100 protein-coding genes and 2 pseudogenes (1 of these 102 running past the window's edge) are annotated in these 112,467 nt (G+C 72.1%); 60 read left to right on the forward strand and 42 right to left on the reverse strand.

Annotation, left to right across the window (positions count from 1 at the left end):
• The 10 genes from ACIBUY_RS06500 to ACIBUY_RS06545 form a co-directional block, all read left to right on the forward strand.
• Positions 1-1,108, forward strand: the 3' portion of a protein-coding gene (locus ACIBUY_RS06500; protein WP_399151964.1) for a nitrite/sulfite reductase. The gene continues 590 nt to the left of window position 1, outside the view; only the last 1,108 of its 1,698 coding nucleotides appear in the window; its start codon lies beyond the left edge, outside the window; the stop codon is at positions 1,106-1,108.
• Between the two features lie 151 nt (positions 1,109-1,259).
• Positions 1,260-1,439: a hypothetical protein gene (locus ACIBUY_RS06505; RefSeq protein WP_365566933.1), complete on the forward strand. Its 180-nt coding sequence runs from the start codon at positions 1,260-1,262 to the stop codon at positions 1,437-1,439.
• The gene (locus ACIBUY_RS06510) at positions 1,436-2,146 is read left to right on the forward strand and encodes a phosphoadenylyl-sulfate reductase (RefSeq protein ID WP_365566934.1); all 711 of its coding nucleotides are present in this window, start codon (positions 1,436-1,438) and stop codon (positions 2,144-2,146) included. Before ACIBUY_RS06505 ends, ACIBUY_RS06510 begins: the two co-directional genes overlap by 4 nt.
• 4 nt (positions 2,147-2,150) lie before the next feature.
• Complete coding sequence (cysC, locus tag ACIBUY_RS06515; RefSeq protein ID WP_365566935.1) at positions 2,151-2,717, forward strand: adenylyl-sulfate kinase; 567 nt, start codon at positions 2,151-2,153, stop codon at positions 2,715-2,717.
• Complete coding sequence (gene cysD / locus ACIBUY_RS06520) at positions 2,714-3,649, forward strand: sulfate adenylyltransferase subunit CysD (protein ID WP_365566936.1); 936 nt, start codon at positions 2,714-2,716, stop codon at positions 3,647-3,649. Before cysC ends, cysD begins: the two co-directional genes overlap by 4 nt.
• A 2-nt stretch (positions 3,650-3,651) precedes the next feature.
• Entirely contained in the window at positions 3,652-5,007 is a 1,356-nt protein-coding gene (locus tag ACIBUY_RS06525; RefSeq protein ID WP_365566937.1) for a GTP-binding protein, read from the forward strand.
• A gap of 229 nt (positions 5,008-5,236) precedes the next feature.
• Positions 5,237-6,349, forward strand: coding sequence for an aliphatic sulfonate ABC transporter substrate-binding protein (locus tag ACIBUY_RS06530; protein ID WP_365566938.1), 1,113 nt, complete (start codon positions 5,237-5,239; stop codon positions 6,347-6,349).
• Between the two features lie 36 nt (positions 6,350-6,385).
• Positions 6,386-7,177 (forward strand): ABC transporter ATP-binding protein, encoded by a 792-nt coding sequence (locus ACIBUY_RS06535; protein WP_365566939.1) that lies wholly within the window; start codon positions 6,386-6,388, stop codon positions 7,175-7,177.
• Positions 7,164-8,105, forward strand: a complete 942-nt coding sequence (locus tag ACIBUY_RS06540) for an ABC transporter permease (protein ID WP_365566940.1) — start codon at positions 7,164-7,166, stop codon at positions 8,103-8,105. Before ACIBUY_RS06535 ends, ACIBUY_RS06540 begins: the two co-directional genes overlap by 14 nt.
• Positions 8,106-8,116: 11 nt before the next feature.
• Entirely contained in the window at positions 8,117-8,857 is a 741-nt protein-coding gene (locus ACIBUY_RS06545) for a sirohydrochlorin chelatase (protein WP_399151965.1), read from the forward strand.
• Positions 8,858-8,914: 57 nt separating this feature from the next.
• Here ACIBUY_RS06545 and ACIBUY_RS06550 read toward each other — a convergent pair whose 3' ends face one another.
• A complete protein-coding gene (locus tag ACIBUY_RS06550; RefSeq protein WP_399151966.1) occupies positions 8,915-9,901 on the reverse strand; it encodes an ArsR family transcriptional regulator in 987 nt (328 codons plus the stop codon).
• A 100-nt stretch (positions 9,902-10,001) separates the two neighbouring features.
• On the opposite strand from ACIBUY_RS06550, the gene ACIBUY_RS06555 reads away from it, so the two are divergent.
• On the forward strand, positions 10,002-11,297 hold the full coding sequence (locus tag ACIBUY_RS06555; protein ID WP_399151967.1) for an MFS transporter: 1,296 nt from the start codon (positions 10,002-10,004) through the stop codon (positions 11,295-11,297).
• A gap of 42 nt (positions 11,298-11,339) precedes the next feature.
• On the opposite strand, the gene ACIBUY_RS06560 is transcribed toward ACIBUY_RS06555, so the two are convergent.
• Entirely contained in the window at positions 11,340-11,951 is a 612-nt protein-coding gene (locus ACIBUY_RS06560; RefSeq protein WP_399151968.1) for a TIGR03086 family metal-binding protein, read from the reverse strand.
• Positions 11,952-12,026: 75 nt separating this feature from the next.
• Complete coding sequence (locus ACIBUY_RS06565; RefSeq protein ID WP_399151969.1) at positions 12,027-13,034, reverse strand: ketopantoate reductase family protein; 1,008 nt, start codon at positions 13,032-13,034, stop codon at positions 12,027-12,029.
• A gap of 73 nt (positions 13,035-13,107) precedes the next feature.
• On the opposite strand from ACIBUY_RS06565, the gene ACIBUY_RS06570 reads away from it, so the two are divergent.
• Both ACIBUY_RS06570 and ACIBUY_RS06575 read left to right on the forward strand, forming a co-directional pair.
• Complete coding sequence (locus ACIBUY_RS06570; protein ID WP_399151970.1) at positions 13,108-13,599, forward strand: hypothetical protein; 492 nt, start codon at positions 13,108-13,110, stop codon at positions 13,597-13,599.
• Positions 13,596-14,462: an aldo/keto reductase gene (locus ACIBUY_RS06575; RefSeq protein WP_399151971.1), complete on the forward strand. Its 867-nt coding sequence runs from the start codon at positions 13,596-13,598 to the stop codon at positions 14,460-14,462. The genes ACIBUY_RS06570 and ACIBUY_RS06575 overlap by 4 nt, the downstream gene beginning before the upstream one ends.
• On the opposite strand, the gene ACIBUY_RS06580 is transcribed toward ACIBUY_RS06575, so the two are convergent.
• Complete coding sequence (locus tag ACIBUY_RS06580) at positions 14,446-15,009, reverse strand: DUF1697 domain-containing protein (protein WP_365566948.1); 564 nt, start codon at positions 15,007-15,009, stop codon at positions 14,446-14,448. The genes ACIBUY_RS06575 and ACIBUY_RS06580 overlap by 17 nt on opposite strands.
• Before the next feature lie 79 nt (positions 15,010-15,088).
• Entirely contained in the window at positions 15,089-16,297 is a 1,209-nt protein-coding gene (locus ACIBUY_RS06585; protein ID WP_365566949.1) for a S8 family serine peptidase, read from the reverse strand.
• A 248-nt stretch (positions 16,298-16,545) separates the two neighbouring features.
• On the opposite strand from ACIBUY_RS06585, the gene ACIBUY_RS06590 reads away from it, so the two are divergent.
• The 3 genes from ACIBUY_RS06590 to ACIBUY_RS06600 all read left to right on the forward strand — a co-directional run bounded on the left by ACIBUY_RS06590 (position 16,546) and on the right by ACIBUY_RS06600 (position 20,782).
• Positions 16,546-17,193, forward strand: coding sequence for a class I SAM-dependent methyltransferase (locus ACIBUY_RS06590; RefSeq protein ID WP_365566950.1), 648 nt, complete (start codon positions 16,546-16,548; stop codon positions 17,191-17,193).
• Positions 17,194-17,359: 166 nt separating this feature from the next.
• On the forward strand, positions 17,360-19,624 hold the full coding sequence (locus ACIBUY_RS06595) for an MMPL family transporter (protein WP_365566951.1): 2,265 nt from the start codon (positions 17,360-17,362) through the stop codon (positions 19,622-19,624).
• Between the two features lie 114 nt (positions 19,625-19,738).
• Complete coding sequence (locus ACIBUY_RS06600; protein WP_399151972.1) at positions 19,739-20,782, forward strand: DUF6528 family protein; 1,044 nt, start codon at positions 19,739-19,741, stop codon at positions 20,780-20,782.
• A gap of 9 nt (positions 20,783-20,791) precedes the next feature.
• On the opposite strand, the gene mgt is transcribed toward ACIBUY_RS06600, so the two are convergent.
• From mgt to ACIBUY_RS06620, 4 genes are all read right to left on the reverse strand, one after another.
• On the reverse strand, positions 20,792-22,024 hold the full coding sequence (gene mgt, locus ACIBUY_RS06605) for a macrolide-inactivating glycosyltransferase (RefSeq protein WP_365566953.1): 1,233 nt from the start codon (positions 22,022-22,024) through the stop codon (positions 20,792-20,794).
• A gap of 69 nt (positions 22,025-22,093) precedes the next feature.
• A complete protein-coding gene (locus tag ACIBUY_RS06610; protein ID WP_365566954.1) occupies positions 22,094-23,386 on the reverse strand; it encodes a sugar ABC transporter substrate-binding protein in 1,293 nt (430 codons plus the stop codon).
• Positions 23,386-24,216 carry a carbohydrate ABC transporter permease gene (locus ACIBUY_RS06615; RefSeq protein WP_365566955.1) on the reverse strand — a complete coding sequence of 277 codons (831 nt, stop codon included), beginning with the start codon at positions 24,214-24,216 and terminating at the stop codon, positions 23,386-23,388. Before ACIBUY_RS06615 ends, ACIBUY_RS06610 begins: the two co-directional genes overlap by 1 nt.
• Positions 24,216-25,139, reverse strand: coding sequence for a sugar ABC transporter permease (locus ACIBUY_RS06620; protein ID WP_365567008.1), 924 nt, complete (start codon positions 25,137-25,139; stop codon positions 24,216-24,218). The genes ACIBUY_RS06615 and ACIBUY_RS06620 overlap by 1 nt, the downstream gene beginning before the upstream one ends.
• A gap of 195 nt (positions 25,140-25,334) precedes the next feature.
• Here ACIBUY_RS06620 and ACIBUY_RS06625 point away from each other — a divergent pair, with 195 nt between their 5' ends.
• Positions 25,335-26,222: a phosphotransferase enzyme family protein gene (locus ACIBUY_RS06625; protein ID WP_399151973.1), complete on the forward strand. Its 888-nt coding sequence runs from the start codon at positions 25,335-25,337 to the stop codon at positions 26,220-26,222.
• Between the two features lie 67 nt (positions 26,223-26,289).
• Here the strand turns inward: ACIBUY_RS06625 and ACIBUY_RS06630 are convergent, their stop codons facing one another.
• The 4 genes from ACIBUY_RS06630 to ACIBUY_RS06645 all read right to left on the reverse strand — a co-directional run bounded on the left by ACIBUY_RS06630 (position 26,290) and on the right by ACIBUY_RS06645 (position 30,641).
• The gene (locus ACIBUY_RS06630; RefSeq protein ID WP_365566957.1) at positions 26,290-27,027 is read right to left on the reverse strand and encodes a 3'-5' exonuclease; all 738 of its coding nucleotides are present in this window, start codon (positions 27,025-27,027) and stop codon (positions 26,290-26,292) included.
• Between the two features lie 101 nt (positions 27,028-27,128).
• A complete protein-coding gene (locus ACIBUY_RS06635; RefSeq protein WP_365566958.1) occupies positions 27,129-28,397 on the reverse strand; it encodes an SAV2148 family HEPN domain-containing protein in 1,269 nt (422 codons plus the stop codon).
• 115 nt (positions 28,398-28,512) lie between these two features.
• Positions 28,513-29,832, reverse strand: coding sequence for a copper amine oxidase (locus tag ACIBUY_RS06640; RefSeq protein WP_365566959.1), 1,320 nt, complete (start codon positions 29,830-29,832; stop codon positions 28,513-28,515).
• Positions 29,833-29,903: 71 nt separating this feature from the next.
• Complete coding sequence (locus ACIBUY_RS06645; RefSeq protein ID WP_365566960.1) at positions 29,904-30,641, reverse strand: Tat pathway signal sequence domain protein; 738 nt, start codon at positions 30,639-30,641, stop codon at positions 29,904-29,906.
• 206 nt (positions 30,642-30,847) lie between these two features.
• Between ACIBUY_RS06645 and glgX the strand changes: the two genes are divergently transcribed.
• Positions 30,848-32,965, forward strand: coding sequence for a glycogen debranching protein GlgX (gene glgX / locus ACIBUY_RS06650; protein ID WP_365566961.1), 2,118 nt, complete (start codon positions 30,848-30,850; stop codon positions 32,963-32,965).
• Here glgX and ACIBUY_RS06655 read toward each other — a convergent pair.
• Entirely contained in the window at positions 32,940-34,205 is a 1,266-nt protein-coding gene (locus tag ACIBUY_RS06655; protein WP_365566962.1) for an MFS transporter, read from the reverse strand. The genes glgX and ACIBUY_RS06655 overlap by 26 nt on opposite strands.
• Before the next feature lie 81 nt (positions 34,206-34,286).
• Between ACIBUY_RS06655 and treY the strand changes: the two genes are divergently transcribed.
• Positions 34,287-36,698: a malto-oligosyltrehalose synthase gene (gene treY, locus ACIBUY_RS06660; RefSeq protein WP_399151974.1), complete on the forward strand. Its 2,412-nt coding sequence runs from the start codon at positions 34,287-34,289 to the stop codon at positions 36,696-36,698.
• On the opposite strand, the gene ACIBUY_RS06665 is transcribed toward treY, so the two are convergent.
• Both ACIBUY_RS06665 and ACIBUY_RS06670 read right to left on the reverse strand, forming a co-directional pair.
• Complete coding sequence (locus ACIBUY_RS06665) at positions 36,658-37,773, reverse strand: cytochrome P450 (RefSeq protein WP_399151975.1); 1,116 nt, start codon at positions 37,771-37,773, stop codon at positions 36,658-36,660. The two genes, treY and ACIBUY_RS06665, sit on opposite strands and share 41 nt — an antisense overlap.
• A gap of 106 nt (positions 37,774-37,879) precedes the next feature.
• A pseudogene (locus ACIBUY_RS06670) lies at positions 37,880-38,299 on the reverse strand (LysR family transcriptional regulator substrate-binding protein); the annotation flags it as partial.
• Positions 38,300-38,302: 3 nt separating this feature from the next.
• Here ACIBUY_RS06670 and ACIBUY_RS06675 point away from each other — a divergent pair.
• Both ACIBUY_RS06675 and ACIBUY_RS06680 read left to right on the forward strand, forming a co-directional pair.
• Positions 38,303-38,906: pseudogene (locus ACIBUY_RS06675) on the forward strand (dihydrolipoyl dehydrogenase); the annotation flags it as partial.
• 79 nt (positions 38,907-38,985) lie between these two features.
• The gene (locus ACIBUY_RS06680) at positions 38,986-40,230 is read left to right on the forward strand and encodes a M14 family zinc carboxypeptidase (protein WP_365566966.1); all 1,245 of its coding nucleotides are present in this window, start codon (positions 38,986-38,988) and stop codon (positions 40,228-40,230) included.
• A gap of 110 nt (positions 40,231-40,340) precedes the next feature.
• On the opposite strand, the gene ACIBUY_RS06685 is transcribed toward ACIBUY_RS06680, so the two are convergent.
• Both ACIBUY_RS06685 and ACIBUY_RS06690 read right to left on the reverse strand, forming a co-directional pair.
• Entirely contained in the window at positions 40,341-40,781 is a 441-nt protein-coding gene (locus ACIBUY_RS06685; protein ID WP_399151976.1) for an SSI family serine proteinase inhibitor, read from the reverse strand.
• Between the two features lie 130 nt (positions 40,782-40,911).
• The gene (locus tag ACIBUY_RS06690; RefSeq protein ID WP_365566968.1) at positions 40,912-41,463 is read right to left on the reverse strand and encodes a DUF1707 and FHA domain-containing protein; all 552 of its coding nucleotides are present in this window, start codon (positions 41,461-41,463) and stop codon (positions 40,912-40,914) included.
• A gap of 191 nt (positions 41,464-41,654) precedes the next feature.
• On the opposite strand from ACIBUY_RS06690, the gene ACIBUY_RS06695 reads away from it, so the two are divergent.
• Both ACIBUY_RS06695 and treZ read left to right on the forward strand, forming a co-directional pair.
• Complete coding sequence (locus ACIBUY_RS06695; RefSeq protein ID WP_365567009.1) at positions 41,655-42,521, forward strand: GNAT family N-acetyltransferase; 867 nt, start codon at positions 41,655-41,657, stop codon at positions 42,519-42,521.
• Positions 42,522-42,636: 115 nt separating this feature from the next.
• Positions 42,637-44,382, forward strand: a complete 1,746-nt coding sequence (treZ, locus tag ACIBUY_RS06700) for a malto-oligosyltrehalose trehalohydrolase (RefSeq protein ID WP_399151977.1) — start codon at positions 42,637-42,639, stop codon at positions 44,380-44,382.
• A 42-nt stretch (positions 44,383-44,424) separates the two neighbouring features.
• On the opposite strand, the gene ACIBUY_RS06705 is transcribed toward treZ, so the two are convergent.
• Positions 44,425-45,321: an aminoglycoside phosphotransferase family protein gene (locus ACIBUY_RS06705; RefSeq protein WP_365566970.1), complete on the reverse strand. Its 897-nt coding sequence runs from the start codon at positions 45,319-45,321 to the stop codon at positions 44,425-44,427.
• 6 nt (positions 45,322-45,327) lie between these two features.
• On the reverse strand, positions 45,328-46,455 hold the full coding sequence (locus tag ACIBUY_RS06710) for an aminopeptidase P family protein (protein ID WP_399151978.1): 1,128 nt from the start codon (positions 46,453-46,455) through the stop codon (positions 45,328-45,330).
• Between the two features lie 329 nt (positions 46,456-46,784).
• Here ACIBUY_RS06710 and ACIBUY_RS06715 point away from each other — a divergent pair, with 329 nt between their 5' ends.
• Positions 46,785-47,537 (forward strand): metallophosphoesterase, encoded by a 753-nt coding sequence (locus ACIBUY_RS06715; RefSeq protein WP_399151979.1) that lies wholly within the window; start codon positions 46,785-46,787, stop codon positions 47,535-47,537.
• Between the two features lie 43 nt (positions 47,538-47,580).
• Here ACIBUY_RS06715 and ACIBUY_RS06720 read toward each other — a convergent pair whose 3' ends face one another.
• Entirely contained in the window at positions 47,581-48,189 is a 609-nt protein-coding gene (locus tag ACIBUY_RS06720) for a PDZ domain-containing protein (RefSeq protein ID WP_399151980.1), read from the reverse strand.
• 129 nt (positions 48,190-48,318) lie between these two features.
• Positions 48,319-49,179 (reverse strand): LysR family transcriptional regulator, encoded by an 861-nt coding sequence (locus tag ACIBUY_RS06725; protein WP_365566974.1) that lies wholly within the window; start codon positions 49,177-49,179, stop codon positions 48,319-48,321.
• A 95-nt stretch (positions 49,180-49,274) separates the two neighbouring features.
• Here ACIBUY_RS06725 and ACIBUY_RS06730 point away from each other — a divergent pair, with 95 nt between their 5' ends.
• The gene (locus tag ACIBUY_RS06730; RefSeq protein WP_399151981.1) at positions 49,275-50,036 is read left to right on the forward strand and encodes a hypothetical protein; all 762 of its coding nucleotides are present in this window, start codon (positions 49,275-49,277) and stop codon (positions 50,034-50,036) included.
• Between the two features lie 9 nt (positions 50,037-50,045).
• Here the strand turns inward: ACIBUY_RS06730 and phsA are convergent, their stop codons facing one another.
• Positions 50,046-51,911, reverse strand: coding sequence for an O-aminophenol oxidase PhsA (phsA, locus tag ACIBUY_RS06735; RefSeq protein ID WP_399151982.1), 1,866 nt, complete (start codon positions 51,909-51,911; stop codon positions 50,046-50,048).
• Between the two features lie 66 nt (positions 51,912-51,977).
• On the reverse strand, positions 51,978-54,215 hold the full coding sequence (gene cyc2, locus ACIBUY_RS06740) for a germacradienol/geosmin synthase Cyc2 (protein ID WP_399151983.1): 2,238 nt from the start codon (positions 54,213-54,215) through the stop codon (positions 51,978-51,980).
• A 176-nt stretch (positions 54,216-54,391) separates the two neighbouring features.
• Between cyc2 and ACIBUY_RS06745 the strand changes: the two genes are divergently transcribed.
• A complete protein-coding gene (locus tag ACIBUY_RS06745) occupies positions 54,392-55,006 on the forward strand; it encodes a chorismate mutase (RefSeq protein WP_399151984.1) in 615 nt (204 codons plus the stop codon).
• Between the two features lie 7 nt (positions 55,007-55,013).
• On the opposite strand, the gene ACIBUY_RS06750 is transcribed toward ACIBUY_RS06745, so the two are convergent.
• The gene (locus ACIBUY_RS06750; protein WP_399151985.1) at positions 55,014-55,859 is read right to left on the reverse strand and encodes a pentapeptide repeat-containing protein; all 846 of its coding nucleotides are present in this window, start codon (positions 55,857-55,859) and stop codon (positions 55,014-55,016) included.
• Positions 55,860-56,111: 252 nt separating this feature from the next.
• On the opposite strand from ACIBUY_RS06750, the gene ACIBUY_RS06755 reads away from it, so the two are divergent.
• From ACIBUY_RS06755 to ACIBUY_RS06770, 4 genes are all read left to right on the forward strand, one after another.
• Positions 56,112-56,834, forward strand: coding sequence for an alpha/beta hydrolase (locus ACIBUY_RS06755; protein ID WP_365567010.1), 723 nt, complete (start codon positions 56,112-56,114; stop codon positions 56,832-56,834).
• Positions 56,831-58,072 carry a cytochrome P450 gene (locus ACIBUY_RS06760; RefSeq protein WP_399151986.1) on the forward strand — a complete coding sequence of 414 codons (1,242 nt, stop codon included), beginning with the start codon at positions 56,831-56,833 and terminating at the stop codon, positions 58,070-58,072. Before ACIBUY_RS06755 ends, ACIBUY_RS06760 begins: the two co-directional genes overlap by 4 nt.
• A 62-nt stretch (positions 58,073-58,134) precedes the next feature.
• Positions 58,135-59,163 carry an iron ABC transporter permease gene (locus tag ACIBUY_RS06765; protein WP_365566981.1) on the forward strand — a complete coding sequence of 343 codons (1,029 nt, stop codon included), beginning with the start codon at positions 58,135-58,137 and terminating at the stop codon, positions 59,161-59,163.
• Positions 59,160-60,215 carry a FecCD family ABC transporter permease gene (locus ACIBUY_RS06770; protein ID WP_399151987.1) on the forward strand — a complete coding sequence of 352 codons (1,056 nt, stop codon included), beginning with the start codon at positions 59,160-59,162 and terminating at the stop codon, positions 60,213-60,215. Before ACIBUY_RS06765 ends, ACIBUY_RS06770 begins: the two co-directional genes overlap by 4 nt.
• A gap of 41 nt (positions 60,216-60,256) precedes the next feature.
• Here the strand turns inward: ACIBUY_RS06770 and ACIBUY_RS06775 are convergent, their stop codons facing one another.
• Both ACIBUY_RS06775 and ACIBUY_RS06780 read right to left on the reverse strand, forming a co-directional pair.
• On the reverse strand, positions 60,257-61,279 hold the full coding sequence (locus ACIBUY_RS06775) for an iron-siderophore ABC transporter substrate-binding protein (RefSeq protein WP_399151988.1): 1,023 nt from the start codon (positions 61,277-61,279) through the stop codon (positions 60,257-60,259).
• Between the two features lie 309 nt (positions 61,280-61,588).
• On the reverse strand, positions 61,589-62,347 hold the full coding sequence (locus ACIBUY_RS06780; RefSeq protein WP_365566984.1) for a GntR family transcriptional regulator: 759 nt from the start codon (positions 62,345-62,347) through the stop codon (positions 61,589-61,591).
• Between the two features lie 261 nt (positions 62,348-62,608).
• Here ACIBUY_RS06780 and ACIBUY_RS06785 point away from each other — a divergent pair, with 261 nt between their 5' ends.
• Complete coding sequence (locus ACIBUY_RS06785; protein ID WP_399151989.1) at positions 62,609-63,901, forward strand: PTS transporter subunit EIIC; 1,293 nt, start codon at positions 62,609-62,611, stop codon at positions 63,899-63,901.
• 50 nt (positions 63,902-63,951) lie between these two features.
• Positions 63,952-65,007, forward strand: a complete 1,056-nt coding sequence (locus tag ACIBUY_RS06790) for an SIS domain-containing protein (RefSeq protein WP_399151990.1) — start codon at positions 63,952-63,954, stop codon at positions 65,005-65,007.
• Positions 65,008-65,122: 115 nt separating this feature from the next.
• On the opposite strand, the gene msrB is transcribed toward ACIBUY_RS06790, so the two are convergent.
• From msrB to ACIBUY_RS06810, 4 genes are all read right to left on the reverse strand, one after another.
• A complete protein-coding gene (msrB, locus tag ACIBUY_RS06795) occupies positions 65,123-65,530 on the reverse strand; it encodes a peptide-methionine (R)-S-oxide reductase MsrB (protein WP_399151991.1) in 408 nt (135 codons plus the stop codon).
• Positions 65,531-65,541: 11 nt separating this feature from the next.
• Positions 65,542-66,945 carry a UDP-N-acetylmuramate--L-alanine ligase gene (gene murC / locus ACIBUY_RS06800; RefSeq protein WP_365566989.1) on the reverse strand — a complete coding sequence of 468 codons (1,404 nt, stop codon included), beginning with the start codon at positions 66,943-66,945 and terminating at the stop codon, positions 65,542-65,544.
• Between the two features lie 108 nt (positions 66,946-67,053).
• A complete protein-coding gene (locus ACIBUY_RS06805; RefSeq protein ID WP_365566990.1) occupies positions 67,054-67,527 on the reverse strand; it encodes an indole-3-glycerol phosphate synthase in 474 nt (157 codons plus the stop codon).
• Positions 67,528-67,665: 138 nt separating this feature from the next.
• Positions 67,666-68,460, reverse strand: a complete 795-nt coding sequence (locus ACIBUY_RS06810) for a pyrimidine reductase family protein (RefSeq protein WP_365566991.1) — start codon at positions 68,458-68,460, stop codon at positions 67,666-67,668.
• Between ACIBUY_RS06810 and zapE the strand changes: the two genes are divergently transcribed.
• The 6 genes from zapE to ACIBUY_RS06840 all read left to right on the forward strand — a co-directional run bounded on the left by zapE (position 68,459) and on the right by ACIBUY_RS06840 (position 76,370).
• Positions 68,459-69,655 carry a cell division protein ZapE gene (gene zapE / locus ACIBUY_RS06815; RefSeq protein WP_365566992.1) on the forward strand — a complete coding sequence of 399 codons (1,197 nt, stop codon included), beginning with the start codon at positions 68,459-68,461 and terminating at the stop codon, positions 69,653-69,655. The two genes, ACIBUY_RS06810 and zapE, sit on opposite strands and share 2 nt — an antisense overlap.
• Positions 69,656-69,815: 160 nt before the next feature.
• The gene (locus tag ACIBUY_RS06820; RefSeq protein WP_399151992.1) at positions 69,816-71,192 is read left to right on the forward strand and encodes a PhoX family protein; all 1,377 of its coding nucleotides are present in this window, start codon (positions 69,816-69,818) and stop codon (positions 71,190-71,192) included.
• A gap of 54 nt (positions 71,193-71,246) precedes the next feature.
• Entirely contained in the window at positions 71,247-72,167 is a 921-nt protein-coding gene (locus tag ACIBUY_RS06825) for a polyphosphate kinase 2 family protein (RefSeq protein ID WP_399151993.1), read from the forward strand.
• A gap of 107 nt (positions 72,168-72,274) precedes the next feature.
• A complete protein-coding gene (locus ACIBUY_RS06830; RefSeq protein WP_365566994.1) occupies positions 72,275-72,772 on the forward strand; it encodes a MarR family transcriptional regulator in 498 nt (165 codons plus the stop codon).
• On the forward strand, positions 72,765-75,332 hold the full coding sequence (locus ACIBUY_RS06835; protein ID WP_399151994.1) for an MFS transporter: 2,568 nt from the start codon (positions 72,765-72,767) through the stop codon (positions 75,330-75,332). Before ACIBUY_RS06830 ends, ACIBUY_RS06835 begins: the two co-directional genes overlap by 8 nt.
• 141 nt (positions 75,333-75,473) lie before the next feature.
• Positions 75,474-76,370 carry an ABC transporter substrate-binding protein gene (locus ACIBUY_RS06840; RefSeq protein ID WP_399151995.1) on the forward strand — a complete coding sequence of 299 codons (897 nt, stop codon included), beginning with the start codon at positions 75,474-75,476 and terminating at the stop codon, positions 76,368-76,370.
• Positions 76,371-76,472: 102 nt separating this feature from the next.
• Here ACIBUY_RS06840 and ACIBUY_RS06845 read toward each other — a convergent pair whose 3' ends face one another.
• Both ACIBUY_RS06845 and ACIBUY_RS06850 read right to left on the reverse strand, forming a co-directional pair.
• Positions 76,473-77,192 carry a phosphatase PAP2 family protein gene (locus tag ACIBUY_RS06845; protein ID WP_365566997.1) on the reverse strand — a complete coding sequence of 240 codons (720 nt, stop codon included), beginning with the start codon at positions 77,190-77,192 and terminating at the stop codon, positions 76,473-76,475.
• A gap of 134 nt (positions 77,193-77,326) precedes the next feature.
• Positions 77,327-78,382, reverse strand: coding sequence for a LacI family DNA-binding transcriptional regulator (locus ACIBUY_RS06850; protein ID WP_399151996.1), 1,056 nt, complete (start codon positions 78,380-78,382; stop codon positions 77,327-77,329).
• A 197-nt stretch (positions 78,383-78,579) separates the two neighbouring features.
• On the opposite strand from ACIBUY_RS06850, the gene ACIBUY_RS06855 reads away from it, so the two are divergent.
• The 5 genes from ACIBUY_RS06855 (at position 78,580) to ACIBUY_RS06875 (ending at position 83,367) form a co-directional block, all read left to right on the forward strand.
• Positions 78,580-79,830, forward strand: a complete 1,251-nt coding sequence (locus ACIBUY_RS06855) for an MFS transporter (protein WP_365566999.1) — start codon at positions 78,580-78,582, stop codon at positions 79,828-79,830.
• A 120-nt stretch (positions 79,831-79,950) separates the two neighbouring features.
• Entirely contained in the window at positions 79,951-80,637 is a 687-nt protein-coding gene (locus tag ACIBUY_RS06860; protein WP_365567000.1) for an alpha/beta fold hydrolase, read from the forward strand.
• The gene (locus ACIBUY_RS06865) at positions 80,634-82,205 is read left to right on the forward strand and encodes a carboxylesterase/lipase family protein (RefSeq protein WP_399151997.1); all 1,572 of its coding nucleotides are present in this window, start codon (positions 80,634-80,636) and stop codon (positions 82,203-82,205) included. Before ACIBUY_RS06860 ends, ACIBUY_RS06865 begins: the two co-directional genes overlap by 4 nt.
• Positions 82,206-82,246: 41 nt before the next feature.
• On the forward strand, positions 82,247-83,113 hold the full coding sequence (locus ACIBUY_RS06870) for a polysaccharide deacetylase family protein (protein ID WP_399151998.1): 867 nt from the start codon (positions 82,247-82,249) through the stop codon (positions 83,111-83,113).
• A gap of 23 nt (positions 83,114-83,136) precedes the next feature.
• Positions 83,137-83,367 (forward strand): hypothetical protein, encoded by a 231-nt coding sequence (locus ACIBUY_RS06875; protein ID WP_399151999.1) that lies wholly within the window; start codon positions 83,137-83,139, stop codon positions 83,365-83,367.
• Positions 83,368-83,370: 3 nt separating this feature from the next.
• Here ACIBUY_RS06875 and ACIBUY_RS06880 read toward each other — a convergent pair whose 3' ends face one another.
• Together ACIBUY_RS06880 and ACIBUY_RS06885 are read right to left on the reverse strand one after the other, a co-directional pair.
• On the reverse strand, positions 83,371-84,039 hold the full coding sequence (locus tag ACIBUY_RS06880) for an ABC transporter (protein ID WP_365569431.1): 669 nt from the start codon (positions 84,037-84,039) through the stop codon (positions 83,371-83,373).
• Positions 84,036-85,025 (reverse strand): ATP-binding cassette domain-containing protein, encoded by a 990-nt coding sequence (locus ACIBUY_RS06885; RefSeq protein WP_399152000.1) that lies wholly within the window; start codon positions 85,023-85,025, stop codon positions 84,036-84,038. The genes ACIBUY_RS06880 and ACIBUY_RS06885 overlap by 4 nt, the downstream gene beginning before the upstream one ends.
• A gap of 71 nt (positions 85,026-85,096) precedes the next feature.
• On the opposite strand from ACIBUY_RS06885, the gene ACIBUY_RS06890 reads away from it, so the two are divergent.
• Positions 85,097-85,882 carry a peptidyl-tRNA hydrolase gene (locus ACIBUY_RS06890; protein ID WP_399152001.1) on the forward strand — a complete coding sequence of 262 codons (786 nt, stop codon included), beginning with the start codon at positions 85,097-85,099 and terminating at the stop codon, positions 85,880-85,882.
• Positions 85,883-85,918: 36 nt separating this feature from the next.
• Here the strand turns inward: ACIBUY_RS06890 and ACIBUY_RS06895 are convergent, their stop codons facing one another.
• Positions 85,919-86,590: an SDR family oxidoreductase gene (locus tag ACIBUY_RS06895; RefSeq protein ID WP_399152165.1), complete on the reverse strand. Its 672-nt coding sequence runs from the start codon at positions 86,588-86,590 to the stop codon at positions 85,919-85,921.
• 125 nt (positions 86,591-86,715) lie between these two features.
• On the opposite strand from ACIBUY_RS06895, the gene ACIBUY_RS06900 reads away from it, so the two are divergent.
• The 8 genes from ACIBUY_RS06900 (at position 86,716) to ACIBUY_RS06935 (ending at position 94,949) form a co-directional block, all read left to right on the forward strand.
• Positions 86,716-87,315 (forward strand): TetR/AcrR family transcriptional regulator, encoded by a 600-nt coding sequence (locus ACIBUY_RS06900; protein ID WP_399152002.1) that lies wholly within the window; start codon positions 86,716-86,718, stop codon positions 87,313-87,315.
• A 673-nt stretch (positions 87,316-87,988) separates the two neighbouring features.
• On the forward strand, positions 87,989-88,639 hold the full coding sequence (locus ACIBUY_RS06905) for a TetR/AcrR family transcriptional regulator (protein ID WP_365569419.1): 651 nt from the start codon (positions 87,989-87,991) through the stop codon (positions 88,637-88,639).
• 112 nt (positions 88,640-88,751) lie between these two features.
• Complete coding sequence (locus ACIBUY_RS06910) at positions 88,752-89,297, forward strand: hypothetical protein (RefSeq protein WP_399152003.1); 546 nt, start codon at positions 88,752-88,754, stop codon at positions 89,295-89,297.
• The gene (locus tag ACIBUY_RS06915) at positions 89,294-89,938 is read left to right on the forward strand and encodes a TIGR03086 family metal-binding protein (RefSeq protein ID WP_399152004.1); all 645 of its coding nucleotides are present in this window, start codon (positions 89,294-89,296) and stop codon (positions 89,936-89,938) included. Before ACIBUY_RS06910 ends, ACIBUY_RS06915 begins: the two co-directional genes overlap by 4 nt.
• 81 nt (positions 89,939-90,019) lie before the next feature.
• Positions 90,020-91,348 carry a DUF692 domain-containing protein gene (locus ACIBUY_RS06920; RefSeq protein WP_399152005.1) on the forward strand — a complete coding sequence of 443 codons (1,329 nt, stop codon included), beginning with the start codon at positions 90,020-90,022 and terminating at the stop codon, positions 91,346-91,348.
• Positions 91,349-91,629: 281 nt separating this feature from the next.
• A complete protein-coding gene (locus ACIBUY_RS06925; RefSeq protein ID WP_399152166.1) occupies positions 91,630-92,325 on the forward strand; it encodes a DUF4142 domain-containing protein in 696 nt (231 codons plus the stop codon).
• A 97-nt stretch (positions 92,326-92,422) separates the two neighbouring features.
• On the forward strand, positions 92,423-93,187 hold the full coding sequence (locus ACIBUY_RS06930; RefSeq protein WP_399152006.1) for a TIGR04222 domain-containing membrane protein: 765 nt from the start codon (positions 92,423-92,425) through the stop codon (positions 93,185-93,187).
• Positions 93,188-93,329: 142 nt separating this feature from the next.
• A complete protein-coding gene (locus ACIBUY_RS06935) occupies positions 93,330-94,949 on the forward strand; it encodes an alpha/beta hydrolase (RefSeq protein ID WP_399152007.1) in 1,620 nt (539 codons plus the stop codon).
• 72 nt (positions 94,950-95,021) lie between these two features.
• On the opposite strand, the gene hemQ is transcribed toward ACIBUY_RS06935, so the two are convergent.
• Together hemQ and hemG are read right to left on the reverse strand one after the other, a co-directional pair.
• Complete coding sequence (gene hemQ / locus ACIBUY_RS06940) at positions 95,022-95,768, reverse strand: hydrogen peroxide-dependent heme synthase (protein WP_399152008.1); 747 nt, start codon at positions 95,766-95,768, stop codon at positions 95,022-95,024.
• Entirely contained in the window at positions 95,765-97,315 is a 1,551-nt protein-coding gene (gene hemG / locus ACIBUY_RS06945; RefSeq protein ID WP_399152009.1) for a protoporphyrinogen oxidase, read from the reverse strand. The genes hemQ and hemG overlap by 4 nt, the downstream gene beginning before the upstream one ends.
• Positions 97,316-97,459: 144 nt before the next feature.
• Between hemG and ACIBUY_RS06950 the strand changes: the two genes are divergently transcribed.
• On the forward strand, positions 97,460-98,416 hold the full coding sequence (locus ACIBUY_RS06950; RefSeq protein WP_399152010.1) for a DUF4349 domain-containing protein: 957 nt from the start codon (positions 97,460-97,462) through the stop codon (positions 98,414-98,416).
• Positions 98,417-98,453: 37 nt separating this feature from the next.
• Positions 98,454-99,845 carry an FAD-dependent oxidoreductase gene (locus ACIBUY_RS06955; protein WP_399152011.1) on the forward strand — a complete coding sequence of 464 codons (1,392 nt, stop codon included), beginning with the start codon at positions 98,454-98,456 and terminating at the stop codon, positions 99,843-99,845.
• Positions 99,846-99,851: 6 nt separating this feature from the next.
• Here the strand turns inward: ACIBUY_RS06955 and hemE are convergent, their stop codons facing one another.
• Positions 99,852-100,931 carry a uroporphyrinogen decarboxylase gene (hemE, locus tag ACIBUY_RS06960; protein WP_365569389.1) on the reverse strand — a complete coding sequence of 360 codons (1,080 nt, stop codon included), beginning with the start codon at positions 100,929-100,931 and terminating at the stop codon, positions 99,852-99,854.
• A 99-nt stretch (positions 100,932-101,030) separates the two neighbouring features.
• On the opposite strand from hemE, the gene ACIBUY_RS06965 reads away from it, so the two are divergent.
• The 5 genes from ACIBUY_RS06965 (at position 101,031) to ACIBUY_RS06985 (ending at position 107,667) form a co-directional block, all read left to right on the forward strand.
• The gene (locus ACIBUY_RS06965; RefSeq protein ID WP_399152012.1) at positions 101,031-101,774 is read left to right on the forward strand and encodes a DUF3000 domain-containing protein; all 744 of its coding nucleotides are present in this window, start codon (positions 101,031-101,033) and stop codon (positions 101,772-101,774) included.
• A gap of 260 nt (positions 101,775-102,034) precedes the next feature.
• Positions 102,035-102,697 (forward strand): response regulator transcription factor, encoded by a 663-nt coding sequence (locus ACIBUY_RS06970; protein WP_164301513.1) that lies wholly within the window; start codon positions 102,035-102,037, stop codon positions 102,695-102,697.
• Between the two features lie 99 nt (positions 102,698-102,796).
• Positions 102,797-104,107 (forward strand): ribonuclease D, encoded by a 1,311-nt coding sequence (locus tag ACIBUY_RS06975; RefSeq protein ID WP_365569383.1) that lies wholly within the window; start codon positions 102,797-102,799, stop codon positions 104,105-104,107.
• Positions 104,108-104,323: 216 nt separating this feature from the next.
• Positions 104,324-105,541 (forward strand): acetyl-CoA C-acyltransferase, encoded by a 1,218-nt coding sequence (locus ACIBUY_RS06980; RefSeq protein WP_365569380.1) that lies wholly within the window; start codon positions 104,324-104,326, stop codon positions 105,539-105,541.
• Positions 105,538-107,667, forward strand: a complete 2,130-nt coding sequence (locus ACIBUY_RS06985) for a 3-hydroxyacyl-CoA dehydrogenase NAD-binding domain-containing protein (RefSeq protein WP_399152013.1) — start codon at positions 105,538-105,540, stop codon at positions 107,665-107,667. The genes ACIBUY_RS06980 and ACIBUY_RS06985 overlap by 4 nt, the downstream gene beginning before the upstream one ends.
• Before the next feature lie 101 nt (positions 107,668-107,768).
• Here ACIBUY_RS06985 and ACIBUY_RS06990 read toward each other — a convergent pair whose 3' ends face one another.
• Complete coding sequence (locus ACIBUY_RS06990) at positions 107,769-108,803, reverse strand: hypothetical protein (protein WP_365569375.1); 1,035 nt, start codon at positions 108,801-108,803, stop codon at positions 107,769-107,771.
• A 97-nt stretch (positions 108,804-108,900) separates the two neighbouring features.
• Here ACIBUY_RS06990 and ACIBUY_RS06995 point away from each other — a divergent pair, with 97 nt between their 5' ends.
• A complete protein-coding gene (locus tag ACIBUY_RS06995; protein WP_365569372.1) occupies positions 108,901-109,251 on the forward strand; it encodes an NTP pyrophosphohydrolase in 351 nt (116 codons plus the stop codon).
• Between the two features lie 18 nt (positions 109,252-109,269).
• Here ACIBUY_RS06995 and ACIBUY_RS07000 read toward each other — a convergent pair whose 3' ends face one another.
• The gene (locus ACIBUY_RS07000; RefSeq protein ID WP_399152014.1) at positions 109,270-110,739 is read right to left on the reverse strand and encodes an ArnT family glycosyltransferase; all 1,470 of its coding nucleotides are present in this window, start codon (positions 110,737-110,739) and stop codon (positions 109,270-109,272) included.
• A gap of 88 nt (positions 110,740-110,827) precedes the next feature.
• A complete protein-coding gene (locus ACIBUY_RS07005; RefSeq protein ID WP_399152015.1) occupies positions 110,828-112,336 on the reverse strand; it encodes an amino acid permease in 1,509 nt (502 codons plus the stop codon).
• Between the last annotated feature and the right edge of the window lie 131 nt (positions 112,337-112,467).

Raw genomic sequence — 112,467 nt, forward strand, 5'->3', positions numbered from 1 at the left:
CGCCATCGACGAGATCCAGCGGCGCTTCATCGGCAACCCGGACTTCTCGAACCTGCCGCGCAAGTTCAAGTCCGCGGTCTCCGGTTCGCCGCAGCTCGACGTGGCGCACGAGATCAACGACGTCGCGTTCGTCGGGGTGAACCACCCCGAACACGGCCCCGGCTTCGACCTCTGGGTCGGCGGCGGCCTGTCCACCAACCCCAAGCTGGGCCAGCGCCTCGGTGCCTGGGTGCCGCTGGACGAGGTGCCGGACGTGTACGGCGGTGTCATCGGCATCTTCCGTGACTACGGCTACCGGCGCCTGCGCACCCGCGCGCGCCTGAAGTTCCTGCTCGCCGACTGGGGCACCGAGAAGTTCCGGCAGGTCCTGGAGGACGAGTACCTCAAGCGCAAGCTCGTCGACGGGCCCGCGCCCGAGCAGCCCGCCGGCACCTGGCGCGACCACCTCGGTGTGCACCGGCAGAAGGACGGGCGCTTCTACGTCGGCTTCGCGCCGCGCGTCGGCCGCGTGGACGGCGCCACCCTGACCAAGATCTCCGAGGTCGCGGCCGCGCACGGCTCCGGCCGGCTGCGCACCACCGCCGAGCAGAAGATGATCGTCCTCGACGTCGAGGAGGCGCAGGTCGAGTCCCTGGTCGCCGGCCTGGAGGCGCTGGACCTGAAGGTCAACGCCTCGCCGTTCCGGCGCGGCACGATGGCCTGCACCGGCATCGAGTTCTGCAAGCTCGCCATCGTCGAGACGAAGGCGCGCGGCGCCTCGCTCATCGACGAACTGGAGCGCCGCATCCCGGACTTCGACGAGCCGATCACCATCAACCTCAACGGCTGCCCGAACGCCTGCGCCCGTATCCAGGTCGCGGACATCGGTCTCAAGGGCCAGCTCATGCTCGACAAGAACGGCGATCAGGTCGAGGGCTACCAGGTGCACCTCGGCGGCGCGCTCGGCCTGGAGGCCGGGTTCGGCCGCAAGGTCCGCGGCCTCAAGGTCACGTCGGCCGAACTGCCCGACTACGTCGAGCGGGTCCTCAAGCGCTTCCAGGCGGAGCGCGAGGACGGCGAACGCTTCGCCACGTGGGCGTCCCGCGCGTCCGAGGAGGCTCTGTCATGAAGCCGGCGAGTGAGCCGAAGGGGCGCGCCGGTGTCGAGACGACGAGCGCGCGGAGGCCCGACGAAGGAGGGTCGAGCACGGTCGTCGTCTCGACACCGGCAACAGGCGCCCCGGAGGCGAACCGAGCCTCAGATGAAGGGGAGGCGCTGTCATGAGTGAGCGTGCCGCCCCCTTCTACTGCCCCTACTGCGGCGACGAGGACCTTCGGCCGAACGAAGAAGGTCACGGCGCCTGGGAATGCGCGGCGTGCAGCCGAGCCTTCCAGTTGAAGTTCCTCGGGCTGCTGTCCCGAGGGTTTCAGCGCACCGACGGTGGAGGGGAACAGATATGACGACCACTCAAGTCACCTCAGAGGCCGAAGAGTTGAAGGCGCTCGCCGAGCAGGCCGGGCGCGACCTGGAGGACGCCTCCGCCCTGGAGATCCTGAAGTGGGCGACGGAGACCTTCGGGAAGAAGTTCTGCGTGACCTCGTCCATGGAGGACGCGGTCGTCGCCCACCTCGCCTCGCGCGCCCTGCCCGGCGTGGACGTCGTGTTCCTCGACACGGGCTACCACTTCGAGGAGACGATCGGTACGCGGGACGCCGTCGAGGCCGTGATGGACGTGAACGTCATCACGCTGACGCCGCGTCAGACGGTTGCCGAGCAGGACGCCGAGTTCGGGCCGAAGCTGCACGACCGCAACCCCGATCTGTGCTGCGCCATGCGGAAGGTCAAGCCCCTCGAGGAGGGGCTGACGAAGTACGCCGCCTGGGCCACGGGGCTGCGCCGCGACGAGTCCCCGACCCGGGCGAACACGCCGGTCGTCGGCTGGGACGAGAAGCGGCAGAAGGTCAAGGTCTCGCCGATCGCCCGCTGGACGCAGGACGACGTCGACGCGTACGTCACCGAGCACGGCGTGCTCACCAACCCGCTCCTGATGGACGGCTACGGCTCCGTCGGCTGCGCCCCGTGCACCCGCCGCCTCCTGGAGGGCGAGGACGCCCGCGCCGGACGCTGGGCGGGCCGCGCCAAGACCGAGTGCGGAATCCACGGCTGAACTCATGGACCGTATACAGACTTTGGAGAAGCAAGTGACCGGAGCCACGATCTGGCTCACGGGTCTGCCGAGCGCCGGCAAGACCACCATCGCGTACGAGCTGGCGAACACGCTGCGCGCCGAGGGCCGGCGCGTCGAGGTGCTGGACGGCGACGAGATCCGCGAGTACCTCTCGGCGGGCCTCGGCTTCAGCCGCGAGGACCGGCACACGAACGTGCAGCGCATCGGCTTCCTGGCCGAACTCCTCGCCCGTAACGGCGTGTTGGCGCTCGTGCCGGTCATCGCCCCGTACGCGGACAGCCGCGAGGCCGTGCGCAAGCGGCACCAGGTGGGCGGCACCGCGTACCTCGAAGTGCACGTCGCGACGCCGGTGGAGGTCTGCTCCGAGCGGGATGTGAAGGGGCTGTACGCCAAGCAGGCGGCGGGCGAGCTGACCGGTCTCACCGGGGTCGACGACCCCTACGAGGCGCCCGACTCCCCCGACCTGCGCATCGAGTCGCACACCCAGACCGTGCAGGAGTCCGCGGCAGCGCTCCACGCACTGCTGACCGAGAGGGGTCTGACCGCATGACGACCGTAGCCACTGTCTCCGAGGAGACCGACAGCCCTTACGCGCTGAGCCACTTGGACGCTCTGGAGTCCGAGGCGGTGCACATCTTCCGTGAGGTGGCGGGCGAGTTCGAGCGGCCGGTGATTCTCTTCTCCGGCGGCAAGGACTCCATCGTCATGCTGCACCTGGCGCTGAAGGCGTTCGCTCCGGCGGCCATCCCCTTCTCCCTGCTGCACGTGGACACCGGGCACAACTTCCCCGAGGTCATCGAGTACCGCGACCGCGTCGTGGCCGAGCACGGCCTTCGGCTGCACGTCGCGCACGTACAGGACTACATCGACCGCGGTGTGCTGAAGGAGCGTCCGGACGGGACGCGCAATCCTCTCCAGACCGTGCCGCTGACCGAGAAGATCCAGTCGGAGAAGTTCGACGCCGTCTTCGGCGGCGGGCGCCGCGACGAGGAGAAGGCGCGGGCGAAGGAGCGGGTGTTCTCGCTGCGCGACGAGTTCTCGCAGTGGGACCCGCGCCGCCAGCGCCCCGAGCTGTGGCAGCTCTACAACGGCCGCCACGCGCCCGGCGAGCACGTCCGCGTCTTCCCGCTCAGCAACTGGACCGAGCTGGACGTGTGGCAGTACATCGCCCGCGAGAACATCGACCTGCCGGAGATCTACTACGCCCATGAGCGCCCGGTGTTCAGCCGGAACGGCATGTGGCTGACCGCCGGTGAGTGGGGCGGCCCGAAGGACGGCGAGACCGTCGAGACGCGGCTGATCCGCTACCGCACCGTCGGCGACATGTCCTGCACCGGCGCCGTCGACTCGGACGCCACGACCATCGAGAAGGTCATCGCCGAGATCGCCGCGTCCCGGCTCACCGAGCGGGGTGCCACCCGCGCCGACGACAAGATGTCCGAGGCCGCGATGGAAGACCGTAAGCGCGAGGGGTACTTCTAACCATGAGCACGACCACTGCTGAGGAACTGGCCGGTCTGTCGGCCACCACGCTGCTGCGTTTCGCCACCGCGGGCTCCGTCGACGACGGCAAGTCCACGCTCGTGGGCCGCCTGCTGCACGACTCCAAGTCGGTCCTCGCCGACCAGCTCGAGGCCGTGGAGCACGCCTCCCGCAACCGCGGCCAGGAGGCCCCCGACCTGGCGCTGCTCACCGACGGCCTGCGGGCCGAGCGCGAGCAGGGCATCACGATCGACGTGGCGTACCGCTACTTCGCGACGCCGCGGCGCCGGTTCATCCTCGCGGACACCCCGGGCCACGTGCAGTACACGCGGAACATGGTGACCGGCGCCTCGACCGCCGACCTCGCCGTGGTCCTCGTCGACGCGCGCAACGGCGTCATCGAGCAGACCCGCAGGCACGCCGCGGTGGCCGCGCTCCTGCGCGTCCCGCACGTCGTGCTCGCCGTGAACAAGATGGACCTCGTCGGCTACGAGGAGCAGGTGTTCGCCCGCATCGCCGAGGAATTCACCGCGTACGCGGGCGACTTGGGCGTCCCGGAGATCACCGCGATCCCGATCTCGGCGCTCGCCGGCGACAACGTGGTGGAGCCGTCCGCGAACATGGACTGGTACGGCGGCCCGACGGTCCTCGAGCACCTGGAGACCGTGCCCGTCAGCCACGATCTGACCGGCTGCCACGCCCGCCTTCCCGTGCAGTACGTGATCCGGCCGCAGACCGCCGAGCACCCGGACTACCGCGGCTACGCGGGACAGATCGCCGCCGGTACGTTCCGCGTCGGCGAGTCCGTCACCGTACTGCCGTCGGGGCGCACCTCGAAGGTCGCGGGAATCGACCTGCTGGGCAAGGCGGTCGACGTCGCGTGGACGCCGCAGTCGATCACGCTGCGTCTGGCGGACGACATCGACGTCTCGCGCGGCGACCTGATCGTGCCGAGCGACGACGCGCCCGCCACCTCGCAGGACGTCGAGGCGACCGTCTGCCACGTCGCGGACTCGCCGCTCACCGTCGGCCAGCGGGTGTTGCTCAAGCACACCACCCGCACGGTCAAGGCGATCGTGAAGGAGATCCCGTCGCGGCTCACGCTCGACGACCTCTCCCAGCACCCCGAGCCGGGGCAGCTCGTCGCCAACGACATCGGGCGGGTCAAGGTGCGCCTCGCCGAGGCGCTCGCCATCGACTCGTACGCCCACTCGCGGCGCACCGGTTCGTTCCTGCTGATCGACCCGTCCGACGGCACGACGCTCGCGGCCGGCATGGCGGGCGAGGCGTTCGCCCAGCCCGAGGACACCACCGAATCCGCCAACTCCACGGCGGACGACGAGGGTTGGGACTTCTGAGATGACCTCCATCGACTACTACGAGACGTTCGCGAAAGAGGGTGGCCGCGTCGGCAGCGGCACCCTCGGCAGCGGGCAGGGCGGAGTCGCGCGATGTGTGTGAAGACGTACGCGCACTGCCTGCGCGCCCTCACCCCCCATGCCTCGTACCTCCACAGACGAAGACATCCACATCTCCCGGCCCCGCCCTGACCGCGGGACCGCCGGGCCAACGAGAGGAAAGCCTCCCGTGCCTGCCATCAGTTCGCTCCTGACGCGCCGCGGCCTCGTCGCCGTCGCCGCCCTGCCGCTCCTCGCGCTCACCGCGACGGCCTGCGGCTACGGTTCCGAGTCGGACGACTCCGCGAAGACGAACGTCGCCGCCAAGGGCAAGGCCCTGTCCGCCGACACCGTGAAGATCGGCTACTTCGGGAACCTGACCCACGGCACCGCCCTCGTCGGCAACCAGAAGGGCTTCTTCCAGAAGGAGCTCAAGGGCACGAAGGCGAAGTACCAGATCTTCAACGCCGGGCCCTCCGAGATCGAGGCGCTGAACGCCGGGTCCATCGACATCGGCTGGATCGGCCCCTCGCCCGCCATCAACGGATACACCAAGTCGCAGAGCAAGTCCCTGCGGATCATCGGTGGTTCGGCCTCCGGCGGCGTGAAGCTCGTCGTCAACCCGGAGAAGATCAAGTCCCTGGACGACGTCAAGGGCAAGAAGATCGCCACCCCGCAGCTCGGCAACACGCAGGACGTCGCGTTCCTGAACTGGATCGCCGAGAAGGGCTGGAAGGTCGACGCGAACTCCGGCAAGGGTGACGTCTCCGTGGTCCGCACGGACAACAAGATCACCCCGGATGCCTACAAGTCCGGCTCCATCGACGGCGCGTGGGTGCCGGAGCCGACCGCGTCCAAGCTGGTCGCCGAGGGCGGCAAGGTGCTGCTCGACGAGTCCGACCTGTGGCCCGACAAGAAGTTCGTGATCACGAACATCATCGTGAAGCAGTCGTTCCTGAAGGAGCACCCGGACGTCGTCGAGGCGGTGCTGCGCGGCTCGGTCAGGACGAACGCGTGGATCAAGGCCAACCCGGACGAGGCGAAGGCCGCCGCGAACAAGCAGCTGGAGGCCGACTCCGGCAAGGCGCTGCCCGCGAAGGTGCTCGACCCGGCGTGGAAGTCCATCGAGTTCACCGACGACCCGCTGGCCTCGACGCTGAACTCCGAGGCGGACCACGCGGTGAAGGCCGGTCTCCTGGAGAAGCCCGACCTGGCCGGGATCTATGACCTGGGGCCGCTCAACAAGGTCCTGAAGGCCGCGGGGCAGCCCGAGGTCGCCGACGCCGGTCTCGGCGTCAAGTAAGCACCCAGCCCACCGAGTTCCCAGGAGGTGACGACCATGGCGACGACCCTCGCCAAGGCTGCCGACTCCGCCGTGGCGGCAAACGGCCAGGCGGCCCGGATCGAGCACGTCTCGAAGTCCTTCGGCACACCGGCCGGACCCCAGCTCGTCCTGGACGACATCAGTCTCGATGTCGCGCCGGGCGAGTTCGTCACCCTCCTGGGTGCCTCGGGCTGCGGCAAGTCGACCCTGCTCAACCTGGTCGCGGGGCTCGACGCCCCGTCGGCCGGCTCCATCACGACGCACGGGCGTCCCGCTCTGATGTTCCAGGAGCACGCCCTGTTCCCGTGGCTGACCGCGGGCAAGAACATCGAACTCGCCCTGAAACTCCGGGGAGTCGCGAAGGCCGATCGGCGCACCCGCGCCGAGGAGCTCCTCGACCTGGTCCGCCTGCAGGGCGCGTACGGCAAGCGCGTGCACGAGCTGTCCGGCGGCATGCGCCAGCGCGTGGCACTGGCGAGGGCACTGGCTCAAGATGCCCAACTCCTGCTGATGGACGAGCCGTTCGCGGCGCTCGACGCGATCACCCGGGACGTGCTGCACGGCGAGCTGACCCGGATCTGGGCGGAGACGGGCGTCTCCGTCCTGTTCGTCACGCACAACGTGCGCGAGGCGGTGCGGCTCGCGCAGCGCGTGGTGCTGCTGTCGTCGCGGCCCGGCCGGATCGCGCACGAGTGGACGGTGGACATCGAGCAGCCGCGCCGCATCGAGGACACGGCTGTGGCCGAACTCTCCGTCGAGATCACCGAACAACTGCGTGGGGAGATCCGCCGCCATGGCAAGGACTGAACCGACGGCCACGGCCACGGTCGACGAGACGCCTCTCACCGAGGCCGCGGCCGCGAAGGAACCCCGCAAGGACGACCTCGCGGGCCTCGAAGCGGGCCTGGACGCCCTGGAGACGGTCCGGACGGACCGCGTCCCGTTCGCCAGGACCTTCCGCGAGAAGATCCTGCCGCCGCTGACCGCGGTGGTGGTCGTCCTCCTGGTCTGGCAGGCCCTGGTCTCCTTCAAGATCGTCGACGATCCGACGAAGCTCCCGGCGCCCTCGGCGGTCTGGGACGAGGTCCAGGACGCGTGGCTGAAGGGCGAGTTGCTCGGCTACATCTGGACGAGCGTCTCGCGCGGCCTGCTCGGCTTCGTCTTCGCGCTCGTCATCGGCACGCCGCTGGGCCTGCTGGTGGCGCGGGTGAAGTTCGTGCGGGCGGCGATCGGCCCGATCCTCTCCGGTCTCCAGTCCCTGCCCTCGGTCGCCTGGGTCCCTCCGGCGGTCCTGTGGCTCGGCCTGAACAACTCGATGATGTACGCGGTGATCCTGCTCGGCGCGGTCCCCTCGATCGCCAACGGCCTCGTCTCCGGCGTCGACCAGGTGCCGCCGCTGTTCCTGCGGGCGGGCCGCACGCTCGGCGCGACGGGCTGGCGCGGCCTGTGGCACGTAGTGCTCCCCGCCTCCCTCCCCGGCTACCTGGCGGGACTGAAGCAGGGCTGGGCGTTCTCCTGGCGCTCACTGATGGCGGCGGAGATCATCGCGTCCTCGCCCGACCTGGGCATCGGCCTCGGCCAGCTCCTGGAGAACGGCCGCAACGCCTCCTCCATGCCCATGGTCTTCCTCGCGATCCTCCTCATCCTCATCGTCGGTATCGTCATCGACCTGCTGATCTTCAGCCCGCTGGAGCGCCGCGTCCTGCGCAGCCGCGGCCTCCTCGTCAAGAACTGAGCCGCTCCGCCATGCACACTCCGCCCGTCCTCCTGGTCATCGCCCACGGCAGCCGCGACCCGCGGCACGCCGCGACCGTGCACGCGCTGGTGCGCGAGGTCCGGGCGCAGCGCCCGGGGGTACGGGTGGAGACGTCGTTCCTCGACTTCAACATCCCCTCCGTGTCAGGGGTGTTGGACTCCCTGGCGGCACAGGGCGTGCGCGACGTGGTCGCCCTCCCGCTCCTGCTGACCCGCGCGTTCCACGCGAAGTCCGACATCCCGGCGGTCCTGCGCACGGCCCCGCGCTCCCTCCGCATCCACCAGGCGGAGGTCCTCGGCCCGTCCCCGCTCCTGCTCTCGGCCCTGGAACGCCGCCTGTACGAGGCCGGGCTCACCCCGGACGACAAGCCCACGACCGGGGTCGTCCTGGCCTCGGCGGGCTCCACCGACCCGGAGGCGATCGCAGTGATCGCAGAAATCGCGCGGGAGTGGCGGCACACCGGTTGGTGCGCCGTGCGACCTGCGTTCGCCTCCGCATCTCTGCCGCGCACACAGGACGCCGTACGCGAACTGCGCGCCCTGGGCTGCACCCGGGTGGCGGTCGCCCCTTACGTCCTGGCACCGGGCCGCCTCCCCGACCGCATCGCGTCCGGGTCGACCGAGGCGGACGTCCTCGCGGAGGTACTGGGCCCGGCGCCGGAGGTGGCGCGGCTGCTGATCGAACGCTATGAGGGGGCGCGGACAAGGCAGTTGACGGCCATCGGGGCCTGACCTGCGCCCGCAGGTGCTCATCGGTTCACCCCCTCACCGGTTCACCCCCTCACCGGGTCACCCGCACAGCCGCTCCCCCAACTCGCTCAGCGCATACCGCACGCTCCGCCCGCTCCGTGTCCGCGTCAGCAACCCCGCGTCGTACAGCACCGACAGGTGCTGGCTGACCGCGCCCGGTGTGACGTTCAAGAGGTGGGCGAGTTCTGTCGTGGACGTGGGGTCGCGCAGGAGGTGGAGGATGCGGGCCCTGGGGGCGCCGAGGAGGCGGGTCAGGGCCTCGTCCGTGGCCGGGGGCGGGGTCTCGGAGATGGTGGCGCGGCCGCGCGCCGGGTAGCTGAGCAGCGGCGGCAGGGCGTAGTCGATGTTCGTGTGCGCGCCGAGGGCGAACATGGTCGGGATCAGGACGAGGCCCCGGCCGCCGATATCGATGTCGGCCGCGGGCCACGGGTTCCTGTCGAGCTTCTTCGTCATGGTGAGCACGTCGCCGTCCCAGGCCAGGCGGGGGTCGAGGCTCGCGAACAGGCCGCGCGCGCCTTCCTCGGCGAGCACCTTGCCGCGGTGCGCGAGGTCGGCCTCCAGGACGGTGTGGGCGCGCGGCCACCAGTCCGGGGCGAGGCAGTCGCGCCAATAGCCGTCCAGGGCACGGCAGATGCGGTCGAGGAGCCGGTCCGGGCCGGCCAGGCCGTCGCGCAGCACCTGGGGCAGGCCGTCGAACCCCGTGCCGTACGCGGCCGTGAACTCGGGCTCCAGAACGTGCGGCGGGGTCGCCCGCAGCGTCTCGAGCTGGCGGGCGAAGACGGGGCGCGGCCGCTCCGGGCGCGGGGTGAGGAAGTCGGGGATCCACAGGCGGGGTGCGATCAGGGCGGTGAGGAGTTCCGTGTCCTGCCTCTGGAAGACGGGGGCCAGCCGGCGCAGCCAGGGGCGCTGGTGCGGGTAGCGGGCCGGGTCGCACCAGCAGCGCAGCGAGTAGACGGCTTCCTGGAGCGGGGAGTAGGCGAAGGACATCCTGGCCAGGTCGCCCACGACGAAGCGGAATTCGATCATCCCGACCGGACCACCTCCTCCTCCCGCCCCCCTGGCTTCGACCCTTTAGCGTCACGCTAAAGAAGTGTCGGCCGTCCCGGAACCCCGGTTCGCTGTGGCCATGACCACTACGCCGACCGAGGCACCCGGCACCAGCGAGGCCGCGGCACCCGCCACCCGGTTCCTGGGGATGCTGCCGACCGACCCGCTGCTGGCGCGCCTCTCCCTGTTCACGCTCCTCAACGCCTTCGGGCGTGGCCTGTTCTTCCCGGTCAGCGTCCTGTACTTCACGCGCGTCATCGGCCTGAGCGCCACCTCGGTGGGTGTCGGGCTCACCGTGGCCGGTCTGTTCGGGATCGCCGCGGGTGTCCCGGCCGGGCGGGCCTCGGACCGGTGGGGGCGGCGGCCGGTGCTGACCGGGCTGTGGATCGGGTGCGGGGCGGCGCTCGTGGCGTACACCGTCATCGGCTCGTACGCCTCCTACCCGGCCTTCCTCTGCACCGCGATCGCGTACGCCGCTCTGTGCCAGGCGAGCATGGGCGTGCGCAACGCGCTCTACGCCGACGTGCTGCCCCCGGGGACCCGCGTCGAGGGGCGGGCCCATCTGCGGATGGTCACCAATGTGGGCATGGGCGTGGGCGGCGCGTTCGGGGCGCTGGCGCTGCAGATCGACAGCCGGCCCGGGTACACGGCGCTGATCCTGCTCGACGCGGTGGCGTTCGTCGGCTCCGCCCTGATGGTGTACCGGCTGCCGGGCGGCGCCGAGCGCAGGTCCGTCGCGGACGCCCCCGCGGAGAGCCGCTGGCGGGCCGTGCGGGATCTGCCGTACCTCGGCGTGACGTTCCTCAATGCCGTACTGGCCCTGCAGTACAGCCTGTTGGAGGTGGGCCTGCCGCTGTGGATCGTGGGGCACACCGACGCGCCGCGCTGGTCGGCGGCGCTGATCATGATCCTCAACTGTGCGCTGGTGGCGCTGCTCCAGGTGCGGGCCACCCGCGGGGTGGAGGACCTGCCGGGCGCGGTGCGGGCGATGCGCCGCTCCGGGCTGCTCCTGGCGCTGTCGTGCGCGGTGTTCGCGTGCACCGCGGGCCTGTCACCGCTGTGGGCGCTCGCCGTGCTGGTGGTGGGCGCGGTCGTCCAGGTGCTCGCCGAGGTGCTGTCGGCCGCGGGCGGCTGGACCGTCGGCTACGGCCTTGCGGACGCCCGTGCGCAGGGCGTCTACCAGGGCGTCTTCAACTCCGGTCAGGCCGCGGCGACCATGGCCGCACCCGCTCTGGTGACGGCCACCGCGATCGATCACGGGGCGGCGGGCTGGGCCGTGCTCGCGGCGCTGTTCGTGGTGGCGGGCCTCGGCGTGGGTCCCGCCGTGCGCAGGGCACGGCGGGACACCTGGCGCGGCGAGACGGCCGTCGACTGACCGGGCCGGACGGAGACCGCGACCGGGCCCGGACGGAGACAACTACCGTGTCCCGTCGGCGGGTTGGGCCGACCCGCGCGGATCCCGTCCGCTCGCCGCGAGCGCCCGCTCGTACACGGTCGCCGTCTCGCCCACCTCCACGGCGTCGGCGAACCCCTCGTACTGGCGGTACATCGCGGCGTTCTTGTCGACGACGTGCCGCAGCAGTGCGGCCGCCCCGTCCGAGACGTGGAACTCCTGTCCGGTGGCGTGGGCCACGTCCCAGCCGTGCAGGACGAGTTCGGCCCACAGGAGGGTGGCGACCTCGGGCGCGGGCTGCTGGGCGAAGCCGAGGTCGACCTCGCCCTCCCAGACCTCGGGCGCGGACCACGCGGCGACGGCCCGGTCGAGCTGGTCGGCGTAGCGCGCGGCCCACTTGTCGTCGGCGGTGAAGTCGCGCCCGGCCAGTTCCTCGGGCAGCGGCTCGCGCAGGGCGCGGTGTTCCATGCCGTGGGAGCTGTAGGCGACCCAGTGGTTGACGAGCGTGCGGACGTCCCAGTCGCCGCAGCGCGAGGGACGGTCCAGGAGGTCGGGTCCGACGCCGGACGCGACACGGGCCGCCTCGGCGGCGGCCTCGACGAGGTACGGGTACACGGTGTCCATGCGTTCTTCCATGTCACCGACCCTACGGAGCGGCGCGCCGCCGCTCTTGAACAAACGCGACAGCGGACGTGCCGCCGGGGCCGGTGCCTATGCGCAGCGCGCGTCGACCGCCGCCGTCAGCTCCGCCACGCTCGTCGCCCCCGGCGAACTCCCCAGCCGTGCCGCCTCGTTGGCGCGTTCCTGCAGGACGTCGTTGACCGGGGTCGGCACTCCGTGCAGGCGTCCGAGAAGGGCGATCTCGCCGTTGAGGTAGTCGGCCTCGACGGTGCCCGCGCCGCGCTGCAGCGACTGCCAGGTGGAGCCGCCGCCGCGCGGGGAGCCGTCGAAGGGCTCGAACCGGATCTTGTCGGCGCGGATCCGCTTCTCCTCGTCCTTCGGGGTGTACGCGATCCCGGCCGCCGCGAGCACGGCCTCGCCCTCGGCGCGCGCCCGCTGGAACAGGGCGATGCCCTCTTTGCTGGTGAGGACGCCGGAGACCGCCTCGATCGCGTTGGCCAGGTTCGCCAGGAGCTTGGCGTACTTCCAGTGCAGCACGTCGGCCACGACGGGCGCCTCGAACCAGGACCGCTCCAGGTCGGCGGCGATCGCCCGGGCCGTGTCGTCGACGCCCTCCGGGTAGCGGCCCAGGTGCAGGATGCCGGTGAGCGGGGTGCCGTCGGCGCGGGCCACGCCCGGCTCGACGAACGTGGCCGGCAGCCAGACGCACATCGCGTACACGCGCTGAAAGGTGCGCAGGGCGAGCCGCTCGCTCTCGACCCCGTTCTGGGCGCAGACCAGCGGGAGGCGCAGCGCGGCGGTGCCGCCGCCCGCGACGGGCCGCCCGCCCCAGGCGGCGAGCGCGGCGGCGCTGTCCTGCGTCTTCACGGAGAGGACCAGCACGTCGTCGGCGCGCAGGGTGCCGAGCGCCTCGGGCCCGTCCACGACGGGGAGCCGGTGGGTGTGTACGCCGTCGGGGGTCTGCAGCACCAGACCCCGCTCGCGCAGTGCCTCGTACTGCTTGCCGCGGGCCACGAGGACGACGTCGTGCCCGGCCTGTGCGAGCCGGCCGCCGAGGGCGCCGCCGACCGCTCCTGCTCCGATGATGACGTAGCGCATAGCGGGGACCCTTTCACGTGTGGGTGTCCCAGCCATCGACGCGGGCCGTTGCGATCCGGCAAACTCTCGCTCCGTGCGCATGCGTTGGGGGCATTGGGGGGTCTGGGCGGCGGGCGTCGGCTGCCTGCTGGCCCTGTGTTTCGGCGGCTTCTCGGCGGCCCGGCAGTGGCAGCTCGCCGAACGGATCGACGGGTCGCCGGTGCGCGTCCGGGCGGCGGTCACCTCGGTCGAGAAGGACCGCAAGCACTGGCGGCAGACACTCTCGTACGAGCTCGACGGCCGCCCGCACCAGGTGCGCCGGGAGCTGGGTGACGGGCCCGGCTCACCGCCCGTCGGCGCGCACCGCTGCCTGGAGGCCGACCGTACGCGCCCCACGCTGACGCGGCTGTGCGGCGAGCGCTACCCGGGCGGCGACGACCTGTTCGCCACGTATCTGCTGGTGGCGGTCGCGGGGCTGGTGGGCTGCGGTGTGGTGCTCGGCGTCGCCCGTTGGCATCGCCGCGAGGCCGCACGCGAGGCCGCCCGCGAGGCGTCGAACACGCCATCGGATACGGTCGCCCCATGACGCACCCGGCACCTCAGCAGGCCCTCCGCATCGGCTCCGATCTGCCCGTACGCCGCCTCGGTTACGGCACCGTGCATCTGACGGGCCCTGGTTGCTGGGGCCCGCGCGGCTCGGACGCCGACGCGGCCGCCGTGCTGCGCCGGGCCGTCGAGCTCGGCGTCACGCTCGTCGACACCGCCGACAACTACGGCCCCGACGTGGCGGAGGAGCGCGTCGCCGCCGCCCTGCACCCGTACGCGGACGGCCTGGTCGTCGCCACGAAGGGCGGGGTCGTGCGCGACTCCGCCGACGCCTGGCACATCGAGGGGCGCCCCGAGCGGCTGCGCGAGATGTGCGAGGCGAGTCTGCGCAGGCTGCGGCTCGAGCGGATCGACCTGTACCAGCTGCACCGGCTCGACCCCGAGGTGCCGATGGCCGAACAGCTGGGGGCGCTGCGGGAGTTGAGGGACGCCGGCAAGATCCGGCACGTGGGCCTGGACTCGGTCACGGCCGAGCAGTTGCAGGCGGCCCTCGATCTGGACATCGTGCCGATCGTGTCCGTGCAGAACCGCTACAACCTCCTGGACCGCACCTCGGAACCCCTGCTGAAGCTGTGCGAAGCGCAGGGCATCGCGTTCCTGCCCTGGTTCCCGCTGGGCAACGGGGGTCTCGCCGGCGATCCGGTCTGCGGCGACATCGCGGCGGCGCACGGCGCGACCCCCTCCCAGATCGCGCTCGCCTGGCTGCTGCACCACTCCCCCGTGCTGTGCCCGACGCCGGGGACGAGCTCGGTCGCGCACCTGGAGGAGAACGTGGCGGCGGCCCAAGTGCGGCTCACGGAGGCCGACTTGAGCCGCTTGGACGCGCTCACCGCGGCTGCGTGAGCTCCACGAGTTTGGTGACGGTGTTCCAGTTGCGGCTGGTCGCGATCAGGCCCTTGGTGAGCGCGGGCCGCGCCAGCCGCTCGGCCAGCTTGGACCTGCCGAGCCCGTCGGGAGCGTAGAGGTAGAGCGCGCGGTCGCCGACGCGGAAGTCCTCGGGGGCGTACGAGGCGACGTCGACGGCGGCGAAGCGGTCGGCGGTGACCGGCTCCGAGAAGTACGTGACGTGCAGCTGCTTCCCTTCCAACTCGGCGGCGGGGAACGGGCAGTTGTCCACGATGGCCCGCAGGTACGCGTGGTCGCGCACGACGACGTCGACGGCGAAGCCGAACTCCTTGGCGAGGGCCGCCTCGACGTCCCGGGCGAGGGAGTCTTCGTCACCGCTGTCGGCGGTGAAGGCGACGTTGCCGCTCTGCAGATAGGTCTGTACGCCGGTCAGGCCGAGGCCCTCGATCAGCGGGCGGAGGCGCGCCATCGGCACCTTCTTGGCCTTGACCTTGCCGCCCACGTTGATGCCGCGCAGCAGTGCCGCGTAAGTCTTCGTCGCCATCCGCACAGCCTAGGACGGCCGCCGTGCCCCGTGGGGGTGGGCACGGCGGCCGCCGGTCAGGTGGTCACGTGGCGATCGGCTACTCGACGATCTTCAGGAGCTTGTTCGCGGTGCCCTCGGACGCGTTCTTGATCGCGTCGGGGGTGGCCCCGCCGGTGAGCGCCTTGGCGACGTCGGCCGGGGCCGCGTCCGGGTGCCCGCCGAGGTAGACGGCGGCGGCGCCGACGACGTGCGGGGTCGCCATCGACGTGCCGGAGATGGTGTTGGTGGCGTCGTCGCCGGTGTTCCAGTCGGAGGTGATGTCCGAGCCGGGGGCGTAAATGTCCACGGCGGAGCCGTAGTTGGAGAAGTCGGACTGCTCGTCGTCCTTGGTGGAGGAGGCGACGGTGATGGCCTCGGGGACGCGGGCGGGGCTCGACTGGGAGGCGTCGGCCGACTCGTTCCCGGCCGCCACCGCGTAGGTGACGCCGGACGCGATCGACTTCTGGACGGCCGCGTCGAGGGCCTCGTCGACGCCGCCGCCGAGGGACATGTTGGCGACCGAGGGGCCCTTGTGGTTCTGGGTCACCCAGTCGATGCCCGCGACGACCTGCTCGGTGGTGCCCGAGCCCTCGTTGTCGAGGACGCGGACGGCGACGATCTTCGCCTTCTTCGCGACGCCGTGCGCGGTCCCGGCGATGGTGCCGGCGACGTGCGTGCCGTGCCCGTTGCCGTCGTCGGCGCTGTCGTCGTTGTCGACGGCGTCGAAGCCGTAGGAGGCGCGGCCGCCGAAGTCCTGGTGGCTGATGCGGACGCCGGTGTCGATGACGTACGCGGTGACGCCCTCGCCCGCGGTGTCCGGGTAGGTGTACTTGCCGTCGCCCGCGGTGTCCGCCTGGTCGATGCGGTCCAGGCCCCACGACGGCGGGTTGTCCTGGGTGGCGGTGGCGTGGAACTTCTTGTTCTGGACGACCTTCGCGACCGACTTGTCGGCGGCGAGCTGCTTGGCCTCGGTCTGTGAAAGTCCGTTCACGGAGAAGCCGTTGACGGCGGAGGCGTAGTTCCGCTTGAGGGTGCCGCCGTACTCCTTGGCCAGGTCCTTCTTGGCGGCGGTGTCCGCCTTCTGGTCGAGCAGCACGATGTAGCTGCCGGAGACGGCGCCCTTGGCGTCGAGCCCGTAGACCTTGCCCTGGGCGGGGGCGGCGGCGCCGGCGAAGCTGCCGGTGAAGACCGTGACGCCGACGGCGGTCGCCGTCGTGGCTATGGCCGCGGTGAGCTTCATCGTGCGGGCACGCTTGTGAGTTGCCATGAAGAGGGGTCTCCTCTTGGTGATGTGTGGGGGGAGTTTTTCCAGTTGTTCTACGCGCGTGGGGGCGCGTCATTTCATGCGACCCCGGTCAATCTCCGGAAGATCTCCCGGGGTTGAGCGAAACCCTGGCCGATTGACGCGACCATCTCAAGCCTCTCCATACACCTGTGACTTGTTCAACAAGGTTTCGTAATAACAAATGGGGCGGATCGGGCCATCGGCCCGTACGAGACGGCAGGATGTCGCACATGACGGATCTCCACAGCCAAGTCCCTTACTGGGACGGCGTCTCGGCCACGAAGACCTTCACCCACCCCCTCCACCTGCCCTGGCTCGACGGGATCGACCGGCAGGCCGCCATCCTCGACTACGGATGCGGGTACGGGCGCGTCATGGAGGAGCTAGAACGGCACGGCTTCACCGGGCTCACCGGGGTCGACACCTCGCCGGGCATGATCGAGCGGGCCCGCGGCCTGCACCCCGCGATGCGCTTCGCCGTCCTGGACGCGCCGCCCGTATCGCCGTTCCAGGACGGGGAGTTCGACGCGGTGCTGCTCTTCGCCGTGCTGACCTGCGTGCCGGACACCGACGCCCAGCACCGGCTGGTCGGCGAAGTGGCCCGGGTCCTCAGGCCCGGCGGCCTGCTGTACGTCAGCGACTACCCGCTGCAGGAGGACGCGCGCAACCGTGCCCGCTACGAGCGCGACGCCGCCCGCTTCGACGACCACGGGGTGTTCGAGACGAGCGAGGGCGCCGTCTTTCGCCACCACACCCGCGAGCGGCTCGACGCGCTGCTCGCCGGGTTCGACGTCGTCGGCACCCGGACCGCCGCCGTGTCCTCGATGAACGGGCACGACGCGACGGCCCTGCAGTTCCTCGCCCGCAAGCCCCGCTGAACCCCGAGGCCGCCGCCCCCAAGTCCCTATAGATGTAAGGGGCTTGGGTCATCCTCAGCGTCGACGTGGCCCACCCGAAGGGATGAGCGGGACGCCGCGCACGTCACCGGAGAGCACGACGACCTGTGCTTATCCCACCCCTACCTTCAATGGCGGAGGTGACCTCATGGGGAGGAACGGGGACCGGAGGGTACGCGGATTCGCGGCCCGGGCCGGTGGGTGGAGCGCCAGGCACCGTTGGGCGGCGGTGGGGATCTGGGTGCTGTTCGTGGTGCTCGCGATGGGCATCGGCTCGGCGGCCGGGCGGATCGACGTCAAGGACAGCGACTCGCTGAACGGCGAGACCAGCCAGGCGTCGAAGATCGTGGAGGCCGCCGACATCGACGAACCGGCGGGCGAGACCGTGCTCGTCCAGGGCAAGGACAAGCAACTGGCCGCCACTGCACCGGAGTTCAAGAAGGCCGTCCAGGAGGTCGTCAAGGCCGTCGAGGGCACGGGCGCCGTCACCCACGTACGGTCGCCGTACGCCGCCGGAGCCCAGACCGTGTCGAAGGACGGCCGCACCGCGCTCGTCCAGTTCGACATGCGGGGCGACCCCGACACGGCATCCGACCGCGTCCAGCCGGTCCTCGACGCCGTGCGGCAGGTCGCCGACGACCACGGCTCGCTGCGGATCGAGGAGATCGGCGGCGCGAGCATGGGCAAGACGTTCGAGGACGCGTTCGGCGACGACTTCCAGCGCGCCGAGTACTCGGCGGTGCCGGTGGCGCTCGGCATCCTCCTCATCGCGTTCGGCGCGCTCGTCGCCGCTCTGCTCCCGGTGGCCCTCGCCGTCACGGCGATCATGGCGACGATGGGCCTGATGGGCATCGTCAGCCACCTCCAGCCGATGAGCGAGACCGCGAACTCGGTGATGCTGCTCGTGGGGTTGGCGGTCGGCGTCGACTACTGCCTGTTCTATCTGCGGCGCGAGCGCGAGGAGCGGATGAAGGGCCACGACGCCCAGACCGCGCTGCGCGTCGCGGCGGCCACCAGTGGCCGGGCGATCATCGTCTCCGGCGTCACGGTGTGCGTGGCGATGGCGGGCATGATGTTCACCGGCCTCGCCGAGTTCCAGGCGATGGGCCTCGCGTCCCTGATGGTCGTGGCGGTCGCCATGGTCGGCTCGGTCACCGTGCTGCCCGCGCTGCTGTCGCTGCTCGGCGAGCGGGTGGAGAAGGGCCGCATCCCGTTCCTGCACCCGACCAAGCGGCGCGGCGGCAACAACGGCCAGAACGGCAGCCGGTTCTGGAAGCGCGTCCTGGCCGTCGTCCTCGCCCGGCCCGCCGTCTCCGTGGCGGTCGCGGTCGGTGCGCTGCTCGCGATCGCCGCGCCCGCGCTCGGCATGAAGACCCAGAACCTCACCCTGGACCAGGAGTTCGGCGACTCCCTGCCGATCGTGTCCACGTACGACCGGCTCAACGAGGCGTTCCCCGGCGGCTCGGAACCGGCCGAGGTGGTGGTGAGCGCCGCCGACATCGACGCGCCGCAGGTGCGCGCCGCGATCGCCGACTTCCGTGCGCAGGCGGTGAGTTCGGGTGCCTCGCGCGGCCCGGTCGAGGTCACCGTGCACGCGAAGGAGAACGTCGCGTTCATCGACGTACCCCTCGTCGGCGGCTCCGACCAGGGCAGGGCCGAGAAGAGCCTCGCCCTGCTCCGTGACCACGTACGGCCCGACACGCTCGGCAAGGTCGACGGCGTCGAGGCGCCCGTCACCGGGCAGGTCGCCGGGTCGAAGGACTTCAACGACCAGATCGTCGGCTCGGTCGTCCCGGTCTTCGCGTTCGTGGTCGTCTTCGCGTTCCTGCTGATGCTGCTGTCGTTCCGCTCCCTGACGGTCGCGATCACGTCGATCGCGCTCAACCTGCTGAGCGTGGGCGCCGCTTACGGGATTCTGGTCGCCGTCTTCCAGAACGGCTGGGGCGCCGGGCTCGTCGGCGCGGAGGGCGTCGGCGCGATCATCTCGTGGCTGCCGCTGTTCCTCTTCGTGATCCTTTTCGGCCTGTCGATGGACTACCACGTGTTCGTGGTGTCGCGGATCAAGGAGGCGCGCCTTCAGGGACGTACGAACAAGGAGGCCATCCAGCACGGTGTCGTCACGACGGCGGGCGTGGTCACCAGCGCGGCCGTCATCATGGTCGCCGTCTTCGCCATCTTCGGGACGCTGTCCATGCAGTCCTTCAAGCAGATGGGCGTGGGTCTGGCCGCGGCCGTGCTGATCGACGCGACCGTCATCCGGGGCGTCCTGCTGCCGGCCGTGATGGCGCTGCTCGGCGAGCGCAACTGGTATCTCCCCAAGTGGCTGCACCGGATGCCGGACCTGACCCACGACGACGTGGCGATCCCGGAGCCCCGGAAGGTGCAGGACGGTCCGGTACGGGTTTCTCCATAAACCGTGGCCGGTAACGGGCGGTGCGGCAGGGCCTGTTGGTTTCCGGGGGAACCAGCAGGCCCTGCTCGTCATCTAGACGACCAACTGTGTTCACGCAACGGGGGAAGGACGAACATGGACAGGCGCAGTCTGTTGAAGGGTGTGGCGGCGGGTGCGGTGGCCGCGCCGGCGGCGGGGCTGTGGACCGCCCAGTCGGCCGGAGCGGCGGCGGTGAACTATCCGGTGGCGATCTGCGACCAGTACACCAACCGCTATCTGGTCCACGACCGTACGGCGAACTGGGACACGGCCTCGCCCAAGTGGGTCTTCGACCCGGGCAACGGCCGCACTCCGTGGGACAACCCGTTCGAGATCCGGTTCCGCGCGACCCAGCGCTACGGGACGCTCGCGCTGATGACCGCGGGCAACCCGGGCTCGGGCGCGGCCGGCATCGTGCGCGTCACCGGGAACGGCAGTCGGCTCGGCCACGGCGATCTGCTGTGGAAGGACGAGTCGATCGGTACGTTCCCGCACAGCATCGAGCGGATCCCGGGCAACGGATCGGTGGTGGTCGCCTGCACCCACGGCGCCGGTGCCGACACGGGCGAGATCCGGGTGTACGCGCCGAGCAGCAGCGACGTGCGGACCCTGAAGCTGGTCCAGCGCATCTACAAGACCGCCGACCTGGGGAAGCTGGTCCAGCCGCACGGGGTGCTGTGGGACGACCAGTTGAACCTGCTGTGGGTGATCGGCGGGACGGCGCTTCGCACGTACCAGGTCACGGGCAGTGGCCGGGGAACGCGCCTGAAGAAGGTCGGCAAGGAGGTCGACCTCAAGCGCGGCCCCGACGGCCGGGTGTGGGCCGGCAAGCATTTCGGGCACGACGTCCAGCCCGACTACAGCCGCCCCGGCTCCCTGGTGATCACCGACTCGAACGGGGTCTACCGCGTCGACCGGAACACCCGCCAGAAGGACAACGTCCACACGGCGAGCAACCGCTACGCACTCGTCAAGTCCTTCGTGGTCCACCCCTCCGGGCAGGAGATGTGGACCCGCGACACGAACGGCGACGCCTTGCCGTGGGGTGCCCCCACCGTCTTCTTCTCGTCCGGCGGGGACCGGACGAAGAAGAGGACGCAGATCTACAAGGCCCGGATCGTCACGACCCGGTTCCACTGACCGTCCCGCTCACCGGGCGGGCAGCTCCGCCTCGATGAGGTCCGCGGCCCGCTGCGTGCCGCCCTCGCCCGCCATGTCCTGCTGGATCACGGCGAGGCGGCGCGCCACCTCCGGGTCGTCGACCAGGGCGAGCACGGCCTCGCGCAGCGTCTCGGCGGTCGCTTCCTCCATCGGGACGTGCCGGGCGACGCCGAGGCCCTGCAGCATGTCCGCGTTGCCGAACTGGTCGACGGCCTGCGGGACGGCGACCATCGGCGTGGCGGTGGCCAGGCCCTCCTGGCTGCCGCCCGCACCGGCGTGCGTGATGAAGGCGTCGGCCTGCTTCAGGACCGCCAACTGCGGTACCCACTGGCGCACTTCGACGTTCGCGGGCACGTCGCCCAGGTCGTCGGCGGTGACGTGCTTGCCGACCTGGAGCACGACGTGCCAGCCCGGCAGATCGCCGAAGGCCCGCACGCACTCCCGGTAGAAGTCCGGCTGCTTGGTGAAGGACGAGCCGAGCGAGACGAGCAGGACGCGCTCGGCATCGGCGGGCCGCTCCCAGGTGCCCTGCGCGGACCGGTCGCCCTGGCAGGCGCCGACGAAGGTGTTCTTCTCCTCGTCGACCCGGTCGGCGTGGGGCTGGAGCGCCTTGGGGATGAGGACGAGGGTGCGGTCGTAGCGGCCCCAGAATTCGTCGGCGCTCTTCGGGACGCCGTACTCCTTCAGCCACGCGTCGAACTTCTCGAAGTACGCCTGGCCGCGCGGCGTCTGCCGGGGCTCGGCCCACATCGGCTTCGCGACCTCCTCCTCGTACCCCTCCCAGGCGACGAGGTTCGGCGAGAGCGTGATCGCGGGGACGCCCCAGCGGTGGGCGAGGACACCCGCCGGGTACGAGGTGATGTCGTGGATGACGAGGTCGGGCACGCCCGCCCCGCCCTCCCCCTCGTACGCCTCGATGAGCTGGGGCAGGGCCTGGATCGCGTCGTCCAGGAAGGGCTCCACGTTGTCGAGCAGCGTGGTGCCCCACGCGGCCGGGTCGTCGTCGGGGCCGGGCAGCGTGGTCCCGTAGAGCACCGGCTCGGCGCCGGTCTCGGCGATCTTCTCCTCGAAGAGGTGCGGGATCGCGTACGTCACGCGGTGCCCACGGGCGACGAGTTCCCGGATCACTTCGAGGCTCGGATTCACGTGCCCGTGGGCGGCGACGGAGAACATGGCGATGTGGGCAGGGCGTACGGGCACGGGGTGTTCCGGGTTCGTCATGCCCTCACCGTAAGCGAGACGAAACGTCTCGTGCAACTCATTACTCGTTCTTCGTGCGGCTCCTCCCGATCACCTCTGATAGCGCGCCAGCACCAGATTCCCGTCCTTCACCAGCCGTTTGCGCAGCTCGTCGAGGTCGATCGCCCCGCTGTAGTACTCCTGGAACGCGGGGGTGGCCACCTTGTCCTTCCACTCCGGGTAGCCGCGTACGGACTGGGCGGGTGCCGAGCGGAGGTGGGAGGCGAGGGCCGTGCCCGTCGCCCAGTCGTCCTTCGCCGTGCGCAGGGCCGGGTCCTTCAGGGCCTCGGTTCCGGTCGGCAGCATCCAGTCGCCGAGCGCGAGGCGCACCATGTTGCGCGGCTGGAGGAGGAAGTCGATGAACTCGGCCGCCTCCTTCTTGTGCGGGCTGTCCTCGGAGACCGAGAGGGTCTGGGGGCTGACGCCCTGGGTGAGTCCGTCGGCGCCGGCCGGTGCGGGCAGCACCTGCCAGTCGAAGCCCTTGGGCGCCTGCTGCACGATCTGCTGCCGGTAGGAGAAGCCGAGCGGCACCATCGCGTACTTGCCCGCGAAGAATCCGGGGAGGGTGTCGGAACCGCCCATGCCGAGGGTCGTGCTCGACGCGCTGTGGTCGACGTTCACCTGGTCGTGGACGGTGCGCGGCATCACTTCGTCCGCCGCCTCGAAGCGGACCTTCACCTTGCCGTCCTCGCCGCGGTGGAACATCTCGCCGCCCGTGGACAGGGACAGGTTCAACGTCGCCGACACGGGTTCCTTCAACGGCCAGGCGACGCCGTACTTGCCCTTGCCGCTGAGCTGCTTGGTGATCTGCCGGAACTCGTCCCAGGTCCACGGCTGCTGAGGGGTCGGGATGCGGACGCCGGACTCCTTGAGCCACGTCGCGTTCGCGATGAGGACGCGCGGCTCCTGCAGGAACGGCACGCCGTAGATCCCGTCGCCGAACGTCGCCGTCTCCCAACTCTGCTGCGGGATGTCGGACTTGAGGCGCTGCGGCAGATGGTCGCGCAGGTCGGCGAGGTAGCCGCCGTACGCGAAGTCCGCGAGGTCGTCCGACGCGTCGTGGATGATGTCGGGCGCCTCACCGCCCTCGAAGGACGTGAGCAGCTGGTCGTGGACGCTGTCCCAGCTGCCCTGGACGTACCTGACCTGGACGTCGGGGTGGGCCGCGTTCCACTCCTTCACCAGCTGTTTGTTGGCGTCGACGGACTCCTGCTGCCAGGCCAGGGACTGGAATTCGAGGGTGATGCGACCGTCCGGGCCGCCCGAGGAGCCGCCCGAGCATCCGGCGAGCAGCAGCGCCGACACCGCCGCGAGGGCCGTCGTCATCTTCCTTGCGTTCTTCATCACTTGACCGCTCCTGCCAGCATGCCGCCCGCGATCCGCTTCTGGATGACCGCGAAGATCAGCAGCGACGGGAGCGTGGCGAGGAACGCCGCCGCCGCGAGCGGGCCGAGGTCGGCGACGCCCTCGGCGCCGAGGAAGTGGGTGAGGATCACGGGCAGCGTCTGCCGCTCCGGCGATTTCATCAGGACCAGGGCGAAGAAGAACTCGTTCCACGCCGTGATGAACGCGAACAGGGCCGTCGCCACAATGCCGGGCGCGAGCAGCGGCGCCGTCACGGACACCAGGATGCGCAGCCGGCTCGCGCCGTCGACGGCCGCCGCCTCCTCCAACTCCCTCGGTACTGCCCGGACATAGCCGACGAGCATCCACAGCGCGAAGGGCAGTGCCCAGACGACGTAGACCATGATCAGGCCGGGCAGCGCGTTGATCAGGTGGAGGTTCTTGAGGATCAGGAACAGCGGGATGATCACGAGGACGAACGGGAACGCCTGACTGACCACCACCCAGCCCGTCGCCGCCCGCGACACGAACGAGCGGTGGCGCGCCATGACGTACGCCATCGGTGTCGCGATGACGATCGCGATCAGGGCGGCGCTGACGGCCACGAGGAGGGAGTTCCCGGCGGCCCGCAGCAGGGGCTGTTCGTCGAAGGCCTGGCGGAAGTTGGCGAGGGTGGGGTCCTTGGGGATCCAGGTGGGGTGCAGGCTCGCCAGTTCGCGGGGCGGCTTGAACGCCGTCGAGATCAGCCACAGGAACGGGAAGACGAGGAAGACGAGATAGGCGAGGAGCGCCAGGTACTGGCCGGCGCGGGCCGGCTTGCCGGTACGCATCACTGGTCGTCGCCTCCCTTCAGGCGGCCCACGAGGTAGAGGGCGAGGAGGATCGAGATGACGGCGACCATGACGCAGCCCATCGCCGCCGCGTAGCCGAACTGGCCGTAGCGGAAGGCCTCTTCGTACGCGAACAGCATCGGAAGGCGGGTGCGGCCGCCGGGGCCGCCGTTGGTCAGGACGTACACCAGGGCGAAGGAGTTGAAGTTCCAGATGAAGTTGAGCGCGGTGATGGCGAGGGCGATCGGGCGGATCGCTGGCCAGGTCACCGTGCGGAACCGGCGCCAGGCCCCCGCCCCGTCCATCGCCGCCGCCTCGTGCAGCTCGCGCGGGGTGTTCTGCAGCCCCGCCAGCAGCGCGACCGTGGTCTGCGGCATGCCCGCCCACACGCCGACGACGATGACGGCGGGCAGTGCGGTGCCGAGCCCGGTCAGCCAGTCCCGGCCGTCACCGAGGCCCAGGTCGCGGATCGTCTCGTTGAGGATGCCCGCGTCCGGGTTGTAGACGAGGCGCCACATGATGCCGACGACGACCTCCGGCATCGCCCACGGCACGATCGCGAGGGCCCGCGCCAGCCAGCGGAAGCGGAGGTTCTGGCTGAGCAGCAGGGCGAGGCCGAGCGCGAGCAGGAACTGCGGGACCGTCACCCCGACCGCCCACAACAGGCCGATCCTGAACGACTCCCAGAACAGGGTGTCGTGGAACAGGTCCTGGAAGTTGAGGGTGCCGACCCACTGCGTCGGCGCGGTGCGGCCCGCCTGCGAGTCGGTGAACGCGAGGCCGATCCCGTACAGGAGCGGTCCGACGCTCAGGACCAGGATCGGGATGAGCGCGGGGAGCACCAGGAACCAGGCGCCCTGTTCCCTGCGCGGTCCGGACCCGGGGTCGCGCCCCCGGTCCGTGGTCCGTTTCGGTGCGGTCAGAGAGGTCACGAAGGCGGCTCCTTCGGGCGGCGGTTCGGATGGTGGCTGTTCCGGCCGCCCGGGCGGCCCCCGACATGGTCCTGACAGCGTCCTACCACGTCAAGACGTGCGGGCGGGTGCAAGACTGGGCCGGTAGCAGCCGGAATACACGCCGGATTGCACGCCGGAACACAGGAACGTCGTCGGAGGCAAGTGATGGACGAGGCACGGGCACGGGACGTGCTGGACCGGGCGGGCGTCGGGGAAGGAGCCGCCGTGGACGCCCGGCTCCTGGCGCTCGGTGAGAACGCGGTCTTCGCCGTCGGCGATCTCGTCGTCAAGGTGGGCCGCTCCCTCGAGCAGGCCCCCGAACTCCTCGACCGGGCCCGCCGCGAACTCGCCATCGCCGCCTACCTCGCCGAGCACGGCGTCCCCGCGGTGCGCGCGGCGAAGGCCGAGCCACTGGTGGTGGGCGACGGGGCCGGGCATCCGGTGACCGTGTGGCAGCACATCCCGGAGGCGGTGCGGCCGGCCGAGCCGCGCGATCTGGCGGAGCTGTTGAAGCTGGTCCACGCGCTGCCCGCGCCGAGCGGGTTCACGCTGCCCCGGCGGGAGTTGCTCGGTGGCGTCGAGCGGTGGCTGCGACTCGCGGGCGACGCGATCGACCCGGCCGACGCGGCGTATCTGCGCGAGCGGCGGGACGGGTTCGCCGCCGCTGCCGCCGCGTTGACGCCGCGGCTTGCCCCCGGGCCCATTCACGGGGACGCCCTGCCCCGCAATGTGCACATCGGGCCCGACGGGCCCGTGCTCGTCGACCTGGAGACGTTCTCCGCGGATCTGCGCGAGCACGATCTGGTGGTGATGGCGCTGTCGCGGGACCGGTACGGGTTGCCTGCGGCGGCGTACGACGGGTTCGTGGCGGCGTACGGGTGGGACGTGCGGGAGTGGGAGGGGTGCGGGGTGCTCCGCGGGGCCCGGGAGACGGCTTCCTGTGCCTGGGTCGCGCAGCACGCCCCCAGCAATCCGAAGGCGCTTGTCGAGTTCGAGCGGCGGGTGGGGTCTTTGCGGGACGGGGACGAGTCGGTTCGGTGGTATCCGTTCTGACGTCGGCTTCCCCGCCGTTCGCACGGGGGCTTTGCCCCCCGGACCCCCAGTCCTCAGACTCCCCCGGCTAACGCCGGGCGGTGCTCCCGGACGGGCTGTCCATACGACGTATCGGCCACTCCGGGTCGATCACTGCGCCCTCGTCGCCCTTCTTCCGCAGGAAAGCCTGGAAGTCGGCTGCCCATTCCGCGTACCACTCCACCTGCCTGCGGTGGAGTTCGGCCGGGCCGAGGGATGCGACCTTGGGGTGGCGCTCGCCTATCGCGTGGGCCAGCAGCGCCGCGGCCAGGGCGTCCGCCGAGGCGTCGTGGGCCGCGTCGAGCGTGACCCCGTACTCGGTGCAGACGGCTTCGAGGTTGCGCTTGCCGCGGCGGTAGCGGTCGACGGTGCGGTCGATCGTGTACGGGTCGACGACCGGCGCCGGGTCGATGCCGCCGAGGCGGTCCCGCAGGGACGGCAGGCCGTGGCGGGCCAGCTCGGCCGACAGAAGGGTCAGGTCGAACGCCGCGTTGTACGCGACCACCGGGACGCCCGTGCGCCAGTACCCGACGAGGGTCTCGGCGATGGCGTCGGCCACCCGGTCGGCCGGGGCGCCCTCGGCCGCCGCCCGCTCGCTGCTGATCCCGTGCACGGCGACCGCCTCGTCCGGGATCGGCACGCCGGGGTCGGCGAGCCACTGCCGGTGGCCGAGGACCGAGCCGTCCCTGACCTCGATGACGGCGCCCGTGACGATGCGCGCCTCGCCCGGATCCGTCCCCGTCGTCTCCAGGTCGAAGCCGATCAGCAGCTCCCGGTGCCAGCCCATGGCAGCCCCCTTCTTCGTGGTGCGTTCCCCCAGTGACCACCACCTTCGCACGCGCCACTGACAATCCCCCCGGCGCCCGCTCCCGGCGGCCGCCGGGGCCGTCAGGACACCGGTCGGGCGTCCGCCCAGGCCTGCTCGAACTCGTCCCTGTACGTCACGAACAGTCCGTTCTCCCCCGCGTCCGCAAAGGCGCCCGCCTTCACGACCCGGCCGCCGCCGCGCAGGACGAGCACCGGTGCTTCCATGCCGCGCGTGCGGCGCAGGTACGACTGGATGACGGCGATGCCGTCCGAGCCGTCGCCGTCGACGAGGTACGCGGTGAAGCGCGGCGTCTCGTCGAAGACCTGGATCTCGAAGGCGTCCGGGTCGCGCAGACGGGCCCGTACGCGCCGCATGTGCAGGATGTTCATCTCGACGGCACGGCTCAACTCGCCCCGCTTGAGGCCGAGTTCCCGCTCGCGCCGCTTGACCGAGCTCGAGGCCGGGTTCAGGAAGAGGAGCCGCACGCGGCAGCCCGACTCGGCGAGGCGGATCAGGCGGCGGCCCGAGAAGTTCTGGACCAGGAGGTTCAGGCCGATCCCGATCGCGTCGAGGCGTCGCGCGCCGCCGAAGATGTCCTCGGCCGGGAACTGGCGCAGCAGGCGCACCCGGTCCGGGTGGACGCCGACCACGTCCGCGTACCGGTCGCCGACGAGGTCCTCGACCGCGTCGATGGGCAGGCGGCGGGCGGAGGGGACGTCGGAGCCGGCGCCGAGCATCTCCAGGAGGCGGGCGGAGGCGCGCTCGGCCTGGGCGAGGACCGTCTCGGACAGGGCGCGGTTGCGGGAGACGACGTTGCGGGTGACCTCGAGCTCGTCCAGGGCGAGTTCGACGTCGCGCCGGTCGTCGAAGTACGGCTCGAAGCACGGCCAGTGCTGCACCATCAGCTCGCGCAGCTGCGGGAGGGTCAGGAAGGACAGCACGTTGTCGTCGGCCGGGTCCAGCAAGTAGCCCTTGCGGCGGCTGACTTCGCGTACCGCGACGGCGCGCTGCACCCACTCCTGGCCGGCGGGCCCGGCAGCGGCGACGACCCAGTCGTCGCCGTGCACCGGCTCGTAGATGGGGCGCAGCACGGCCGCGACGACGGCCCGCAGCCGCTGCTCCACCAGGTTCAGCCAGATGTAGGCCCTGCCTGCTCGTTGGGCGCGCGTACGGACCTCGCGCCAGGCGTCGGCGCCCCAGTCCAGTTCGGGTCCGATCTGCGATCCCACATCCATGGGCCGAGCCAGTGACACCGCTCCCGGCGGAAGATCCGTGGAGGCCGCCCCCGTACCCTCCTGACCCTCGTGACCGTCGTCACCAGGGGGCAGCTCAAGACCTCCCGAGCTCACCCGCTCCGCACCGCCTTCCGCTCCCCCGAGCTATGTCGAGCACTCCCCCAGCAACGATCAAGGAAGGGTACTCCGGGAGCGGTCGGCGGTGCAGCCCGATGGAGGTGAAGGTTTCTCAACTCCCGTTCGGGGGAACCCCGTTCTGCCCGGCGAGGTCGGCGGGAGTGAGCGGATTCATAGCGGTCACGTCCCTGGGGGCCAGCGAGAAGCCCTGCCAGTGGACCGGCATCGGCTGCTGGTCCTCGTCCCGGGCGATGTGGTGGAACCCGATGTTGACCCAGGTGACCGGATGCGTCAGCGTCTGCCCGTTGACCCACTTGTCCACACTTGTCCCGCCGCAGTTCGCCGCGGGGTTGTCGCTGGCGTACTGCTCGCACTTCTTGTACTCCGTGAAGTACACGTCGTGCTTGGTGAACGAGCGCCCGGGGTACTTGCTGGAACGGCCGGGCACGAACTCGTAGGACCTCGGGTGTCCGTCCTTGTTCTTGCCCGCGGTGGAGACCACCCGCCACCACCGCATGTCCTTCACGTCACCGGCGAGTTCCTTGGTGACGGGGGTGCGCGTGGTCTTCGTGGTGGGCGAGCCGCTGCCGTTCGGCGGGGTCACCTTGGAGTCGTACTGCTCGACCTTGGCCTTGCCGGAGCCGTCCAGGCCGAAGTCGAGCCGCCAGAACACGTTGTGGTTGTGGCTCTCGGCGTAGGCGGTCGCACCCTTGCCGATGGGCCAGCCCTTGCCGTCGGTGCCGTCGTAGTCGTACGGGGAGAGGCTGCCGGTGGCGCCCTCGTTCGCGGTGATCGTGCCGTCGGAGGAGAAGCGCCACTCGGTGATGTACTCGTACCAGGACGCCTTGTTGACCGTGTAGACGAGCAGGTCCTTGCCCTGGGCGGAGTAGACCTTGCCGCTGCCGCCGGTCGAGTCGTCGTCGTTGAGGCGGTACGCGTGTCCGCGCGCACGCGTGGTGGCGCACAGCCCCTTCACGTTGCCCACGTCGGGGACCTTGACGGTCTTGATGGTGCCGCCGGGGCACTCGGCCGGCGCGAGGTTCTGCAGGGCCTGGCCGAAGTCGGTGCCGGTGACGTCGTCGTACTCGGCCTCCCCGTCGTCGTACGGGACGTGGACCTGGGCGAGGCGGGCGCTGGACAGGACGCGGATCGGCTGGGGCTCGCCCTTGGGCTGGTAGCTGACGTCGTCCAGGACGAGGCCGGAGAGGGTGTTGTAGTGCCAGCACATGCGCCAGGTGGTGCCGCCGTCGAGGGTCTGCTCGATCTGGTACGCCGCCGAGCAGGACGGTGCGGCTGCCGCGGGGGCCTTCTGGGGCTCGGCCGTGGCGGACGGGGCGGTGGCGAAGGCGGTGCCGAGCAGCGCGGTGACCGCAAGCCCGGAGAGGACGGCAGCGGGCCGTTTGCGGGCGCGCTGGGCTCTGTTGACGTGCATACGGAAGAACTCCCTTGTGCGGGACGTGAGTCGGGAGGGACGCAAGGACTGAGGGCGGCGGTGTGCGGCGCTCAGGAGAGACGGCCGACGGTGCGGTCGCTGAGGTCGACGATCAGGGCGCGGGTGTCGATCCACGGCCCGTTCTTCACCTTGGCGATGACGCGCAGGCAGCGGTGCTTTCCGCACGCGGTCAGGTCGGAGGGGACCTTCGCGACGGTCTCCTTGCGGAACACCATGCCGCTCAGTTGCAGCTGGTCCGCCTTGGTGAGGGGATTGCCGGTGGCGTCCTGATAGTCGGCCCTCAGGTCGGTGCCCGCCTTGCCGTCGATCAACAGCTGGGCCGCCGCGGCCAGTTCGTCCTTACTGGGTGGCGGCTGCACGCCCTGGTCGTTGCGCGTGTCCTCGACCTTGCCCGTGTCCAGGTTCACGGTCTTGGTGACGACGGTGTCGCTCTTGTAGTCGTAGTAGACGACGTCCGCGCGGCGCTGCTCCGCGGCCGCGCCCGCCAGTGTCGGGTCGGTCTCCGTCAGGTTCGTCGACAGGTGCTGGGGGCCGCGGTCGCCCTCGACGTCCCTGGCGTCCATCCGCAGGTTGTTGCTCGTCACCGCCAGTTTCTCGGCCCTGTCGATCTCGGCGTCGGTCAGCGGGTCCCGGCCCACGCCCTTGTCGCCCTCGGCGGGTGCGGCCTCGACCTTGCCCTCCGGAGGCACCGCGTCCTGCTGGGCCGCCCCCGCCCTGGCCGTGCCGGAACCGTCGGCCGGCAGGCTCACGCCGACCGCGACAGCGGCACCGGTGGCCGCGAGGGCCACGGTCGCCACAATCTTCCCGAGATGGCGTCTTGCTAGCTCGCGCACATCTTCCCCCTGCTTCCCCGGCAGTCCCACGCACGGGCATACCGGACTTACGTGGTCTTCCTGTAAGAGGGGCCCAACTCGTAGGTGGTTCCGCCACTTTCGGGGGAGAGACTGACTGATGTCGCCCGGACCGCCGGGCCCACAGTGGAAGAGTCGTTGCCATGCAGGTCTGGCCTGGACAGGCGTATCCACTCGGTGCCACGTACGACGGCGCCGGTACGAACTTTGCGGTCTTCTCGGAGGCCGCGGACCGCGTCGAGTTGTGCCTGTTGCACGACGACGGCTCGGAAACCGCGGTGGAACTCCGGGAGTCCGACGCGTTCGTCCGGCACGCCTACCTCCCCGGGATCATGCCGGGGCAGCGTTACGGGTACCGCGCACACGGCCCGTACGAGCCCGCGCACGGGCTGCGCTGCAACTCGGCGAAGCTGCTGCTCGACCCGTACGCGCGCGCCATCAGCGGGCGGATCGACTGGGACGAGGCGGTGTACGGCTACCCGTTCGACGCCCCGGAGGAGCGCAACGACCTCGACTCGGCGCCGCACATGATGGCGTCGGTCGTGGTCAATCCGTACTTCGACTGGGGCGACGACCGGCCGCCGCGCACCGAGTACCACGAGACGGTGCTCTACGAGGCGCACGTGAAGGGCCTGACGATGCGCCACCCCGGGCTGCCGGAGGAGCTGCGCGGCACGTATGCGGCGCTCGCGCATCCGGCGGTCATCGACCACCTCGTCGAACTGGGCGTGACGGCGCTGGAGTTGATGCCGGTCCACCAGTTCGTGAACGATCACCGGCTGGTCGAGATGGGCCTGAACAACTACTGGGGCTACAACACGATCGGCTTCTTCGCCCCGCACAACACGTACGCGTCGTGGGGCGACCGGGGCGAGCAGGTCCTGGAGTTCAAGTCGGCGGTGCGGGCGCTGCACCAGGCCGGCATCGAGGTCATCCTGGACGTCGTCTACAACCACACGGCCGAGGGGAACCATCTGGGCCCGACGCTGTCCTTCAAGGGGCTCGACAACCAGTCGTACTACCGGCTGGCCGAGGACCCGCAGTACTACATGGACACCACGGGGACGGGGAACTCGCTGCTGATGCGGTCCCCGCACGTCCTCCAGATGATCATGGATTCGCTGCGCTACTGGGTGGAGGAGATGCACGTCGACGGGTTCCGCTTCGATCTGGCGGCGACCTTGGCACGGCAGTTCCACGAGGTGGACCGGCTGTCGTCGTTCTTCGACCTGGTGCAGCAGGACCCGGTCATCTCTCAGGTGAAGCTGATCGCGGAGCCGTGGGACGTCGGCGAGGGCGGCTATCAGGTGGGCAACTTCCCGCCGCTGTGGACCGAGTGGAACGGCAAGTACCGCGACACGGTGCGGGACCTGTGGCGGGGCGAGCCGCGCACCCTGGCCGAGTTCGCGGGCCGGATCACCGGCTCGTCGGACCTCTACCAGGACGACGGCCGCCGCCCGCTGGCCTCCATCAACTTCGTGACGTGCCACGACGGTTTCACCCTGCACGACCTGGTGGCGTACAACAGCAAGCACAACGACGCCAACGGGGAGGGCAATCGCGACGGCGAGAGCCACAACAGGTCCTGGAACTGCGGCACGGAGGGCGAGACCGACGCCCCCGAGGTCCTCGACCTACGGGCACGCCAAATGCGAAATTTCGTCGCCACGTTGATGCTGTCGCAGGGCGTCCCGATGCTCAGCCACGGCGACGAGTTCGCGCGTACGCAGGGCGGCAACAACAACGCCTACTGCCAGGACAACGAGGTGTCCTGGGTGCGCTGGGCGGATCCTGACGCCCCGCCCGAGCCGTTCCTGGAGTTCACGCGCGCGATGGTGCGGCTGCGGCGCGAGCATCCCGTGTTCCGCAGGCGCCGCTTCTTCCACGGCCGCCCCGTGGAGGGCACGCACGACGAGCTGTCGGACATCGCCTGGTTCACGCCCGAGGGCGAGGAGATGACGCAGCGGGACTGGGGCGCGGCGCAGGCCCGCGCGCTGTCGGTGTTCCTGAACGGCAACGCGATCTCGGAGCCGGGGCCGCGCGGTGAGCGCATCCTGGACGACTCGTTCCTGTTGCTGTTCAACGCCTCCCCCAAGGACCTGGAGTTCGTGGTGCCGGTCAATCACGGCCGGCAGTGGGAGACGGTCGTGGACACGGCGCTGCCCGACGGGCTGCCCTCGGACGACGGCGAGAAGGTGCAGGCGGGCGACCGGCTGACGCTGGCGGGACGCAGCCTCACCGTGCTGCGACGGCCGGCGTAGCCGCTTCGACGGGCGCCTGGAGGGGCCGTACGCGCAGTGCCACGAGGAAGGCGAGGACCGCTGCCGCGCTGCCCACGGCGAACGCGGCAGCGGGCCCGTGGGCCTGCGCGAGGCGGCCCGCCACGGCGAGCGTGACCGCCTGTCCGCCGACGAAGGCGCTCGCGGCGACCGTCATGCCCTCGGCGATCCGCTCGCGCGGCACGGCCCGCTCGGTGAGCCCGAACCCGGTGATCAGGTTCGGTGCGAACAGGGCGCCGAAGACGGTCACGACGACGTACAGGAGCGGCATGGTCTGCGTGACGATGAGCGGGAGCGACAGCAGGGCGGCGGACGCGGTCGCCACGCGCCAGCGGCGGTGCAGCGCGAACCGCTCGGGCACGGCCGCCATCGACAGGCCGACGACGGCGCTCATGACGCCCATCGCGGCGTAGACGAGGCCGGCCTGGTCCTCGTGGCCGAGCTCCTGGGTCAGGGCGGTGATCCCGGCGCCGCAGCCGCCCAGCAGGATGCCGAGGAGGACGAGCCCGACGCGGACGACGTGCACCTCGCGCGGCATGCCCTTCTTCCGGTCGCCCCGCGCGCGTGGGAGCGCGTCCGCGGCGGCCCGCGGCACGGCCGTCGCCGACGGGTGCAGTGCGAACGCGGCGCCGCAGAGTGCGACGAGCAGGGCCGCGGCCCCGAACGCGTAGGCGGGATGGGCGACCACGGAGGCGACGCCGATGAGGGCGGGGCCGAGGACGAAGGAGAGCTCGTCCATGGTCGACTCGAGGGACAGGACGGCGTTCACGACGCGTTCGTCGGCTCCCTCGCGGCGCACGAGGGCGACCCCGCGGGCGCGGGCGAGCGGGCCGACGCCGGGCACGGTGGCGCCCGCGACGACACCGAGCGCGACCAGCAGGGGCGTCGGCAGGTCGTACAGCGCGCCCAGGGTGTAGGCGGCGATGGCCAGGGAGTTGAGCAGCGCGAAGGCGAGCACGACCGGGCGCTGGCCGCGCCGGTCGGAGAGGCGGCCCACGAAGGGCCCCATGGCGACCTGGCCGAGCGCGAGGGCGCAGGCGACGGTGCCGCCGGTGGCGAGCGAGCCGCTGGTCCGCGTCACCAGCAGGACGCTGCCGAACTGGATCACCGCGACCGGCAGCCGCCCGAGGAACGAGACCAGCGGCAGCAGCCTCCCGGTCACCGCGATCACCTGGCGGTACGTGTCGAGCGTGCTGGGGGCTTTCGTGGCGGTGCCGGTCATCGTCCGAAGCTAGCGAGACGCGGGGCGGCACCTGCATGTGACGATGACACGAAACGCGGCCATGGGGGTACGTAGGTTCGCATGACGCCTCAGCACCCGAGCGCGACCTACCGGCTTCAACTGCAACCGGAATTCGGCTTCGCGGCGGCCGCGTCCGCCGTCCCGTACCTGGCCTCCCTGGGGATCTCGCAGCTGCACCTGTCCCCCGTCCTGGAGGCCGTGCCCGGCTCGACGCACGGCTACGACGTGGTGGACCACGCGCGCGTACGCGGCGAACTGGGCGGCGAGGACGGTCTGCGCGCGCTGGCCCGCACCGCGCACGAGCACGGCCTCGGCCTGGTCGTGGACATCGTGCCCAACCACATGGCCGCGGCCGTGCCGCACAACCGCGCGCTCTACGAAGTGCTGCGGGACGGGCCCACGTCTCCGTATGCGCGCTGGTTCGACATCGGCTGGCAGACGCAGGAGGGCCGGGTCCTGCTGCCGGTCCTCGGACATCATCTGGGCGACGAACTGCCGTACCTGAAGGTGGACGGCGACGTACTGCGCTACTACGAGCACGCCTTCCCGCTGCGCGAAGGCACCCGTACGCTGCCGCTGCCACGCCTGCTGGACGCGCAGTGGTACCGCCTGGCGTGGTGGCGCCTCGCACGCACCGAGCTCAACTACCGGCGCTTCTTCACCATTTCGGATCTGATCGCGGTGCGCGTGGAGGATCCGGAGGTCTTCGACGCGACGCACGCGACCGTCCTGCGGCTGATGCGGGAGGGCGTCGTCGACGGGCTGCGCGTCGACCATCCCGACGGACTCGCCGATCCCGGCGCCTACTTGCAGCGGCTGAGCGAGGCGACAGGCGGCCGCTGGACGGTCGTCGAGAAGATCCTGGAGGACGGCGAACAGCTGCCCGCCGCCTGGCCGGTCGCGGGCACCACCGGGTACGACGCGCTGCGCCACATCGACGGCCTGTTCACGGACCCGGCGGGCGCCGGTCAACTCCTCGGCCTGTTCCGCCGGTTCACGGGCGCCCCGGACGACCGGGGCGGCGACTGGGCGGCCACGGTGCGCCGTGCCGCCCACCGCGTCGTCACGTACGACCTCGCCACGGAGGTGGCACGCCTGACCCGGGAGGCCGCCGCACTGTGCGCGCTGGAGCCGGAGCTGCGCGACCACGCCCCGTGGGCGCTGCGCACGGCCCTGCGGGAACTGCTCGTACGGGTCCCCGTGTACCGGCCGTACGTGAGCGGAGGCGTCGACCCGGAGACGGTGTTGACGGCGACAGACGCGGCTGACGCGAAAGCCGCGTTCACAGTCGCCGAGGAGGCTCGCGCGGTGGACGCCGTACGGGAGTTGGCGCTTGGCCGGCGCGGGACGGGGCCGCGGCACACGGCCTTCCGGGCGCGGTTCGCGCAGACCGCGTCGGCGCTGCGGGCCAAGTCGGTCGAGGACATGGCGTTCTACCGGCACACGCCGCTCCTGTCGGCCCTGGAGGTCGGCGGCTGCCCGCACGACCCGGCGGTCTCGGCCGAGGTCTTCCACGCGTACTGTGCGCGGCTGCAGCGGGACTGGCCGTACACCTCGACGGCGCTGTCCACGCACGACACGAAGCGCAGCGCGGACGTGCGGGCGGGAATCTCCCTCCTCACCCAGTGCCCCGACCGGTGGGAGTCCCTGCTCGCCCGGGTCACCGAGGACACCGCGCACGGCGGCGGCACGAGCTCGCCCGACCCCCAACTGGCGTGGGCGGCCTGGCAGACGGTGGCGGGGCTCGGACCCGCGGAGCCGGAGCGGCTGCAGCGTGCGCTGCTCAAGCACGTGCGCGAGGCGGGCCTGTTCACGACGTGGACGGAGCAGAACGCCGCCTATGAGAGCGCGGTGCGCGACTTCGTGGCGTCCGGGCCGTGCGGGCCGCCCGGCGACACGGTGCTGCGGTTCATGGCGGAGCTCGCGCCCCATGTCCGGGCGAACGTCCTGGGAGCGGCCCTGGTGCATCTGACGATGCCGGGCGTGCCCGACCTCTACCAGGGCACCGAGCACGAGTACCGCGCCCTGGTGGACCCGGACAACCGGGCGCCCGTTTCCTTCGACGTGAAGGAGCGCGGTGCGCTCTCCGTGGAGAAGGCCGCGCTCACGAGGGCGGCGCTGCGGCTGCGGAGGGAGCACCCCGAGTGGTTCGGCGGAGCGGCGACCTATGAGCCGCTGCTCGCCGAAGGGCCGGGCGAGGCGCACTGCGTGGCGTTCGCGCGTTCCCGGCGGGTGGTCGTCGCGGTGACCCGGCTGTCGCTGCGGCTCGCCGACGCGGGCGGCTGGCGGGAGACGCGGCTGCGTCTTCCCGAGGGCGAGTGGTGCGAACTGCTCGCTCCGGAGCGGCGGTTCGACGGCCACGCGCGCGTGGCGGACCTCTTCGAGCGGCTTCCGGTGGCGCTCCTGGTGCGCTCCGACGCCGGTACGCAGGTCAGTGCAGCCGTACGAGAAGCGAGCGCGGAGAGCGTGTGAGGAGTCCCTCGGGGTCGGGCCGGAAGCCGGGTGCCCAGGTCATCCTCGGCAGTGCCTCCAGCAGGGCGTGCAGGCCCGACCCTGCGGTGAGGCGGGCGAGTTGGACGCCCAGGCAGCGGTGCCGGCCCACGCCGAACGCGAGCTGTCCCGGGGCCGCGCGGAAGAGGTCGTAGCGGTCGGGGTCGGCGAACCGGTCGGGGTCGCGCCCCGCCGAGCCGACCAGGCAGGCCACGGTGGCGCCCGCGGGTATCGTGCCGCCGCTCACCGCGACGGGCGCGAGGGCGCGGCGCAGGACGATGTGCACGGCCGGGTCGCGGCGCAGCGACTCGGCCCAGGCGGCGTCGGCGAGGGCGGGCCTGGCGCGCACCAGGGCCAGTTGGGCGGGGTGGTCGAGGAGGTTGGCGAGCAGCGCGGCGAGCGCCCGGTCGGTGGCCTCGCCGCCCGCGCCGAGGAGGTTCGCGACGAGCCCGGTCACCGCCTCGTCGGACAGCGGCCGCCCGTCGGCCCGCGCGGTGCACAGCACGGACAGGAGGTCGCCGCGGGGGTGCGCGCGACGCCGTGCGACGTGCGGGCGCAGAAAAGCGTCCAGGCCCGTCGGCGCTCCGCCCAGGTGGGTCAGGCCGGTGCGGCACCAGTCGGTGACGCGGGCGGTGTCCTCGTAGGGCAGTCCGAGCGCGGCCACCACGGCGGCGGCGGGCAGCCAGTCGCAGAACTCCGTGACCAGGTCGGCCTCTTGGCGTCGGGTGAGGCGGCGGGCGAGCACGTAGGCGGTGCGTTCCACGCCCGCCTTCAATGCGGCCAGCGCGCGCCCTTGCAGTGCGGGTGACACGAGAGCGCGGTGCTCCGCGTGGGTGGCCTCTTCGAGGTGGGCGAACGTGCGCCCCGGCGGCGGCGCGACCAGGCGGGGGTCGCTCAGCGCCGCGCGCACGTCCGCGTAGCGGCTCAGCAGCCAGGCGCCGAAGCGCTCGTCCTGGAGGAGGGGATGCGTGTCGCGCAGCGTGCGGTACAGCGGGTACGGGTCGCGGGCGACGGCCGGGTCCGCGAGGCTCGGCGGCGGCGCGGGCACGGTACGCACGGGCGGGCCGGGATCACCGGGGCGCGCAGCCCCTCCGGGAGGGCACAGCACCGCAAGGCCCTCCTCCGTGCCATGGGCGCGCACCGGGTGCGGCGCGCGGCTGCTCTCAGCGCACCACCGCGGGCTCCGGCGCGCAGCCCTCGTACGGCCGTACGGGTGACGACGGCGACGCTCCGTAAGGCCACGACCTGCGCAGAAGCTCGACGAAGGCGGCCGCTGCGCCGACCGGCTCGACGCGGGAGAGCACGGTCGGACTCCGGCGCCAGGGCGGCTCGACGGAGAGCACGACGCAGTCCTCGCCGACCGCCCCGGTCACGATGTGCGCGGGCGCCGCGCACACGCCTTCGCCCGCCGCCGCCATGCGCACCGCGGTGGAGGTGTGCTCGGTGAACACGGCGGTGCGGGGGCTGAACCCGGCCTCGCCGCAGGCCCAGTCCAAGAAGCGCTGCCCGTGCACGACCGGCTCCATCGCACAGCGGATCCAGGTGCGGTCGGCGAACTCGGCCAGGCGCACCGACGTACGGCCCTGCCCGTCACGGACGGCCTGGATCTCGCCGCTGCGGGCCTGGCGGCGGACGAGCGGGGATTCGTGCCGCCCGCGGACTGGAACCGCCTGGAAACGGCGGTGGCGGGCATCCAGGTCGTCGGGGACCTGCCGCCGCCGTCGCTCGGCCTCGCCCACGCCTCCTTCGCCGAGGGCCTGTTGGTGGCGGAGCCGCTCGCGGGAGTGGCGTCCGCCCCGGTGGACTACGCGGCCGTCCCCCGCGTCACGTACTCCTTGCCGCAGACCGCGGCCGTCAGCCTGTCCGCGGCCGAGGCACGCGCGCGTGGCCACGAGATCGTCGTGAACACGATGCCGCTGACGGCCGTAGCCAAGGGCATGGTGCACGGGGCAGGGCGGTGTCGTGAAGGCCGTCGCGGAACAGAGCGACGAGCCGGGCGGCGGCCGGGTCCTCGGTGTGCACCTCGTCGGTCCGAACGTCTCGGAGATGATCGCGGAGAGCCGGCTCGTCGTAACCTTGGCCACCGCACCTGCCGACGTGGCCAGGCACATTCATGCACACCCCACGCTCTCCGGGGCCGTCGGCGAGACGTTCCTCACCCTCGCGGGGCGCGGCCTGCATCAGCAATGAGCGGTGGTACAGGCCTTCTTGACAGGCGGAGTGGAGCGTGGCGTACTGCGGGTGCCGAAGACAGGGAGCACCAACGGGGGTGAGTCACCTGACGGAGCAGCGGTACCCCACGTCGGCCGAACTGGTCCAGTCAGCGCGGGAGCTGGCGACTCATCGGCCTGACCTGTGCCGTCTACGCCAGGTCGGTGTCTCCCGTGCCGGTCGGCCGCTGCACCTGCTGTCCGTCGGGCACGACCCGCGCACCGTCCTCGTCGTCGCGGGCGCCCACGCCAACGAGCCGACGGGCGGCTCCACGGTGCTGCATCTCGCCGAACGGGCGCTCCTGGAGCAGGCGTTGCGCTCCGACCGGTCCTGGCACTTCCTGCTGTGCGCCGACCCCGACGGCGCGGCCCTGCACACGACGCCCGCGCCGCGCACGCTGCGCGACTACCACCGGTTCTTCTTCCGCCCCGCGGGCCCCGAGCAGCCCGAGTGGTCCCCGTCGGTGCTGCCCCCGGACATGCTCCCCCCGGAGACGAGAACGCTCACCGGGGTCATCGACGAGCTGCGCCCCTACCTCCAGGTGTCGCTGCACGGCACCGAACTGGGGGGCAGCTGGGTGCAGTTGACCCGGGACATCCCGGGGCTCGCGGAGCCCTTCGCCAAGTCGGCGGCGGAGCTGCACATACCGGTGGAGACGGGCGCGTCGGACGCGGCGGGCTGGCCGACGTCGGGGCCGGGCGTCCATGTGATGCCGGATCCGGACGCGCAGGCCGCGTTCCCGAGCCTGCCCGACGACGCCCGGCACTCCACCTGGCACCACGCGCACCGCTACGGCGGCTCCACGGCGATCGTCGAGGTGCCGATGTGGGCCAGCGACCTGGTGGACGACCCTGCGCCGCACCCCGCGCCCGAGCGCGCCCTGCGGCGCATCGCGACCCGGCTGAGCCGGGACACCCGGCTCGTGGAGGACATCCTCGCGGAGACGCTGCCCCGGCTGCCCGACACCACGGGCCCGCTGCTGCGGGCGGCCCGCTGGGCGCTGAGCCTGGTGCCGGGCCTGGCGGACGACTGGGTGCAACCGCCGCCGCCGGACGCGACGATGGCGTACGTCGGCAGCATCGACGCGTTCGCCCGGCGGCTTCCGCTGCGCGCCGCCGCGATGCTGCTGCGCGTCCTGGAGGAGGCCGGCGATCCGGCCGCGCCCCGCCTCGACGCCCTGGTCACCCGCTGGTGCGAGGTGTACGCGGACCGGTTCGGGGCGCGCTGGGTGCCGGTGGCCCATCAGATCGAGCACCAGGCCCGGACGACGATCGCGGCCGTCCGCCACGCGCAGGGCGGTTGACCGCCCCGCGCGGGACCGCAGGACTCGGGCGACCTGCCAGGTGCTCTGTCAGGTGATCTCTGTCAGGTGATGTGTCAGACAGTGCGTCAGGCGATCTGTCAGGCGATCTGTCAGGCGATCTTGAAGACGGATCCCGTGGAGGCACCCATGACGCAGTCGTTGGAGAAGTTGCGGGCGTAGACCACGCGGCGTCCGTTCCACATCCCGTACGCGGCGGCCGTGACCGGCTTGTAGATCATGGGGCAGACGGTGTCCTTGACGTGGATCCGGTTGATGTCGCCGCCCGCGCGCGCGAGTTCGCGACAGGCCCGCGCAGCCTGCGGGTGGAGCTCGGCCTTGCGCGCCGGGCAGCGCAGCAGCGTGCCCTTCATGTCGCCGAAGCCGGCGTCGCCCTGCATGACGGCGACGTAGACCCAGTTGCCGGGCAGCTTCTGCTGCTGCGGGGCGGCCTGCGCGGTGCCGGTGGCCGTGGCGAGCAGGGTGCCCGCGGCGGCCAGGGCGAGCAGGGGCTTGCGGACCTTCAAGGAGACCGGGCCGGAGAGCAGGGCCATGGGGGGTCACCGTTCCTCGTGTTCAGGGGTGCGCGGGCGAGCGCCCGTGCCGCTGCTTCCATCGGCACGGCGAGGCCCCCGGTCCACCCGCAGAGGGGCGGCATCCACCCGAACGGGCGCGCGGGAACGGTCAGTCGGCGGACAGCCGGAACGACATGCGGCCGAAGCCGACCTGGTCGCCGTCCTGCACGACGGCGGCGCCGATCACTCTGCGGCCGTTCACGGACGTGCCGTTGGTCGAGCCGAGGTCGCGCAGCACCCACATGCCGCCCTGCCGGCTGAGCTCGGCGTGCACCCGGGAGACCGACTCGTGGCTGAGCCGCAGTCCGTTGGCCGGGTCGCGGCCGATGCGCAGCGGATAGGGGTTGGCGACCGGGGGCAGCAGCAGCTTCGGCAGCCGCTCGACGGTCCACGCCCTGCGCAGCCGTACGGTGAAGCCGGAGACGGCGCCCACGGCCCCGAACACGGCCCGCGTCCAGCGGTTCTCGGGCTGCAGATCGGCGGTGAGCACGGCGAGTTCGTCGGGCCTGCGGGCGGCGAGCGCCAGCTCCATGCGCCGGACGAACGTGTCGTGCGAGAGCCGCCCGAGCGCGACGCCGTCCCTGAGCACCTTCAGCGCACGGTCCCGCTCGGCGTCGGACAACCGGGCCGGGTACGTGTGGTGTTCAAAAGAGGACGTCACCCTGGTGATTGTCGGGCAGCGCGGGCGGGGTGTCCAGAAAAGGAAGAGCGTCTCGCCGCACCCGCTGTTACGTTCGACCCCGCCGCGGCCGGGAGCAGGCCGCTTCCTTAGGAGAGTTCTTGACTTCTGCACAGCAGAACAGCGTTACCGTGCGGTCCCTCACCGAGGCCGACGCCCCTCTCTTCCACACGATGGACGACCCCGGTCTGGTGGGGCGGATCACCACCGGGGTCGACTACCGCACGCACGCGCAGGGCGGTGACTACGACCCCGCCTGGACGTGGGTGGCGCTGCGCGGGGAGCGGGTCGTCGCCCGGGCCGCCTGGTGGGGCGCCCCCGGCGACGAGAAGCCCGTGAACCTCAACTGGTTCGACGTGCTCGAGGACGACCTGGAGGCGGGCGTCGAACTGCTCAGGCAGGCCCCCTTCGACGTCGAGTACGAGTTGCAGTTGCCGCCCGACTGGAGGGAGCGTCCCGAGGCGCGGGCGGCTGCCGAGCTGCGCATGGAGGCGGCCAGGAAGGCGGGCATGCGCCTTCTTGTGGAGCGGCTGCGCTACCGGTGGCGGCCCGCGGACGGGTTGCCGGAGCGGCCCGGGCGCCTCACGTTCCGGCCCGAGCCGGACGACGCGGTGGTCCTGGACGTGCTGCGCCGCGTGCACTCGGTGACGCTGGACGCGCACGCGCTGCTCGACATCGAGGAGGGCGGTCTCGACAAGGCGGCACAGGCCGAGCTGGACTTCTTCCACTGGTGCCCGTCGCCTCGCGAATGGCTGCAGTTGGCGTACACGGCCGACGGAGAGGTCGCCGGGATCCACGTGCCCGGCTACAACCGGACCGGGCCCATCGTCGGCTTCATCGGGGTGGTGCCGGAGCAGCGCGGCCACGGATACGCGTACGACCTGCTGGTCGAGACGACGCACTTCCTGGTGGAGCACGGGGTGGAGTTCATCGACGCGGCCACCGACGACGGGAACTTCCCGATGGCGGCGAACTTCGCGAAAGCCGGGTACCCGGTGGCGGAGAAGCGCGTCCACTACGTGTGGCCGCCCGCCGTGTGACCCACCACAGTGCACCCCCAGTAGTGGCGAATCCCCGGCGGGACGATCATCGCTGACGCACCATGGACGCGTCGTCACTGTCGGCAGACATCCGGCTACGAGGGGGAAACGGTCCGTGCGGTTCGAGGTGTGGGCACCACAGGCAGAGCGGGTCACGCTCCATTGCGACGGGCACGCGCGTGCGTTGGAGCGGGATCCGGGCCGCGCGGGCTGGTGGTCCGGGGAGGCCGATGCCGGGGACGGTTCGCGGTACGGGTTCGCGCTCGACGAGGGGCCCGTGCTGCCGGACCCGCGCTCGCGCCGCCAGCCGGACGGGCCCGACGGGCTCAGCGCGGTCGTCGACCACCAGCGGTACGCGTGGCGCGGCGACTGGGCGGGCCGGGGCCTGACGGGTGCGGTCCTGTACGAGCTGCACGTGGGCACGTACACGAAGGAAGGCACCCTCGACGCGGCGGCCGCGCACCTCGGGCACCTGGCCGAACTGGGCGTCACGCACGTCGAGTTGATGCCGCTGTGTCCGGTCCCCGGCCGGCACGGCTGGGGGTACGACGGGGTCAGCCTGTGGGCGGTGCACGAGCCGTACGGCGGCCCCGAGGCGCTGAAGCGCTTTGTCGACGCGGCGCACGCGCTGGGGCTCGGCGTCGTCCTCGACGTCGTGCACAACCACCTGGGCCCGTCGGGCAACCATCTGGCCGCGTTCGGGCCGTACTTCACGGACACCCATCACACGCCGTGGGGCAGTGCCGTGAACCTGGACGCGCCCGGCTCGGACGAGACGCGGGCGTTCCTGCTGGGCAGCGCGCTCGCCTGGCTGCGCGACTACCGCCTCGACGGCCTGCGCCTGGACGCGATCCACGAACTGCACGACCGGCGCGCCCTGCCCTTCCTCGAGGAGCTCTCCGGCGAGGTCGACGCGCTCGGCGAGCGGCTCGGGCGGCCGCTGTTCCTGATCGGCGAGTCCGACCTGGGTGACCCGCGGGTCGTGACCCCGCGCGCGGAGGGCGGCCTCGGCCTGCACGCGCAGTGGAACGACGACGTCCACCACGCCGTGCACGCGGCCGTCACCGGTGAACGGCAGGGCTATTACGCGGACTTCGCGCGCGAGCCGCTGGCCGCCGTCGCCAAGACGCTGACGCGCGGCTTCTTCCACGACGGTACGTTCTCCTCGTTCCGGGGGCGCCGTCACGGCCGCCCGCTGGACCGGGCCCGCACCCCCGCGCATCGCCTGCTGGCCTACACACAGACCCACGACCAGATCGGCAACCGGGCGCAGGGCGACCGGCTCGCGGCCACCGTCCCGCCGGGTCTCCTCGCGTGCGCGGCGACGCTGGTCCTGACGGGTCCTTTCACGCCGATGCTGTTCATGGGCGAGGAGTGGGCGGCGAGCACGCCCTGGCAGTACTTCACGGACCACACCGATCCGGGGCTCGCCGAGGCCGTGCGCAAGGGCAGGCGGCGGGAGTTCGCGGCGCACGGCTGGGCCGAGGAGGACATCCCCGATCCGCAGGACCCGGCGACGCGGGAACGTTCCTGCCTCGACTGGTCGGAGCTCGGCTCGGGGCGCCACGCGCGCGTACTCGCCTGGTACCGGGATCTGATCGCCCTGCGGCACGCCCGCACGGACCTCCAGAACCCGGACCTCGCGGCGGTCAAGGTGGCGTACGACGAGGAGGCGCGCTGGATCGCGTACCGGCGGGGCGATCTGCGGGTGGCGGTGAACCTGTCGGACGTGCCGGTGACGATCCCGCTGGGGCGGCGTGTCACCCGGGTGCTCGCGGCGTGGGAGCCGGTGCGGGTCGCCCACGAGGAGGGCCGGCTGACCGTACCCGCACAGTCGTGCGCGGTCCTGCAGGGCAGCTGAGGGGCCGACCCGGCGCGTGACGGCGGCGCGGCGTGGGCGGGCTCAGCCCTCGGAGACCAGCTCCAGCAGGATCGGCTCCCACGCCCGCTCCAGCTGGACCCGCAGCAGCCACTCGGGGCTGTCGTCGGTTCCGTACAGCCGGTCGGCGAGGCGCACCAGCGTGTCGCAGCGGGCCAGCCACAGGCCGCGCAGGCAGACCCGGGCGCCGTACCCGGCCAGCGTCGCGGAACGGACGGCGGCCCGGGCGCCCACCGCGACGGCGAGGCCCGCGATGTCCTCGGCCGGATCGCCGATCACGGCGTCGGCCCAGTCGAGGACGCCGCGCACGCGGCCGTCGGGCGACACGGTCAGATGCTCGCCCTTGAGGTCGTGGTGGACGAGCACGGCCTCGGCCTGCGGGCCGAGCTGTGCGACGGCCGCACCGGTCAGCTGGGCGAGCCGGGACGGGTCGAACTCACCGTCCTTGTCGAGCTGTTGGGCGGCCGCGGCCGCCTCGCGCCGGAGGTTCTCCAGGGAGCGCGGGGCGACCTTGGGCACGCCGAGCGGCACGGCCCGCGCGGGCGGCACCGCGCGCAGTCCGGTGAGCAGCCCCGCGAGGTCCTCCTCGCCGACGGCGGTGACGTCCCTGACCTCAGCGGACTCGCCGGCGAGCCGGGTGTCGAGCGTGCAGGCGAGGCCCGGCGCCCACTCCCCCGAGGCGACGGACACGGGCACGGCGACGGGCAGATGGGGGCGGACGAGGTCACGCAGCCGCAGCTCGCGGCGCAGGCCCTGGGAGACCTGCCCGTCGGGGGCGCAGCGCAGGACGTGCCGGGCGCCCACCCACCAGGCGGCGTGCGCGCCGCCCTCGGTGACCGGGCGCACCTCGACGGCGCCGCCGTCCGGGAGCAGGGTCTCCAGGAGGCGGCGCACCACGTCGGCGTCCGGGCGCTGCGACACGGCGGGTCAGCCCACGATCGCCAGGTCCCGCGCGGTCGCGTTGAGCCGCGCGCCGCCGTCCTCGGTGACCGTGACGATGTCCTCGATGCGGACGCCGAACCGGCCGGGGAGGTAGATGCCGGGTTCGACCGAGAAGCACATCCCGGGCACCAGCTCCTGCTCCTCGCCCTCGATCATGTACGGCGGTTCGTGCGTGGTGACGCCGATGCCGTGCCCGGTGCGGTGGATGAAGTACTCGCCGTACCCGGCGTCGGTGATGACCTTGCGGGCGACCCGGTCGACGTCCTGGCAGGCGATGCCGGGCCGCACCGCGTCGCAGGCCGCGGTCTGCGCCTCGCGCACGACGTCGTGGACGCGGCGCTCCTCGTCGGTGGGTGCGCCGACGTGCACGGTGCGGGAGGTGTCGGAGCCGTAGCCGTGCTTGAGGCCGCCGAAGTCGAGGACGATCATGTCGCCGTCCCGGACGACGCGGTCGCCGGGCGAGTGGTGCGGATTGGCGCCGTTGGGACCGGAGCAGACGAGCGTGAAGTCGACCTGCTCGTGCCCGAACTTCCTGAGGAGGTCGGCGAGTTCGCGGGAGATGTCGATCTCTTTGCGCCCGGCGAAGGCGACCTTCTTGATCTCCTCGTACGTGGCGTCGGCGGCGGCGCCCGCGGCCGCGAGCCGCTCCAGCTCGGCGGCGTCCTTGACGGCGCGCAGCATGGGCAGCGCCTCGGTGAGGGAGACGTACGAGGTGTCGGGCAGGGTCCGCTGCAGGCCCAGCAGGTGCATCGCCCAGGCGTTGTCGCTGACGCCGAAGCGGCCCGACACGTCGAGCAGGGGGGCCGTGACGTCGTACGGGTTCTTGCCGTCGGTCCAGTCGCGCAGGGTCATCGCGTCGGCGCCCGCGGCCTTGGCGGCGTCCGGCGCCTCCAGGGTGGGCACGACGAGCGTCGGTTCCTGCCCGGCGGCCAGCACGAGGAGGGTGAGCCGCTCGGTGTCGGCCGGTACCTGGTACCCGGTGAGCCACACCAGGTCGGGGCCCGGCGCGACGAGCACCCCCGCGAGCCCGGCGTCGGCCGCGGACTGCGCGGCACGGTCCATCCGGGCCTTGTAGTCGGCGGCGGTGAAGGGCGCGGGTGTACCGGACGTCATGGCCGGGCCTCCATACATGCGGCGAAGTGGTGTACGAGCAGCATCCTGCCCGGCGCCGAGAGGCGGCGCGAGTCCGCCTCCCGGCCAGGGGTTCACCCCGCCGAGGAAGGCGGCGAGGGTGCTCAGCATCCGCCCATCGTGCGGGCGTTCACGCACGGACACCAGGCGTTAATGGGAAGCCATTGCCCACCCATTAGAACTAATGGTTAGATCAGCCGAACCCGTTAGATCGAACCCGTTAGATCGAACCCGTTAGATCGAACCCGTTAACGCGAACCCGTTAACGCGAACCCGTTAGCGCCCGCCGATGCCTCGAAGGACGTACGCCCATGCTCGTGCTCGCCCAGATCAGCGATCCGCACCTCGACGGCTCCCCGCGCGCCACCGAGCGGCTGCGCCACGTCATGGACCATCTGCGGGCGCTGCCGGGCCCGGTGGACGCCCTCCTCGTGACCGGCGACATCGCGGATCACGGGGCGGAGGCGGAGTACGAGGAGGCGGCCGAGCTGCTCGGTCTGCACGATCCGGCGACGCCGTTCCCCGTGCTGCCCTGCCCGGGCAACCACGACCGGCGCGCCCCGTACCGCAAGGGCCTGCTGCGCGAGGCGCCGGCCGACGGGCCGGTCAACCGCGCCCATCGGATCGGCGGCACCGCGCTGCTCCTGTGCGACTCCAGCATTCCCGGCGCCGACGAGGGGGCGCTCGACGAGGAGACGTACGCCTGGATCGAGGAGGAACTCGACGCGCTCGACGGCGAGACGCCGGTGCTGCTCGTCTTCCACCACCCGCCCGTGGCCTTGCACCACCCGCTGCCCGACCGCTACCCGCTGGTTCAACCCCGGCTCCTCGCGGGGCTGTTGGAGCGGCGCCCGGAGATCGCCGCGGTGATCACCGGGCATGCGCACTCCCCGGCGGCGACCCAGTTCGCCGGGCGTCCGCTGGTCGTCGGGCCGGGGGTGACGTGGACGCTGCGGCTGCCGTGGGAGGGCGAGCAGGTGGCGGACCGGGAGGCGCCGGTCGGGCTCGCGTTCCATGTCCTGGACGACGAGCGGCGGTTGACGACGCACTTCCGTACGGTCTGACGCGCGCGATCCGCTCCTCAGGTCACCTCCTCAGGTCACCTCCTCAGGTCACCACTCCCGGTGTGACCGCCAACTCCTGCTCTCGGCCGCTGTCATGACGGACCGTCATCGTCAGCTGGTGTCCGGGCCGCGCGTCCCCGACGACCGCCACGAGGTCGGCCGCCGAGCCGATGGTCTCCTTGCCGAGCTTCAGCAGGACGTCGCCGCGCACCAGTCCGGCCGTGTAGCCGGGCCCGGGGACGTGCACGGCGACGACGAGTGCGCCGGGCCCCTTGGGCGCGTCGACCACCTCGACGCCGAGGCTCGCCGGGACCGCGGCGGGCGTCGATCCACTCGGGGCCTTGCTCGAACTCCCGCCCGGCGCCGCGCTCTTGGGCGGGGCCGCCGCGGGCGGCTGATGGGCCGCGGCCTGCTTCTGCATCTCGGCGAGTTTGCTCATGCCGATGACGGTGGCGCCGACGGTGCCGAGGCCGATGCCCGCCAGGACGAGCACCAGCGCGCACAGCAGCCCGAACAGCCAGCCGACCAGGCGCTTCCCGCGGCGCCGCGCCGCGTGCGGGCGGCGCGCGGACCGGGGCGCGGGCCCCGACGGGCCGGGGTCGCGCCCCGGCGTGCCCGGCATGGACTTGGGCCGCAACGCAGTCTGTTCCATGGGTCGTCCGCCTCCGGTCCCTGGGGTTGCTCGCTCCGGCCACAGCTCTACCCTCCGCGCTCCCCCGCGACGATCCACGAACGAGTGAGAGTGCCGGGCCACGCTCGATTCCCCGGGACTCCGTGCAGGTCAGCCGGTCAGTGCGGCGGCGAAGTCGGCGGCGGGCCCGCGCAGTGTGCCCGTGTGGACGAGTTCGGTGCGGTGGACGACCCTGGGTTCGGTCAGGGGCACGGCGACCGTCCCCTGCGCCTGGGCGGCGAGCGAGGCGGGCAGCAGCGTCAGGCCATGCCCGGCCGCGGCGAGGGCCAGCAGCGTCCGCAGGTCGACGCCCTCGTAGCGCAGCGCGGCGCGGAAGCCACCGCCTCCGTGGGCGGCCCGCAACTGGTCGAGGGGCAGGCCCGCACCGGGCGCGTCGAGCCACCGTGCGTCGACCAGATCGGCGAGGCGCAGACCGGCGCGCCGGGCCAGCGGATGGCTCGCCGGGAGCACCACGCGCACGGCCTCCTCGGTGACGCCGCGGGTGGTGAGCGGGGCGACGTCGGGCAGCCGCAGCGGGTCGCTGGGCGCGGCGATGCCGTCCACGACTCCCAGGTCGGCGGCGCCCGTTGCGACCTCGGCGGGTACCTCCTCGCGCGGCAGCACCCGTACGGTCACGCCACTGTGCGGCAGCAGCGCGGCCGTGCGGTCCCGCAGCGCGGTCGGCGTCACGGCCACGGCAAGGCCACGTCCCGGCGCGGCCGCGGTGCGCAGTACGTCGGCGCGGGCCGCGTCCAGGCGCAGCAGCAGCGGGCCCGCGTGTTCGAGGAGGCGCTCCCCCGCGGCGGTCGGGGCGACGGGCCGCCGGGTCAGCAGGGGTGCGCCGAGGTCCTGCTCCAGGGCCGCGATGTGCTGGGAGACGGCGGACTGGGTGTAGCCGAGCTCGTGCGCCGCCGCGGAGAAGGAGGCGAGGCGCGCGACGGTGACGTACGTACGGAGCAGGTGCGGGTCCATGCCGCCCAGGATCCACGACCCGCATCAGGAACGCTTATGGCGGGTGCAGTTTTCATCGTTGGACGTGAACGGGCGGCCCCGCGCACCATGGCCGCATGACCACCACACCGCACGTCACACCGCACGTCACGCCCCACGCCCCCGCCCGGCTCGCCCTGGTGGGCGACCGTTCTCCGAACGTCGTCTCGCACACCCGCGTCCCGCTCCTCCTGGAGGCCCTCGCCACCCGCGAGGGCCTCGCCCTCGACGCGTACTGGATACCGACCGAGGACGCCGAACTGCCCGATGCCGTACGGGACTTCGACGCGGTGTGGGTGCTGCCGGGCAGCCCGTACCGCAGCGAGGCCGGGGCGCTCGCCGCGATCCGCACGGCCCGCGAGGAAGGCATCCCGTTCCTCGGCACGTGCGGCGGTTTCCAGCACACGCTCCTCGAGTACGCGCGTACGGTGTGCGGCCTGGGCGGCGTCGCGCACGCGGAGAACGAGCCCGACGCCGACGACCTCCTCATCGCCCCGCTGGCCTGCTCCCTGGTCGGGCACGAGGGCACGGTGACGCTGACCGGCGGCTCGCTCGCCGAGTCGGTGCTCGGCGCGGACCGCACGGTCGAGCGCTACCACTGCGCCTACGGGCCGGTCGCCGCCCACCTGGACACGCTGCGCGCGCACGGCCTGCGCTTCACGGGCACCGACGAGGACGGGCAGGTCCGGGTCGCCGAACTGCCCGTCCAACAGCACCCGTTCTTCCTCGCCACCCTGTTCCAGCCGGAGCTGCACGGCGACGGCAGCCGCCCGCACCCGATCGTGCAGGCGCTGGCCCGCGCGGCGGTCGCGCACGCGGCGGCTGCCGTACGCGTGTGAGCCTCGGGGTCAGCCGGTGTGACCTCCGTGCCCGCCGCCGTGCCCGGCCCCGTGGTCGAACTTCATGGCCTCCTTCGGCATCACGACGAACGGCCGCATCATGCCCATGTCCTCGTGCTCCAGCAGGTGGCAGTGGTACATGAACCGGCCGTACGCCCCGTCGAACCTGCCCATGACGCGCAGCATCTGTCCGGGCAGGGCGCGGAACACGTCCTTGTGGCCGTGCTCGTTCGGCGGCAGCGGGACCGGCGTCGGGTCGAAGGCGACCGGCTTGACCGTCCCGCCGACGGTGACGTCGAAGCCCGAGGCGTCATAGGTGTCGCGGCCGAGGATCTGGAAGTCGGCCAGGTGGATGTGCATGGGGTGCACGACGGGCGGGTTCACCGCGAGGTTCAGGAAGCTCCACTGCTCGAAGCTGCCTTCGGCGACCGTGAAGCCGAGCCCGTCGTTGAAGGTCCGCGAGGTCCTGCGGTACGTCTTCAACTCGCCCTTGTCATTGACGAGTTGAAGGACTCCGTCGGAGGGGATCGGAACGTCCGCGGCCTCCTGTGCGGGGACCTCGGCCATCTCCCAGATCTCGGGGTGTCCGCCGCCGCCCTTGGTCGCGGGCGGCGTCAGCACGATCAGCCGGTGCCCGTGCTCGATGTCGTGCGTCAGCTTCCGGAAGGAGCCGGAGAGCAGGTCGGGCAGCGTGAACGTGTCGGGCTCGCACCCGTCGCCCACCCGGAACTCGAGGACGTGCGGATACGGCACGTTGCCCGCCACGTCCGGCAGGCCGGGCGCCTGGTTCGGCCCCTTGTTGACGAGGCGCACCCGCTTGCCCGCGAGCGCCCGGAAGTCGACGAGCAGGTCCATCCGCTCGGCCGGCGCGACGGTCAGGGTGGGCAGCGCCCCCTCGAAGTCGACCGGCACGGGCCGCGGCAGCAGGCCGCCGTCGCTGCCGATCTGGTACAGGGCGCCCTGGACCGGTGCGTCGTCCTCGTCGACCAGGACGAGGTCGAAGATGCGGGCGTTCGACGCGTTCACGAGGCGGAAGCGGTACCACCCCGCGTCGACCTCCGCGTACGGCCAGATGCGTCCGTTGACCGTCGTGTACGGGCCGGAGAACGGGAGCGAGACGGGCTTGCCCGTCTCCGCGTTCTTCGGGTCGATCACGACGGTCTTGTGCAGCAGCCGCCCGGTCAGTGCCCCGTCGTCGTCCGTGTCCAGGTTCCGGTCGGCCAGCAGCAGGGGGATCTCCCGCTCGCCGCTGGGCAGTTGGAGCGCGTCCTCCTCGTCGTCGCGGATCAGGTACGTGCCGTACAGGCCCGTGTGCACGTTCCATCGTGTGATGTTCATGGCGTGGTCGTGGTACCACCACTGCACCGCCTGGTGCTCGTTCGGGTACTCGGCGAGCTGGGCGTCGCCGAAGCCCACCGCGTTGTCCGCCCAGCCGTCGTTGCCGCCGCCCGTCTGCGCGCCGTGCAGGTGCGTCACGGACCAGGCGGGCAGGGCGGCGACGTCCGCGCTGGGGGCGACGGTGTCGCGGCCCGGGCGGGTGCTCGGGTTCGGCGTCCCGTTCGGCACCTCCACCGCCGTCACCGGGTACTCGCTGCCCTTCGGGATGCGGTTCGTCCAGGCGATGCGCACGCGCTGCCCGCGCCGCACCTCGATGGTGGGTCCCGGCACGGAGCCCTCGTACCCCCACATGAGGGTCGGCGGGAGCTGCGGGTGCAGCCGCTGCCAGACGGGCCGCAGCGCGATCTCGGTCTCCGTGAGGGCGTCACCGGAGTCGGGCCGCAGCACCGGCGGCACGGTCAACGGCGCGACATAAGGCGTGAGTTCGTAGTCGTTCGTGCGTGCGTGATCGTTCGTGCGTGCGTGGCCTTCGGTCAAGGTAAGAACACCCCCGTGTGTTCTCGATGTCCCCCGTCGGTACGGCCGGTCAGTGGCCGTCTCACCTCAGAAGACCGCCGGAGCCCCGACCAGGTTCCATGAACCCGGCATTCCGGACGCAAAGGTTCGGAAACCGGGCGGCGACGGGATCATGCCCGGGACGAAGCCGTGGGTGCGGGCGGCCAGGTGGTCGGCGCGGTAACGGCGCACGTGCTGGTGCCAGTTGAGGATCCCGGACATCCAGTACCGCAGCGACCGCACGTGCGCGTCCATCAGCGCCCGCGCTTCGCGCGTGAGCCCGAAGTCCTCGTACAGGACGGGGAGTTCGTGCTCCACGATGTGCTCGAACTGCCGCACGCGCTGCGTCATGAGGTCGTGGACGATGCCCAGGGCCGTCGGGTAGTCGCAGCCGAAGAAGGACTGGACGACCACGATGCCGTTGTGGAACTCGCCCTCGTACTCGACCTCCTTCTGGTACGAGAAGCAGTCGTTGACCAGCATCGCGAAGTCGACGGCCGCGTTCTCCATCGCGCGCACGGGGCCGCTGCGCGAGACCTCGGGCGGCACGTTCGCGCCCTGCTCGATGCGGGCGAGGCCCAGGTGGAAGTCGGCGCCGAAGGTGGAGCGCCGCATCTCCACGTAGTCGACGGGGTCGGGGATCCGGCCCTGCAGTTGGTTGCCCAGTTCCCACAGCCAGCTCTCCAGCATGGCGTCGACGCCCGCACGCAGGTCGCGCCGCGCCTGCGGGGTCATGTCCCGGGAGGTGCGCCGCCACAGGTCGCTCAGTGCCCGCTCCATCGCGTTCGCGGGCGCCACCGGCTCCTCGGCGTCGACGGGCATGCAGCCGGAGAGCCGCCGGGTGCACTGCACGGCGCCCGCGAAGTCGCGCCGGTTGCCGAAGACCAGCGGGTAGTAGTCGTCGGCGTAGGCGCCCCAGGACAGCCATTGCGCGCCGAGGTCGAGGTTCTCGGCGCTGCCGTCGGGGCTGATCCCGGCGGCGCACAGGGCGAAGTCCCCTGCCAGCAGCCGGTCTTCGTCCCACACCCCCTCGGAGAGGATGCCCATGCGGTGCGCCCAGGCGACGAGCCTGCTCCGGGCGGAGTCCAGCTCCGCGTTGATCCGCACCTCGAACGGCATGGAGAAGTCCGGGAGTTGGGAAGGCCCGACCTTCCGGAACGGCTGGTAGGTGTAGGCCCGCAGCCGCTCGGCCCCCACCGCGGCGAACAGCGCCCGCACGTCGGCGGATCCGGTGCCGAGCCCCGTCGGACCGTGCAGCGGCGACTGCTCCTCGACAGCCCCCTCGTTCATGTACCGGCTCGACCGCAGATGCCACTCGTGCCCGCCGGACTGCCAGTCCACCAGCCCCTGGGTGTACGCGGCGACGGCCGCCACCTCCTGCGGCGCGAGCCCCTTGTCCAGGGCGAGCGCGGGCACCTCGGTCAGTGCGGTGTGCTCGAACTGGTGCAGCCGCGAGGTGAGCACGTCGTTGACGGCCTCGGCCGCCTCCTGCGTCGTACAGCCGAAGAAGGTCTCCAACACCAGGACCCCGTTGGAGAGTTCACCCTCGTCGTGCACCTCGCGCTCGTACGAGAAGAGGTCGTTGCGCAGGTGCACGGCGTCGGAGAACGTCTCCATGAGGACCCGCAGCGGCCTCGACCCGGCGACCGCGGACGGGACTTCGGCGGTCGCGTACTCCACGAGCCCCGCGGACCAGGGGGCGCCGCCGACCTTGCGGCGCATCTCGATGTACTCGACGGGGTTGGCGATCCGCCCCTCGTTGATGTTGGAGAGCTCCCACATCGACTCGTTGAGCAACTGCTCGGTCGACTCGGCGAAGCGCCGGCGCCAGTCGAGGGACATGGCGGGCACGGTGCGCCGCCACAGGTCGATGAGGCCCGCCTCGACGGGGTTCTCGGGTGCGGGGACCACTGCGTCCGGACTGTCCAGGTCCATCGGCATGAACAGGGGCAGCCGGTCGAGATGGGCCCGGCCGCCCGCGCGGTCGTTCGTGCGCTTGTACATGTCGAGGAAGTGGTCGTCGAAGAAGAAGACCCAGACGTACCAGTCGGTGATCAGGGAGAGCGCGGGCCCGTCGCAGTCGGGATGCGTGTACGCGCACAGCAGGCCGTAGTCGTGCGCGTCGAGGTCGCTCCGCCGCCAGACACCGCTGCCCTCCAGCATCCCCATCTCCCGGGCCCAGGCGGCGGATTGGGCCCGCGCCTGTTCGAGGTGCGGGTTGAGCCGCGCGACGTACGGCATGTAGAAGCGCGGCAGTTGGAACGGGTGAGTGGACTGCTGTGTCATGGGCGCGGCTCTACCCGTGTCGGCCGGCGTGCATCCACGGCGCGCGGCATGATCGTCCTATCGCGTGAACGGGGCGGGGCGAGGAGTGCGCCGCCCGGTTCCGGGGAAGCACGCCCGACGCACCAACACCCCAACCCCCATACGCCCCAACACCCTTACGTCCCGGAGGACTTGTCTTGCACACCGGCACCCGCACCGGCACCCGCACCCGCCCGACCACGGCCACCCGTCTCCTCATCGCCCTGGGCGCCGCCGTCGCCCTCACCGGCGGCGCGGCCGCGGTGCCCGCATCGGCGGCGCCCGCACCCCGCGCCCTGGCCGGTGTCTCCTCCCTCGCGGCCGAGCGCCTCGCCCTCGCGGACAAGGTGGCGGCCGCGAAGTACGGCACGGCGACGCCCATCGACGACCCGGTGCGCGAGCGGCAGATCCTGGACGACGTCGCGGCGCGCTCCGCCGCGCTCGGTGTCGACCCGGCGTTCGCCCAGTCCGTGTTCCGGGACCAGATCGAGGCCAACAAGGTGGTGCAGCGCGGCCTTTACGCCCGCTGGGACGCCCACCCGGCCGAGCGCCCGACGGAGCGCCCGGACCTCGCCAAGGAGGTACGGCCCGCGCTCGACCGGATCACGACGGAGCTCCTGGACGCGCTGCGGGCGGTGGCCCCGGTACGCACGTCCCCGGCGTGCACCCCGGTGCTCACGGCGACGGCCCTGCACGACGCCCGCACGCACCGCTTCGACGTCCTGCACCTCAAGGGCCTGGCCCGCGCGCTGCCTTCGGTCTGCGAGGACTGACGCCCTGCTACGCCGTCCAGTGCGCGGGCCGCGTCAGCCCCTGCGGGATCCTCGTGGCGGCGTCGCCCCGCGCGGCGTTCAGCTGGGCCTGGGTGAGGAAGATGCTGCCGGTCAGGTCCGCGCCGTCGAGCCGGGCGTCGCGCAGGTCCGCGCCGATCAGATCCGCGTGCCGCAGGTCGGCCCCGGTGAGGTCGGCGGCGACGAGGAGGGCGCCGCGCAGGGTGGCGCCGCGCAGGTCGGCCTTCTTGAGCCGGGCGCCGATCAGGTCCGCGCCGCGGTGGTTCTTCTTGCGCCCCGGCACCTCGGCACGGACCAGGTCACTGGCTTCGAGCAGGATCCGGTTGACGTCGCCGCGGATCGTGGGGACGTCGGCGGCGAGGAGTTCGTCGACGCCCGCGCGCGTGAGCCGCTCGACGTCGGCGAGGGCGCGCCGGGCGTCGCGGTGCGCGGCCGCGGCCCGCTCCAGTTCGAGCACCTCGCTCAAGTACCAGAGCAGTTCGTGCAGTTGGCGCATGACGGGGAACACCTCGTACATCGCCCGGGCGCTCGCCGGCCGCTCACGCCAGCTGACGCCCTCGAAGGTGACCTGCGAGACCTTCTGCCCGGCGCCGAAGCAGTCGAAGACGGTGCACCCCCGGTAGCCCTCGTCGCGCAGCCGCGTGTGGATGCCGCAGCGGAAGTCCTCCTGGAGGTTCTGGCAGGGCGTGCCCGCGCTCTTGTTCCGCGCGAAGTCCTGGGACTTGGCGAACGGCAGCGCGACGCAGCACAGGCCGAAGCAGTCGCCACAGTCGGCGGCGAGGTCAGGGCGGCGGGGCGCGGAACCGGGCGTGGGGGCGGATTCGGGGGAGGTCACACGCCCATTGTCCCCGATCACCGGCCCGCCGGTGCCGCCCTGTTGCGCCCCGCCCTCTTGTGACCGGCCGCGCGCCGCGCCACCGTGGACGCGACCCGCACTGTCCCCCACCCGCCGGGAGCCGACGTGTCCGCCGAGTCCTCCACCCCCTCCGTGCCCTCTGCGCCCTCCACCCCCTCCACCCCCTCCGCGTCGTCCGCGTCGTCCGCCTTCCTCCTCCCGTACGAACTGCACGGCGACGGCCCGCACAAGGTGATCGCGGTGCACGGCTGGTTCGCCGACCGCTCCGCGTTCGCGCCGGTCGTCCCCGACCTGGACCGCGTCTCCTTCCAGTACGCGCTCGTCGATCTGCGCGGCTACGGCGAGGCCAAGGACGTCCCCGGCGCGTACACGACGGCCGAGGGCGCCGCCGACGTCCTGGCGCTCGCGGACCGGCTCGGCTGGGAGCGGTTCTCGCTGATCGGGCACTCGATGGGCGGCAGTGTGGCGCAGCGCGTGGTGGCGTCGGCGCGGCACCGGGTGCGGCGCATCGCGGGGATCTCGCCGGTCCCGGCGTCGGGCCTGCCGCTGCCGCCGCAGCAGTGGGAGCTGTTCTCGACGGCGGACACCGAACCGGGGCACCGGCGGGCGATCATCGACTTCACCACGGGTGGTGTCCGCCCGGCCGCCTGGCTGGACCGGATGGTGGCGCGCTCCCTCGAGCGCAGCGACGTCAAGGCGTTCCGCGCCTGGCTCGACTCGTGGACCGGCGACGACTTCCACCGCGACCTGGAGGGCTGTACGACGCCGGCGCTGGCCGTCACCGGCCAGCTCGACCCGGCGCTCTCGGCGACCCTGATGCGCGAGACGTGGCTGCACTGGTTCCGCCGCGGCGAGCTGGTGGACCTGCCCGTGTGCGGCCACTACGCGATGGACGAGGCGCCGCTGGCGGTGATCCGGGTGGTGGAGGACTTCCTGCGGGCCGACGCCGCATGACGCACGACACCGCTCCGCAGGTCTTCGACCCGCGCCTGTACGCCGACGGGGTCCCGCACGAGCGCCTGCGCATCCTGCGCAACCGCTTCCCGGTGTCCTGGCAGGCCGAGCCCGCGGTCCTCGACTGGCCCGAGGGCCCGGGGTTCTGGGCGGTGGCCCGGCACGCGGACGTCGTCGAGGTGCTGCGGGACGCGTCGGCGTACTCCTCGCACCTCGGCGCCACCCAGATCCGCGACCCGGACCCGGCGGACCTGCCGTTCATCCGGTCCATGATGCTGAACCAGGACCCGCCGGCCCACGGCCGCCTGCGCCGCCTGGTGAGCCGGGCGTTCACCCCGCGCCGCGTCGCGGCGTTCGAGCACGCGGCCCGCACCCGGGCAACGTCCCTGCTGAGCACGGCACTTGAGCAGCAGGGCCCGATCGACCTCGTGGGCTCCGTCACCGACGAGTACGCCCTGCTGAACCTCGCCGACCTTCTTGGCGTGCCGCCCGCCGACCGCTCGCTCCTGCTGGGCTGGACCCAGCGGGTCATCGGCTACCAGGACCCGGACGAGTCCCCGGAGCCGGTGCGCGACGCGGCGGGCCGTCCGGTGAACCCGCGCTCCCCATCCGCCCTGGCCGACATGTTCGCGTACGCCGACGAACTGGCCGCCCACAAGCGCGCACACCCCGCCGACGACGTCATGACGACCCTCGCCACGGACCCCGAACTCACCCCGCCCGAACGGCAGATGTTCTTCTTCCTCCTCACGATCGCGGGCAACGACACGGTCCGCGGCGCGGCTGCCGGCGCCCTGTCCCTGCTGGCCGAGCACCCCTCCGCGTACAAGCAACTGCGCGAAGGACAGCGGGACTTCGCGACGGCGACCGACGAACTGCTGCGGCGCCACCCGCCGGTGCTCACCTTCCGCCGCACCGCGACCCGTGACACGACGCTCGCGGGCACGCGCATCCGGCGCGGCGACAAGGTCGTCGTCCTGCACGCGTCCGCCAACCACGACGAGCGCGTCTTCCCCGACCCGTTCCGCCTGGACCTCACCCGCACCCCCAACCCGCACGTCTCCTTCGGGGACGGCCCGCACGTCTGCCTCGGCGCGCATTTCGCCCGGCTCCAGCTCCGGGTGCTGTACGAGGAGGTGGCCCGGGCCGTGCCGACGCTGACGCCCGCGGGGCCGCCGGGGCGGCTCGTCTCGAACTTCATCAACGGGATCAAGACCTTGCCGGTACATGTAAGGTAAGGCTCCCCTAACCAGGCGACCGGCTGTCCGGCCGCCGGTCCGCACCTGCGCGAGAAGGTCCCATGGCACCACCCTCGGCCCGGACGGGCGGTGCCCCGCCCCTCGGCCGCGTCCCCGTCCTCCTGACCGCTCTCGGCGTCCTCGTCCTGGCCGCTCTCGCCAGCCTCGCCCTCGGCAGCAAAGGCATCGGACTCCCCGCCGTCCTGCAGGGACTGCTGCACGGCAGCGGCGACCCGGACGCGGTGATCGTGCGCCAACTGCGGGTCCCGCGCACCTTCATCGGCATCGCGACGGGCGCGGCGCTCGGCCTCGCCGGCGCCGTCATGCAGTCGGTGACCCGCAATCCGATCGCGGACCCCGGGATCCTCGGAGTGAGCCAGGGCGCCGCGAGCGGCGTCGTCATCGCCGTCTCCGTCTTCTCCGTGACCTCCTACACGGCGTACGTGTGGTGGGGCTTCCTCGGCGCCCTGTGCGCGGCCGCCGTGGTGTACGGGCTCGCGGGGCGCGGCCGGGACAGTGCGACCCCGGTGAAGCTGGCGCTCGCGGGCAGCGCCATCGGTGCGTTCATCGGCGCCCTCAACAACGCGGTGCTGACCACGAACGCGGCGACGTACGACCAGTTCCGGTTCTGGCAGATCGGCTCGCTGGGCACCGCGACCGAGCGGACGGCGTGGCAGTTGCTGCCGTTCGTCGCGGTGGGCTGCGCGCTGGTGCTGCCGCTCGCGCGCAGCCTCGACGTCCTCGCGCTCGGCGACGAGGCCGCGGCGGCGCTCGGCACGCGGGTGCGGCTGGTGCGGGCGGTGGCCGTGCTCGGCGCGACCGTGCTGACCGGCGCCTCGGTCGCCGCGACCGGGCCCGTCGCCTTCGTCGGCCTGCTCGCCCCGCACGCGGCCCGGGCCCTGGTCGGCGTACGGCATCTGTGGCTGCTGCCGCTGTCGGCGCTGTGCGGAGCGGCGCTGCTGCTGTCGACGGACACCGTGGGCCGGATCCTGTTCCCGCCCTCCGAGGTGCCGGCCGGGGTGATGACCGCGGTGGCCGGGGTGCCGCTGCTGATCTGGCTCGTCCGCGCGCGCAAGGGGGTGCCGGTGTGAGCGTGACGCTTCGACCCCCCGCCGGGACAAGGGCGTTGCGGACGGGTCCGTACGCGGTACTGGTGCGCCCGCGGTCCGCGCTGATCGTCCTCGCCCTGCTGGCGGCGCTCGCCGGGGCGGCGGTGCTCGCGCTCTGCGCCGGCGACGCGTACGTGCCGCCGGGCCGTGTCCTCGACGCGCTCCTCACCGGGGGCGGACCCGACCGGGTCGTCGTCGGGGAACTGCGGCTGCCGCGCGTCGTCCTGGGCGCGCTGGTGGGGGCGGCGCTCGGCTGTGCGGGCGCACTGATCCAGGCCGTCGCCCGCAATCCCCTCGCCGGCCCCGACGTCCTCGGGGTCACGCACGGCTCGTCGGTGCTCGTCGTCGGCCTGATGACGTACGGGATCACGGCGTCGCCCGGCCAACTGCCGTGGGCCGCGGTCGCGGGCGGGCTCGCGGCGGGCGCGCTGGTCTACGTCCTGGCCTGGCGCGGCGGCCTCGCCGCACACCGCTTCGTCCTGGTCGGCATCGCGCTGAGCAGCGGCCTGTCGGCGGTGACGTCGCTGTTCCTCTCGCACGGCGAGGGCACGACGGCGCAGACGGCGAAGGTGTGGATGACGGGGAGCCTCAACGGCGCGGACCTCGCGCAGGCCCGCTGGCTCGGCGCGGTGCTCGTGGTCGCACTGCCCTTCCTGGTGGGGGCGGCCCGCGCCATGCGCCGACTCGCGCTCGGTGACGAACAGGCACAGGCGCTCGGCGCCCGCCCGGGCCGGGACCGGCTGCTGCTCGCGCTCCTCGGCGTGGTCCTCGCGGCGTGCGCGGCGGGCGCCGCGGGCCCGGTCGACTTCGTGGCCCTGGTCGCCCCGCAGATCGCGGTCCGCCTCACCCGCTCCCCCGAACTCCCGCTCGCCTGCTCGGCGTTGACGGGCGCGGTGATCACCGTCGTGGCCGACACGGCGGCGCGTACGGCCCTGGCCCCCACCGAACTCCCGGTCGGCGTGGTCACGGCGCTGGTGGGAGCGCCGTATCTGCTGTGGCTGCTGGTACGGGCGCGGCGGACCCGGAGCCATTGAGAGCCGGCTGAGAGCCGGCCCCGAGTCCCCCGCGCCCGGCGTCACTTGGTGAGGTGCTTCGCCAGATCCGCGACGACCCGGTCCGCCGCGGTCTGCCCCGCGCTCAGGAACCACGGCGTGTACGCGACCTTCACCGCGCGCCCGGCCCTGACCGCGGACAGGGACTTCCACAGGTCGCCGTTGACGACGTCCTCGACGTCGGCGCCCTCCTGGACCCCGTAGAAGATCCAGTCCGCGTCCACCTCGGCGAGCTGCTCGGCGCTCAGGTCCTTGGAGGTGTCGGCGAACCGCTGCGCGTCCGGGCGCCCGTACCCCAGGTCGGTGAGGACCGAGCCGGAGAAGGACCGGGTGCCCCACATCCGCGTACGGCCGGTGGAGAAGGCGACGAGGGAGACGGTGACGGCGGCCCTGCCCACGCCGTCGGCGGACTTCGCGTACGCGGCGAGGGCCTTCTCCGCGTCGCCCTGCGCGCCGAGGGCGGACGCCATCAGCAGGAAGTCGGCCTTCCAGTTGATGCCCTGACCCTTGGTGAGCACGGTGGGCGCGATCGCGGAGAGCTTCTTGTAGAGGTCCTGCTGACTGGAGTTGCCGAGGATGAGGTCGGGCTTCGCGGCCTCGATCGCCTCCAGGTTCGGCGCCGTGCGCTCACCGAGCCGCGCGGTCTTCTTGAGGGCGGCGGCCTGCTGCGGGAAGGCCTCGACGAGGTAGCCGGGAATCAGGTCCTCGCCGATGCCGTACGTCGCACCGGCCGGGGCGTGCCCGAGCACGAGCGCGTCGTCGAGCTGGCCGGTGCCGAGGACGACGACGCGGACGGGCCTGGCGGCCACCTTCGTCGTACCGCCGTAGTGCTTGACGGTGCGCGGGAAGACTCCGTCGCCCTGGGCGCTGCCCATGCCGTCGGCGGGGGCGGAGGGTGCCGGCGCGGCAGCCGTGGTGGAGTCCGAGCCGGAGGAGCCGCTCGAACCGACGGATCCGGATCCGGAGGAACAGGCGGCGAGGCCCGCGACCGCACCGGAGGCGCCGAGGGCGCCCAGCAGGAAGGTGCGGCGGCTGACGTGAGACATATGAGGTCCTGACGAACGAACGGGAACGAGACGAGCCACGTGGCACGCCGACCGTTGACTGACAACTCAGGTAGACAACCCGGAAAGACGACTTAGGTGAGGCTTACCTAAGGGGTTCAGTTCTACCTCATGCGGCTGCGGGTCCATCGGCCGGGACCCCGGGACTTACGCCGCACACAACCGGCCCTCCACCGGAGCACCATGGCTCCATGCAGCCCCATTCCCTGACGAAGTTCGCGAAACGCATGGTGCACGCCCCGAGGGAGGAGGCGACGTGGCCCCGCGGGTCCGAGCAGACCGTCGGCCGGTTCAGCCCGGCTGGAAGGTCGTCCGCAGCCGGTAGCGCTCCCCGCTGTACTCGACGGTCGACAGCAGCACGGGCCGCTGCTCGCGCGCATAGATCGTCTGGTCGAGGCGGAGCACGGGCGCGCCCGTGGGGAGTTGCAACTGACCGGCGAGCTCCGCGTCGGCCGCGTGCGCCTCGATGGTGACCTCGGAGCGGTCCAACTCGACGCCGCGGGCGCGCAGTTCCTCGAAGAGCGAGTTCGCGGTGAAGTCGACGTCCTCGATGCCGGGCGCGAGCCGGGCGACGACGAGGGCACGGTCGACGGCGACCCGCACCTCGTCGAGGAGCCGGACCCGGTCGAGCCGGAACAGCGGGGTACCGGCCGGCACGTCGAGCCGGTCGGCGTCGTCGAGCGTGGCGAGGACCGGCTCCTGGCGCAGCACGAGCGAGCCCGGCGTCATGCGCTTGCGGCGGGCCGTCGTGGTGAACGACTCCAGGTCGTTGGGCCACTCCCGGGCGGGCGCCGGCTCCGCCACGAACCAGCCGCGGCCGTGCGACGCCGTGATCAGCCCCTGGTCGACGAGGTGCAGCAGGGCCTTGCGCAGGGTGACGCGGGAGATGTCGAGGCGGGCGCACAGATCCCGCTCGGAGGGCAGCTTGGCCCCGGCCTCGAGACCGCGCCGGGCGATCTCCTCGCGGATCAGGTCCGCCGCCTGCGACCACAGGGGCGCGGCACCGCTGGCGCGCTGGGGCGCGCGGGCGGAGCGGGCGTGGTCCGGCATGGCTGACCTCCTCGTCGGCGACTGAAACCGTACCACCGCTTACCACCCGGCCAGGGACCGTACGCCCCAGGCCCAGCAGGCCCTAGGACCCGAAGCCGCCCGCATTGGACCTCGAACGCCTCCCAACCGAATACCACTATTGACCAGTTGCAGACCACTGCTTACCTTGTGAGGACAGCGGCCGGGTCGAACCCCCGCTGACCTCGGTGTCCGACGCACTTCCGGCGGCACCGCTCCCCTTGCCCCGATGGAGGAAGACGGATGAGTACGGCCCTCGCAAAGAAGCGATCCGGCGCCGGCGCCATGGCGGTCATGCAACGCATCGGCCGCAGTCTGATGCTGCCCGTGGCCGTCCTGCCCGCGGCCGCCATCCTGCTGCGCCTGGGCAAGGACGACCTGCTGGGCCGGGAGGCGTTCCCGCTGGTCGTCCGGAAGTTCGGGATGATCCTCACCGCGGGCGGCCAGGCGGTCTTCGACAACCTGCCGCTGCTCTTCGCCATCGGTGTCGCCATCGGCTTCGCGAAGAAGGCCGACGGCTCCACCGCCCTGTCCGCCGCGGTCGGCTACCTGGTCTTCAAGAGCGTGCTGGCGTCCAGCGCCTTCCCGCACGGCGCCGACGGCAAGCCGCTGGACGCCAAGGTGCTCGGCGGCATCGTGATGGGCCTGGTCGTCGCCCTGCTCTACCAGCGCTTCAGCCGCACCAGGCTGCCCGAGTGGCTGGGCTTCTTCGGCGGGCGCCGCCTGGTGCCGATCCTCAGCGCCTTCGCGGGCGTCGTCATCGGCTCGGCCTTCGGCTTCATCTGGCCGACCGTCGGCGGCTGGTTCTTCCACTTCGGCGAGTGGCTGGTGGGCACCGGCGCCTGGGGCGCGGGCCTGTTCGGCCTGGTCGTACGCGCCCTCATCCCCGTCGGGATGCACCACTTCTTCTCGTTCTTCCCGTGGTTCGAGGCCGGCAGCTTCACCGACCCGCACACCGGCGCCCAGGCGCACGGCGACATCGCCCGCTTCCTGGCCGGTGACCCGAGCGCGGGCCAGTTCATGACCGGCGGCTTCCCGATCTACATGTTCGCGCTGCCCGCCGCCGCCCTCGCCATCGCGCACACCGCACGCCCCGAGAACCGCAAGGTCGTCAAGGGCATGATGATCTCGGTCGCGCTGACCTCGTTCGTCACGGGCGTGACCGAACCGATCGAGTTCAGCTTCATGTTCGTGGCGCCCGTCCTCTACGCGATCCACGCGGTGCTCTTCGGTGTCTCGATGGCCGTCTGCTACGCCCTCGGCATCCGGGACGGCTTCGGCTTCTCGTCCGGCGCGATCGACTACGTCCTCAACTTCGGCATCGCCACGAAACCCTGGCTGCTGATCCCGATCGGCCTCGCCTTCGCCGCCCTCTACTACGTGATCTTCCGGTTCGCCATCGTCCGGTTCAACCTGCCCACACCGGGCCGCGAACCGATGGACAACCCGGCCGACGACACCCCGAGCGCGTCGGCGACGGTCCCGCCCCAGGCGGAGCGCCCCGCGACGGACACCGAGCCACAACCCAGGCCCTGACCAACCACGCCCACGAACCACAAAGCAAGAAGCAAGGAACAAGGAACCCCATGTCCGGATCCCGCATCACCTTCGAGGTCGGCCAGGACGCGCAGCCCGAGGCCCTGGACCGCATCGCCGACCGGCTGCGCACCCGGCTCGCCGCCGCGTCCCTCGCGGGCCTGCGCTCCGTACGCCGCCCGCTGTTCACCGGCATCGGCGCCTCGTACGCGGCGCTCGCCGTCCCCGTCGAGGTGCTGCGGGTCCACGGAGTCGCGGCCCAGCGCGTCCTCGCCGACGAGGTCGAGACCGGACTGACCGGCTTCGACACGGACCTGCTGATCGGCGTCTCGCAGGGCGGCCGCAGTTCGGAGACGCTCGCGGCGTTCAAGGCGGCCGGCGACGCCTCCACCCTCGCCGTCCTGAACGTCACCCCGTCCCCGCTCGGCGACCTCGCCGAACTCACCGTCGACCTGGGCAACGAGCCCGACTCGTACGCCTCCACCATCGGGTTCACCGGCACGGTCGTCGCCCTCGACCTGCTCGCGGGCGCCGTCGCGGGCCGCACCGACGACCCCTGGCACGGCATCGCGGAACGGCTGCGCACGGTCCGGCACCAGGCCGAGGTGGCGATCGCCCCGCTCGCCGCCCGGGCGGGCCGCTGCGTGGCCGCGGACTGCGTCGCCTCCGGCGCCTCCCGGGCCTCGGCGGAGGAGGCGGCGCTGCTGCTGCGCGAGGTCCCGCGGATGCCCGCCGCGGCCTCGGCGACCCGCAACTACCTGCACGGCGAGATGGAGTCGGCGGGCAACACCCTGCACGTCGTGTTCGGCGACGCCCGCGAGATCGACCTGGCCCGCTCCCTCTCCTCGGCCGGCCACCTCACGCTCCTGATCACCACCAAGGACGTCCCCGGCACCGACACCCTCACCGTGGTCCGGCTCCCCGAGACGGCCCCGGCCCCCCGCGTCGTCCTCGAGACAGCGGTCGTCCAGGAACTGGTCCGCGCGCTCAGCGCCGCACGCGACGTCCCCATCGAGTCGTTCGTCTTCGCCAACGACGACACGAAGGAGGGCGGCGTCGACCCGGGCGACTTCGCGATCAACTCCCCGGAACTGGCCCACGCCTGAGCTGGGCAGTGCCAGGATCCCCGGCGGGCCGCCGCCCAAAACACAGCGATCCCGCCCGGCGCCATCCGAAGAATGGCCGGGCGGGATCGGGATGCGCTGGGGGAAGACCCCGGGGTCACTCCCCGGCCGGGGCCAGCCTGAGGGAGATCGAGTTGATGCAGTAGCGCTGGTCCGTGGGCGTCGGGTAGCCCTCGCCCTCGAAGACGTGCCCGAGGTGCGAGCCGCACCGGGCGCACCGCACCTCCGTGCGCACCATGCCGTGCGAGCGGTCCTCGATCAGTTCGACGGCCGTCGAGTCCTTCGGGTCGTAGAAGGACGGCCAGCCGCAGTGCGACTCGAACTTCTCGGTCGACGTGAACAGCTCCGCGTCGCAGGCGCGACAGGAGTAGACGCCCGTCGTCTTCGTGTCCGTGTACTCACCGGTGAAGGCGGGCTCCGTGCCGGCCTGGCGCAGTACGGCGTACTCCGCGGGGCTCAGTTCCGCGCGCCACTGCTCGTCCGGCTTCTCGATGTCGTACGACATGTCAGGTCTCCTCAGCCCTTCAAGCGGTCCAGGATGCGCGGGCCGAGGTCCGTGACGTCGCCCGCGCCCATGGTGAGAACGAGATCGCCGGGCTTGGCCATTCCCGCGATCGTCTCGACGGCCGCCGCCTTGTCGGCCGCGGCCTGGACGTCGGCGCCCGCCGCGCGCGCCGCGTCGACGATCAGGGCGCTGGTGATGCCGGGGATCGGGTCCTCGCGGGCCGGATAGATGTCGAGGACGACCGAGGCGTCGGCGAGGGCGAGGGCCGCGCCCATCTCCGTGCCCAGTTCCTGGGTGCGGGAGAAGAGGTGGGGCTGGAAGAGGACGAGGAGGCGGGAGTCGGTCGCCGCCGCGCGCATCGCCTCCAGGTCCGCCGTCATCTCGGTGGGGTGGTGGGCGTAGGAGTCGATGACCTGTACGCCGTTCTCCTCGCCCTTGAGCTGGAGGCGGCGCTTGACGCCCGTGTAGGACTTCAGCGCGCCCGCCAGGTTCCGGGAGGGGATGCCGAGCGCCACGCCCGCCGCGAGCGCCGCGACCGCGTTGTGCGCGTAGTGGCGGCCGGGGACGGAGACGGTGAAGGTGAGCAGCTTGCCGTCGAGGAGGACCGTGACCTCGCTGGTCAGGCCGCGCGGCGTGATCTTGTGGATCCGGATGTCGGCGGACTCGGACTCGCCGTACGTGACGACCTTGAGGGACGTCGTGTCGCGGATGCGGCGGGTCAGCTCGACCGCGCCCTCGTGGTCGGCGGCGATGACGAGCGTGCCGCCGGGGACGATCTTCGACGTGAAGATCTCGAAGGAGTCGTAGATCTCGTCCATCGACGCGTAGTTGGCGTGGTGGTCGAGTTCGACGTTGAGGATGATCGCGACTTCGGGCCGGTACTTGTGGAAGCTGCGGTCCGACTCGTCGGCCTCGGCGACGAAGATGTCGCCGTCGCCGTGCAGCGCGTTCGACCCGGGGGCATCGAGGTCGCCGCCGATCGCGTACGACGGGTTCAGGCCGAGGGAGCTCAGGGAGACCGCCAGCATCGACGTCGTGGTCGTCTTGCCGTGGGTGCCGGCCACCGCGATCGGGCGCAGGCCGTCCATCAGGGAGGCGAGCGCGTCGGAGCGGTGCACGACCGGGATGCCGAGTTCGGCGGCGCGCGCCAGCTCCGGGTTGTCCTCGCGGATGGCGGAGGAGACGACCACGCAGGTCGCATCCGGTGCGAGGTGGGCCGCGTCGTGGCCGATGTGCACCGTGACGCCGAGGGCGCGCAGCGCCTCGGCCGTGGCCGACTCGCGTGCGTCGCTGCCCGCCACCTTCGCGCCGCGCTGGGCCAGGATCTTCGCGATGCCCGACATGCCGGCGCCGCCGATGCCGATGAAGTGCGGTCGGTCCATGCCGGCGATGGACTGGGGCAGGCCGGGTGCCATACGTGTCTCTCCCCTGAGGTTCTTGGGTGTCACCGGTCCAGGGGACACTGTGTCCCCGGACCGGTGACAACCCTATTGCCTCGACCCCGCCCGGTCGGCACCTCGCCGCTACGCCTTGCTGTACGAGAACAGCTTCAGCACCGGCACCCCGACCTTGTGCCGGGCCCGCGAGGCCCAGTCCCGGTGGAAGAACTCCTCGACGTAGTGCGGGTCGGTCAGCACGATCACCTCGTCCGCCTTGACCTCGTCGACGCGTGCCTTGAGGGCGTCGAGCGGGTGGTCCTCGATCAGCCGGCCCTCGGCGGCGCAGCCCGCCTGGTGCAGGGCGGTGAGCGAGACCTGGAGGGCCTGCTCCGCGGGCCCCGCGGCGTCCTCGCCCTCGGGGACCTCGCCCTCGTGGGCGGCCTCGTCGAGCTCGCCCATCGCGACGTCGTCGATGGCCCGCAGCAGGCGGTCCGCCTGGTCGCCGCGGGGCTGGAGCAGCACGTGGAAGGAGACTTCCTCGTCGCCGTGCAAGGTGGTGACGAACTCCACGTCGGCGGACGTCAGGGCCTTCTCGATCATCAATACGCTCGTGAACACGACGGGCGCCCTTCTTCTCCTGCCGTGGGCCCGCCGCCTCGCGGTGGGCCCTTGGGGGACCTGCGGAAACCATCCTGCCCCGTGGCCGCACGGGGTCTGCGAGATTTAGTGTGCCCAGCGGAAGCTAAACGGAACTGGTCATTCCGCCGAGTGTCGGGTCCGACGGTATCGGGTGAAGAGGAAACCGTCCTCCTCCAGAAGAGATGCCAGCTCGAAACGTTCCGGCACGGCAAGCGTCGAGCCTCCCGCGATGCGCTGCGCGTCGCCCGCCGTGAGCATCGGCGAGAGCGTCAGACACAACTCGTCGAGCACCTGTGCGGCCACGAACTGACCCAGCATCCGTGGTCCTCCCTCCGTCAGCTGCCGGGTCAGCCCGCGCTCGGCCAGCGCGCGTACCGCCCGGTTGGGATCGACGGTTGCCCCGTCCCCCGCGAACAACACCTCGGAGCCCGAGGCACGGGCCGCCTCGACCCGGTCCGCCGGGGCGCCCGCACCCGTGATCACGTACGTCGGCGCCAGCGGCCCGGTGAACAGCGGCAGGGCGAAGTCGAGGTCGAGGCTCGCGCTGATCACCGCGATGGAGGGGGCGGGCCCCTGCCCCGCGGCCTTGCGGCGCTCGGTGAAGGCGTCCCGGGCGCGGGCCGGCCGGTACTGCTCCTGGCGGACCGTCTGGGCGCCCACGACCACGACGTCCGCGAGCCCGCGCAGGGTCCCGAAGATCCGCATGTCGGTGGCGCTGGAGATGGGCTGGGAGCGGCCGTCGTGCTGGGCGGCGCCGTCGAGCGTGGCGACCATGTTGCCGCGCAGCCAGGCCTCCCCCCGCGCACCGGCCGGATACGCATAGGCGTCGGCGATCTCGTCGAGGCTCCACTCACCGCCCTCCCGGCCCTGGTGATCTGCTGTTTCGTACGTCACAGGGAACAGGCGTCGCATGACGTGCAGTGTGGCACGGCCATTAAGGTGGGGTGCTGTGTCGTCCTCCATCGAAACCACCGGCTCCGGCCGCACGGGCATCAGTCGCATAGCCGACCCGGCGCCCCAGTCCCTGTGCGCCCGCGAACCGCACGTACCCGCGGAGCGCCTGGTCGCCGAGATGGTGCCGCCGCCGCGTTTCGACTCGGTCCGCTTCGACACGTACATCCCCGATCCGAACCAGCCGAGCCAGATCGAGGCCGTGCAGGTCCTGAGCTCGTTCGCCGCCGGGCTCGGCGGGGCGCACGCGGCGACCGGCGGAAAGAAAAAGGCGCGAAGCGCTTCCTTGGAAGGGCGGTGGTGGGAGACGGGCGGGCGCAAGTGGTTCGCCAAGAAGCCCGCCGCGCCGACCGGGCCCCGCGGCGTCTACCTCGACGGCGGGTACGGCGTCGGCAAGACCCACCTCCTCGCCTCCCTGTGGCACGCGACCCCCGCGGCACCCGAGCACAAGGCGTTCGGCACCTTCGTCGAGCTGACGAACCTGGTGGGCGCGCTCGGCTTCCAGCAGACCGTGAAGACGCTGAGCGGCCACCGCCTGCTGTGCATCGACGAGTTCGAGCTGGACGACCCGGGCGACACCGTCCTCGTGTCGTCCCTGCTCGGCAAGCTCGTCGAGGCGGGCGTCGCCCTCGCGGCCACGTCCAACACGCTGCCCGGCAAGCTCGGCGAGGGCCGGTTCGCCGCCGCCGACTTCCTGCGCGAGATCCAGGGCCTGTCCGCACACTTCAGGCCGCTGCGCATCGACGGCGAGGACTTCCGGCACCGGGGTCTGCCCGAGGCGCCCGCGCCGTTCACCGACGAGCAGGTCACCAAGGCCGCGTACGCCACCGAGGGCGCCTCGCTCGACGACTTCCCGCACCTGCTGGAACACCTCGCGCGCGTGCACCCCAGCCGGTACGGCGCCCTGACGGACGACCTCAGGGCGGTCTGCCTGACCGACGTCACGGCCGTGCCCGACCAGTCGACGGCGCTGCGCCTCGTCGTCCTCGCCGACCGGCTGTACGACCGGGAGATCCCGGTGCTCGCGTCCGGCCTGCCGTTCGACCGGCTGTTCAGCGAGGAGATGCTGAACGGCGGCTACCGCAAGAAGTACTTCCGGGCGATCTCCCGGCTCACCGCACTGGCACGGGACGCGAAGGGTCTCGTACGCGACTGAGGTACGTGACCGGCAATCGCCCGGGCCGCGTGCCACCCCGCACAGGCGACACGAGTAACCACCTCTCAACTGGCCTTACTACGCGCGTGGTTCACGCGCGCCCGACCGCGTGATAGACACAGCCGGGTCACAGTCCTGTCCGCCAGCAGGAGGTTGCCCCATGTCTGAAACACGGCTGCACGCAACACGACGTCAAGTCCTGGCCCGTACCGGTGCGTTGGGCGCCGGTATCGCCTTCACCGGGACGCTCTCCGAGCTGTTCGCCGGGTCGGCCGCCGCCCAAGGGCGCGGTGGATACGGGCCGTTGGTGCCCGACCCGGCCGGTCTGCTCGACCTCCCGAAGGGGTTCCGCTACAAGGTCCTGTCCCGGGAAGGGGACCAACTCCGTTCGGGAGAAGGGCTGGTGCCCAGCAATCACGACGGCATGGCCGCCTTCGGCGGCAGACGCGGCCGCGTCCACCTCGTGCGCAACCACGAGAACCGCGTCACCGCCAAGGTCCCGGTGCCGACCGTCGAAGGACTCACGTACGACCCGATGGGCAAGGGCGGCTGTACGGCGCTCGCGCTCGACTCCCACAACAACGTGCTGTCCGAGCGCGTCGCCATCGCCGGTACGGCCGTCAACTGCGCCGGTGGGCACACCCCTTGGGGCACCTGGCTCACCTGCGAGGAGACCGAGGACCGGGCCGGCACGAACGGGTACACCAAGGACCACGGCTTCATCTTCGAGGTCGACCCGGTCGACCCGCACCGCTCGGGCGCCGTACCGCTGACCGCGATGGGCCGCTTCCAGCACGAGGCGATCGCCGTCGATCCGCGGCGCGGCGTCGTGTACGAGACGGAGGACGCCTTCGACAAACCCTTCGGCCTCTTCTACCGCTTCCTGCCCAACAGGCCGCAGGGCGGGCTCGGTTCACTGCGCGCGGGCGGCAGGCTCCAGGCGATGCGGGTGCCCGGCGTCCTCGACCTCTCCCTGATCCAGGACACCGGTGCGACGTTCGACGGCATCGAGTGGATCGACGTACCGGACCCGCTGGCCGCCCAAACCCCCATCCGCTTCCAGGACTTCGGCCCGAAGGGCATCACCCACGCCCAGAAGCTGGAGGGCTGCTACTGGGGCGGATCGTGCGTGTACTTCGTGTCGTCGTTCGCGCACCGCAGCGCGGGCTCGGCCGCCGACCACTTCGGCCAGATCTGGCGCTACGACCCGTCCGCGCGCCGCCTCACCCTGGTGATCGTGTTCGGCCCGGACACGGACGTACAACTGCCCGGCGAGTCCCCGGACAACATCTGCCTCGCCCCCAGCGGCGGCCTGATGGTGTGCGAGGACGGCGAGGGCGCGCAGCACGTCTTCGGCGTCACACGCAAGGGCGAGGTGTACGCGATGGCCCGCGGCCGGCAGAACATCGGCACCGCGGACGATCCCTCGTGGGGCGAATTCGCCGGGGTCACGTTCTCCCCCGACGGATCCACCATGTACGTGAACTGCTACACGCCCGGTACGACGTTCGCGGTGACGGGCCCCTGGCACAAGTAGCGGCGGGACCCGCGCCGACGCAGGATCGGAGGACCTGACCGGAAGGGGTGCGCAGTGGCGAAGGACAAGAAGAAGGGCGGCGGCGGAAAGGCGAAGGGCGCCAAGGGCGGCTCGAAGCAGCGCCCCACCGCCCCCGCCCCGCTGCGCGAGCTGCTGCGCATCCCCGAGGGCGAGCGCGTCGACCTGTCCTCCTTCGACGCGGCCGCCACCCCCGGCGGCCCGAGCGACAAGGCCGAGGGCGTCGCGGCGACCGCCCGAATGGGTGAACGCCTCGCCGACCTCCAGGAACGCCTGTGGGCCGCGGGCACCGCCGGTGACCGGCGCCGGGTGCTGCTGATCCTGCAGGGCATGGACACCAGCGGCAAGGGCGGCACCGTCAAGCACGTCATCGGCCTGTTCAACCCGTCGGGCTGCCGCATCAAGGCGTTCAAGGCACCGACGGCCGAGGAGCTCAACCACCCCTTCCTGTGGCGCATCATCAAGGCCCTGCCGGAGCCGGGCGAGATCGGCATCTTCGACCGGTCCCAGTACGAGGACGTCCTGATCGCCCGCGTGCGGGAGCTGGTGCCGCGCAGCCAGCTCGGCCGGCGCTACGGGCAGATCAACCGGTTCGAGAAGTCCCTCGCCGACGACGGGGTGACCGTCGTGAAGTGCTTCCTGCACGTCTCGTACGAGCAGCAGAAGCGCCGCCTCCTGGAACGGCTGGACAATCCGGACAAGTACTGGAAGTTCAATCCGGGCGACATCGACGAGCGGGCCCTGTGGCCCGCCTACCAGGAGGCGTACGAGATCGCCCTGGAACGGTGCTCCACCGACGAGGCGCCCTGGTACGTCGTGCCCGCCGACCGCAAGTGGTACCGCAACTGGGCCATCAGCAAGCTGCTCCTCGAACACCTCGAGGCCCTCGACCCGCAGTACCCGAAGGCCGACTTCGACGTGGACGAGTGCAGGAAGCGGCTGCTCGCCGCGGACTGACCTGCACCGTTGCGGCCGCCACCGGGGCGCTGTTCCCGCGCCGTTCACAGGCGCCTACACTCACTTGCTGGATACAAGCAACGTAAGGGTGCGAAGGGGCGGGGCACATGGACGCCGAGGAGGCCGCGGCCGGCCTTGGGCAGGAGATCGTGCGGTTCTCGCGGCTGCTGTCCGCGAGCAGGCAGCGGGCCAAGTTCGAGCAGGGGGCCGGGGAGCGCGTGCTGCTCGCACGGCTGGTGCGGGACGGCGCGCAGCGCGCCACCGACCTCGCGTCGGCGACCCTGCTCGACCTGTCGACCGTCAGCCGCCAGGTGCGGTCGATGGTGGAACGCGGCCTGGTGGAGCGGCGCCCCGACCCGGTGGACCGGCGCGGCGTGCTGCTGCACGCCACCGAGGCGGGGACGGCGGCCTTCGAGGCCTACCGCCGCCAGCGGGACGCCGAGCTGGCCCAGCTCCTCGGGCCCTGGCCCGCACGCGACCGGGCCGAGCTCATCCGGCTGATGGCCCGCCTCAACGACGACCTGGCAGAGCATCAACACACTCGTCACGGCACCGCACAGCAGTCCGCCGCCGTGGCGCAGCAGGGAGCAAGTACGCATGACTGAGGCCGTGTCCGCATCGCGCGGAGACACCGACACCAAGGCGATAGCCACCTCCGGCGGCCTGAGCCACCGGCAGATCCTGACCATTCTGAGCGGCCTCATGCTGGGCATGTTCCTGGCCGCGCTCGACCAGACGATCGTCTCCACCTCGATCCGCACCATCGCGGACGACCTGCACGGCCTGAGCCAGCAGGCCTGGGCGACGACGGCGTACCTGATCACCTCGACGATCGCGACGCCGCTGTACGGCAAGCTGTCCGACCTGCACGGCCGCAAGCCCTACTTCCTGGGCGCGATCACGATCTTCATCGCGGGTTCGGCGCTGTGCACGTTCTCGACGTCGATGACCGAACTGGCCGCCTTCCGCGCCGTGCAGGGCATCGGCGCCGGCGGTCTGATGTCCCTCGCGCTCGCGATCATCGGCGACATCGTGCCGCCGCGCGAACGGGCCCGCTACCAGGGCTACATGCTCGCCACCTTCGCCACCTCCAGCGTCGCGGGACCGCTCATCGGCGGCTTCCTGGCCGGGCAGGACGACATCCTGGGCGTCGTCGGCTGGCGCTGGGTGTTCCTGGTGAACGTGCCGATCGGCATCGTCGCGCTGTTCGTCGTCGCCAAGGTCCTGAACATCCCGCACACCCGGCGCGACCGGCGCATCGACTGGTGGGGCGCCCTCACCATCGCCATCGGCGTGGTGCCGCTGCTGCTCGTCGCCGAGCAGGGCCGCGAGTGGGGCTGGGGCTCGACGCGCTCCCTGTCCTGCTACGGCATCGGGGTCGTCGGCATCATCGCGTGGATCCTCGTCGAGCGGCGGATGGGCGACGACGCGCTGATCCCGATGCGGCTGTTCCGCAACCCGATCTTCAGCAAGACGAGCCTGCTGTCCGTGCTGATCGGTGCGGGCATGTTCGGCGGGATGCTGATGATCCCGCAGTACCTGCAGATCGTGAAGGGCGCGAGCCCCACCCGCTCGGGCCTCGAGATGCTGCCGCTGATGCTCGGCATGATCATCGCCTCGATCGTCTCCGGCCAGATCACGGCGAAGACGGGCCGCTACAAGATCTTCCCGACCATCGGCACCGTGCTGATGGTCGTGGCACTGCTCCTGTTCCACTTCAAGGTGCAGTGGGACACGCCCCTTTGGGAGTCCATGGTCTTCATGCTGGTCTTCGGGCTCGGGCTCGGCGGCTGCATGCAGACGCTGGTCCTCGCGGTCCAGAACGCCGTCCCGCCGCAGGACATGGGTGTCGCGACCGCCTCGTCCACGTTCTTCCGGCAGATGGGCGCGACCGCGGGCACCGCGATCTTCCTCTCGGTCCTCTTCAGCAACGTCGGCGACAAGATCGCCTCGGCGTTCAAGTCGGCCGCGGGGACCCCGCAGTTCCAGGCGGCGCTGCACGACCCGTCGGTGGTGTCCGACCCCGCCAACAAGCCGGTGCTCGACATGCTGAAGAACCCCGGCTCGGGCGGCGGCTCGGACGTGCTGAGCGACTCCTCGTTCATCCAGCACCTGGACCCGCGCCTCGCGGAGCCGTTCAAGCAGGGCTTCGCCAGTTCCATGCACGTGGTGTTCCTGATCACCGCCGGAGTCGTCGCGCTCGCGTTCCTGATGGTCCTGTGGACCAAGGAGGTCCCGCTGCGCAAGATGTCGGGCCTGGAGGCACGGGCCGCGGCGGAGAACGGCGAGGAGCCGGTCGCGGCGGACACCCCGGCCGTGGAAGCGGAGGCCGTGTCCCCCGATGCGGTCTCGCCGGTCGCGGTGACCGCCGCGGAAATGGCCGCGGCGACGACCACGGCCACGGCCCTCTCGGGACCGGGCGTGCGCGGCCACATCCGTGACGGCGACGGGACGCCCGTGGCGCAGGCCGTGGTCACGCTGATCGACCTGCGCGGCACACAGCTCGGCAACACGACGACGGGACCCGACGGGCAGTACGCCGTCACGGTGCCCGCCGCCGGTACGTACGTGCTGATCGGCTCGGGCGGGGGACGCAGGCCGCAGGCCACGACGGTGACGGTCGGCGACGCCCCCGCCGACTTCGACCTGATCCTCAGCGGCGCCGCCGGACTCACCGGCACCGTCGTCGACGCGGGCGGCGAACGTCCGCTGCCGGGCGCGCTGGTCATCGCCACCGACGTGCGCGGCGAGGTCGTCGCCACCGGTACCTCCGACACCGGCGGCGGTTTCGGCCTCGGCGACCTGGTCCCCGGCAGCTACACCCTCGCGGTGAGCTCTCCGGGTCACCGCCCGGCGGCCCTCCCGGTGGAGGTCACCGGCGGCGGCGCCGACCACTACGAGGTACGGCTCGACCCGGGCGCCCGGGTCCACGGCACCGTCCGCACCACCGCGGGCGCACCGGTGGACGAGGCCCGTGTGACGCTGCTCGACGCGGCCGGGAACACGGTCGCCTCGACCGTCACCGGGGCGGACGGCGGGTACGCGTTCGGCGACCTCGACACCGGCGAGTACACGGTGATCGCGAGCGGTTACGCGCCCCACGCGGTGCCCCTGCGCCTGGAGCGCGAGGGCAAGCACGAGGTGGACGTGGACCTGACGCACTGACAGTACGCAGCCTTGGGCTGCCGCACGCACGCACGCACGCCGGGCCGTGGTCGCGCGTCCCCCGTCGAGGGGGTGCGGGCCACGGCCCGACGCATGTCCGAGGGGTGCGTGCCGCGGGCGCGGGGTGGGCAGGGTGCCCATATGCCTCAATTAAACGAACACGCGTGGGAGTTCACGGACGACCGCAGCCACCTGGCGGCCGCCGTCGGGACGCCGGAGCGGGTCGTGGCCTACATACAGACGGGCGCGAGCCTGTGGGATCTCGGTCTGCGCCCCGTCGGAATCTTCGGCTCCTACCACGACGGGGAGTCCGCCGACCGCGCGAAGGCGGGCGCTCTACCGGTCGACGAGATCGCGTATCTGGGGGCAGGGGCGGGCCTGGACCTCGACGACGTGCTCGCGGTGCGCCCCGATCTCGTGGTGGCGCTGACCTACGGCGGCGGCCAGGTGTACGGGATCGAGCCCGACGTGGCGAAACACCTCGAGGAACACGTCCCGCTCGTCGTGCTCGACGTGGGGCAGGGCCGCGGTCTCACGGCCGTACGGGAACGGGTGGCGGAGCTCGGCCGCTCGCTCGGCATCGCGGAGGCCCCGTCGGCGCTGGCCGAACTGACGCGCGCGGAACGGAAGTTGGCGACCCTGACCGAGGGCCCCGCCGGATCGACACGGGTCCTCGCCCTCTCCCCCGGCGGCCCGGACAGCGTGCACCTGGCCCGCCCGTCGAAGTGGCCCGACCTGAGCGCACTCACCGGCCTCGGCGTCCACACGGTGGAACCCCCCGAGGGCCCGGGCGCCAACTGGCACACCGGCACCTGGGCCGACGCGGCCGAACTGGCCCCGGAAGTAATCCTGTTGGACACGCGCGCGAACGCGGCGCCCCGAGACGAGTACGCAACGGACCCGGCGTGGGCCGCGGTGGCCCAACGCGCCACGATCCTGCCCTGGAACCCAGAACTCCCGTCAACGGCGACCGCGCATGCGGGGTTCTTCGAGGGGGTGGCGAAGTCCATCCGCTCGTCCAACTCCTCGGGCGCTTGAGGGAGTTGGATCCAGAGCGATAACCGGGGGCACTTCAAGCCCCTCCGGCGATTGAGGAGCGGAATCCGGGGCAACGCCCCACGAGCCGAGCACCCACCCCGGTCAACGACTCACTTCAAGCCCCTCCGGCGATTGAGGAGCGGGGTCCGGGGCAGCGCCCCGTGGCCTGGACCCGCCCCCGAGCAACGATGCGACAGGCCCCGCACCCGACCCCCGCCCCGCGAACCCCCACCACACCAGCAGCCCGACCCCGGCCCCGGCCAACGCCCCGGCCCCCGTATCGGACAACCAGTGCGCATGCAGCCACGTCCGACTCCACATCATCGCCAGCGTCAGCACCACACCCACCGGCCACCACACCTTCCGGCCCGCCGAAGGCAACAGCGCCGCGACCGCCACCACGCTCACCGCCATGGTCGCGGCATGCCCCGACGGGAACGACCCGTGGTCGACCGTCACCAGCGGATGGGCCGGGCGCGGCCGGTCGACCATGTGCTTCAGGGCCTGGACCGCGACCTGCGTCAGCACGGTGGCCGCGAGGACGAAGAGCGCCGCGCGGGGACGCCGGAAGGCGAACAGCAGGACCGTCGCCGCCAAGGGGACGAGCGCACCGGCGGGCCCCCCGAACCAGTTGAGCGCCGCCGCCGCACCGTGGGCAACTCCCTTGTGCGGACCGCCCATCCAGCGCAGCCAGGTGTCGTCCAGGGACTGGAACGGCGGGTCGGTGACGCCCGCACGGACGACCGCGCCGATCAGGACGGGCAGCAGGACGAGAAGCACGCCGGGCACGAGAAGGCCGCGGGAGTGCGGGACACGGGTCATCAGTGAGCGCCTTTCCGGATGAGGGGGCGTGATAGTTACACGTGTCACCCCCGACGCACCAGACCCCTCCGCAAACTTTCCGCGGCACTCTCATTCAATCCGCGGCACCCACGTTCAGCCCGCGGCACCCGCGTTCAGCCCGAGGACTCCCGGGCCTCGATCTGCGCCGTCGACCGGATGCGCACCCCGGGCCGGATCGACCGGTCCGTGATCAGCCGGTCCACCAGCGCGGCCACCTCGTGCGGCGCGGGCAACTCGGTACGCACACTCGTCAGCCGCGGCCGCATCAACCGGGCGATGAGGAGATCGTCCGCACCGACCAGGGCCGTGTCGCGCGGGACATCCACACCGGCGTCCTGCAACGCCCGCATCAGCAGCATCGCGTACTCGTCGTTGTACGCGAAGATCCCGTCCAACTCCCTTGCGTCCACCGCCACTTGGGCCGCCGACTCCTCGGTGTAGGCGAGCGGGAGAGGCGTCACCCGCGCGCCCGGGAACGCGGACGCGGCCGCCGTCACGCCTGCGAGCCGCGGGCCGCTGAACGAGTCGAGGCCACGCTCCCGGGGCATCACGACCCCGAGCCGGCGCCGCCCCGACGCCAGCAGATGCGCGCCCGCCACCGCCCCGATCTCCTCCTGGTCCATCGTGATGCCGTGGGCCCCGGGCGCGGGCTGCGGCCCGAAGGAGATCACCGCCCGGGTGCCCGAACCGTGCAGGATGCCGACCGACTCCTCGGTGAGCGGGGCGCCGAAGGTGGCGAGGACCGCGGCCGGGCGCAGTTCGGCCCAGGCGCGGGCCGTGTCCTGCGGCGAGCGGTCGGCGCGGGCGCCGTGCAGGACGCCGGTGTAGCCGTACTGCTCCAGGGCGGTCTGGAAGTGCGCGACGAACGTGGCGAAGAGCGGACCGAAGGCCGGCACCTTGTCCGCCGGGACCGCGATCAGGACCAGGGCGCTGCTGCCGGAGCGCAGGGAACGGGCGGCGGCGTGGGGAACGTAACCGAGTTCCTGCGCCGCCTTCTTGACCTTGGCCTGGGTGGCGGCGCTGACCTTGCCCGCCGCCTGGCCGTTGAGGACGTAGCTGACCGTCGCGCGGGAGACTCCGGCGTGCCGGGCGACCGAGGCGCTGGTGGGCACGGTCGCCCGCCGCGCGCCGCCGGGGCTGTTTTCCTGCTGCTCTGCGCTGTCGTTCATGGCTGTGTGGATCCTTTCACAGCCGTCTGTGCGGGATTTTCGGGCCTGGGGTCTGGTGCGGGTGCCGTGGCGGGTGCTAAGAATCCGTTACACGTGTCAACTTACACGTGTAACCACCGCTCGGCTCGTACGTACACCACCGCTCGGCTCGTATCGGCCGTCCCGTACGACCGTCCCGTCACGAGGAGGAGGGCAACGTGGCCCTTTCCGCCCAGCGCGCCCCCGAGGCCGGTACCGCCACCGGCGCCCCGGCCCCCGCTCGCACCCCGCGCGGCCTGTTGCCGCTGCTCATGCTCGGCAACACCGCCATGTACACCCTCTACATCGGGGTGGGCGGCGTACTCCTTCCGCTGCAGATCGAGCACATCGACAAGGCCCACAAGGTCGCGATGCTCGGGATCGTGAGCGGGGTGAGCGCCGTCTTCGCCACCCTGTTCAACCCGGTGGCGGGCGCCCTCTCCGACCGGTCCGGGCGGCGCAATCCCTGGATCCTCGGCGGCGGCCTCGCGGCCGTGGGTGCGATGGCCCTGCTCGGCGGCGTGCACACGGTGCTGCTCGTCACGATCGCCTGGTGCGTCGGGCAGGCCGTCATGAACGTCTTCCAGGCCGCGATCACCTCCGTCGTCCCCGACCGCGTGCCGATGTCCGCCCGCGGCAGGGCGTCCGCGGCCGTCGGACTCGGCATGCCCGTCGGGTCGACGCTCGGCGCGCTGCTCGGATCCGCGTTCACGGACCATCTGCGGACCGGCTATCTGGTGCTCGGCGCGTTCGTCGCCGTCGCGGCCGTCGTCTTCACCGCCGGTGCGCGGGAGGAGCGGCGTCCCGCCGTCGCGGGCATACCGCTGAAGCAGCAGTTCGCCGCCTTCATGAGCGCGCTGCGCAACCACGACTTCAAGTGGGCTTTCATCGGGCGGGCGTTGCTCGTGCTCGGCTACTTCTGCGTCTTCGGCTACCAGCTGTACATCCTGGACGACCACATCACGCTGCCGAAGGGCATGGAGCCCGCCGACGCCGTCGCGATCCTGACGCCGTTGTCGTCGGTGGCCATGGCGATCGCCACGGTCGTGGGCGGTGTGCTGTCCGACCGGATGAACCGGCGCAAGGCCTTCGTCGGCATCTCCGCGCTGGTGTCCGCCGTCTCCCTCCTCGTCCCCGCGGTCTCCCCCACCTGGCCGGCGATGCTCGTGTTCGCCGCCGTGAACGGGCTCGGCTTCGGCTGCTTCATGGCCGTGGACACCGCGCTCGTCACGATGATCCTGCCGAGCGAGGGCGACGCGGCCCGCGACCTCGGCGTGCTCAACATGGCCGCCGCGGGCCCGCAGATCCTCGCCCCGTTCGTCGCGTCCGTCATCGTGTCGGCCGCCAACTACACCACCCTGTTCGTCGTCGGCGCGGCCCTCGCCGTGCTCGGCGCGCTCGCCGTGCGCCCCATCCGTGGCGTGCGCTGAGCACCGTAGAACCACGCATCACCACGTACGGCCCTGCACGGCCGCGTACGCCGGTACGAAGATCACGTACTGCTCCGTACGAGACCGTGGGCAGCCGTACGAGAACGAAAGGCATCCCTGATGAAGTTGCACACCCGGGAATGGGGCGGCGGCGACCGTGTCGCCCTGCTGGTCCACGGGATCATGTCGGACCACCGCACCTGGCGGCGGGTGGGTCCCGCACTGGCCGAGCGGGGCTATCGGGTGATCGGTGTCGATCTGCGCGGGCACGGGGAGAGCGGGCGCGGTGCGTACAGCGTGGCCGCGTTCGCCGACGACCTCGTCGAGACGCTGCCCACCGGTGCGGACCTGGCGATCGGGCACTCGCTCGGCGGGCTCGCGCTGTCCCTCGCGGTGGAGCGGCTCGCGCCGCAGCGTGCCGTGTACTCCGATCCGGCGTGGGCGCTGACGCAGGCCGTCGACCCGGCCGTGTTCATGGAATTCCAGGGCGCCGGGCGGGAGTTGATCGCCGAGCTCAATCCTCGCTGGGAGGAGGCGGACATCGACGTCGAGCTGGCGACGCTGGCCGCGTGGGACGCGCAGAGCGCCCTGGCCGTCGCCGGGGAGCAGGCGGTCGACCGGACGCCCGCGCGGCCCGTCGTACCGTCGCTGGTGCAGGCCGCCGGGCCGAGTTTCCTGGTCTCGGAGGAGATGAAGGAGGAGCTGGTGCGGCGCGGGTTCGAGGTGCGTACGGTGCAGGGCGCCGGGCACACCATTCACCGGGACGACTTCGCGGGCTTCATGAAGTCCCTGGAGGGATGGCTGTGAGCGAGGTGACGGCACTGACCGGCGCGGGCGGGGTGCGCGGCGAGCGGCTGCGCAGCGGCGTCCAGCGCTATCTGGGGATTCCCTACGCGGCCGATCCCGTGGGCGAGTTGAGGTTCCGGCCGCCCGCGAGGCCGGAGCCGTGGAGCGGGGTGCGGGACTGCCTCGCCGCCTCCCCGGCGCCGCCGCAGGGGCCCGATCCGCTCCTGGAGAGCGTGGTCGGTGCGGAACGGGTGGCGACGTCGGAGGCGGGCTGTCTCACCGTCAACGTCTGGGCACCCGGCGGGAGTTCGGACCGGCCGGACCGGCCGGTCCTCGTGTGGGTGCACGGGGGCGCCTACGTCCAGGGGTACGGGCATCAGGTGTGGACCGACGGCGAGCGGCTCGCCGAGCGGTACGGCGTCGTGGTCGTCTCCCTCAACTACCGGCTGGGTGCGCTCGGTTGGCTGTACGTGCCCGAGCTGCTCGGCGAGGAGTACGCCGGGTCCGCGAACCTGGGCCTGCAGGACCAGATCGCCGCGCTCGCGTGGGTGCGGGACAACATCGCACGGTTCGGCGGGGACCCGCACCGGGTGACCGTGTTCGGCGAGTCGGCGGGCGGCGGCAGCGTCGCCGCGCTGCTCGGCGCCCCCGCGGCCCGGCCGCTGATCCACCGGGCTGCGTTGCAGAGCGCGCCGCCGCGCGCGGTGCGCTCCGCGGACGAGGCGGCCGCGGTGGCCCAGGCGTACGCGGCCGTGCTGAAGGAGCAGACGGGCGTCACGGACGTCAGGGAGGCGAGCGTCGATCAACTGCTCGCGGCCCAGGACGAGTTGATGACCCGCCACCCCGTGCACGAGATCCCGTTCACGCCGGTCGTGGACGGGTCCGTGCTGCCGCTGCACCCGCTGCAGGCCCTGCGCAACGGGTCCTGCGCCCACATACCCGTGCTCGCCGGGACGAACGAGCACGAGGGCCGCCTGTTCGTCGGGCTCGGCCCTGACGTCACCGGGGACGCGTTCGACGCGGCGCTCGCCGAGGCGTTCCCCGACGCCGAGCAGCGGGCGCGCGCCCGCGCCGTCTACCGTACGTACGAGGGCAGTTCGCAGGACCGACCGACCGAGAACCTCGCCGCGCTGCTCACCGACCGGCTGTTCCGGGAGGGCACGGACGCGTTCCTGGACGCGGCGGCCGAGGGCGGCGGGCGCGTGTGGTCGTACCTCTTCCAGGAGCCCACGCCGGTGCTCGGCGGGGGCCTCGGCTCGACGCACACGCTCGACATCCCGTACGTCTTCGACGTCCTGGACGGTCCCGGCCTCACCGCCTGGCTGGGCGATGAGCCGCCGCAGCGGCTCGCGGACGCGATGAGCGGGGCCTGGGTGCACTTCGCCACGGAGGGTGCGCCCGCGCACCGTCTGCTGCCGTCGTGGCCGCGGTTCGAGCCGGGCGAGCGGGCGACGATGCTGCTCGGCGGGGAGCTGCCGGGGTCCGGGGCGGGTGACCGGGTGGGCGCGGTGGCGTTCGACCCGTTCGGGGACCGCAGGGAGCTGTGGAGCGGGGCGGGAAGTCAGGCGTTCACCGATTTGCCCGACTAATTTGACCGGCTAATCGCATTTTGCGGCGCTATCGTCGCCGCGTGATCAGCACCCTCCGTCGCACCGCACTGACCTGCGCCCTCGGCGCCCTCGCTCTCGGTGCCGCCGCCTGTTCCGGCGGCGGCACCGAGCCGACACCCCCGGGGCGGGCCGGGCGGCCCGCCGCGAGCCCTTCGGCCGCAAAGTCGCCGACCGGGCCGCCCACGCTCGCCCCGGGCCCGGCCGGACTCACGCCCGTCTTCAAGAGCGCCCCGAAGCCCAAGGAGCGCACGGTGGCGCTCACCTTCGACGCCGACATGACCGCGGACCAGGGGCCGCGCGCCGCGTCGGGCGAGCACTTCGACAACCCTCAACTCATCGCCACGCTGCGGAAGTTGAAGGTGCCCGCCACGGTCTTCATGACCGGGCGCTGGGCCGACGAGTACCCGGCGCAGGCCAAGGACATCGGCGCCGACCCGCTGTTCGAAGTGGCGAACCACTCCTACAGCCACTACGCCTTCACCGGCGACTGCTACGGGCTGCCGTCTGTGCCGCCCGCGCGGATGCGCACCGACGTCGAGCGCGCCTTCACCGCGTTCCGCAAGGCCGGGGTCGCGCACGTGGTCCCGTACTTCCGCTTCCCCGGCGGCTGTTACGACAAGCAGGCGCTGCGGGCGCTCACTCCGGCCGGGGTCACCGCCGTGCAGTGGGACGTGGTGAGCGGCGACGCGTTCGCGACGGACGCGGGCGCGGTGACGCAGCAGGTGCTTGGCGGGGTGCGGCCCGGGTCCGTCGTGGTCATGCACTGCACGCGCAGCGCGGCCCCGACGACGGAGCGCGTGGTCCGGGCCGTGGTGCCCGCGCTGCGCGCGAAGGGCTACCGGTTCGTCCGGGTCTCGGAGCTGATCGGGACGGTCCGCAAGCCGTGACCGTGGACCGTACGCTGACACCCATGGAGCACAGGGAACACGTGGAGAGCACGGAACGCGCGGAGGGCACGGAGCACGTAGAGCACGTAGAGCATGTCGAGGGTGCGCAGAGCGCGGGCAGCGGGGCCGACGGGGCGGTCGCCGAATGCGTGCTGTGCCGGGAGCCCACGGAGTACCCGGAGTCCACGAAGGGCGTGACCCTGTGTCCGCGCTGCGAGTGGCAAGAGGCACAGCGCACGGCCTGCTCCGGGTAGCGCTCAGCGGCGCGACGAGAGCGCGCAGGCTGCCGCCGCGCAGGCCGTCGCCAGCACGCCTGCTCCGGCGAGGGCGAGCAGCGGGGCCGGGACACGGCCCTGCTGCGAGCCCGTGATCAGGGCCGTCACCGCCGAGCCCGCCGGGGAACCGGGCGCGACCAGGGCGAGCAGCGCGCACAGCAGCATGCCGGCCACGCCGAGGCCCGTACTGCGCAGCACCGGCCAGGTCGTGACGGCGCCGACCGCGGTGCCGACCAGCGCGCACACCAGCATGGCGAGGAGTCCGGACCCGGCCGCCGGCAGCAGCGGCACCTTCGCCTTGTGGTCGGTGCTCGCGCCGTCGCTGATGAGCGTCACGACGCCGGTCGCGAGCGCGCCGAGCGCCAGGGTCGCGAGGAGGGCGGCGGCCAGGCTCGCCAGGTGGGCGCGCCAGGGAGCGGTGGCCGCGGCGGTGCAACTGCGGGCGGCCGGGGGCTCGTTGGAGACGCAGATCCGCACCAGCCAGGCGCCGACGGGCAGCAGGGCGGCAGCCGCGTACCCGAGCGAGTCGAGCACGGGCTGCCCGGTCTGGACGCCGATCGCGAGGAACGCCGCGTACAGCACGACCGGCGCGAGCCAGCGCTGCGAGCGCAGCAGCAGGGCCGACTGGTAGGCGAGCAGGGCGGCGGTCATCGGCTCTCCGGCGGGGTCGGGGCGGGCTCGCTGCGGACGGAGACGACGTGCCAGGGCGGCCGTGCGTTCAGCAACGTACGCAGGACGGCGTCGGAGCGGTCGGCGGGCACGGTGACGCGTACGGTGCGGGGGTCGAGACGGGTGAGCGTGTGCGGTTCGGGAAGTCCGGGCAGCTCGGGAGTTCCGGAACCCGGCACGGAGTCGGCGACAGAGGCGACGGGGGCGGTAGCGGTGACGACCACCTGCCCAACACCCGCACCTCCACCTCCACTTCCACCTTCGCCTTCACCTTCGCCTTCACCTTCGCCTTCACTTTCACCTGCAGCAGCCGCACCACCTCCCACAACTCCCCCCGCATCCCGAAGAGTTGCCCCCTCGATCAGATAGGTGGCATCGGTGACGTCCGCGAGGCGGCGCGGATCGTGGTCGACGAAGAGCACGGCGGCACCGGCCGCGGTGCGCTCGGCGACGGCCCGGTCCAGCTCGTCGCGGGCGGCGGCGTCGAGCCCGGTCCACGCCTCGTCGAGGACGAGCAACTCCGGTGCGGCGAGCAGGGCTTGGGCGACCGCGACCTTCTGGCTGCTGCCCTTGGACAGCTCGGCGAGCGGCGTGCGCGCGTACCCCTCGGCGCCGAACCGCTCGAGCCAGTGGGCGGCCCGCCGCGTGGCCTCCTTGCGTACGAGACCGTGGACGCGGCCGAGATGGGTGAGATAGCCGAGTGCGGTGAAGGGCAGGGCGGCCGGGAAGCGTTCGGGGACGTACGCGGTGCGCGGCCGCCCGACGAGGCGTCCTTCGCTCGGGGCGTCGATCCCGGCGACGAGCCTGAGCAGCGTCGACTTGCCGGTGCCGTTCGCGCCCTGGACACGGACGAGGGCGCCCGCGGGCACGTCGAGGTCGACGCCGCGCAGCACCCAGCGGCCGCCTGGGCCGTAGCGGCGGCCGGCGTTGCGCAGGGCGACGAGTCCTGGGGACGGGGCGGAACGCATGCGGCCATGGTCCCGCACGGCTGTGACCCGGGGGACGGAGGGTGTCCGGGGCCACTGGCAGACTGAAGAACGTGACCAGCGACGACACCTCCACACCCCGCCCGGCCGACGGCACGCCCGGCGGCTCGGCCGACAGCACGCCCGAGAGCCCGTTCCGCACCGAGCCGACCCCTCGCGACGAGGCACCGCAGTTCGTGCTGCCGCTCGTGGTGCGCATCGAGCGCGCCGCGCCCCCGGCCCGTACGGACGCGCTGGAGACGGCGGCGCGCGCGGTCCTGGTGATGCTCGCCGACGAGCGTTCGCTCGACGACGGCGCGTGGGCGCAGGCGATGCGGGACTGGCAGGACGCGCGGATCCGCAAGGTGGTGCGGCGGGCACGCGGTGCGGAGTGGCGCCGCGCCGAGGCGCTCGAAGGCATCACGGTCACCGGCCCGGCGGAGACCCAGGTCCGGGTCTTCCCGCCGGTCCCCCTCGACGGCTGGCCCAAGGACCTGGCCCGCCTCCAGGTCTCCGGCACGGACCTCGACGACCCCGAGCCGCCGAAGGACCCCGACCCGTCGGCCCCGGTCCTGTGGCTCAACCCCGACCTGGACATGACGGCGGGCAAAGCCATGGCTCAGGCGGGCCACGGGGCTCAACTGGCCTGGTGGGAGCTGTCGGACGCGGACCGCAAGGAGTGGCGCGACGCGGGCTTCCCGCTCTCGGTCCGGGTCGCGGACCGGGCCCGCTGGGAGCCTTTGACGCGGGCCGGGTTGCCGGTGGTGCGGGACGCGGGGTTCACGGAGATCGCGCCGGGGTCTTGCACCGTGGTGGCCGAGGGCGGCCGCCGCTTCTGCCCGCTCCCCGGCGCCCACTAGGACCTGTGTCGAAAGTGGCGCTAGACCCGCCCCCGGTTACCCCGCAAGCCCCCGCTTGACCTCACGCGTCAGGTCGTCCGCCAGGATTTCCGGCAGGCCGTGCGCGATGCCCTCCAGCGCCTGCGCCGCGACGGCGGCCGGGTCGGCCTTCTGGTCGGCGGGGATGCCGGCGGCCATGTCGGTGTCCATGTAGCCGACGTGCAGGGCCGATACGGCGATGCCGCGCGGGGCCAGTTCCTCTCGGACCGCGTCGGTCTGTGCCCACGCGGCGGCCTTGGCCGCGGCGTAGGAGCCGAGGCCCGCGGGGTGCAGCCAGGACAGTACGGAGAGGACGTTGAGCACGGCGCCCCCGCCGTTGCTCTCGATCACCGGCGCGAACGCGCGCGTCACGAAGAGCGGCCCGAAGTAGTTCGTCTCCATCTCCGCGCGCACCGCGTCCGGGTCCCCGTCGAGCAGCGACGTGCCCGTGGAGATCCCGGCGTTGTTCACCAGCAGCGTCGCGTCGGGCGCGGCGCGGACCGCGGCCCGGATCGACTCCGCGTCGGTCACGTCGAGGCGCAGCGGCACGGCGCCCGGCAGGTCCACGGTCTCCGGGCGGCGTGCCGCCGCGTACACCTTCGCGCCGTGCCGCAGCAGCTGCTCGGCGAGGTGCCGGCCGAGGCCCCGGTTGGCGCCGGTGACCACGGCGACGGCGCCCTTGAGTTCCAGTCCCGCTTCCCTGTCCGATCCCATGTCTCTTGCTCCCTCGCGCTTGGATGACGTTTAGATGATGGATGACATCTAACATCGAGACTAGGATAGATGGCAACCGACATCCAAAGGGGAGGTGCCCGATGGGCCGCGTATCGCAGGCGCAGGCGCAGGAGAACCGCCGACGGGTGGTGGAGACCGCCTCCCGGCTCTTCCGGGAGCAGGGGACGCACGTCAGCGTCGCGGACCTGATGAAGGCGGCCGGCCTGACGCACGGCGGGTTCTACAAGCAGTTCGCCTCGAAGGAGGCGCTGGTCGACGAGGCCACGGCGTACGCGTTCGCCGAGACCGCGGACCGCCGCACGGAAGCCGTCCCAGGCGATCAGCGGGCCCTGATCGAGACCTACCTCTCCGTCGAGCACCGGGACGACATGGCGGACGGCTGTCCCGTCGCCGCACTCGTCACCGACATGGCACGCGGGGCGGACGACAGCGCGGCCCGCCGGGTCTACAGCGAGGGCGTCGCCGCCTTCGCCGCGGCCCTCGCCACCGGCGACCCGGAGAACACGGACGACACCGACGGCACGGACGGCACCGACGGCACGGACGGCACGGACGGCACCGACGGAATGACCCGCCTGTGCACCTTGGTCGGCGCGCTCGTCCTGGCCCGGGCCACCGCGGGCTCGCCGGTCTCCGAGGAGATCCTCGGCGCGGCGCGCACGGCGCTGACGACTTCCTGAGCCCGACGAGGGCCTCCGACCGGATTGACCGACGGGTGTAGACCCCACGTACGGCCGCTGCCGCCGTACGCGCGCACGACACGTTCCGGGGCGGGGGTCGACGCGGCGCTCCCCCAATGGGACCGGACGGAGCGACCGCGCCGTCGAGACGTGCGTGGGGAAGACGGCCCACTCCGCGGCGTCCCGCCCCCGGAACCGGTCGCCACACGCCTCCTGTTCCCCGGGCGCCCCGGACGCACGGCCGGAACGCACCTCGATGCCGGTCCGGCCGCGATTCGGTGACCGAAAGACCGGTCCACGCTCTGGCCATGCGGGACCGGGAGTCCTAGCATCGCTTGGGTCCGGGCCTCTTCACACTCGGACGAGTCGACTCCGGCACGTCGCGGAGCCGGCCCCTTCTCCACCCCGCTCCACCCCGCTCCACCCCCGAGACCCCGGGACCGCACCGCACACAGTGCCGTAGCGGCCGGGTCGTTCTCGCCGACACACGCCCCGGCCCTCGCGTCCCCCCCGACCCGTCGTGGGGCGAACTCCCGCACGCCTCCGGGCCGGCGGGGACGACGAGCACGTGAACCGCGCAGGGGGAGACGCGCGCTCCCGTGCTCACAGGCCGCCGCCGATGTCGGCCGAAGCCGCCGGCGGCGGCCGCTCCCCTGTGCCGCATCATGGACGCATGACTGAGGCGGGAAGCGCGCTGGACGGCAGGGTCGCGCGGGGGAACGAGACCCGGCGGCTCGTGCTGCGCCGCACCGTCGACATCGCCTCCGTGGAAGGGCTCGAGTCCCTGTCGATCGGGCGGCTCGCCACGGAACTGAAGCTGAGCAAGAGCGGCGTGTTCGCCCTGTTCGGCTCCAAGGAGGAGCTGCAGCTGGCGACCGTGCGGGCCGCCGCCCAGGTGTACGAGGAGAAGGTCGTGCGCCCGGCCATGGAGGCCCCGGCCGGAGTGGGACGGCTGTGGCGGCTGTGCGGGCGCTGGCTGCGGTACTCCCAGGACCGGGTCTTCCCCGGCGGCTGCTTCTTCTACGGAGTGCTCGCCGAGTACGACGCCCGCGAGGGTGCGGTGCACGATGCGCTGGCGCGCGCCCAGCGGTCCTGGGTGGGCCTGGTCGAGCGCTGCGCCGAGGAGGCGCGCGAGCTCGGCGAGCTGCGCCGGGACACCGATGTGCCGCAGCTGGCCTTCGAGTTGATCGCCCTGATGGAGATGGCGAACGCGCACTCGGTGATGCACGGCGAGTCGGGCGTGTACCGGCGGGCCCGGGTCGGCATCGCGGCGCGGCTCGCCGCCGCGGTGACGGATCCGGAGCTCGCACCGCGAACGGACTAGAAACGAACTAGAGACGGACTAGAGACGGACTAGAGAGTGGGGCCCGCCGGGTCCTCCTCGACTTTCGTCAAAGTTTAAGCACGACCGTTCGTTTAGTTTTACGCTCAGGGGCATGACACCGAGAATCCTGCGTGCCCCCTGGCGCCCCGGCCCGGCCGCGCTCCACGTCGCCACCGACCACGACGGCGACGACCACGACGGCGACGACCACGACCACGACGGCGAAAGCCGTGAAGTCCGGGTCAGCGTCACGGAGTTCACCGCCGACACCCGTACGCGATCCCTGGGCGTCGCCGCCAACGGCCTGCGTCTGCGCCGCACTTGGCCCGGCACCCCGGGTGCCGTCGGGATGTGGCTGTGGGTCGATCCGCCGCGCCGCCGCTCGGGCTCCGTCTCCGTGTGGACCGGGCAGGACGCGCTCGACGGCTTCGTCCGGCGCCCGGACCACGTCCGCATCGTCCGCGCGTTCCGCGGCCACGGGTCGGTGCGGGCCACCGCCTGGGACACACCCGGCTTCGACGCCGCCGCCGTGTGGGACGCCGCCCTGGCGCTCATCACGGGAGACACCCCCTGGCCCACCGCCCGGCCCCGTACGGGAGAACTCCGTACGGCAGAACCTCGTACGGCAGAACCCCGCACGGGAAAGGAAGCGCGATGACCGACCCCGTCGGGCAGATCGCCCTCGACCGCCTCGCCGTCCAGGAGTCCGTACGCCTCCTCGGCCTCGCCCGCGGCGACGACTGGGAGCGGGACACCCCCTGCGCGGGCTGGACGCTGCGCCGCCTCGCCGCGCACATGACCGCCCAGCACCGGGGGTTCGCGGCCGCGGCCCGTGGCGGCGGCGGGGAGCCCGCGCCGTGGCGGGAGCGGCAGGACGAGGCGGATCCCGGGGAGGCCCACCGGGCCGCGGCGCTCGATCTGCTCGACGCGTTCGCCGAACCGGGCGTAGAGGAAAGGGAGTTCACGCTGCCCGAGTTGCGGGAGGGGCCCGGGCCCGGCGGCGGCTGGCCCGGGCGGATCGCCGTCGGGTTCCACCTCGTCGACTACGTCGTCCACGCCTGGGACGTCGCGGTGACCCTGGGCGTCGGGGTGGAGCTGCCCGCGCCGGTCGTGACCGCCGCGCACGCCGTCGCCCTGCGGGTTCCCACGGACCCGGAATCTCGCGCTCCGGGCGCCGCGTTCGCCCCGCCCGTCGAGAGGACCGCGGGCGGCTCGGACTTCGCCGCGATGCTGGCGCTGCTGGGGCGCGACCCCGGCTGGCGGCCCGGGGCCACGGGCGACGGGAAACCTCAAATGTAGCTCTGAACGTCCCCCTCCCCGGGTTCGAACGGCCCCGCCCGGCGAAGAGAACAGTCACGGCACAGGCGGAGGGGGACGATCATGGAGCGACTGGCACACCTGGGTACCGGAATCGGCTGGCGGCCGGAGATCGCCGACGTCGTCGAGGCGATGCCCGGCATCGACTGGGTCGAGGCCGTCGCCGAGAACCTGTGCCCCGGCCATCTGCCCGACGCCCTGCTGCGGCTGCGCGAGCGCGGGGTCACCGTCGTGCCGCACGGCGTCTCGCTCGGCCTCGGGGGCGCCGAGCGGCCGGACGCACAGCGGCTCGCCGACCTCTCCGTGCGGGCCAAGGCGCTCGGCTCGCCGCTGGTCACCGAGCACATCGCGTTCGTCCGCGCGGGCGGCGAGCGCACCGCGTCGCCGCTCCTGGAGGCCGGGCACCTGCTGCCGGTGCCGCGCACCCGCGACGCGCTCGACGTGCTGTGCGAGAACGTCCGGATCGCGCAGGACGCGCTGCCGGTGCCGCTGGCCGTGGAGAACATCGCGGCGCTGTTCGGCTGGCCGGGCGAGGAGATGTCCGAGGGGCAGTTCCTGTACGAGCTGGTGGAGCGCACCGGCGTACGACTCCTCATCGACGTGGCCAATCTGCACACCAACCACGTCAACCGAGGTGAGGACCCGTCAAAGGCCCTGGACGAGTTGCCTGTTGAGGCGATCGCGTACGTCCATGTCGCGGGCGGCTTCGAGCGCGACGGCGTCTGGCACGACAGTCACGCGCACCCGGTGCCGCGACCGGTCCTCGACATCCTGGCCGATCTGGCCTCCCGGGTGACGCCGCCCGGCGTGCTCCTGGAGCGCGACGAGAACTTTCCCGAGGACGGGGCGGAGCTCGGCCGGGAGGTGGCGGTGATCCGGGAGACCGTCGCCTCGGCGGCCGCGCCCGCGTTGACCACACCCGAGCCGGTGACGCAGTGCCCGACAACTTCCGTACAGATGGCGGAGGCTGAGGAGTCCGTACGGGAGCGGCTCGCGCTCGCGCAGGCCTCTCTCCTCTCGTCCCTCGTCGCGGGCACCCCGGTGCCGGAGGGCTTCGACCGGGCCCGGCTCGCCGTGCAGAGCCGCGCGCTGGCGGGCAAGCGGGCCGACGTCGTCGCCAAGGTGGCACCCGAACTGCCCCGCATCCTGGGGCACGAGGCCTATCGCGGCGCGTTCCTGGCGTACGCGGGACGGCGGCCGATGACGGCCGGCTACCGGCGCGACGCGCTGGACTTCGCCGAGGACCTGCTGCTCGGGCAGCGCGTCGAGGAGCCGTTCGCCCGCAAGCAGCTGACCGACTGGTGGCTGGAGCGCTCCGGACCCGCACCTCTGGCGGGGCGGCCGGTGGCGCGGGCACTGCGGGCCGCACGGTTCGCGCTGCGCAGGGGCTGAGCACCCGTATCACCCCCTACTGCCCCGTACTACCCCGTACTACCCCGTGCGGGGCGCGCGGCCCGCGCAACCCCCGCGCACCGTACGGCAGTTGACGTAGTCCCCGCTGATGCCCGGCACTCCGTGCCCGGGGCGCACTAGCGTGCGGCGGTGCACCAGGAGGCACCCCCATGCGACTGCTCACACGCACCGAATCGACCCTCGGCACACGCGACACCCGCACCATCCGCACCACACGCGGTACCCGGATCAACGGCACGACGCTCATCATTACCGGACTCATGGCGACGCTCGCCGCACTCGTCTTCCCGATCTGGTCGTACGCCGACCGCTCGGGCACCGGTCTCGACACGCTCAACTCCCAGACCGTACCGACCAGATTCGGGCCGCTGTCGGCCACCGACCGGATCTTCATCACCAAGGTGCGGCTCGCCGGGCTGTGGGAACTGCCCGCCGGGCAGCAGGCCGAGGAGCGGGCGCCGAGCAAGGCGGTCGAGACCGCGGGGGAACACCTCGTCCAGGGCCACACCTTCCTGGACGCGCGGGTGCGCGAGGTCGCGGCGCGGCTCAACCTGGAACTGCCCAACCAGCCGAACGCCCAACAGCAGGGCTGGCTGCGGACGTTGACCGCCGCGAAGGGCGAGGACTACGAGCGGAAGTTCGCCAACATCCTGCGCCGCGCGCACGGCCAGGTCTTCTCCCTGGTCGCCCAGGTGCGCGCCTCGACCCGCAACTCGCTCGTCCGGGACCTCGCGGACGACGCGAACACCACGGTCCTCGACCACATCAAGGTCTTGGAAGCGACCGGGCTCGTCGACTTCGACGCGCTGGCCCGCGGCGCGGCCACGGCGACCCCACCGCCCGAAACGCGCTCCCCCGCACCGCCAGGACCGACCGCGTCGCCCGGCTCGGCGACGCCGGTCACCCCGACTCCGACGCTGACCCTGCCACCCGCCGCGTCGAGCCCGAAGCCGTGACGGTGACCCTGCCGATGACCCCGGCGAAGGCGAACACGCTGTCCGCATACTGAACGGGCCGTAGCGCCTGCCCGAACACCTGCCGTAGAAACTCCGCATGTTCTGGGTCCTGTTCCTCGTCCTCGCCTGCGCCGTCGCGGGCGTCTCCTGCGGGCGCCTGTGCCTCGCGGCGGTGCGCGCCGCCGACGGCGAGCGCGCCGCGGGTGACCCGCACCACGGGCGCGAACTGCGCGAACTTTCGCTGTACGAGACGGCGTTCCTGTCCGGCGGCCCCGACCGGGTCGCCGACGTGACGCTCGTGTCGATGGCCCGCAGCCGCCGCCTGCTGCTCGCGCACACCGGGTGGGCGACGGTCGTCGACCCGGTCGGCCGGGACGACATGGAGCGCTCGGTGATCGGCGCGATCGGGCCCGAAGGACAGACGCGGACAGCGCCGCTGCGGGCGGCGGCCGCCGCGGGGGACGCCGTACGCGCCCTGGCCGAGCGGCTCGTCGCGGCGGGCCTCGCCGTGCCGGACGGGGCCCGCTCGACCGTCGCGGGCGCGGTGCGCCAGGTGCGGGCGGCCGCGCTCGTGGTGGCGGCCCTGGGCGCCGTCGCCGTCCTGATGCCCGGGCGGTCGGGGCAGCCGGACGTGCCGGTGGCGGTCTGGTTCACGCTGCCGCTGCTGCTGACCCTGAGCTGTCTGGCCATCGCCCGGATCGAGATCCACCCGTACACGCGCTGGGCCTCACCGGCGGGACAGCGCCTCCTCGCCGCCCTGCCCAAGGGCACCGGCAACCTGCTCTCGGTGGCCGTGCGCGGGGTGCGGGCGGTGGACGACCCGGCGATACGGGCCGCGCTCGGCCACGGCCGAGTGACCTGAAAGGCGCGCGGGCGACGCATCGGGGTCATTGATCCGACACCGGCGACCTGGTGCTTTACTTCCTCAACTACCGCCCCAAGTATCCCTTTTGTTCGCGAGCCGCAAGGGTTCGAGAGCCCGACGAAAGGGATGCATCCAAGCGATGAGAGCAGCATCCGCCCTCTACGCGGCCGCGGGATCACTGGTCCTGTCGGCCCTCGTCGCCGCCCCCGCGGGCAGCGCGAGCGCCACCACCGCCGTGCCCGACTCCCCCGAGACCCTCGGCACCGCCGTCGCCGCGCAGCGCGCCGCGGCCGCGGGCATCAAGTTCGCCGACTGCCCCGCCGTGGAGAACCTGCCCTCCCCGGTCACCTGCGGCACGGTCTCCGTCCCGCTGGACTACGCCCGTCCGCACGGCAAGCAGATCAAACTGACCGTCAGCCGCGTCCGGGCCACCGGCAGGAACGGCGGCGAGAAGGTCGCCCGCCAGGGCGCGTTCGTCTACAACCCGGGCGGCCCCGGCGGCAACGGCATGTACTTCCCGATGGTCGGCGTCATGCCGGAGTGGAAGCGCATCGGCGCCGCCTACGACCTCGTGGGGTACGCGCCGCGCGGCGTGGGCCGCTCGGCGCCGCTGTCCTGCCAGAACCCGGAGCAGTTCGCGAAGGCCCCCACCCAGGCGCCGACGCAGCCCTCCGCCTCGTACAAGAAGGAACGCGTCGCGCAGGCCAAGTCGTACGCGCGCGGCTGCGCCAAGAACCCGGGCCTCGCGCACTACACGACCCTCAACAACGCCCGTGACCTGGACGTGCTGCGGGCCGCGCTCGGCGAGAAGAAGCTGACGTACATGGGCGCCTCGTACGGCACGTACATCGGCGCCGTGTACGCGCAGCTGTTCCCCTCGCACGTGCGCCGCATGGTCTTCGACTCGGCGGTCAACCCGGACCCGGGCCAGATCTGGTACGCCAACAACCTCGAGCAGTCGGCCGCGTTCGAGCGCCGCTGGGCCGACTTCCGCGCGTGGGTCGCCCGGCACGACGCCACGTACCACCTGGGCACGACGCCGGACGAGGTCCTCACCTCGTACGAGAAGGTGCGCGCCGAGCTGGCGCACGAACCGGCGGGCAAGAAGGTCGGCCCGGGCCAGCTCCAGGCCGCCTTCCTCCAGGCCGGGTACTACGACGACTACTGGCCGATGCGGGCCGTGGCACTCTCGGAGTACCTGAAGGGCAACCCGAAGCCGCTGATCGAGCAGGCCGCGCCGAGCCCGGAGGCCGCCGCCGAGAACGAGAACAGCAACGCCGTCTACACGGCCGTCGAGTGCAACGACGCGCCCTGGCCGACCGACTTCCGCACCTGGGACCGCGACAACACGCGGCTCGCGCGCACCGCGCCGTTCGAGACGTGGGACAACGCGTGGATGAACCTGCCGTGCGCGTACTGGTCCGCCCCGCGCCAGCAGCCGGTCGACGTGCGCACCCGCCCGGGCGCGCTGCCGCCGACGCTGATCCTGGCCGCCGAGCGGGACGCGGCGACGCCGTACACCGGCGCGAAGGAGCTGAACCGGCGGGTCGCCGGGTCCGTGCTCGTGACGGAGCGGGAGGCCGGGACGCACGGGATCGCGGGCGGCGCGAACGCGTGCATCAACGGGCACCTGGACGCGTACGTCCTGGACGGGCAGCTGCCGGTGCGGCGCGCCGCGGCGTGTGCGCCGCATGCGGAGCCGGCGCCGCTGGGTGCCGGGTCCCGCGGGCTCGGGGCAGAGCCCCGCGCGGCTGGTTGATCTCATGAGTGAGCGGGGTCGCGGGGCGCTGCCCCGGACCCCGCTGCCTCTCGTACCAGGGCGGGGCTGAAACTAGGCGAGCCCCGCCACCAGCTCGGCCACGCTCTTGCGGCGGCCCGTGTAGAACGGGACCTCTTCGCGCACGTGCATCCGCGCCTCGGAGCCGCGCAGCAGACGCATCAGGTCGACGATCCGGTACAGCTCGTCCGCCTCGAACGCGAGGATCCACTCGTAGTCGCCGAGCGAGAACGAGGCGACCGTGTTGGCGCGCACGTCCGGGTAGCCGCGGGCCATCTTGCCGTGGTCGGCGAGCATCTTGCGGCGCTCGTCGTCGGGCAGCAGGTACCAGTCGTAGGAGCGCACGAAGGGGTAGACCGAGACGTAGTTGCGGGGCGTCTCGTCGGCCAGGAACGCCGGGATGTGCGAGCGGTTGAACTCGGCGGGGCGGTGCAGCGCCATGTTCGACCACACGGGCTCGAGCGCGCGGCCCAGCTTCGTGCGGCGGAAGAGGTTGTACGCCTCCTGCAGCTCGTCGGCGGTCTCCGCGTGCCACCAGATCATGAGGTCGGCGTCGGCGCGCAGCCCTGACACGTCGTACGTGCCACGGATCGTGACGTCCTTCGCGGCGAGCTGGTCGAAGAGCTCCTGGACCTCGTCGGCGTAACCGGTCCGGTCCTGCGGAAGTACGTCCTTCAGCTTGAAGACCGACCAGAGCGTGTAGCGGATGACCTCGTTCAGGTCCTTCGCCAACTTGCCCTTGTTCGGGATACGGGCTGCCGCCGCGTCGGTGGTGGTGTTCTCGTCGCTCATGTCCCTCATTCTCCTGCTCCGCCGTGCAAGCTCTGCACCGGGTTCGCCTTCAGTTCGTCGCGGGCGCCCAGGTCCCCGCGCAGTTCGTCGACGGCCGCGTGCGCGCTCGCGATGCACGCGGGGATGCCGACGCCGTCGTACGCCGCTCCGCACACGGCGATTCCCGGCAGCTGGGCCAGGTGTTCGCGGATGCGGGTCACCCGGGCCGGGTGACCGACCGGGTACTGGGGCAGGCCGTCCTGCCAGCGGGTCACGAGGGACGCGACCGGGGTCGCGGTGAGCCCGATCGCCTCGTTCAGGTCGTTGCGCGCGATGTCCGTGAGGTCGTCGTCGTCCCGGGTCAGGTCCTTCTCGTCGCCGTAGCGGCCGACCGAGGTGCGGACGAGTAGGAGGTCCGGGTTCTCGTCCGCGATCCAGCCCCACTTCTGCGAGGCGAAGGTGGCGGCCTTGATGGTGCGGCCGTCCACCGGAGGCACGAGGAATCCGCTGCCGGCGGGGAGTTCGGCCCGGTTCCTGTCGTACGCCAGGGTGATCAGGGCCATGCTCGCGTATTCGATCGCCCGGAGTTCCTGGGAGGCCTTCGGGGAGGCGGTGCGCAGCAGGCTCGCCGCGGCGGGGGCGGGGAGCGCGATGACGACCTGGTCCGCGTCGAAGGTGCGGCCCGATTCTGTGACTACTCGCCATAGGGGCTCGCGACCGGCCGTCGGTTGCGCGTTCGTCGTGGTTGCTCGCGCAGTTCCCCGCGCCCCCAGGGAGGTCGCCCGCTCCCCCATGACAATCTCGCCGCCGCTTTGCCGCACCGCGTCCGCGACCGCGTCAGGCAGCGTGCCGACACCGCCCTCGATGCCCATGAACACCGGGCCCGTCTGCTGGTTGGCCGCCGCTCTGGCCTGGATCGCGCGGACCGCCTCCATCAGCGTCGGGTGGCGGCGGGCCTCCTCGAAGAGCTGCGGGACCGCGCTGCGCATGGAGATGCGGTAGGCGTCGCCCGCGTAGACACCACCGAGGAGCGGTTCGACGAGCCGGTCGACGACCTCGCGGCCGAGGCGGGCCGCCACGTACGCGCCCACGGCGACGTCGTCGCCCAGCTCCGTGGGCGGGAGCTCGGCGTCCTGTGCGATGCGGCGCAGGCCCTCGTCGGAGAGGACCCCGGCGAGCGCGTCGGCGGTGCCGGGGACGCCCATGACGTGCCCCTTCGGCATCGGGCGCAGGGCGTCGCGGGTCCAGATCGAGGCGGTCGCCGTGGCCGGGGGCGTGAGGCGGTCGGTGAGGCCCACGTCCCGGGCGAGGCCCACCGCTTCGGGGCGGCGGGCGAGGAGCGACTCGGCGCCGAGGTCGACGCGTGCTCCGGCGATCTCGCCCGCGCGCAGCTTGCCGCCGAGGCGGTCGGAGGCCTCGAGGACCGTCACGCGCACGGGGTCGGCGGCCGAGGAACCGGTGAGCAATCGGTGCGCTGCTGCCAGGCCCGCGATGCCGCCGCCGATGACAAGGACTTCGCGGCCGTCGCGGCCGTCGCGGCCCCGCCCACTTCCCGTACGTGTGTCCGTTTCGCGCATGCCCCCACTCTCTCAGAACGCGGCGGGTGCCCCGGACGAGTCCCGACCGTGACCGGTTCGGAACCGCTCGGCAACGTCGCGCGGGCGCCTTCGCGCGTCGAAGGAGGCGTCCGATGACCGTCACGTCCCTCGGGGGTTACGTCGATGCACACGTCCGGAACGACACGTACGAGGCCACGCCTGCGCCCGCTCCAGGGTTTTGCCGCACTGCTGCTCGCGGTGGGGCTCGCGCTCACGGGCTGCTCGGGCGCCTCCGACAGCGGCGACAAGGGTGTTGCCGCGGGCGACGACAAGGCGGCCGCACCGCAGGAGGCGGGCGGCGGGGCCGCCGGCAGCGGGCGGGCCGACAGCGGGAAGTCGGGTGCGAGCGCGGCGCCGAAGAAGCCGGCCGACCTCACCGGGGTCCACATCATCCGCACCGCCACGCTCTCCGTCCGCGTCAAGGACGTACCGGATGCGCTCGACAAGGCGCGCACCGTCGCGGAGAACGCGGGCGGCATGGTCGGCGACGAGACGACCGACCGCGACGACCACGGCCGCGAGCGCTCACGGGTCACTCTGCGGGTGCCGCAGGAGGCGTACGAGGACGTCCTCGACCAACTCTCGGGCGCGGGGCGCCTGTTGGAGCGGAACGTGACGGCGAAGGACGTCACCGACCAGGTCGTCGACGTGGACAGCCGGATCAAGTCGCAGCGGGCCAGCGTGGCGCGGGTGCGTGAACTCATGGACCGGGCCACGAAGTTGAGCGATGTGGTGGCCCTGGAGGGGGAACTGAGCAGCCGCCAGTCCGAGCTCGAGGCGCTGCTCGCGCAGCAGGCGTCGCTGAAGGACCGCACGACGCTCGCGACGATCACGCTGAAGCTGTCCCAGACGCCGCCGAAGTCGGCGGGCGACGAGGACGACGATCCGGGGTTCCTGGACGCGCTGTCGGGCGGCTGGGGCGCCTTCGTGACCGCGCTGAAGTGGGTGGCGATGGCGCTCGCGGCGGTCCTGCCGTTCGCGGCGGTCGCGGCGCTGCTCGTGTTCGCGTGGCTGCGCCTCGTGCGGCCCCGGCGGCGCCTGCCCGCGGCCCCGGAACCGGCGGGCGACGAGCAGGAGTGAGGGCCCGCGCGGGCCGGCCCCACGTAGCGTGGGGCGCATGAGCACTGAGAACTCTGCGCGCGAGCGGCTTGTGGTCATCGGTGGCGACGCGGCGGGCATGTCCGCCGCGTCGCAGGCACGTCGGCTGCGCGGCCCGGACGAGTTGGAGATCGTGGCCTTCGAGCGGGGGAACTTCACGTCGTTCTCGGCGTGCGGGATCCCGTACTGGGTGGGCGGCGAGGTCGGCGAGCGCGACGAGTTGATCGCGCGCTCGCCCGAGGAGCACCGGGCGCGCGACATCGACCTGCGGATGCGCACGGAGGTCGTGGAGATCGACGTCGAGGGGCGCCGGGTACGGGCCCGCGAGGTCGACGGCGGGGCCGAGTCCTGGGTCGCGTACGACAAGCTCGTGATCGCGACCGGGGCGCGTCCCGTGCGTCCGCACCTGCCCGGGATCGACGCGCCAGGCGTGCACGGCGTGCAGACGCTGGACGACGGGCAGGCGCTGCTCGACACGTTGGGGGCGACTCGGGGGCGGCGGGCCGTCGTGGTCGGCGCCGGGTACATCGGCGTCGAGATGGCCGAGGCGCTGCTGCACCGCGGGTACGCGGTGACGGTCGTCAACCGGAGCGCCGAGCCGATGTCGACGCTCGACCCGGACATGGGGCGCCTGGTGCACGAGGCGATGACCGGGCTCGGCATCACCATGGTCGGCGACGCCGAGGTGACGAAGATCCTCACGGGCGACGACGGCCGGGTGCGGGCCGTGGCCACGGAGGACGCCGAATTCCCCGCGGACGTCGTGGTGTTGGGGATCGGGGTCCGCCCGCAGACCGCGTTGGCGCGGGACGCGGGGCTGCCGCTCGGCGAACACGGCGGTCTGCTCACGGACCTGGGGATGCGGGTGCGCGGCCACGAGAACGTCTGGGCGGGCGGCGACTGCGTCGAGGTGCACGACCTGGTGTCGGGCGGCGAGCGGTACGTCGCGCTCGGCACGCACGCGAACAAGCACGGACAGGTCATCGGAACGAACGTCGGCGGCGGTTACGCGACCTTCCCCGGCGTCGTCGGGACCGCCGTGAGCAAGGTGTGCGACCTGGAGATCGCGCGCACGGGGCTGCGCGAGAAGGACGCGCGGCGCGCGGGCCTGCAGTTCGTGACGGTGACCATCGAGTCGACGAGCCGGGCGGGTTACTACCCGGGCGCCGCGCCGATGACGGTGAAGATGCTCGCCGAGCGCCGCACCGGCAAGCTGCTCGGCGTGCAGATCGTGGGGCGCGAGGGCGCCGCCAAGCGCGTCGACGTGGCGGCGGTCGCGCTCACGGCGGGCATGACGGTGGAGCAGATGACGGCCCTGGACCTCGGGTACGCGCCCCCATTCTCTCCGGTGTGGGACCCGGTCCTGGTGGCGGCGCGGAAGGCGGTGACAGCGGTCCGCGCCGCGGGATAGGCGCGTCTATCGGGCGGTCTGCGTGTGGACGTACTCCACGAGCCGGGTCAGCGCGTCCGGGTCGGTGTTCGGCGGCACGCCGTGGCCGAGGTTGAAGACGTGGCCCTCCAGGCCGGCGGCCGCGTCGAGGACCTCACGGGCCCTGGTCTCGATGGCCTCGGGCGTGGAGAAGAGGATCGCCGGGTCGAAGTTGCCCTGGAGCGCCTTGCCGGGGCCGACGCGGCGCGCGGCCTCGTCCAGCGGTACGCGCCAGTCCACGCCGACGACGTCCGCGCCGGCCTGGCCCATGAGTCCGAGCAGCTCACCGGTGCCGACGCCGAAGTGGATGCGCGGGACGCCGTAGGACTCGACGGCCCGGAAGACCTTCTCGGAGGCGGGCATCACGGAGCGGCGGTAGTCGGCGGGGGCCAGCGCGCCCACCCAGGAGTCGAAGAGCTGCACGGCGCTCGCGCCCGCCTCGATCTGCACCTTCAGGAACGCGGAGGTGATCTCGGCGAGCCGGTCGAGCAGGTCGGCCCACAGCTGCGGGTCGCCGTACATCAGGGCCTTGGTGTTCTCGTGGTTGCGCGACGGGCCGCCCTCCACGAGGTAGCTGGCGAGGGTGAACGGCGCGCCCGCGAAACCGATGAGCGGCTTCTCGCCGAGCTCGGCCGTGAGCAGCCCCATGGCCTCGGTGACGTACCAGACGTCCTCAGGGGTCAGGTCGCGCAGCTGCGCGAGGTCGGCGCGGGTGCGGATGGGGTTCGCGATGACCGGGCCGACACCGGGCTTGATGTCGAGGTCGATGCCGATGGCCTTGAGCGGGACGACGATGTCGCTGAAGTAGATCGCCGCGTCCACGTCGTGCCGGCGCACGGGCTGCATCGTGATCTCGGCGACCAGCTCGGGCCGCATGCACGACTCCAGCATCGGGATGCCCTCGCGCACCTTGAGGTACTCGGGCAGCGAACGTCCCGCCTGCCGCATGAACCACACCGGCGTGTGCGGCACGGGCTCGCGCCTGCACGCCTTGAGGAAGGCTGAATCCTTGGTGGCTTCGTACGTCGCTGACGGCTGCTGGCCCGTGGCCTCGGTGTTGGCACTCACACCGGAAAGTCTCGCACGCCCCCGAAGCGGGCCGAGAACGGCGTCCGTGCCGGGTGTCCTTGCCTGCGCGAAGCGCCCGTTCCCCTTAATCTTCCCGGCATGGCTGCGGCGCAGGGACGGTCGAACGGCCCGGAAGACTCAGATGGCACAGACGGCACGGACGACTCTGACGGGATGCGTGAATCGGTGCGGGAGGGGCAGAACGCTCGGGACATGAACGCTGCACACGTTGAAGAAGGGGACACCACCCCCTTGCCCTTCCGCACGGCCGTCGACGCCCTGCGGTCCGCGCGGCTGCGCCCGGAGATCGAGATCGACCCCACGCGCCCGCCGCAGCGCCTGGCCCCCTTCTCCTACGCGTTGGAGGCCACGGTCGTCGACGCCGCCGACGACTCCGACCTGGCGGACGGCCGGCTCGTCCTGCTGCACGACCCGGCCGGGCACGACGCGTGGCACGGCACGTTCCGCCTGGTGACGCTGGTGCGCGCGGAGCTCGAGCCGGAGATGGCCGCCGATCCGCTGCTCCCGGACGTCTGCTGGTCGTGGCTGACGGGCGCCCTCGCGGCGCGCGGGCTCTCGTACGGGGAGCCGTCGGGCACGGTCACCCGGGCCAGTTCGCACTACTTCGGCGGCATCGGCGACCGGCCCGCGGCCTCGCAGATCGAGATCCGTGCGTCGTGGACGCCGCGGGAGGGGCCCGGCGGGGTTCCGGACACCGCCGCGCACCTGACGGCCTGGTGCGAGCTGCTGTGCCAGGTCGCCGGATTGCCCCCTGCGGCGGCCCCGGGCGGCGAGGGAGCGGTGGTGACGCTCCCTCAGCGGCGTGGGCCGCAGCCTTCCTGACCGTTCTTCAGGACCGTTGCGAGGGGCGGATTTCGGCCGCGTCGGATCCGCCCCTCGGTCATGATGCGACCCGGTTCGATTCGGTTCGATCTTCGGATGATCGATAGCGTGTCCGAATTGCGTGAATTGTTACTCACCAAATCGTGATCTTTCTCTAAAGGCGGGCGGGTTTGCTGCCGAAGAGCTCTGTGACCTTGAAAGCACGGTTCATCCCGGCTTCACCCCCAGAGCCGGCTCCGTCCCGCACCCCAGGAGGCCTGGTGTCCGTTCTCCTCGAGCAGCCCTCAAGCCTGGTCGCCTACCGCCCGAACAAGCCGACCGCGATGGTGGTCGTGGCCGACCCCCGCGTCCGTTCCACCGTGACCCGCCACCTGTGGGCGCTCGGTGTTCGTGACGTGATCGAGGCCTCGTCCGTCGCGGAGGCTCGTCCCCGCATCGGCAACCCCCGCGACATCTGCGTCGCCGACGTCCACCTCCCCGACGGATCCGGACTGACGCTTCTCTCCGAAACCCGAGCAGCGGGCTGGCCCAACGGCCTCGCCCTCTCCGCCGCCGACGACATCGGTGCCGTACGCAACGCCCTCGCGGGCGGCGTCAAGGGCTACGTCGTCACCGGCACCCGTACGAACGTCGGACTCCCCACCCGCCCCGGCGCCGCCCCGATCGGTGCCGCGGCCGCCCGTATGCACCGCCGCCCCCCGGGTGCCCCGAGCCACCCGGGCGGCTACCGCGAGCTCTCCGGCCGTGAGGTCGAGGTGCTCCGGCTCGTCGCCGAGGGTCAGTCGAACAAGGCCATCGGCGTCTCGATGGGCCTGTCCGCACTGACCGTCAAGAGCCACCTCGCCCGCATCGCGCGCAAGCTCGGCACGGGTGACCGCGCCGGGATGGTGGCGGTCGCGCTGCGCACCGGAATCATCCACTGATCGACCCGTGGCCGGATCCTTCCGGTTTACGGACCATCAACGCCCGTCGACGGAACGTTCCGTCGACGGGCGTCGTCCGTTCACAGATACCCTTGACAGGTGACCGACGCCCAAGAGACCGCAGCAGACAGTTCACTGCGCACCACCGGAGGCCCGCGGCGGCAGCCGCTAATGTCGCTGACTCCGGACGACGGCGGATCTGTTGGAGAGGCGCCGATCCCCCTGCTCGAACCGCGCGAGGGCATTCCGCCGGTGATCGCCGACGAGGCCGCGCTCGCCGAGGTGGTCGCGGCCTTCGCCGCGGGCACCGGACCTGTCGCCGTCGACGCCGAGCGTGCTTCCGGTTACCGCTACGGACAGCGCGCGTATCTCGTGCAGCTGCGCCGCGAGGGTGCGGGCAGTGCGCTCATCGACCCCATCGCCTGCCCCGACCTGTCCGGATTCGGCGCCGCCATCGCGGACGCGGAGTGGGTGCTGCACGCGGCCACCCAGGACCTGCCGTGCCTGCGGGAAATAGGCATGGTCCCCTCGGCGCTCTTCGACACCGAGCTGGCCGGACGGCTCGCCGGGTTCCCCCGGGTGGGGCTCGGCGCGATGGTCGAGAGCGTCCTCGGCTACGTACTGGAGAAGGGGCACTCCGCGGTCGACTGGTCGACGCGGCCGCTGCCCGAGCCCTGGTTGCGCTATGCCGCGCTCGACGTCGAACTCCTGGTGGACCTGCGCGACGCGCTGGAGAAGGAGCTCGACCGGCAGGGCAAGCTCGACTGGGCCCACCAGGAGTTCGAGGCGATCGCCTCCGCGCCGCCCGCTCCCCCGCGCAAGGATCCGTGGCGCCGCACGTCCGGGATGCACAAGGTGCGCAGGCGGCGGCAGATGGCGGTCGTGCGCGAGCTGTGGACGGCCCGCGACCGGGTCGCCCAGCGGCGCGACGTGTCGCCGGGCAAGGTCCTCGGGGACACCGCGATCGTCGAGGCCGCCCTGGCGCTCCCGGTCAACGCGCAGGCGCTGGCCGCGCTGCCCGGCTTCGGGCACCGCATGGGCCGCCGTCAGCTGGAGCAGTGGCAGGCCGCCGTGGACCGGGCCAGGGCCCTGCCGGACGCCGAGCTGCCGCAGCCGGGACAGCCGGTGGCCGGACCGCCGCCGCCCCGTGCCTGGGCCGACAAGGACCCGGCCGCGGCCGCACGCCTGTCCGCCGCGCGGGCCGCGGTGTCGACGGTGGCCGAGTCGCTGAACATGCCGCAGGAGAACCTGATCACGCCGGACACCGTGCGCCGGGTCTGCTGGGAGCCGCCGGCCTCCGTGGACGCGGACTCGGTGGCCGCGGCCCTGGCCGGGCACGGCGCCCGGCGCTGGCAGGTCGAGCAGGTGACGCCGGTGCTCGTGACGGCGCTGTCCGCCGCGCGGGGCTGACCCCTGCGGGACCCCTGCGGATGCGTGCACGACGCCCCTCGGCCCTCGGCCGGGGGGCGTTCTCGTGCGCCTGCGACGGCACCCGGCGGTGTGACGTTCGCCGCTTGGCCCGTGGGGACTGGGCAGCATGGTTACCCGCAAGTAGCATGAGGGCATGAGCGCGCGCTCAGTCGCGCGCCGTGGCAGTGCCGTCCCGCATCTTGGAGGAGAGCCATCGTGCCTCGTACCGTCAGGGACGTCGTCTTCGTCGACGGCGTCCGCACCCCGTTCGGCAAGGCGGGCCCGAAGGGCATCTACCACGAGACCCGGGCCGACGACCTGGTCGTGAAGGCCATCCGGGAGCTGCTGCGCCGCAACCCGAACCTGGACCCGGCGAAGATCGACGAGGTCGCCATCGCCGCGACCACGCAGATCGGCGACCAGGGCCTGACCCTGGGCCGCACCGCGGGCATCCTCGCGGGCCTGCCGCAGTCCGTCCCCGGATACTCGATCGACCGCATGTGCGCCGGTGCGCTCACGGCCGTCACCACCGCCGCGGGCTCCGTCGCCTTCGGTGCGTACGACGCCGTCATCGCCGGTGGTGTCGAGCACATGGGCCGCCACCCCATGGGCGAGGGCGTCGACCCGAACCCGCGGTTCGTCAGCGAGAAGCTGGTCGACGAGTCCGCCCTGTTCATGGGCATGACCGCCGAGAACCTGCACGACCGCTACCCGCACATCACCAAGCAGCGCGCCGACGAGTACGCCGTGCGCTCGCAGGAGAAGGCGGCGAAGGCGTACGCCAACGGGAAGATCCAGCAGGACCTCGTCCCGATCTCCGTGCGGAACACCAACTCCGAGGTGGGCGAGACCGGTTGGGGTCTCGTCACCGCGGACGAGCCGATGCGGCCGGGGACGACGCTCGAGAACCTCGCGGGTCTCAAGACTCCCTTCCGTACGCACGGTCGCGTCACCGCCGGTAACGCCGCCGGTCTGAACGACGGCGCCACCGCCTCGATCATCGCCTCCGAGGACTTCGCCCGGGAGAACAACCTCCCGGTCAAGATGCGCCTCGTCTCCTACGCCTTCGCGGGCGTCGAGCCGGAGGTCATGGGCTACGGCCCGATCCCGGCCACGGAGAAGGCCCTCGCCAAGGCCGGCCTGTCCATCGAGGACATCAACCTCTTCGAGGTCAACGAGGCCTTCGCCGTCCAGGTGCTCGCCTTCCTCGACCACTACGGCATCGCGGACGACGACGCGCGCGTCAACCAGTACGGCGGCGCCATCGCGTTCGGTCACCCGCTGGCCTCCTCGGGCGTGCGTCTGATGACGCAGCTGGCCCGTCAGTTCGAGGAGCAGCCCGAGGTCCGTTACGGCCTCACCACCATGTGCGTCGGCTTCGGCATGGGCGCGACGGTCATCTGGGAAAACCCGCACTTCGAGGGGGACAAGTGAGCACCACCGCCGAGCTTCTGAAGGGTGCGGCCGAGCTGTTCCCCGGCGAGGTCGTCACCTCCGCGCACGTACGGCACCTCGAACTGCCCTACGGTGCGGGCCGATTCGCCCTCATCACCCTGGACAACGGCTTCGACCACACGAAGCCGACGACGTTCGGCCCGGGTTCGCTCGCGAACCTGAACGTCGCCATCGACCAGGTGGAGAAGGAGGCCGCTGCCGGCGAGATCGTCGGTGTCGGCATCACCGGCAAGCCGTTCATCTTCGCGGTCGGCGCCGACCTCAAGGGCGTCGAGCTGCTGAAGAACCACGACGACGCGCTCGCCATCGGCAAGGGCGGCCACGAGGTCTTCAAGCGCCTCGCGGGCCTCGCCGTGCCGACCTTCGCGTACTACAACGGTGCCGCCATGGGCGGTGGCGTCGAGGTCGGTCTGCACTGCACGTACCGCACCGTCTCGAAGGCGCTGCCCGCGTTCTCGCTGCCCGAGGTCTTCCTCGGTCTGGTCCCCGGCTGGGGCGGCTGCGCGCTGCTGCCGAACCTGATCGGTGCCGACCGCGCCGTCTCGGTGATCATCGAGAACTCGCTCAACCAGAACAAGCAGCTCAAGGGCAAGCAGGTCTTCGAGCTCGGGATCGCCGACGCTCTCTTCGAGGGTGCCGACTTCCTTGAGCAGTCGCTGATCTGGACCGCGAACGTCCTCAAGGGCGACGTCAAGGTCGAGCGCCCGGACGTCGACCGCGGTGAGGCCTGGGACCAGGCCGTCGCGCGCGGCAAGTTCATCGCCGACTCCAAGGTGCACGGCGCGGCCCCGGCCGCGTACCGCGCGCTGGAGATCATCGCCAACGCCAAGAGCGGTGACCTGCAGGCCGGGTTCGACGCCGAGGACAAGGCCCTTGCGGACCTGATCATGGGCGGCGAACTGCGCGCCGGCATCTACTCGTTCAACCTGGTGCAGAAGCGCGGCAAGCGTCCCGCCGGTGCCCCGGACAAGAACCTGGCGCGCCCGGTCACCAAGGTGGGCGTCGTCGGCGCCGGCCTGATGGCCTCGCAGCTGGCTCTCCTCTTCCTGCGCCGCCTCGAGGTGCCGGTCGTGCTGACCGACATCGACCAGGAGCGCGTCGACAAGGGCGTGGGCTACGTCCACGCCGAGATCGACAAGCTGCTCGGCAAGGGCCGCATCAACCAGGACAAGGCCAACCGCCTCAAGGGCCTGGTCTCCGGTGTCCTGGACAAGGCCGAGGGCTTCTCCGACGCCGACTTCATCATCGAGGCCGTCTTCGAGGAGATCGGCGTCAAGCAGCAGGTGTTCGCCGAGGTCGAGGCGGTCGCCCCGGCGCACGCGATCCTCGCCACGAACACCTCCTCACTGTCCGTCACGGAGATGGCGTCGAAGCTGAAGCACCCCGAGCGGGTCGTCGGCTTCCACTTCTTCAACCCGGTCGCGATCCTGCCGCTCCTGGAGATCGTGCGCGGCGAGCAGACGGACGACGCGGCGCTCGCCACGGCGTTCGGCGTCGCCAAGAAGCTGAAGAAGACCGCGGTGCTCGTGAAGGACGCCCCGGCGTTCGTCGTGAACCGCATCCTGACCCGCTTCATGGGCGAGATCCAGAACGTCATCGACGAGGGCACCCCGGTCGCCGTCGCCGAGAAGGCCGTCGAGCCGCTCGGTCTGCCGATGTCGCCGCTGGTCCTCCTCGAGCTGGTCGGCCCGGCCATCGGTCTGCACGTCTCGGAGACCCTGAACCGCGCCTTCCCGGAGCGCTTCACGGTGTCCCCGAACCTCGCGGCCGTCGTCAAGGCGGGCAAGCGCGGCTTCTACGTGTACGACAGCGGGAAGCCCGAGCTCGACCCCGAGGTCGCCGCGCTGCTCGAGCAGGGCGATGTCGTCCTCTCCGAGGAGCAGGTCCGCGCCCGCGTCCTCGACGCCGTGGCCCAGGAGATCGGGCTCATGCTCGACGAGGGTGTCGTCGCCGAGGCCCAGGACATCGACCTGTGCCTGATCACCGGCGCCGGCTGGCCCTTCCACCTGGGCGGCATCACGCCGTACCTGGACCGCGAGGGCGTCTCGGAGCGCGTGAACGGCAAGCGGTTCCTGGAGCCGGGCGTCGCGTCCGTCCCCGCGTAACCGCACCGCCACTCGACAACTGAAGAACGGCGACGGCCGCCCTTACGACGTAGATCTACGTCGTAAGGGCGGCCGTCGCCGTTTCCCGCGTCCGGAGCGCGTCAGAACACCTGCCGCCACGGCTCCAGGGCAAGACCCGGCTCGTTCTTGCGGCGGGTGAGGAACATGCGGTCCGGGGCGCCGGGGACGTACGCGGCGGCGACCACGCGGCCGTCGGCGTCCTCGGTGAGGGCGATCGTGGTGTCGGCCGGGAGCGGGTCGCCCGACTCGGACCACCAGGCGCCCGCCGACTCCAGCTCCGTGGGATACGCGGCGAAGGCGACGCGGCCGCTCTGGGCGCGCTGGGCGAGCAGCGTGCAGTCCACGTCGTCGAGGCGGCAGCGGATGGCGGCGGGCGGGCCGTCCCCCGCGGCGTCCAGGACGCGGACCGGGTCGGCGTCGCCGCGCCAGGCGTACAGGCCGCCGTCCTCGTCGGCGTAGAACAGCGTGACGTGCTTCGGGGACGTCGCGATGGCGTGCAGCGACTCCGGGCGGATCGTCTCCCCCGGCAGGGCCATGTCGTCCATCGTGGGCGTCGCGCCCGGCTCGGTCTGGGTCCAGCGCCGCAGGCCCTGGGGCGTCAGGTTGTAGGCCGTGACCAGGCCGGACTCACCCGTCACCGCGACGACGCGGCCGCGTCCCCGGCTGCTCTTGAGGTCGCGCCAGGGGCTCCAGCCGCCCTTCTCCGCCTGGGCGCGCATGCTGAGGCCGCCGCCCTTGTTGCGGACGAAGACGTGGGCGCGGCCCTGGGCGTCGACGGCCACGGCGGCCGGCCCGGTGCGCGGGCCCTGCTTGTTCGAGTGGCCGATCGGGATCCAGTCGAGCGCGGCCAGGTGCGACTGGAAGTGCGTCGAGTGGACCAGGCCGGCCTCGCCGGGGACGGTGGGGCGCCAGGACACCAGGTGGGTGTAGCCGCTGGCGGCCCGGGCCAGGGCGAGACCCCTGATCAGACGCTGGTCGCCGCCGACCGTGCGGGGCGCGGACCAGGCGCCGCCAGGAGTGAGCTCCGTGCGGCAGATGACCGCCTCGCCGTCGGGTGCGTACGCGTACGCGCAGAGCCTGCCGTCGCGTCCGCGTATCAGCCATTCGCCGTTCACGGGGCAAGTCTAAGCGGACCCGTTCGAGCCCGTTCGGCAGCCTCTTCACCGGCCCACCACCGGATCCGCCCTTCGTGCCGCCTGCGATCCTGGTCCGATGACTGAGGTCCTGGTGGTGGACGGCGCCAACGTCGTCGGTTCCGTTCCCGACGGCTGGTGGCGCGACCGCCGCGGCGCCGCCGTGCGCCTGCGCGACCGGCTCGCGGTGTATGCGGAGCAGCACCCGGGGGTGGACGTGGTGCTGGTGGTGGAGGGGCGGGCACGGGGCGTCGACGCCCTGCCCTCGGTGCGCGTGGAGGAGGCTCCTGGCGACGGGGACGACCACATCGTCGCCGTGGTGGCGGCGGCCGGGCGTCCCTGCACGGTGGTCACGGCGGACCGCGAACTGCGGCTGCGGGTCGAGGAGTTGGGGGCGCGGTGCGCGGGCCCCCGGACCGTCTATCCCTGACGTCGCCCCCGCCGGGGCTCAGTTCCGTCGTACGTACACAACGGCGCCGTCCACGTTCCCGACGGCCTCGTAGCCGACGAGCATCCGGCGCAGCGAGCGCGTCCGCTCCACCCCGTACGCCCGCCCGCGCGAGTCGTCCACGACGACCGCGGGCGGCCCGTCGGCGAACTCCCGCCGGAAGGTGCGCCAGGCGCCGTCCACCGCGTACTTCTCCCCCACCTGCGGGCCGTCCCGGCCCCCGCTGTAGTTCGTGAGCAGGCCCGCCGTCAGATAGCGGCTGGCGGGCGCGCGGTCCGCCAGCCAGTACGTCTCCGGGTGCATGCCCCATACCAGGACCGGTTCGCGGGCGGCCGCGTGTGCGCGCAGGGCCTGGGCGACGCGCTGGGCGTGGCCGAGTTCGGGGCGCGGCGCGAGCATCCCCCAGGCCAGGAAGAGGCCGCAGCAGCACAGGGACGTGAGCACCGCCGTGACGAGCCTGTCCCGCGGCAGGATCTGCAGGGCCGCCGTGCCCAACAGGGCCAGGGGCGGCACGAGTTGGAGGAAGTAGTGGCCGAAGAAGTGGAAGCCGACGAGCACCGCCCCGGCGGACGAGGCGAGCCACAGCCACAGCTCCCCGCACCCGGTGCGGGCGATGCGCAGGACGCGGACGACCGGAGGCAGGATTCCGGCGCAGGCCACGGCCAGGATCGCGGTGTTCGTCAATCCCCTTGCCAGTACGTGGAGTTCGGACCCGGTGAAGGAGGCGTACGCGCCCGATCCCGTCACCGTCCAGAACAGGAACCCCGCCGGGTCGGTGGCCAGGGCCGCCGCGAGGACGGGGCCCGCCACCCCCGCCGCGCACCGCACGACGTCCCGCCCGCCCGCCCCGCACCGCCACATCGCCCAGGCCACGGGCACGGCCACCGCCGCCCCGGTCTGTTTGGCCAGGAACGCCCCGGCGATCGCGATCCCGCACAGGGCCCAGCGCCGCCGGTCGGCGCACCACACGGCGGCCACGGTCCACGGCAGTATGAACACCTCGAAGGTGGCGGCCTGCGCGTCCTCCGGGTTGAGCCCGACGGACAGCAGGAGGCACAGCACCCCCGCGGTGCGCCCCGCCGTGTCGCCCCAGCGCCGCCGGGCGATCGAGGCGAGCAGCACAGCCGAGGTCAGCTGCGCGGCGACGGCGCAGACCCGCAGCGGAGTGAGCGAGCCCGAGCCGAAGACGGCGAACGCGGCCTCGTACAGCCAGGGCACGAGCGGTGGTTTGCGGTCGACGACCGTCTCGTAGAGCTGTCCGCCGTGCGCCAACATCCGCGCCTGGACGGCGAGATAGCCCTCGTCGGGGTTCCACAGCGGGACGGCGAAGGAGGGGATGCGGGTGACGCAGGCGAGGAGGGCGAGGAGCGGGAGCAGCCGCGTCCAGTAGCCGGCAGCGGGTCTCCGGTCCGAGGCACCCCGGCGGCCTTCGGACACGTACGGTAGCGACGGCGGCGCCTCGGTGAGCATGGGCGCCAAACTATCCGGCCCCGCAGTCCACGTCGAAACGGGACATACGGGGCCGGGTGAAATGCCGTTCGATTACTGGGAGTTGCGACTACCGGGAGGCGCGGGCCAGCTTGCTGTGGGTGCGGCCGTACACGAAGTAGATGAGCAGGCCGAGCACCATCCAGGCGAGGAAGCGCAGCCAGGTCTCCACCGACAGGTTGAGCATCAGCCACACGGACGCGGCGACCGAGGCGATCGGCAGCGCGGGCACCCAGGGGGCGCGGAACGCGCGGGGCAGGTCGGGGCGGGTGCGGCGCAGCACGATCACGCCGAGGGCGACCACCACGAAGGCGAACAGCGTGCCGATGTTGACCAGCTTGGACAGCTCTTCGAGGGAGACGAACGCGGCGAGGATCGCGGAGGCGACACCGAGGATGATCGTCGAGCGGTACGGCGTACGGAACTTGGGGTGGACGTCGCTGAACACCTTCGGCAGGAGTCCGTCGCGGCTCATCGCGAAGAAGACGCGGCCCTGGCCGAGCAGCAGGATCATCACGACGGTGACCAGGCCGACGATGGCGCCGAAGTTGATGAGCCCGGCCCAGAACGGCTGGCCGATCGCCTTGAACGCGTCGGCGAGCGGCGCCTCCGAACTCAGCGTGGAGTACTTCTGCATGCCGGTGACGACGATCGACACGGCCACGTACAGGGCCGTGCAGATCGCGAGGGAGCCGATGATGCCGCGCGGCACGTCCTTGGCCGGGTTGACCGTCTCCTCGGCGGCGGTGGCCACCACGTCGAAGCCGATGTACGCGAAGAAGACGATGGCCGCGGCCGTGAAGATGCCCATCACGCCGAAGGCCGACGGGGTGTAGCCGAAGATCGCTTCGAGCAGCGTCGCGCTGAGCCCCGAATTGCCGGTCAGCTCCTGCTTCTCCGGGATGAACGGCGTGTAGTTGTCGCCGATGATGTGGAAGCTGCCGACGGCGATGATGATCAGCACGACGAGCACCTTGATGGCCACGACCAGCGAGGTGACGTGCGCGGACAGCTTGACGCCTGCGACCAGGACGCCGGTCATCACCAGGATCAGCAGCGCGGCGGCGATGTTGAAGCCGAACTTGCCGTCGTGCGGGCCGAGCAGGAAGTCCGGCAGCGGGATGCCCCAGCTGTCGAGCAGCGACTGGACGTACCCGGACCAGCCGACGGACACGGTGGCCGCGCCGAGGGCCAGCTCCAGGACGAGGTCCCAGCCGATGATCCAGGCGACGAACTCGCCGAGCGAGGCGTACGAGAAGGTGTACGCGGAGCCGGCCACCGGGACGGTGGAGGCGAACTCGGCGTAGCACAGGGCGGCGAGCGCGCACACGACGCCCGCGACGACGAACGCGAGGGAGACCGCCGGGCCCGCGTAGTTCTTGGCCACGGTGCCGGTCGTCACGAAGATGCCGGCGCCGATCACGACGCCGACGCCGAAGACGGTCAGGTCGAGGGCCGACAGTGACTTCTTGAGCTGGTGCTCCGGCTCCTCGGTGTCCTGGATGGACTGCTCGATGGACTTCGTCCTGAACAGGCCACTGCGTACGCGTCCCGCGTCTGGCTGGGTGGTCACCGGCATACCTCCGTGCGGCTTGTCGTCCTCGACATGATCGGGACGAGTAGCCTCCGGCGGGCGGGTCAGTCACTCAGGTTCACGCGAACGGGGCCGGTCGGACCACCCTATGGGTGAGCCGACCGGCCCCGTCGTCC

Origin of the sequence: Streptomyces sp. NPDC050085 (genome assembly GCF_044460595.1) — a bacterium.
Classification (GTDB): Bacteria; Actinomycetota; Actinomycetes; order Streptomycetales; family Streptomycetaceae; genus Streptomyces.

Excerpts from the sequence above, each read along its gene's own strand:
- ACIBUY_RS06505 (WP_365566933.1), top strand. The coding sequence starts at position 1,260 with ATGAGTGAGCGTGCCGCCCCCTTCTACTGCCCCTACTGCGGCGACGAG.
- ACIBUY_RS06510 (WP_365566934.1), top strand. The coding sequence starts at position 1,436 with ATGACGACCACTCAAGTCACCTCAGAGGCCGAAGAGTTGAAGGCGCTC.
- cysC (WP_365566935.1), top strand. The coding sequence starts at position 2,151 with ATGGACCGTATACAGACTTTGGAGAAGCAAGTGACCGGAGCCACGATC.
- cysD (WP_365566936.1), top strand. The coding sequence starts at position 2,714 with ATGACGACCGTAGCCACTGTCTCCGAGGAGACCGACAGCCCTTACGCG.
- ACIBUY_RS06525 (WP_365566937.1), top strand. The coding sequence starts at position 3,652 with ATGAGCACGACCACTGCTGAGGAACTGGCCGGTCTGTCGGCCACCACG.
- ACIBUY_RS06535 (WP_365566939.1), top strand. The coding sequence starts at position 6,386 with ATGGCGACGACCCTCGCCAAGGCTGCCGACTCCGCCGTGGCGGCAAAC.
- ACIBUY_RS06540 (WP_365566940.1), top strand. The coding sequence starts at position 7,164 with ATGGCAAGGACTGAACCGACGGCCACGGCCACGGTCGACGAGACGCCT.
- ACIBUY_RS06545 (WP_399151965.1), top strand. The coding sequence starts at position 8,117 with ATGCACACTCCGCCCGTCCTCCTGGTCATCGCCCACGGCAGCCGCGAC.
- ACIBUY_RS06550 (WP_399151966.1), bottom strand. The coding sequence starts at position 9,901 with ATGATCGAATTCCGCTTCGTCGTGGGCGACCTGGCCAGGATGTCCTTC.
- ACIBUY_RS06555 (WP_399151967.1), top strand. The coding sequence starts at position 10,002 with ATGACCACTACGCCGACCGAGGCACCCGGCACCAGCGAGGCCGCGGCA.
- ACIBUY_RS06560 (WP_399151968.1), bottom strand. The coding sequence starts at position 11,951 with ATGGAAGAACGCATGGACACCGTGTACCCGTACCTCGTCGAGGCCGCC.
- ACIBUY_RS06565 (WP_399151969.1), bottom strand. The coding sequence starts at position 13,034 with ATGCGCTACGTCATCATCGGAGCAGGAGCGGTCGGCGGCGCCCTCGGC.
- ACIBUY_RS06575 (WP_399151971.1), top strand. The coding sequence starts at position 13,596 with ATGACGCACCCGGCACCTCAGCAGGCCCTCCGCATCGGCTCCGATCTG.
- ACIBUY_RS06580 (WP_365566948.1), bottom strand. The coding sequence starts at position 15,009 with ATGGCGACGAAGACTTACGCGGCACTGCTGCGCGGCATCAACGTGGGC.
- ACIBUY_RS06585 (WP_365566949.1), bottom strand. The coding sequence starts at position 16,297 with ATGGCAACTCACAAGCGTGCCCGCACGATGAAGCTCACCGCGGCCATA.
- ACIBUY_RS06590 (WP_365566950.1), top strand. The coding sequence starts at position 16,546 with ATGACGGATCTCCACAGCCAAGTCCCTTACTGGGACGGCGTCTCGGCC.
- ACIBUY_RS06595 (WP_365566951.1), top strand. The coding sequence starts at position 17,360 with ATGGGGAGGAACGGGGACCGGAGGGTACGCGGATTCGCGGCCCGGGCC.
- ACIBUY_RS06600 (WP_399151972.1), top strand. The coding sequence starts at position 19,739 with ATGGACAGGCGCAGTCTGTTGAAGGGTGTGGCGGCGGGTGCGGTGGCC.
- mgt (WP_365566953.1), bottom strand. The coding sequence starts at position 22,024 with ATGACGAACCCGGAACACCCCGTGCCCGTACGCCCTGCCCACATCGCC.
- ACIBUY_RS06610 (WP_365566954.1), bottom strand. The coding sequence starts at position 23,386 with ATGAAGAACGCAAGGAAGATGACGACGGCCCTCGCGGCGGTGTCGGCG.
- ACIBUY_RS06615 (WP_365566955.1), bottom strand. The coding sequence starts at position 24,216 with ATGCGTACCGGCAAGCCGGCCCGCGCCGGCCAGTACCTGGCGCTCCTC.
- ACIBUY_RS06625 (WP_399151973.1), top strand. The coding sequence starts at position 25,335 with ATGGACGAGGCACGGGCACGGGACGTGCTGGACCGGGCGGGCGTCGGG.
- ACIBUY_RS06630 (WP_365566957.1), bottom strand. The coding sequence starts at position 27,027 with ATGGGCTGGCACCGGGAGCTGCTGATCGGCTTCGACCTGGAGACGACG.
- ACIBUY_RS06640 (WP_365566959.1), bottom strand. The coding sequence starts at position 29,832 with ATGCACGTCAACAGAGCCCAGCGCGCCCGCAAACGGCCCGCTGCCGTC.
- glgX (WP_365566961.1), top strand. The coding sequence starts at position 30,848 with ATGCAGGTCTGGCCTGGACAGGCGTATCCACTCGGTGCCACGTACGAC.
- ACIBUY_RS06655 (WP_365566962.1), bottom strand. The coding sequence starts at position 34,205 with ATGACCGGCACCGCCACGAAAGCCCCCAGCACGCTCGACACGTACCGC.
- treY (WP_399151974.1), top strand. The coding sequence starts at position 34,287 with ATGACGCCTCAGCACCCGAGCGCGACCTACCGGCTTCAACTGCAACCG.
- ACIBUY_RS06685 (WP_399151976.1), bottom strand. The coding sequence starts at position 40,781 with ATGGCCCTGCTCTCCGGCCCGGTCTCCTTGAAGGTCCGCAAGCCCCTG.
- ACIBUY_RS06695 (WP_365567009.1), top strand. The coding sequence starts at position 41,655 with ATGGACGACCCCGGTCTGGTGGGGCGGATCACCACCGGGGTCGACTAC.
- ACIBUY_RS06710 (WP_399151978.1), bottom strand. The coding sequence starts at position 46,455 with ATGACGTCCGGTACACCCGCGCCCTTCACCGCCGCCGACTACAAGGCC.
- ACIBUY_RS06715 (WP_399151979.1), top strand. The coding sequence starts at position 46,785 with ATGCTCGTGCTCGCCCAGATCAGCGATCCGCACCTCGACGGCTCCCCG.
- ACIBUY_RS06720 (WP_399151980.1), bottom strand. The coding sequence starts at position 48,189 with ATGGAACAGACTGCGTTGCGGCCCAAGTCCATGCCGGGCACGCCGGGG.
- ACIBUY_RS06725 (WP_365566974.1), bottom strand. The coding sequence starts at position 49,179 with ATGGACCCGCACCTGCTCCGTACGTACGTCACCGTCGCGCGCCTCGCC.
- ACIBUY_RS06730 (WP_399151981.1), top strand. The coding sequence starts at position 49,275 with ATGACCACCACACCGCACGTCACACCGCACGTCACGCCCCACGCCCCC.
- cyc2 (WP_399151983.1), bottom strand. The coding sequence starts at position 54,215 with ATGACACAGCAGTCCACTCACCCGTTCCAACTGCCGCGCTTCTACATG.
- ACIBUY_RS06760 (WP_399151986.1), top strand. The coding sequence starts at position 56,831 with ATGACGCACGACACCGCTCCGCAGGTCTTCGACCCGCGCCTGTACGCC.
- ACIBUY_RS06765 (WP_365566981.1), top strand. The coding sequence starts at position 58,135 with ATGGCACCACCCTCGGCCCGGACGGGCGGTGCCCCGCCCCTCGGCCGC.
- ACIBUY_RS06775 (WP_399151988.1), bottom strand. The coding sequence starts at position 61,279 with ATGTCTCACGTCAGCCGCCGCACCTTCCTGCTGGGCGCCCTCGGCGCC.
- ACIBUY_RS06780 (WP_365566984.1), bottom strand. The coding sequence starts at position 62,347 with ATGCCGGACCACGCCCGCTCCGCCCGCGCGCCCCAGCGCGCCAGCGGT.
- ACIBUY_RS06785 (WP_399151989.1), top strand. The coding sequence starts at position 62,609 with ATGAGTACGGCCCTCGCAAAGAAGCGATCCGGCGCCGGCGCCATGGCG.
- ACIBUY_RS06790 (WP_399151990.1), top strand. The coding sequence starts at position 63,952 with ATGTCCGGATCCCGCATCACCTTCGAGGTCGGCCAGGACGCGCAGCCC.
- msrB (WP_399151991.1), bottom strand. The coding sequence starts at position 65,530 with ATGTCGTACGACATCGAGAAGCCGGACGAGCAGTGGCGCGCGGAACTG.
- murC (WP_365566989.1), bottom strand. The coding sequence starts at position 66,945 with ATGGCACCCGGCCTGCCCCAGTCCATCGCCGGCATGGACCGACCGCAC.
- zapE (WP_365566992.1), top strand. The coding sequence starts at position 68,459 with ATGACGTGCAGTGTGGCACGGCCATTAAGGTGGGGTGCTGTGTCGTCC.
- ACIBUY_RS06810 (WP_365566991.1), bottom strand. The coding sequence starts at position 68,460 with ATGCGACGCCTGTTCCCTGTGACGTACGAAACAGCAGATCACCAGGGC.
- ACIBUY_RS06820 (WP_399151992.1), top strand. The coding sequence starts at position 69,816 with ATGTCTGAAACACGGCTGCACGCAACACGACGTCAAGTCCTGGCCCGT.
- ACIBUY_RS06830 (WP_365566994.1), top strand. The coding sequence starts at position 72,275 with ATGGACGCCGAGGAGGCCGCGGCCGGCCTTGGGCAGGAGATCGTGCGG.
- ACIBUY_RS06835 (WP_399151994.1), top strand. The coding sequence starts at position 72,765 with ATGACTGAGGCCGTGTCCGCATCGCGCGGAGACACCGACACCAAGGCG.
- ACIBUY_RS06840 (WP_399151995.1), top strand. The coding sequence starts at position 75,474 with ATGCCTCAATTAAACGAACACGCGTGGGAGTTCACGGACGACCGCAGC.
- ACIBUY_RS06845 (WP_365566997.1), bottom strand. The coding sequence starts at position 77,192 with ATGACCCGTGTCCCGCACTCCCGCGGCCTTCTCGTGCCCGGCGTGCTT.
- ACIBUY_RS06850 (WP_399151996.1), bottom strand. The coding sequence starts at position 78,382 with ATGAACGACAGCGCAGAGCAGCAGGAAAACAGCCCCGGCGGCGCGCGG.
- ACIBUY_RS06860 (WP_365567000.1), top strand. The coding sequence starts at position 79,951 with ATGAAGTTGCACACCCGGGAATGGGGCGGCGGCGACCGTGTCGCCCTG.
- ACIBUY_RS06875 (WP_399151999.1), top strand. The coding sequence starts at position 83,137 with ATGGAGCACAGGGAACACGTGGAGAGCACGGAACGCGCGGAGGGCACG.
- ACIBUY_RS06880 (WP_365569431.1), bottom strand. The coding sequence starts at position 84,039 with ATGACCGCCGCCCTGCTCGCCTACCAGTCGGCCCTGCTGCTGCGCTCG.
- ACIBUY_RS06885 (WP_399152000.1), bottom strand. The coding sequence starts at position 85,025 with ATGCGTTCCGCCCCGTCCCCAGGACTCGTCGCCCTGCGCAACGCCGGC.
- ACIBUY_RS06900 (WP_399152002.1), top strand. The coding sequence starts at position 86,716 with ATGGGCCGCGTATCGCAGGCGCAGGCGCAGGAGAACCGCCGACGGGTG.
- ACIBUY_RS06905 (WP_365569419.1), top strand. The coding sequence starts at position 87,989 with ATGACTGAGGCGGGAAGCGCGCTGGACGGCAGGGTCGCGCGGGGGAAC.
- ACIBUY_RS06910 (WP_399152003.1), top strand. The coding sequence starts at position 88,752 with ATGACACCGAGAATCCTGCGTGCCCCCTGGCGCCCCGGCCCGGCCGCG.
- ACIBUY_RS06915 (WP_399152004.1), top strand. The coding sequence starts at position 89,294 with ATGACCGACCCCGTCGGGCAGATCGCCCTCGACCGCCTCGCCGTCCAG.
- ACIBUY_RS06920 (WP_399152005.1), top strand. The coding sequence starts at position 90,020 with ATGGAGCGACTGGCACACCTGGGTACCGGAATCGGCTGGCGGCCGGAG.
- ACIBUY_RS06925 (WP_399152166.1), top strand. The coding sequence starts at position 91,630 with ATGGCGACGCTCGCCGCACTCGTCTTCCCGATCTGGTCGTACGCCGAC.
- ACIBUY_RS06930 (WP_399152006.1), top strand. The coding sequence starts at position 92,423 with ATGTTCTGGGTCCTGTTCCTCGTCCTCGCCTGCGCCGTCGCGGGCGTC.
- ACIBUY_RS06935 (WP_399152007.1), top strand. The coding sequence starts at position 93,330 with ATGAGAGCAGCATCCGCCCTCTACGCGGCCGCGGGATCACTGGTCCTG.
- hemQ (WP_399152008.1), bottom strand. The coding sequence starts at position 95,768 with ATGAGGGACATGAGCGACGAGAACACCACCACCGACGCGGCGGCAGCC.
- hemG (WP_399152009.1), bottom strand. The coding sequence starts at position 97,315 with ATGCGCGAAACGGACACACGTACGGGAAGTGGGCGGGGCCGCGACGGC.
- ACIBUY_RS06950 (WP_399152010.1), top strand. The coding sequence starts at position 97,460 with ATGCACACGTCCGGAACGACACGTACGAGGCCACGCCTGCGCCCGCTC.
- ACIBUY_RS06955 (WP_399152011.1), top strand. The coding sequence starts at position 98,454 with ATGAGCACTGAGAACTCTGCGCGCGAGCGGCTTGTGGTCATCGGTGGC.
- ACIBUY_RS06965 (WP_399152012.1), top strand. The coding sequence starts at position 101,031 with ATGGCTGCGGCGCAGGGACGGTCGAACGGCCCGGAAGACTCAGATGGC.
- ACIBUY_RS06995 (WP_365569372.1), top strand. The coding sequence starts at position 108,901 with ATGACTGAGGTCCTGGTGGTGGACGGCGCCAACGTCGTCGGTTCCGTT.
- ACIBUY_RS07000 (WP_399152014.1), bottom strand. The coding sequence starts at position 110,739 with ATGCTCACCGAGGCGCCGCCGTCGCTACCGTACGTGTCCGAAGGCCGC.
- ACIBUY_RS07005 (WP_399152015.1), bottom strand. The coding sequence starts at position 112,336 with ATGCCGGTGACCACCCAGCCAGACGCGGGACGCGTACGCAGTGGCCTG.